The sequence below is a fragment of the Halopenitus sp. H-Gu1 genome, assembly GCF_041821145.1.
In the GTDB taxonomy this organism is placed as follows: domain Archaea; phylum Halobacteriota; class Halobacteria; order Halobacteriales; family Haloferacaceae; genus Halopenitus.
On record NZ_JBGUBC010000004.1, the window covers coordinates 57,005 to 170,025 of the forward strand.

At 64.2% G+C, this 113,021-nt stretch carries 103 protein-coding genes, 2 tRNA genes, 1 other RNA gene and 1 pseudogene (2 of these 107 running past the window's edge); 63 read left to right on the forward strand and 44 right to left on the reverse strand.

Going from position 1 to position 113,021, the window contains the following annotated elements; all coding sequences use genetic code 11:
- The 4 genes from ACERIT_RS04420 to ACERIT_RS04435 all read left to right on the forward strand — a co-directional run.
- Nucleotides 1–200, forward strand: partial view of a dolichol kinase gene (locus ACERIT_RS04420; protein ID WP_373673620.1) — the 3' portion only. The gene continues 442 nt to the left of window position 1, outside the view; the window shows 200 of its 642 coding nt (coding positions 443–642); its start codon lies off the left edge, out of view; it ends in the stop codon at nucleotides 198–200.
- Between the two features lie 275 nt (nucleotides 201–475).
- Complete coding sequence (locus ACERIT_RS04425; protein WP_373673621.1) at nucleotides 476–2,728, forward strand: NADP-dependent malic enzyme; 2,253 nt, start codon at nucleotides 476–478, stop codon at nucleotides 2,726–2,728.
- Between the two features lie 119 nt (nucleotides 2,729–2,847).
- Complete coding sequence (locus tag ACERIT_RS04430) at nucleotides 2,848–3,138, forward strand: transcriptional regulator (protein WP_373673622.1); 291 nt, start codon at nucleotides 2,848–2,850, stop codon at nucleotides 3,136–3,138.
- A gap of 42 nt (nucleotides 3,139–3,180) precedes the next feature.
- The gene (locus ACERIT_RS04435; protein WP_373673623.1) at nucleotides 3,181–4,692 is read left to right on the forward strand and encodes a replication factor C large subunit; all 1,512 of its coding nucleotides are present in this window, start codon (nucleotides 3,181–3,183) and stop codon (nucleotides 4,690–4,692) included.
- Between the two features lie 91 nt (nucleotides 4,693–4,783).
- Here ACERIT_RS04435 and ACERIT_RS04440 read toward each other — a convergent pair whose 3' ends face one another.
- From ACERIT_RS04440 to ACERIT_RS04450, 3 genes are all read right to left on the reverse strand, one after another.
- Nucleotides 4,784–6,019, reverse strand: coding sequence for a mandelate racemase/muconate lactonizing enzyme family protein (locus ACERIT_RS04440; protein WP_373673624.1), 1,236 nt, complete (start codon nucleotides 6,017–6,019; stop codon nucleotides 4,784–4,786).
- A gap of 84 nt (nucleotides 6,020–6,103) precedes the next feature.
- Nucleotides 6,104–6,937 carry a COX15/CtaA family protein gene (locus tag ACERIT_RS04445; RefSeq protein WP_373673749.1) on the reverse strand — a complete coding sequence of 278 codons (834 nt, stop codon included), beginning with the start codon at nucleotides 6,935–6,937 and terminating at the stop codon, nucleotides 6,104–6,106.
- Nucleotides 6,938–7,114: 177 nt separating this feature from the next.
- Nucleotides 7,115–9,340 (reverse strand): CDC48 family AAA ATPase, encoded by a 2,226-nt coding sequence (locus tag ACERIT_RS04450; protein WP_373673625.1) that lies wholly within the window; start codon nucleotides 9,338–9,340, stop codon nucleotides 7,115–7,117.
- Nucleotides 9,341–9,579: 239 nt separating this feature from the next.
- Between ACERIT_RS04450 and larC the strand changes: the two genes are divergently transcribed.
- Nucleotides 9,580–11,121: a nickel pincer cofactor biosynthesis protein LarC gene (gene larC, locus ACERIT_RS04455; protein WP_373673626.1), complete on the forward strand. Its 1,542-nt coding sequence runs from the start codon at nucleotides 9,580–9,582 to the stop codon at nucleotides 11,119–11,121.
- 82 nt (nucleotides 11,122–11,203) lie between these two features.
- Here larC and ACERIT_RS04460 read toward each other — a convergent pair.
- A tRNA-Leu gene (locus tag ACERIT_RS04460) sits at nucleotides 11,204–11,288 on the reverse strand.
- Nucleotides 11,289–11,398: 110 nt separating this feature from the next.
- A complete protein-coding gene (locus ACERIT_RS04465; RefSeq protein WP_373673627.1) occupies nucleotides 11,399–11,740 on the reverse strand; it encodes a ferredoxin in 342 nt (113 codons plus the stop codon).
- Nucleotides 11,741–11,881: 141 nt separating this feature from the next.
- Here ACERIT_RS04465 and ACERIT_RS04470 point away from each other — a divergent pair, with 141 nt between their 5' ends.
- A complete protein-coding gene (locus tag ACERIT_RS04470) occupies nucleotides 11,882–12,652 on the forward strand; it encodes a hypothetical protein (protein ID WP_373673628.1) in 771 nt (256 codons plus the stop codon).
- 381 nt (nucleotides 12,653–13,033) lie between these two features.
- Here ACERIT_RS04470 and ACERIT_RS04475 read toward each other — a convergent pair whose 3' ends face one another.
- Nucleotides 13,034–13,837 (reverse strand): ABC transporter permease, encoded by an 804-nt coding sequence (locus tag ACERIT_RS04475; RefSeq protein ID WP_373673629.1) that lies wholly within the window; start codon nucleotides 13,835–13,837, stop codon nucleotides 13,034–13,036.
- Nucleotides 13,837–14,937 carry an ATP-binding cassette domain-containing protein gene (locus tag ACERIT_RS04480; RefSeq protein WP_373673750.1) on the reverse strand — a complete coding sequence of 367 codons (1,101 nt, stop codon included), beginning with the start codon at nucleotides 14,935–14,937 and terminating at the stop codon, nucleotides 13,837–13,839. The genes ACERIT_RS04475 and ACERIT_RS04480 overlap by 1 nt, the downstream gene beginning before the upstream one ends.
- A 188-nt stretch (nucleotides 14,938–15,125) precedes the next feature.
- On the opposite strand from ACERIT_RS04480, the gene ACERIT_RS04485 reads away from it, so the two are divergent.
- The 10 genes and pseudogenes from ACERIT_RS04485 (at nucleotide 15,126) to ACERIT_RS04530 (ending at nucleotide 22,065) form a co-directional block, all read left to right on the forward strand.
- Nucleotides 15,126–16,472: a tRNA pseudouridine(54/55) synthase Pus10 gene (locus tag ACERIT_RS04485; protein ID WP_373673630.1), complete on the forward strand. Its 1,347-nt coding sequence runs from the start codon at nucleotides 15,126–15,128 to the stop codon at nucleotides 16,470–16,472.
- A 240-nt stretch (nucleotides 16,473–16,712) separates the two neighbouring features.
- Nucleotides 16,713–17,096 (forward strand): hypothetical protein, encoded by a 384-nt coding sequence (locus ACERIT_RS04490; protein ID WP_373673631.1) that lies wholly within the window; start codon nucleotides 16,713–16,715, stop codon nucleotides 17,094–17,096.
- A gap of 112 nt (nucleotides 17,097–17,208) precedes the next feature.
- Nucleotides 17,209–17,484: pseudogene (locus tag ACERIT_RS04495) on the forward strand (ubiquitin-like small modifier protein 1); the annotation flags it as partial.
- Between the two features lie 358 nt (nucleotides 17,485–17,842).
- Entirely contained in the window at nucleotides 17,843–18,217 is a 375-nt protein-coding gene (locus ACERIT_RS04500; protein WP_373673632.1) for a hypothetical protein, read from the forward strand.
- A 110-nt stretch (nucleotides 18,218–18,327) separates the two neighbouring features.
- The gene (locus ACERIT_RS04505; RefSeq protein WP_373673633.1) at nucleotides 18,328–19,005 is read left to right on the forward strand and encodes an AzlC family ABC transporter permease; all 678 of its coding nucleotides are present in this window, start codon (nucleotides 18,328–18,330) and stop codon (nucleotides 19,003–19,005) included.
- Nucleotides 19,002–19,340 carry an AzlD domain-containing protein gene (locus ACERIT_RS04510; protein WP_373673634.1) on the forward strand — a complete coding sequence of 113 codons (339 nt, stop codon included), beginning with the start codon at nucleotides 19,002–19,004 and terminating at the stop codon, nucleotides 19,338–19,340. Before ACERIT_RS04505 ends, ACERIT_RS04510 begins: the two co-directional genes overlap by 4 nt.
- A 48-nt stretch (nucleotides 19,341–19,388) precedes the next feature.
- Nucleotides 19,389–19,838, forward strand: a complete 450-nt coding sequence (locus tag ACERIT_RS04515) for a universal stress protein (RefSeq protein WP_373673635.1) — start codon at nucleotides 19,389–19,391, stop codon at nucleotides 19,836–19,838.
- A 35-nt stretch (nucleotides 19,839–19,873) separates the two neighbouring features.
- Complete coding sequence (gene truA / locus ACERIT_RS04520) at nucleotides 19,874–20,827, forward strand: tRNA pseudouridine(38-40) synthase TruA (RefSeq protein WP_373673636.1); 954 nt, start codon at nucleotides 19,874–19,876, stop codon at nucleotides 20,825–20,827.
- A gap of 179 nt (nucleotides 20,828–21,006) precedes the next feature.
- A complete protein-coding gene (locus tag ACERIT_RS04525) occupies nucleotides 21,007–21,885 on the forward strand; it encodes an NAD+ synthase (protein ID WP_373673637.1) in 879 nt (292 codons plus the stop codon).
- Nucleotides 21,886–21,994: 109 nt separating this feature from the next.
- A tRNA-Gly gene (locus ACERIT_RS04530) sits at nucleotides 21,995–22,065 on the forward strand.
- Nucleotides 22,066–22,359: 294 nt separating this feature from the next.
- Here the strand turns inward: ACERIT_RS04530 and ACERIT_RS04535 are convergent.
- Nucleotides 22,360–23,271: an acyltransferase gene (locus tag ACERIT_RS04535; RefSeq protein WP_373673638.1), complete on the reverse strand. Its 912-nt coding sequence runs from the start codon at nucleotides 23,269–23,271 to the stop codon at nucleotides 22,360–22,362.
- A gap of 156 nt (nucleotides 23,272–23,427) precedes the next feature.
- Between ACERIT_RS04535 and ACERIT_RS04540 the strand changes: the two genes are divergently transcribed.
- From ACERIT_RS04540 to ACERIT_RS04550, 3 genes are all read left to right on the forward strand, one after another.
- Nucleotides 23,428–24,489: an aldo/keto reductase gene (locus ACERIT_RS04540; RefSeq protein ID WP_373673639.1), complete on the forward strand. Its 1,062-nt coding sequence runs from the start codon at nucleotides 23,428–23,430 to the stop codon at nucleotides 24,487–24,489.
- A 516-nt stretch (nucleotides 24,490–25,005) separates the two neighbouring features.
- Complete coding sequence (locus tag ACERIT_RS04545; protein WP_373673640.1) at nucleotides 25,006–25,761, forward strand: coenzyme F420-0:L-glutamate ligase; 756 nt, start codon at nucleotides 25,006–25,008, stop codon at nucleotides 25,759–25,761.
- Between the two features lie 50 nt (nucleotides 25,762–25,811).
- Nucleotides 25,812–26,822 (forward strand): 5,10-methylenetetrahydromethanopterin reductase, encoded by a 1,011-nt coding sequence (locus tag ACERIT_RS04550; RefSeq protein ID WP_373673641.1) that lies wholly within the window; start codon nucleotides 25,812–25,814, stop codon nucleotides 26,820–26,822.
- Here the strand turns inward: ACERIT_RS04550 and ACERIT_RS04555 are convergent.
- On the reverse strand, nucleotides 26,808–27,029 hold the full coding sequence (locus ACERIT_RS04555) for a hypothetical protein (protein ID WP_373673642.1): 222 nt from the start codon (nucleotides 27,027–27,029) through the stop codon (nucleotides 26,808–26,810). The genes ACERIT_RS04550 and ACERIT_RS04555 overlap by 15 nt on opposite strands.
- A 131-nt stretch (nucleotides 27,030–27,160) precedes the next feature.
- Here ACERIT_RS04555 and ACERIT_RS04560 point away from each other — a divergent pair, with 131 nt between their 5' ends.
- The 5 genes from ACERIT_RS04560 (at nucleotide 27,161) to ACERIT_RS04580 (ending at nucleotide 32,939) form a co-directional block, all read left to right on the forward strand.
- Nucleotides 27,161–28,939: a site-2 protease family protein gene (locus tag ACERIT_RS04560; RefSeq protein WP_373673643.1), complete on the forward strand. Its 1,779-nt coding sequence runs from the start codon at nucleotides 27,161–27,163 to the stop codon at nucleotides 28,937–28,939.
- A gap of 101 nt (nucleotides 28,940–29,040) precedes the next feature.
- Nucleotides 29,041–30,531: a tRNA guanosine(15) transglycosylase TgtA gene (tgtA, locus tag ACERIT_RS04565; protein ID WP_373673644.1), complete on the forward strand. Its 1,491-nt coding sequence runs from the start codon at nucleotides 29,041–29,043 to the stop codon at nucleotides 30,529–30,531.
- A 104-nt stretch (nucleotides 30,532–30,635) separates the two neighbouring features.
- Nucleotides 30,636–31,859 (forward strand): proteasome-activating nucleotidase, encoded by a 1,224-nt coding sequence (locus ACERIT_RS04570; RefSeq protein ID WP_373673645.1) that lies wholly within the window; start codon nucleotides 30,636–30,638, stop codon nucleotides 31,857–31,859.
- Nucleotides 31,860–31,919: 60 nt separating this feature from the next.
- Nucleotides 31,920–32,438 carry a pyruvoyl-dependent arginine decarboxylase gene (locus ACERIT_RS04575; protein ID WP_373673646.1) on the forward strand — a complete coding sequence of 173 codons (519 nt, stop codon included), beginning with the start codon at nucleotides 31,920–31,922 and terminating at the stop codon, nucleotides 32,436–32,438.
- 117 nt (nucleotides 32,439–32,555) lie between these two features.
- A complete protein-coding gene (locus ACERIT_RS04580; RefSeq protein ID WP_373673647.1) occupies nucleotides 32,556–32,939 on the forward strand; it encodes a DUF5811 family protein in 384 nt (127 codons plus the stop codon).
- 68 nt (nucleotides 32,940–33,007) lie between these two features.
- Here the strand turns inward: ACERIT_RS04580 and infB are convergent, their stop codons facing one another.
- On the reverse strand, nucleotides 33,008–34,801 hold the full coding sequence (infB, locus tag ACERIT_RS04585; RefSeq protein WP_373673648.1) for a translation initiation factor IF-2: 1,794 nt from the start codon (nucleotides 34,799–34,801) through the stop codon (nucleotides 33,008–33,010).
- Between the two features lie 244 nt (nucleotides 34,802–35,045).
- Between infB and ACERIT_RS04590 the strand changes: the two genes are divergently transcribed.
- Both ACERIT_RS04590 and ACERIT_RS04595 read left to right on the forward strand, forming a co-directional pair.
- Nucleotides 35,046–35,291: a PRC-barrel domain-containing protein gene (locus tag ACERIT_RS04590; RefSeq protein WP_373673649.1), complete on the forward strand. Its 246-nt coding sequence runs from the start codon at nucleotides 35,046–35,048 to the stop codon at nucleotides 35,289–35,291.
- Complete coding sequence (locus ACERIT_RS04595; protein ID WP_373673650.1) at nucleotides 35,291–35,749, forward strand: NOB1 family endonuclease; 459 nt, start codon at nucleotides 35,291–35,293, stop codon at nucleotides 35,747–35,749. Before ACERIT_RS04590 ends, ACERIT_RS04595 begins: the two co-directional genes overlap by 1 nt.
- Before the next feature lie 87 nt (nucleotides 35,750–35,836).
- Here ACERIT_RS04595 and ACERIT_RS04600 read toward each other — a convergent pair whose 3' ends face one another.
- Entirely contained in the window at nucleotides 35,837–38,050 is a 2,214-nt protein-coding gene (locus ACERIT_RS04600) for an ATP-dependent DNA helicase (protein WP_373673652.1), read from the reverse strand.
- 151 nt (nucleotides 38,051–38,201) lie between these two features.
- Between ACERIT_RS04600 and upp the strand changes: the two genes are divergently transcribed.
- Nucleotides 38,202–38,879 carry a uracil phosphoribosyltransferase gene (gene upp, locus ACERIT_RS04605; RefSeq protein ID WP_373673653.1) on the forward strand — a complete coding sequence of 226 codons (678 nt, stop codon included), beginning with the start codon at nucleotides 38,202–38,204 and terminating at the stop codon, nucleotides 38,877–38,879.
- A 65-nt stretch (nucleotides 38,880–38,944) separates the two neighbouring features.
- The gene (locus tag ACERIT_RS04610; RefSeq protein ID WP_373673654.1) at nucleotides 38,945–39,169 is read left to right on the forward strand and encodes a hypothetical protein; all 225 of its coding nucleotides are present in this window, start codon (nucleotides 38,945–38,947) and stop codon (nucleotides 39,167–39,169) included.
- A 256-nt stretch (nucleotides 39,170–39,425) separates the two neighbouring features.
- Here the strand turns inward: ACERIT_RS04610 and ACERIT_RS04615 are convergent, their stop codons facing one another.
- The 4 genes from ACERIT_RS04615 to htpX are packed head-to-tail and all read right to left on the reverse strand — an operon-like array spanning nucleotide 39,426 to nucleotide 42,038.
- The gene (locus ACERIT_RS04615; protein ID WP_373673655.1) at nucleotides 39,426–40,058 is read right to left on the reverse strand and encodes a YigZ family protein; all 633 of its coding nucleotides are present in this window, start codon (nucleotides 40,056–40,058) and stop codon (nucleotides 39,426–39,428) included.
- Nucleotides 40,055–40,513 carry a hypothetical protein gene (locus ACERIT_RS04620; RefSeq protein ID WP_373673656.1) on the reverse strand — a complete coding sequence of 153 codons (459 nt, stop codon included), beginning with the start codon at nucleotides 40,511–40,513 and terminating at the stop codon, nucleotides 40,055–40,057. The genes ACERIT_RS04615 and ACERIT_RS04620 overlap by 4 nt, the downstream gene beginning before the upstream one ends.
- A gap of 5 nt (nucleotides 40,514–40,518) precedes the next feature.
- Nucleotides 40,519–41,124, reverse strand: coding sequence for a hypothetical protein (locus ACERIT_RS04625; RefSeq protein ID WP_373673657.1), 606 nt, complete (start codon nucleotides 41,122–41,124; stop codon nucleotides 40,519–40,521).
- 41 nt (nucleotides 41,125–41,165) lie between these two features.
- Nucleotides 41,166–42,038, reverse strand: coding sequence for a zinc metalloprotease HtpX (htpX, locus tag ACERIT_RS04630; protein WP_373673658.1), 873 nt, complete (start codon nucleotides 42,036–42,038; stop codon nucleotides 41,166–41,168).
- Nucleotides 42,039–42,148: 110 nt separating this feature from the next.
- Here htpX and lipA point away from each other — a divergent pair, with 110 nt between their 5' ends.
- From lipA to lpdA, 4 genes are all read left to right on the forward strand, one after another.
- A complete protein-coding gene (gene lipA / locus ACERIT_RS04635) occupies nucleotides 42,149–43,090 on the forward strand; it encodes a lipoyl synthase (RefSeq protein ID WP_373673659.1) in 942 nt (313 codons plus the stop codon).
- Between the two features lie 262 nt (nucleotides 43,091–43,352).
- Complete coding sequence (locus tag ACERIT_RS04640) at nucleotides 43,353–44,417, forward strand: alpha-ketoacid dehydrogenase subunit beta (RefSeq protein WP_373673660.1); 1,065 nt, start codon at nucleotides 43,353–43,355, stop codon at nucleotides 44,415–44,417.
- A complete protein-coding gene (locus ACERIT_RS04645) occupies nucleotides 44,414–46,075 on the forward strand; it encodes a dihydrolipoamide acetyltransferase family protein (RefSeq protein WP_373673661.1) in 1,662 nt (553 codons plus the stop codon). The genes ACERIT_RS04640 and ACERIT_RS04645 overlap by 4 nt, the downstream gene beginning before the upstream one ends.
- Nucleotides 46,076–46,093: 18 nt before the next feature.
- Entirely contained in the window at nucleotides 46,094–47,575 is a 1,482-nt protein-coding gene (gene lpdA, locus ACERIT_RS04650; RefSeq protein ID WP_373673662.1) for a dihydrolipoyl dehydrogenase, read from the forward strand.
- Between the two features lie 57 nt (nucleotides 47,576–47,632).
- Here lpdA and ACERIT_RS04655 read toward each other — a convergent pair whose 3' ends face one another.
- Nucleotides 47,633–48,232: a hypothetical protein gene (locus ACERIT_RS04655; RefSeq protein ID WP_373673663.1), complete on the reverse strand. Its 600-nt coding sequence runs from the start codon at nucleotides 48,230–48,232 to the stop codon at nucleotides 47,633–47,635.
- Between the two features lie 142 nt (nucleotides 48,233–48,374).
- Here ACERIT_RS04655 and glmM point away from each other — a divergent pair, with 142 nt between their 5' ends.
- Nucleotides 48,375–49,733: a phosphoglucosamine mutase gene (glmM, locus tag ACERIT_RS04660; RefSeq protein WP_373673664.1), complete on the forward strand. Its 1,359-nt coding sequence runs from the start codon at nucleotides 48,375–48,377 to the stop codon at nucleotides 49,731–49,733.
- Between the two features lie 104 nt (nucleotides 49,734–49,837).
- Here the strand turns inward: glmM and ACERIT_RS04665 are convergent, their stop codons facing one another.
- Nucleotides 49,838–51,028 (reverse strand): hypothetical protein, encoded by a 1,191-nt coding sequence (locus ACERIT_RS04665; RefSeq protein ID WP_373673665.1) that lies wholly within the window; start codon nucleotides 51,026–51,028, stop codon nucleotides 49,838–49,840.
- 28 nt (nucleotides 51,029–51,056) lie between these two features.
- Nucleotides 51,057–51,485 (reverse strand): phosphoribosyl-AMP cyclohydrolase, encoded by a 429-nt coding sequence (gene hisI, locus ACERIT_RS04670; protein WP_373673666.1) that lies wholly within the window; start codon nucleotides 51,483–51,485, stop codon nucleotides 51,057–51,059.
- A 161-nt stretch (nucleotides 51,486–51,646) separates the two neighbouring features.
- On the opposite strand from hisI, the gene ACERIT_RS04675 reads away from it, so the two are divergent.
- Nucleotides 51,647–52,558 carry a hypothetical protein gene (locus ACERIT_RS04675; RefSeq protein ID WP_373673667.1) on the forward strand — a complete coding sequence of 304 codons (912 nt, stop codon included), beginning with the start codon at nucleotides 51,647–51,649 and terminating at the stop codon, nucleotides 52,556–52,558.
- Nucleotides 52,559–52,597: 39 nt separating this feature from the next.
- Here ACERIT_RS04675 and ACERIT_RS04680 read toward each other — a convergent pair whose 3' ends face one another.
- Complete coding sequence (locus ACERIT_RS04680) at nucleotides 52,598–53,632, reverse strand: prepilin peptidase (RefSeq protein WP_373673668.1); 1,035 nt, start codon at nucleotides 53,630–53,632, stop codon at nucleotides 52,598–52,600.
- 175 nt (nucleotides 53,633–53,807) lie between these two features.
- Here ACERIT_RS04680 and ACERIT_RS04685 point away from each other — a divergent pair, with 175 nt between their 5' ends.
- From ACERIT_RS04685 to ACERIT_RS04695, 3 genes are all read left to right on the forward strand, one after another.
- Entirely contained in the window at nucleotides 53,808–54,161 is a 354-nt protein-coding gene (locus ACERIT_RS04685) for a 4a-hydroxytetrahydrobiopterin dehydratase (protein ID WP_373673669.1), read from the forward strand.
- Between the two features lie 198 nt (nucleotides 54,162–54,359).
- Nucleotides 54,360–55,550, forward strand: a complete 1,191-nt coding sequence (locus ACERIT_RS04690) for an MFS transporter (RefSeq protein ID WP_373673670.1) — start codon at nucleotides 54,360–54,362, stop codon at nucleotides 55,548–55,550.
- 78 nt (nucleotides 55,551–55,628) lie between these two features.
- Nucleotides 55,629–56,705, forward strand: coding sequence for an archaeosine biosynthesis radical SAM protein RaSEA (locus ACERIT_RS04695; protein ID WP_373673671.1), 1,077 nt, complete (start codon nucleotides 55,629–55,631; stop codon nucleotides 56,703–56,705).
- Between the two features lie 69 nt (nucleotides 56,706–56,774).
- On the opposite strand, the gene ACERIT_RS04700 is transcribed toward ACERIT_RS04695, so the two are convergent.
- Both ACERIT_RS04700 and ACERIT_RS04705 read right to left on the reverse strand, forming a co-directional pair.
- On the reverse strand, nucleotides 56,775–58,052 hold the full coding sequence (locus ACERIT_RS04700; protein ID WP_373673672.1) for an MFS transporter: 1,278 nt from the start codon (nucleotides 58,050–58,052) through the stop codon (nucleotides 56,775–56,777).
- Nucleotides 58,053–58,128: 76 nt separating this feature from the next.
- Nucleotides 58,129–59,184 carry a hypothetical protein gene (locus tag ACERIT_RS04705; protein WP_373673673.1) on the reverse strand — a complete coding sequence of 352 codons (1,056 nt, stop codon included), beginning with the start codon at nucleotides 59,182–59,184 and terminating at the stop codon, nucleotides 58,129–58,131.
- 144 nt (nucleotides 59,185–59,328) lie between these two features.
- On the opposite strand from ACERIT_RS04705, the gene ACERIT_RS04710 reads away from it, so the two are divergent.
- Nucleotides 59,329–59,913, forward strand: a complete 585-nt coding sequence (locus tag ACERIT_RS04710; protein WP_373673674.1) for a DUF2150 family protein — start codon at nucleotides 59,329–59,331, stop codon at nucleotides 59,911–59,913.
- Between the two features lie 54 nt (nucleotides 59,914–59,967).
- On the opposite strand, the gene ACERIT_RS04715 is transcribed toward ACERIT_RS04710, so the two are convergent.
- The 3 genes from ACERIT_RS04715 to ACERIT_RS04725 form a co-directional block, all read right to left on the reverse strand.
- Entirely contained in the window at nucleotides 59,968–61,950 is a 1,983-nt protein-coding gene (locus ACERIT_RS04715; protein ID WP_373673675.1) for an Ig-like domain-containing protein, read from the reverse strand.
- A gap of 147 nt (nucleotides 61,951–62,097) precedes the next feature.
- Complete coding sequence (locus ACERIT_RS04720) at nucleotides 62,098–63,768, reverse strand: thiamine pyrophosphate-binding protein (RefSeq protein WP_373673676.1); 1,671 nt, start codon at nucleotides 63,766–63,768, stop codon at nucleotides 62,098–62,100.
- A 39-nt stretch (nucleotides 63,769–63,807) separates the two neighbouring features.
- Complete coding sequence (locus ACERIT_RS04725) at nucleotides 63,808–63,945, reverse strand: hypothetical protein (RefSeq protein ID WP_373673677.1); 138 nt, start codon at nucleotides 63,943–63,945, stop codon at nucleotides 63,808–63,810.
- A 106-nt stretch (nucleotides 63,946–64,051) separates the two neighbouring features.
- Here ACERIT_RS04725 and ACERIT_RS04730 point away from each other — a divergent pair, with 106 nt between their 5' ends.
- Nucleotides 64,052–65,287, forward strand: a complete 1,236-nt coding sequence (locus ACERIT_RS04730; RefSeq protein ID WP_373673678.1) for a Zn-dependent hydrolase — start codon at nucleotides 64,052–64,054, stop codon at nucleotides 65,285–65,287.
- 38 nt (nucleotides 65,288–65,325) lie between these two features.
- On the opposite strand, the gene thiM is transcribed toward ACERIT_RS04730, so the two are convergent.
- Both thiM and thiE read right to left on the reverse strand, forming a co-directional pair.
- Nucleotides 65,326–66,201: a hydroxyethylthiazole kinase gene (thiM, locus tag ACERIT_RS04735; RefSeq protein WP_373673679.1), complete on the reverse strand. Its 876-nt coding sequence runs from the start codon at nucleotides 66,199–66,201 to the stop codon at nucleotides 65,326–65,328.
- Nucleotides 66,191–66,829: a thiamine phosphate synthase gene (gene thiE, locus ACERIT_RS04740; protein WP_373673680.1), complete on the reverse strand. Its 639-nt coding sequence runs from the start codon at nucleotides 66,827–66,829 to the stop codon at nucleotides 66,191–66,193. The genes thiM and thiE overlap by 11 nt, the downstream gene beginning before the upstream one ends.
- A gap of 107 nt (nucleotides 66,830–66,936) precedes the next feature.
- Between thiE and ACERIT_RS04745 the strand changes: the two genes are divergently transcribed.
- Nucleotides 66,937–67,431: a hypothetical protein gene (locus tag ACERIT_RS04745; RefSeq protein ID WP_373673681.1), complete on the forward strand. Its 495-nt coding sequence runs from the start codon at nucleotides 66,937–66,939 to the stop codon at nucleotides 67,429–67,431.
- Nucleotides 67,432–67,466: 35 nt separating this feature from the next.
- On the opposite strand, the gene ACERIT_RS04750 is transcribed toward ACERIT_RS04745, so the two are convergent.
- Complete coding sequence (locus ACERIT_RS04750) at nucleotides 67,467–68,123, reverse strand: ArsR/SmtB family transcription factor (RefSeq protein WP_373673682.1); 657 nt, start codon at nucleotides 68,121–68,123, stop codon at nucleotides 67,467–67,469.
- Nucleotides 68,124–68,290: 167 nt separating this feature from the next.
- On the opposite strand from ACERIT_RS04750, the gene ACERIT_RS04755 reads away from it, so the two are divergent.
- The gene (locus ACERIT_RS04755; RefSeq protein WP_373673683.1) at nucleotides 68,291–69,433 is read left to right on the forward strand and encodes a CBS domain-containing protein; all 1,143 of its coding nucleotides are present in this window, start codon (nucleotides 68,291–68,293) and stop codon (nucleotides 69,431–69,433) included.
- Nucleotides 69,434–69,490: 57 nt separating this feature from the next.
- On the opposite strand, the gene radB is transcribed toward ACERIT_RS04755, so the two are convergent.
- On the reverse strand, nucleotides 69,491–70,201 hold the full coding sequence (gene radB, locus ACERIT_RS04760; protein WP_373673684.1) for a DNA repair and recombination protein RadB: 711 nt from the start codon (nucleotides 70,199–70,201) through the stop codon (nucleotides 69,491–69,493).
- Nucleotides 70,202–70,302: 101 nt separating this feature from the next.
- Between radB and ACERIT_RS04765 the strand changes: the two genes are divergently transcribed.
- The 4 genes from ACERIT_RS04765 to ACERIT_RS04780 all read left to right on the forward strand — a co-directional run bounded on the left by ACERIT_RS04765 (nucleotide 70,303) and on the right by ACERIT_RS04780 (nucleotide 73,463).
- On the forward strand, nucleotides 70,303–70,704 hold the full coding sequence (locus ACERIT_RS04765; protein ID WP_373673685.1) for a nuclear transport factor 2 family protein: 402 nt from the start codon (nucleotides 70,303–70,305) through the stop codon (nucleotides 70,702–70,704).
- Between the two features lie 130 nt (nucleotides 70,705–70,834).
- Nucleotides 70,835–72,130 (forward strand): TIGR00341 family protein, encoded by a 1,296-nt coding sequence (locus ACERIT_RS04770; protein WP_373673686.1) that lies wholly within the window; start codon nucleotides 70,835–70,837, stop codon nucleotides 72,128–72,130.
- Nucleotides 72,131–72,188: 58 nt separating this feature from the next.
- Nucleotides 72,189–72,941 (forward strand): SIMPL domain-containing protein, encoded by a 753-nt coding sequence (locus ACERIT_RS04775; protein WP_373673687.1) that lies wholly within the window; start codon nucleotides 72,189–72,191, stop codon nucleotides 72,939–72,941.
- 99 nt (nucleotides 72,942–73,040) lie between these two features.
- Nucleotides 73,041–73,463 (forward strand): MoaD/ThiS family protein, encoded by a 423-nt coding sequence (locus tag ACERIT_RS04780; protein WP_373673688.1) that lies wholly within the window; start codon nucleotides 73,041–73,043, stop codon nucleotides 73,461–73,463.
- A gap of 52 nt (nucleotides 73,464–73,515) precedes the next feature.
- Here the strand turns inward: ACERIT_RS04780 and ACERIT_RS04785 are convergent, their stop codons facing one another.
- Both ACERIT_RS04785 and rnpB read right to left on the reverse strand, forming a co-directional pair.
- Entirely contained in the window at nucleotides 73,516–74,484 is a 969-nt protein-coding gene (locus tag ACERIT_RS04785) for an NOG1 family protein (protein WP_373673689.1), read from the reverse strand.
- 172 nt (nucleotides 74,485–74,656) lie between these two features.
- Nucleotides 74,657–75,056, reverse strand: an RNA gene (gene rnpB / locus ACERIT_RS04790) — RNase P RNA component.
- Between the two features lie 167 nt (nucleotides 75,057–75,223).
- Here rnpB and ACERIT_RS04795 point away from each other — a divergent pair.
- The 3 genes from ACERIT_RS04795 to ACERIT_RS04805 all read left to right on the forward strand — a co-directional run bounded on the left by ACERIT_RS04795 (nucleotide 75,224) and on the right by ACERIT_RS04805 (nucleotide 79,485).
- Nucleotides 75,224–76,819 (forward strand): molybdopterin-dependent oxidoreductase, encoded by a 1,596-nt coding sequence (locus ACERIT_RS04795; RefSeq protein ID WP_373673690.1) that lies wholly within the window; start codon nucleotides 75,224–75,226, stop codon nucleotides 76,817–76,819.
- A gap of 123 nt (nucleotides 76,820–76,942) precedes the next feature.
- Complete coding sequence (gene secF, locus ACERIT_RS04800; RefSeq protein WP_373673692.1) at nucleotides 76,943–77,848, forward strand: protein translocase subunit SecF; 906 nt, start codon at nucleotides 76,943–76,945, stop codon at nucleotides 77,846–77,848.
- A complete protein-coding gene (locus ACERIT_RS04805) occupies nucleotides 77,845–79,485 on the forward strand; it encodes a preprotein translocase subunit SecD (protein WP_373673693.1) in 1,641 nt (546 codons plus the stop codon). The genes secF and ACERIT_RS04805 overlap by 4 nt, the downstream gene beginning before the upstream one ends.
- Nucleotides 79,486–79,560: 75 nt before the next feature.
- Here ACERIT_RS04805 and rnhB read toward each other — a convergent pair whose 3' ends face one another.
- Both rnhB and ACERIT_RS04815 read right to left on the reverse strand, forming a co-directional pair.
- Nucleotides 79,561–80,307 (reverse strand): ribonuclease HII, encoded by a 747-nt coding sequence (gene rnhB / locus ACERIT_RS04810; RefSeq protein ID WP_373673694.1) that lies wholly within the window; start codon nucleotides 80,305–80,307, stop codon nucleotides 79,561–79,563.
- 83 nt (nucleotides 80,308–80,390) lie between these two features.
- Nucleotides 80,391–81,212: an NAD(+)/NADH kinase gene (locus tag ACERIT_RS04815; RefSeq protein ID WP_373673695.1), complete on the reverse strand. Its 822-nt coding sequence runs from the start codon at nucleotides 81,210–81,212 to the stop codon at nucleotides 80,391–80,393.
- Between the two features lie 128 nt (nucleotides 81,213–81,340).
- Here ACERIT_RS04815 and ACERIT_RS04820 point away from each other — a divergent pair, with 128 nt between their 5' ends.
- The gene (locus ACERIT_RS04820) at nucleotides 81,341–82,645 is read left to right on the forward strand and encodes a KaiC domain-containing protein (RefSeq protein WP_373673696.1); all 1,305 of its coding nucleotides are present in this window, start codon (nucleotides 81,341–81,343) and stop codon (nucleotides 82,643–82,645) included.
- 9 nt (nucleotides 82,646–82,654) lie between these two features.
- Here the strand turns inward: ACERIT_RS04820 and ACERIT_RS04825 are convergent, their stop codons facing one another.
- The gene (locus tag ACERIT_RS04825; RefSeq protein WP_373673697.1) at nucleotides 82,655–83,068 is read right to left on the reverse strand and encodes a universal stress protein; all 414 of its coding nucleotides are present in this window, start codon (nucleotides 83,066–83,068) and stop codon (nucleotides 82,655–82,657) included.
- A gap of 111 nt (nucleotides 83,069–83,179) precedes the next feature.
- Between ACERIT_RS04825 and ACERIT_RS04830 the strand changes: the two genes are divergently transcribed.
- Entirely contained in the window at nucleotides 83,180–84,514 is a 1,335-nt protein-coding gene (locus ACERIT_RS04830; protein ID WP_373673698.1) for a DUF362 domain-containing protein, read from the forward strand.
- 71 nt (nucleotides 84,515–84,585) lie between these two features.
- Here ACERIT_RS04830 and ACERIT_RS04835 read toward each other — a convergent pair whose 3' ends face one another.
- The gene (locus ACERIT_RS04835) at nucleotides 84,586–86,505 is read right to left on the reverse strand and encodes an ATP-binding protein (RefSeq protein WP_373673699.1); all 1,920 of its coding nucleotides are present in this window, start codon (nucleotides 86,503–86,505) and stop codon (nucleotides 84,586–84,588) included.
- A 102-nt stretch (nucleotides 86,506–86,607) separates the two neighbouring features.
- On the opposite strand from ACERIT_RS04835, the gene ACERIT_RS04840 reads away from it, so the two are divergent.
- The 3 genes from ACERIT_RS04840 to prs all read left to right on the forward strand — a co-directional run bounded on the left by ACERIT_RS04840 (nucleotide 86,608) and on the right by prs (nucleotide 89,006).
- Nucleotides 86,608–86,943 (forward strand): hypothetical protein, encoded by a 336-nt coding sequence (locus ACERIT_RS04840; protein ID WP_373673700.1) that lies wholly within the window; start codon nucleotides 86,608–86,610, stop codon nucleotides 86,941–86,943.
- Nucleotides 86,944–87,044: 101 nt separating this feature from the next.
- Entirely contained in the window at nucleotides 87,045–88,070 is a 1,026-nt protein-coding gene (locus ACERIT_RS04845) for a hypothetical protein (protein WP_373673701.1), read from the forward strand.
- Nucleotides 88,071–88,160: 90 nt separating this feature from the next.
- On the forward strand, nucleotides 88,161–89,006 hold the full coding sequence (gene prs / locus ACERIT_RS04850) for a ribose-phosphate diphosphokinase (RefSeq protein ID WP_373673702.1): 846 nt from the start codon (nucleotides 88,161–88,163) through the stop codon (nucleotides 89,004–89,006).
- Nucleotides 89,007–89,119: 113 nt separating this feature from the next.
- Here the strand turns inward: prs and ACERIT_RS04855 are convergent, their stop codons facing one another.
- Nucleotides 89,120–89,380: a hypothetical protein gene (locus ACERIT_RS04855; protein WP_373673703.1), complete on the reverse strand. Its 261-nt coding sequence runs from the start codon at nucleotides 89,378–89,380 to the stop codon at nucleotides 89,120–89,122.
- 97 nt (nucleotides 89,381–89,477) lie between these two features.
- Between ACERIT_RS04855 and ACERIT_RS04860 the strand changes: the two genes are divergently transcribed.
- Nucleotides 89,478–89,705, forward strand: coding sequence for a hypothetical protein (locus ACERIT_RS04860; protein ID WP_373673704.1), 228 nt, complete (start codon nucleotides 89,478–89,480; stop codon nucleotides 89,703–89,705).
- Between the two features lie 55 nt (nucleotides 89,706–89,760).
- Entirely contained in the window at nucleotides 89,761–90,438 is a 678-nt protein-coding gene (locus ACERIT_RS04865) for a uracil-DNA glycosylase family protein (RefSeq protein WP_373673705.1), read from the forward strand.
- Between the two features lie 95 nt (nucleotides 90,439–90,533).
- Here ACERIT_RS04865 and mutS read toward each other — a convergent pair whose 3' ends face one another.
- Nucleotides 90,534–93,308, reverse strand: coding sequence for a DNA mismatch repair protein MutS (gene mutS, locus ACERIT_RS04870; protein WP_373673706.1), 2,775 nt, complete (start codon nucleotides 93,306–93,308; stop codon nucleotides 90,534–90,536).
- A 254-nt stretch (nucleotides 93,309–93,562) separates the two neighbouring features.
- Here mutS and ACERIT_RS04875 point away from each other — a divergent pair, with 254 nt between their 5' ends.
- The gene (locus ACERIT_RS04875; protein ID WP_373673707.1) at nucleotides 93,563–94,507 is read left to right on the forward strand and encodes a UbiA family prenyltransferase; all 945 of its coding nucleotides are present in this window, start codon (nucleotides 93,563–93,565) and stop codon (nucleotides 94,505–94,507) included.
- A 177-nt stretch (nucleotides 94,508–94,684) separates the two neighbouring features.
- Nucleotides 94,685–96,385 (forward strand): histidine kinase N-terminal 7TM domain-containing protein, encoded by a 1,701-nt coding sequence (locus tag ACERIT_RS04880; RefSeq protein ID WP_373673709.1) that lies wholly within the window; start codon nucleotides 94,685–94,687, stop codon nucleotides 96,383–96,385.
- A gap of 124 nt (nucleotides 96,386–96,509) precedes the next feature.
- Here ACERIT_RS04880 and thiD read toward each other — a convergent pair whose 3' ends face one another.
- Nucleotides 96,510–97,328 carry a bifunctional hydroxymethylpyrimidine kinase/phosphomethylpyrimidine kinase gene (gene thiD, locus ACERIT_RS04885; protein WP_373673710.1) on the reverse strand — a complete coding sequence of 273 codons (819 nt, stop codon included), beginning with the start codon at nucleotides 97,326–97,328 and terminating at the stop codon, nucleotides 96,510–96,512.
- A gap of 47 nt (nucleotides 97,329–97,375) precedes the next feature.
- A complete protein-coding gene (locus ACERIT_RS04890; RefSeq protein WP_373673711.1) occupies nucleotides 97,376–98,041 on the reverse strand; it encodes a DsbA family protein in 666 nt (221 codons plus the stop codon).
- 108 nt (nucleotides 98,042–98,149) lie between these two features.
- Between ACERIT_RS04890 and ACERIT_RS04895 the strand changes: the two genes are divergently transcribed.
- From ACERIT_RS04895 to ACERIT_RS04905, 3 genes are all read left to right on the forward strand, one after another.
- A complete protein-coding gene (locus ACERIT_RS04895; RefSeq protein WP_373673712.1) occupies nucleotides 98,150–99,442 on the forward strand; it encodes a hypothetical protein in 1,293 nt (430 codons plus the stop codon).
- Between the two features lie 93 nt (nucleotides 99,443–99,535).
- Nucleotides 99,536–101,353 carry an ABC transporter substrate-binding protein gene (locus tag ACERIT_RS04900; protein ID WP_373673713.1) on the forward strand — a complete coding sequence of 606 codons (1,818 nt, stop codon included), beginning with the start codon at nucleotides 99,536–99,538 and terminating at the stop codon, nucleotides 101,351–101,353.
- Nucleotides 101,354–101,362: 9 nt separating this feature from the next.
- Complete coding sequence (locus ACERIT_RS04905) at nucleotides 101,363–102,175, forward strand: phosphatase PAP2 family protein (protein WP_373673714.1); 813 nt, start codon at nucleotides 101,363–101,365, stop codon at nucleotides 102,173–102,175.
- Nucleotides 102,176–102,205: 30 nt separating this feature from the next.
- Here ACERIT_RS04905 and ACERIT_RS04910 read toward each other — a convergent pair whose 3' ends face one another.
- On the reverse strand, nucleotides 102,206–103,735 hold the full coding sequence (locus ACERIT_RS04910; RefSeq protein WP_373673715.1) for a heme-binding protein: 1,530 nt from the start codon (nucleotides 103,733–103,735) through the stop codon (nucleotides 102,206–102,208).
- Nucleotides 103,736–103,848: 113 nt separating this feature from the next.
- On the opposite strand from ACERIT_RS04910, the gene engB reads away from it, so the two are divergent.
- A complete protein-coding gene (gene engB, locus ACERIT_RS04915) occupies nucleotides 103,849–104,472 on the forward strand; it encodes a GTP-binding protein EngB (protein ID WP_373673716.1) in 624 nt (207 codons plus the stop codon).
- Between the two features lie 137 nt (nucleotides 104,473–104,609).
- Here the strand turns inward: engB and ACERIT_RS04920 are convergent, their stop codons facing one another.
- Nucleotides 104,610–106,595: a PAS domain S-box protein gene (locus ACERIT_RS04920; protein WP_373673717.1), complete on the reverse strand. Its 1,986-nt coding sequence runs from the start codon at nucleotides 106,593–106,595 to the stop codon at nucleotides 104,610–104,612.
- A 109-nt stretch (nucleotides 106,596–106,704) separates the two neighbouring features.
- Here ACERIT_RS04920 and ACERIT_RS04925 point away from each other — a divergent pair, with 109 nt between their 5' ends.
- Complete coding sequence (locus ACERIT_RS04925) at nucleotides 106,705–107,598, forward strand: PspA/IM30 family protein (protein WP_373673718.1); 894 nt, start codon at nucleotides 106,705–106,707, stop codon at nucleotides 107,596–107,598.
- 37 nt (nucleotides 107,599–107,635) lie between these two features.
- Here ACERIT_RS04925 and ACERIT_RS04930 read toward each other — a convergent pair whose 3' ends face one another.
- The 4 genes from ACERIT_RS04930 to pstB form a co-directional block, all read right to left on the reverse strand.
- Complete coding sequence (locus ACERIT_RS04930) at nucleotides 107,636–108,673, reverse strand: dipeptide epimerase (RefSeq protein ID WP_373673719.1); 1,038 nt, start codon at nucleotides 108,671–108,673, stop codon at nucleotides 107,636–107,638.
- Nucleotides 108,670–109,770 carry a DUF1611 domain-containing protein gene (locus ACERIT_RS04935; RefSeq protein ID WP_373673720.1) on the reverse strand — a complete coding sequence of 367 codons (1,101 nt, stop codon included), beginning with the start codon at nucleotides 109,768–109,770 and terminating at the stop codon, nucleotides 108,670–108,672. Before ACERIT_RS04935 ends, ACERIT_RS04930 begins: the two co-directional genes overlap by 4 nt.
- Nucleotides 109,771–109,845: 75 nt before the next feature.
- Nucleotides 109,846–110,517: a phosphate signaling complex protein PhoU gene (gene phoU, locus ACERIT_RS04940; RefSeq protein WP_373673721.1), complete on the reverse strand. Its 672-nt coding sequence runs from the start codon at nucleotides 110,515–110,517 to the stop codon at nucleotides 109,846–109,848.
- Nucleotides 110,518–110,748: 231 nt separating this feature from the next.
- Nucleotides 110,749–111,537, reverse strand: a complete 789-nt coding sequence (gene pstB / locus ACERIT_RS04945) for a phosphate ABC transporter ATP-binding protein PstB (RefSeq protein WP_373673751.1) — start codon at nucleotides 111,535–111,537, stop codon at nucleotides 110,749–110,751.
- A 483-nt stretch (nucleotides 111,538–112,020) separates the two neighbouring features.
- Between pstB and ACERIT_RS04950 the strand changes: the two genes are divergently transcribed.
- Nucleotides 112,021–113,021: the 5' portion of a PhoU domain-containing protein gene (locus ACERIT_RS04950; protein ID WP_373673723.1), read on the forward strand. It continues 4 nt past the right edge of the window; 1,001 of the gene's 1,005 nt are visible here — the first part of the coding sequence; the start codon lies at nucleotides 112,021–112,023; its stop codon lies beyond the right edge, outside the window.

The window sequence follows — 113,021 nt, forward strand, 5'->3', positions numbered from 1 at the left end:
GTCTGGTCGTTGCGCTTCCGATCACCATCCCTGCGTTCGGCACGACCGTCGGCACGCTCGCGGCCGCCGTCGGTGCGTTCGGGGCAGCGGTCGCTGACGGGCTTCCGCCGGTGATTCGCGGTCGGGCTGTCGACGATAATCTCACCATCCCGCTTTTCGCCGCCATCGGGATCTGGGTCGTGGTGGCCACGATCGGGTGATTCGGGGTCGACGATCGGAGTTGGACCGATCCCGTTCATCCCTCCGTTCTTCCAACGTGGGGAAGACACCGGTTTCCGAAACGGAACTTCCCGGCGTCGAGAAGAAACACGGGATCGACCTCGGCGGCAGGAAGCGAGTGACGGGCACCGTCGATTGACGGACCGTGTGTAAACGATCCGTTCGACGCGTTCCGCCCGGATTGGTTCGACGGTCGTCGAAGTACAATATCGACGGTATGGTTAGCTTTTTACTTCGGTCCCCGGAAGCGGTGTATATGGGACTGGAAGACGACGCGCGGGAGTACCACCGAGAGGAGCCTCCCGGAAAGATCGAAATATCGACGACGAAGCCGACGAACACCCAACGCGATCTGAGCCTCGCGTATTCGCCGGGCGTGGCGGCGCCGTGCCTCGACATCGAGAAGGATCCCGAACGGATCTTCGAATACACGGCGAAGGGGAACCTCGTCGGCGTCGTTTCGAACGGGTCGGCCGTCCTCGGGCTCGGCGACATCGGCGCGGGCGCCTCCAAGCCCGTCATGGAGGGCAAGGGGGTACTGTTCAAACGCTTTGCGGACATCGACGTCTTCGACATCGAACTCGATCTCACCGACGTCGACGCCTTCGTCGAGACGGTGGCGGCCATGGAGCCGACCTTCGGCGGCATCAATTTGGAGGACATTACGGCACCGGCCTGTTTCGCCATCGAGCAACGCCTCAGCGACCGCATGGATATCCCCGTCTTCCACGACGACCAGCACGGCACCGCGATCATCTCCGGCGCGGCGCTTCTCAATGCGGTCGAGATCGCGGACAAGGACCTCTCCGAGATCGACATCGTCTTTTCGGGCGCGGGCGCGTCGGCGATCGCGACCGCCCGGTTCTACGTTTCCCTCGGCGCGCGCAAGGAGAACATCACGATGTGTGACTCCTCCGGGATCCTCACCGAATCGCGCGCGGAGGCCGGCGAACTCAACGAGTTCAAACGCGAATTCGCCCGTGACATCGAGGACGGCGATCTCGCCGACGCGATGGAGGGGGCGGACGTCTTCGCCGGCCTCTCGGTCGGCGGGATCGTCTCACCGGAGATGGTCCGGTCGATGGCCGATGATCCGATCATCTTTGCGATGGCGAACCCCAACCCGGAGATCACCTACGACGAGGCCAAGAACGCTCGCGACGACACGGTCATCATGGCGACCGGGCGGTCTGATTATCCCAACCAGGTCAACAACGTTCTCGGGTTCCCGTTCCTCTTCCGTGGCGCCCTCGACGTCCGCGCGACCGAGATAAACGAGGAGATGAAGCGGGCGGCCGCCCACGCGCTTGCGGAACTCGCCCGACAGGACGTCCCCGACGCGGTCGTGAAGGCCTACGGCGATGAACCACTCCAGTTCGGCCCCGAGTACGTCATCCCGAAACCGGTCGACCCGCGCGTTCTCTTCGAGCTCGCCCCGGCGGTTGCTGAGGCGGCGATGGACTCCGGTGCCGCCCGTACTACCGTCGACACCGATCAGTATCGCGAGCGACTGGAGGCCCGTCTCGGCAAGTCCCGCGAAATGATGCGCGTCGTGTTGAACAAGGCCAAAAGCGACCCGAAACGCGTTGCCCTCGCGGAGGGGACCGACGAGAAGATGATCCGCGCGGCCTACCAGATCGCAGAACAGGGTATCGCCGAACCGGTCTTGCTCGGAGACTCCGACGAGATTCACCGCATCGCCCAGCGGCTCGGGCTCTCCTTCGAGCCGGAGATCGTCGACCCGAACGAGCGAAACCTCGAACCCTATGCCGACCGACTTCACGAACTCCGCAAGCGCAAGGGGGTCACTCGGACCGAGGCCGGCGAACTCGTTCGGCGTGACACGAACTACCTCGGTAGCGTGATGGTCGAACGCGGCGACGCGGACGCGCTGCTTACCGGACTTACCCACCATTATCCCTCGGCGCTTCGTCCGCCGCTTCAGGTCGTCGGCTCGGCCGAAGACGCCGAATACGTTGCCGGCGTCTACCTGCTCACCTTCAAGAATCGGGTGGTCTTCTGTGCGGACACGACGGTCAATCAGGCCCCCGACGAGGAGGTGCTCGCCGAGGTGACCAAACACACTGCGGAACTAGCCCAGCGATTCAACGTCGAACCCCGCGCGGCGATGCTTTCCTACTCGAACTTCGGTAGCGTCGACGACGAGGGGACGCGCAAGCCCCGCAAGGCGGTCGAGATGCTGCATTCGGATCCAGAGGTCGACTTCCCGGTCGACGGCGAGATGCAGGCTGATACCGCCGTCGTCGAGGACATCCTTGAGGACACCTACGACTTCTCGAAGCTCGATGAGCCGGCAAACGTGCTCATCTTCCCGAACTTGGAGTCGGGCAACATCGGCTACAAACTGCTTCAGCGCCTCGGCGGCGCGGAGGCGATCGGCCCGATGCTCGTCGGCATGGACGCACCCGTCCACGTCCTCCAGCGAGGCGACGAGGTCAAAGACATCGTAAACCTCGCGGGCGTCGCAGTCGTCGACGCACAGGAGTGATCGCTCGCGAGAGCGGGTGATCGCTTTCCGACGAACCTCCTCAGACAGCATTCCTGGCGAACCCCTCAGACAGCACTCCCGACGAACTCGCTTATATCGCTTGCACCGTGAGATCCGCCATGGCTGACCTCAACCCGATCGCAAAACGCATCCACAACATCCAGCCGGATCCGGTCCGTCTCGTCCTCGACGGTGGAGAGACCGGCGTGTATCGGTTCGACTCCACTGAATTCTTCCAGCGCGAGTTCCGCGGGGAGGGACGCCGGATCGACGTCGATTCCGACGCCGACTCCCGGCTCGTCACCTCCGAGGATTACGAGCGCGTTCTTCTCGGTCGAAACGGTCCCGACGAGGACGGGTGGAGAATGATCGGAACGGTCGTGGAGGCCGAACGGGTTGGCGATGAGTGACGCTCCGAAACCACTAACCGCATCTCGTCCCTTTCTCCGGTAATGGCCGATTGGACGGAGAAGTACCGCCCGAGTAGCCTCTCGGAGCTACGCGGGAACGACAAAGCGGCCTCGAAACTGGCCGAGTGGGCCGACACGTGGGACGACGATCGTGAGGCCGTGATCGTCCACGGGAGCCCCGGGATCGGCAAGACCAGCGCCGCCCACGCGCTCGCCGCCGATCGGGGCTGGGAGACCGTCGAACTCAACGCCTCCGACAAACGCACCGCGGACGTGATCGAACGCTTCGCGGGCCGGGCGGCGAAAAACGCCACGCTCGAAGGGAGCGCGTCCGGCGGCGGGGCCGTGGGCGGCGACACCGCCAGCCGCCAGTTGGTGATCGTCGACGAGGCCGATAACATCCACGGGAACTACGACCGCGGCGGGGCCTCCGCGATCACCGACCTCGTGAAGGAGTCCGAACAGCCGATCGTCCTCATCGCCAACGACTACTACGAGATGTCCCGCGGGCTCCGGAACGCGTGTCGAGACATCGAATTCCGCGACGTCTCCGCGCGGTCGATCGTACCGGTACTGCGCGACATCTGCCGCCGGGAGGACGTCGAATTCGACTCCGACGCCCTCGAACGGATCGCCGAACGGAACGCCGGCGACCTACGTGGCGCCGTCAACGACCTCCAGGCGATCGCCAACGACCGCGATCGGATCGAACTCGAGGACGTCGTCACCAGCGACCGGGACCGCACGATCGGGATCTTCCCGTTCCTCGATGCCGTCCTCAAGGAGGAAAGCGCACGCGAGGCGCTCCAGTCGGGCTACGCCGTCGACGAGACACCCGACGACCTCACCAAGTGGGTCGAGGACAACATGCTCACGGTCTACGACGCCGAGGAGGCGACGCGGGCATACGAGTTCCTCGCGAACGCCGACGTCTGGCTCGGACGCGTGCGTGCCTCACAGGACTACTCCTACTGGCGGTACGTCACCGACAACGCGGCTGCCGGGGTTGCAGCCTCGCGTGAGGGGACCAAGGGCGGCTGGACGCGGTGGGGGAGACCGCAGTTTTGGCCCGCCTCCGATTCGACGGCCGACGCCGTCGTCCAGCGGATCGCCGCAGCCGAAGGATGCAGCATGGCGACCGCCCGACGGGAGATACTGCCGTTCCTTGCCGCGATGACTCACCACTGCTCGCCCCGAGATCTGACCGTGCGGATGGCGGCTGCCTACGATCTCGACGAAGCCGAGGTCGCCTTCGTCACCGGCTCCGGCGAGTCGACGAACAAGGTCGAATCGATCGTCGAGGACGCACGGGACCGCCGTGAGGATCTGGTTGAAGAGCATGCCGGCGGCGCCTTCGCTGGCGTCCCGGATCGGGACGATTCGAACGAAACTGAAACCGAACGGGCGAACGATTCGGAACCGGCCTCCGATCCGCTGGCAGCTGACGACGCCGAAACGGGAACCGATCCAAACGACGACGGGACGGCATCCACGAGCGACACCGAGGCCGATTCCGACGACGACGATCAGCTCGACTTCGGCGATTTCACCTGATCGGCAGCGGTTCGATCCGACCGGATCCCGTTTGAATCACGCTGGTTGGATCGACTTGCGGCGAGGAGGTGTATCGATCCGTCCGACCGATTTATTCCGGATCGAATAACGTCTCGCCTTCGACCATGTGCTCTTCGACCGCATCGAGGTTCAGCGTCAGCCCGAGTCCTGGTTTCTCCGGAATCGCCATGCGTCCATTCTCGATGAGATCGTCCTCCTCGACGAGATCCTCCCACCAGCCGAGTTGGTAGCTGTGGAATTCGACGGCGAGGGAGTTGGGGATGGCCGCCGCGACTTGTGCGCTTGCCATGGTCGCGATCGGCGACGAGACGTTATGCATCGCGATCGGCGTGTAATATATGTCAGCAAGTGTGGCGATCTTCCGGGTTTCACGCATTCCTCCGACCTTCGGGAGGTCCGGCGCGAGGATGTCGACGGCCTGGTCCTCGATGAGTTGACGTTGGCCGTGGGTCCGGTAGACGTTCTCGCCGACCGTAACCGGCGTCGTCGAGGACTGCGTGACCTCGCGCTGGACGTCGCGATTCTCCGGCGGAACGGGGTCCTCGATCCACCAGACGTCGTACTCCTCAACGGCCTCCAACAGCTGTTTCGCGCTTGCGGGCGTATACGACCAGTGACAGTCGAAGGCAACGTCGGCACGGTCGCCGACGGTTTCACAGACCTGCCGGACGATTTCGGCCTTATGTTCGATTTCGGGGCCGCGCATGTGGCGGTTGGCGCGGTCGATCTCGTGGCCGGAAGGCACGTCGAGATCGAACTTGAGAGCGTCATAGCCGAGTTCCGAAACCACGCGTTCGGCCTCCGCGGCGTTGGATTCCGGCTCGGATTCATCACCTGCGTGACAGTCACAGTAGACACGGACCTCGTCTCGATATTTCCCGCCGAGCAGCTGATACGCCGGGATATCGAGGAGTTTTCCGGCAAGGTCATGGAGGCCGATCTCGATGCCGGAGATCGCGGAGACCACTTTCCCCGATATCGATCCCTCGCCGGACATCTTCTGGATCAGGTGTTCGTATAGTCGGTCGATGTCAAGCGGATTTTCGCCGATGAGAAACGGAGCCATTCGGTCGATGATCTCCGCATCGCCGCCACCCCAGTACGCCTCTCCCGTTCCAACGATGCCCGCATCCGTATAGATCCGAACGAGGATCCACGGATAGTTGCCATCGACCATCGTCGTTTGAACGTCGGTGATCTCGACGTCTCGCGCTCCGCGATCGGCCGACAGTCCCATCGTGTCCGACGACAGGTCCCGCATCGTGTATTTCAAGTTCGGATCGTGGAGTTCTCGATAGTCCGTCATACGACCCATTATTTGTGACGAATTATATGATACTTCGCATCTCTCCGTCATCCCACCCCTGTCCGGATCCCCGGTTTGCGATCCTCACTCCCTCCGCGAGGTGGCCGTCCCGATCGACTCCGATTTCGATCCACCCAGCGTCCAACCGGCGGCCGCCGTGGCGAGCACGGTGGCTGCGAGGAGGACTCGATTGGTGGTCTCCCAGAATCCGGGATAGACGACCAGATCCCGCCCGAGAAGTAGCGTGACGAAAAGCGACGCGATCGCGATCATCGACAGCACGCGAACGCGCCGGACGTCCCGGTCGGCAAGCGCCGACGTGGGCACTCGCACGATCACGGCGAGCAGCCCGAGGAACCCGACAAGCGAGCAGAGATAGAAGGCGGCCTGTGCCCCCGGCGAGTAGGTCACGAGCGGGACCGCCCGCGAGAAGACCGCCCCGAGGAGGACGCCGCCAAGTCCGCCGACGAGCGTACGCTGAAGCGCTCGCGGGGAGGTAGGGTCCGGTTTCCCCTCGTCGCCCTTCCCGAACAGCACCACCCCGAGTAGGGTGACGATCGTCAACGCGACGACGAGGTGGGCCGCGTGCGTGGAGACGGTGTAGCCGCCGGGAACCAGCCCGCCGATCGTCACCGTCACCGCGCCAACAAGGATCTGGATGGGGAGGATGATGACGGTGAGCGTGGCGGCGATCCGCGTCCGGTGCGATCGGTTACCCAGCCACGCCCAGGCGGCGGTGCCGATGATCAGAAAGCCGGTCACCATCGCCCACACGCGATGGAACCACTCGATGAAGTCCGGATTGAGCGTGAGCGTCGGGATGAGTTGGTCCGAACAGAGCGGCCACTGTGCCTGACAGGCCAGCCCGGAGCCGGTTCCGGAAGTGTAGACGCCGAGCGCGACGAGGATCGTTGTCATCGCCGTCGTCACGGCGGCATACCGTCGGAAGGTGAACCAGGGCGGCCACGACGGATACCTCATGAAGCGAAAATCGGACGCGCGCGTACTTAGGCGATTCGACGCTTGCTCGCGTGTGAGAAGGGATCCGAACCGTGGTCTCTTTCGGATCCGGTCGAGCTACCGATCGTCGGCAGCTTACTGGAATCCGATTCGACCGCTTCCGCGTTCGCCGATCGCCTTCTGACCGCCGCCTTTGAACTGCTTTTCGACGTCCTCGTAGTAGGACATGATGTCCTCCGTGATCGTCGGGCGGACCGACTCCATGGCGCGACGGAAATGTTTCATTTCGACCTCCGTCGCTTCGTCGTCGTCACGCAGTGCCTCGATCGCGGCTTCGCGGGCGATCCCCTCGAGATCCGATCCGACGTACCCGTCCGTGATCTCGGCGATCTCCCGGAGGCTGACGTCCGGTGCAAGCGGCGTGTCAGCGGTGTGGATCCGGAGGATCTGCTCGCGGCCTTCCTCGTCGGGCTGTCCGACCATCACGAGCCGGTCGAACCGACCGGAGCGCAACAGCGCGGGGTCGATCATGTCGGGACGGTTGGTGGCGCCGATCACCATGACGTTGCCCATCTCCTCGAGGCCATCCAGTTCGGTGAGCAGCTGATTGACCACGCGCTCGGAGACGTTATTCCCCATATCCTGGCCTCGGGAGGGCGCAAGCGAGTCGAGTTCGTCGAAGAAGACGATCGTCGGCGACACCTGGCGCGCCTTCCGGAAGGTCTGTCTGATCGCCTTCTCGGACTCGCCGACCCACTTCGAGAGCAGTTGGGGGCCGCGAACGGAGATGAAGTTCGCGTTCGTCTCATTGGCAACGGCCTTCGCCATCAGCGTCTTGCCGGTGCCTGGCGGGCCGTACAGGAGGACGCCCTTTGGTGCCTCCACGCCCATCCGGTCGAACTTCTCGGGATCGGTGAGTGGCCACTCGACTGCCTCCTCGATCTGCTGTTTCGCGTCGTCGAGTCCGCCGACGTGGTCCCAGGAGATCTTCGGAAGCTCGACGAGCACCTCGCGCATCGCCGACGGTTCGACCTCGTTCAACGCGCCTCCGAAGTCCTCGCGTTTGACGATCATCCGGTCGATGAGACTCGGCGGAATGTCCTCCTCGTCGAGATCGATCTTCGGGAGGTATCGACGGAGTGCCTTCATCGCGGCCTCCTTCGTGAGACTCTCGATGTCCGCGCCGACGAAGCCGTGGGTACTGTCGGCGAGCCCGTCGAGATCGACGTCGTCCGAAAGCGGCATCCCGCGGGTGTGGATCTGGAGGATCTCCTTGCGGCCGATTTCGTCCGGCACGCCGATCTCGATCTCGCGATCGAAGCGACCCGGTCGGCGAAGTGCCGGATCGACGGAGTCGACGCGGTTGGTCGCGGCGATCACGATCACCTGTCCGCGCGTCTCCAGCCCGTCCATCATCGTGAGCAGTTGGGCGACGACTCGGCGTTCGACTTCGCCGGTGACGTCCTCACGTTTGGGCGCGATCGAATCGAGTTCGTCGATGAAGACGATCGAGGGGGACTCCTCTTTGGCATCCTCGAAGATCTCCCTGAGCTGCTGTTCGCTCTCGCCGTAGTACTTCGAGATGATCTCCGGGCCCGCGATCGAGAAGAACGACGCGGAGGTCTCGTTGGCGACCGCCTTCGCGAGGAGGGTCTTGCCGGTGCCCGGCGGGCCGTGCAACAGGACGCCCTGTGGCGGCTCGATGCCGAGCTTTTTGAAGATCTGCGGGTGCTTCATCGGGAGCTCGACCATCTCCCGAACGCGCTGGATCTCGTTTTGGAGGCCGCCGATATCCTCGTAGGTGATGCCGCCGCCGGTCTTTTCGAACCCGGAGATCGGCTCCTCGCGGAGTTCGACCTCCGTGTCCTCGGTGATCAGGCAGACGCCCTCCGGTTCGGTCTCGACGGCAATGAGGGGGATCGCCTGGCCGGGCGAGCGCATGAACGGATGGTTCGTCGAACTCATCACGGGAACGATGTCGCGCTCGACGACCGGCCGTTTGAGGATCTGCCGTTTCACCATCCCGGCCGCGTCCGAGCCGAACTGCACGGACGCCTCCTCGGGCGGCGCGAGAACGAGTTTCTCAGCCTTCTCGGTTTCCGCCTTCCGGATCGTCACGCGCTCGCCGATGCCGACGTCCGCGTTCTGCCGGGTGAACCCATCGATGCGGACGGTATCGGTGTTCCAGTCCTGCCGGTCAGCACGCCATACTTTTGCCGCCGTCGTCTCGGCGCCATCGATCTCGATGATGTCACCCGGGGAGAGCTTCAAGTGCAACAGCGTGTCGGGATCGAGTCGGGCGATACCGCGTCCCGAGTCGTTCGGGTACGCCTTCGCCACTTCGAGTTGGACTTCGTTCATGGTTGACTCGCGGGGGGTACCACAACCTGCTGGTGGTCCGGAGATAAGCCTGTTGCTCCGCCCGATCGCATGCTCGCTACGGGCGGTTTCGCCGTTTCGCGGGTCCGTTTGTATGTCATGATATCACACGGTAGGATGAGGAGACACAAAACCCCGTCGCCCGCGTTGGTTTTTTGCGTATCGAACTCGATCCGCTTCGAAACTGGAGGCTCTTTACCTACGAGGGTCGATCGTCGCGTATGCACACTCTCGCGTTTGACGGACGGATGGGCGCCGCCGGCGACATGGTCTGTGCGTCCTTGATCGCGGCCGGCGCGGATCCCGCCGTCATCGGTCCGATCGAGGACGCACTTCCCGTCCACTTCGAGGTCGGCGAGACGACGAAAAACGGGATCCGATCGACGACCGTCGACGTTCGGTTAGTTGATGAAACGACGACGGGCGGGCACGACCGGAACGGGACGGACGAGGATCACTCTCACGATCATCCTCACGATCACTCCGAGGGCCACTCTCACGATCATCCCCACGACCACTCCGAAGACCACTCCCACGACCATTCCCACGATCACTCCCACGACCACTCTCACGATCACTCCCACGACCACTCCGCCGATAGTTCCCACCACGCTCCTCACGCTGAGGGATCGGGTGCTCACCGGACGTATCCGGAGGTCGTGGATATCGTCGAGTCGATGGACCTCCCCGAATCGGTCGAATCGGACGCGCTCGCGGCCTTCGAGTTGCTCGGGGAGGCGGAGGCCTCGATACATGGGACCGACCTCGCGGAGACGCACTTTCATGAGGTCGGCGCGGACGACGCGATCGCGGACGTGGTCGGCGCCTGTCTCTTGGTCGCCGACCTCGACGTCGATCGCGTAGTGACGACTCCGCTTTCGGCTGGCGGCGGCGAAATCGAGATGGGCCACGGTGTCTATCCCGTTCCCGCGCCCGCCGTCGTCGAGATCATGAACCGGGCCGGCCTCGCGATTCGGGGCGGTCCCGTCGATGCGGAGCTGTTGACGCCGACCGGTGCCGCGATCCTCGGTGTGCTCGCCGAGGACGTTTCGACGCTCCCGGCGATGACGGTCTCGGCCGCCGGCTACGGTGCCGGACGACGGTCCTTCCCCGACCACCCCAACGTGCTCCGGGCACTCGTCGGTGAGTCGATCGAGACCGACGACGCTTCGGCCGTCGCTGCCGACGCCGCGGACGCCGGTGATGCCGCTTCAGATCGTGCAGGCGACGGAATCGACGGGGAGTTACACGACGATCTGCCCACCAGACGTGGCGGGTTCGTTCACGACGAGGTGGTGGTTCTCGAAACCCACCTCGATGACGCCTCGCCGGAGATCCTCGGCGGGCTTCAGCGGACACTCGGGTTGGTCGGCGCTCTCGACGTGACGATCGTCCCTACCACGATGAAGAAGTCGCGACCGGGCCATCTCGTCACGGTCGTCTGCAAGCCGGCCGACGCCGACGCGGTCGTGGATCGGCTCGCGCGAGAAACGGGGACCCTGGGGATCCGCGAGTCGAGTGCCCGTCACCGGTGGATCGCTCAGCGGTCCCTCGAGACGGTGACGATCGACGTCGCCGGTGAGTCCCACGAGGTCCCTGTGAAAGTCGCATCGACCGACGATGGCGATGTGTACGATCTCAGTGCGGAGTACGACGATGCTGCCGCCCTCGCTCGTGAAACCGATCTCACGGTCCGCGAAGTCATGCGCCGGGCCGAGGCGGCCGCTCGGGAGTTGCTTGAAACCGACTCCGCTGTCGAGTAGTCCGACTGATGAGCTACTCATAGCGCTCCTGATTTAAATCCTCATCACGCTGTGTCTCTCGCGCGACTGCTCGAGACACGAATGCGGGAGAAGGGATTTGAACCCTCGAACCCCTCCGGGAGCGGATCTTAAGTCCGCCGCTTTTGGCCAGGCTCAGCCACCCCCGCGCGTTCACCGCGTTCCGCGGGCTGAAACAAACCACTTTCGGCACGCGTTCCACGTTCGGCGACGTGACCGGCGAGATACCGCTTCGACAAGGTGATGCTCCGCGTTTGCGCTACCAGTCGACTGAGAGCGTCCCGTCGCCGTGTGGATCCGGAGCGATCTCCTCGTCGGTCCGCCGATCGACCACGTGGATGACTCCCTCGTCCTTCTTGGCGGGGCACATCTCGGCCGCCTCGATGTTGTCCTCGAGTTCATCCTCGCCGATGTAGTAGGACTGCGGACGTGCCATCCCGGTCGAGACGTCCATCTCCCAGTTGTCGGCGGCCTCCGCACACCGTCCGGCGCCGAAGCACTTGTTGGCCTCGAAGACGATTTTGTACGGCTTCTCCTCGATAGGCGGTCCCTCCCCGCCGAGCTCGCTCGGACGGACGACGTCGTCGCGCTCCTCGCTCATACGTTCCGTTCCGTGTTCGGGCGCCTTTCGTCTGTCGGTCGCGGTGAACCGGTTTCCCTCCCTTCCGCTCGGGCAGATCTTCGTCCCTTCCGTTCGGATCCTTCGACACGCTTAGGCGGCCACCGCCAGTACGAGTGCACAGTGATCGTCGTCGCCACGGACGACTTCCGCCTGTATCATGCGGTCCTCGATGAGTTGCGCGGCCGAGGGGTCTCGTTCACCACGATCGAACCACACGATCCGATCCCCGAGCGTGCATCCGTGGTGATCGCCACTCCGGACGACCGCGTCGACCTCGGGGATCGAGACGACGTGGAGTTCGTCGCGGCCGATCCCGACCACCCGCGTGCGGCCGTCGACGAGGCGTTGGCCGTACTCAGAAGCGGCGGTGGACGGACCATCGTCGGGGTCGATCCCGGTCCGTCGCCGGGAATCGCCGTCCTCGTCGGTGGGACCGTCGTTGCGGCGTTTCAGGTCCCTCTTTCGGAGGCCGCCGAGACGATCGTCTCGGAGATCGTCGAGAAACCCGATCCGCTCGTGCGTGTCGGTGACGGTGACCGCCTGAAGGGCGCCCGCATCATCAACGATCTACCCGAAGACCTCGCCGTCGAACTCGTCGACGAGACGGGGACGTCGCCATATCTCGGGGGCGGTGCACGCGGGATGGGCGACGTTCTTGCCGCCGTCAACATCGCTCGGATCGAAGGTGAACCGATGGCACAACGGCGAATCGAACCAACCGAGGGTGAACTCCAGCGGATCCAAAACGAATCCAGACGGCGCTCTGCCGGTGGTCGGACCATCGACGAATCCCTCGCGCGTCGGGTTGCCGCCGGCGAATTGACCCTCGAGGAGGCGATCGACGAGCACCGCCGGCGGCCGGACCGCTCCGATGACGACGACGTCGAGTGATGCGCTCCGATCGATCAGCGACGCTCGACGACTGACGCTCGACGATTGACGCTCGATGACCGGCCCTCGATCAGGGATGCTCACTGACGCTTCACCATCGATGATCACGGATCGGCAGGTTCCACTTGTTCACTCGGAAGCCGTCGGCTAGTGGATCATGAAAAACGAAAGGGGAGCCCACGCCGAAACGGCGTGGGCGTGCCGCCCTAAATAGGTCCCCGCTGACGCTTCGGCCCTCCAAGCGAAGCGTCATCTGGAGCAAATGGCTACGTCAACTTAAGCGTGCCGGGGCCGGCAGCAATTCCCTGTCCGATCGGGTAGTAACTGGGTCCCGAAATGGATCGCCGGGCTCACCGTCCTCCTGCGATCCGGATCGTTCCGTCAGTCGGTGAGGCCGTAGCCGCGCCGGAATAAGACGACGTCGATCAAGGCGACGATCGTCGTCAATCCGGTGAGGACGACGAGCGAGAATCGCGGATCGACTTCCGCCGTCCCGAGGAAGCCATATCGGACGCCGTTGACCATGTAAACCATCGGATTCAAAAGTGAAACGTCCCGCAAAAGCGGCGTGAGGTCCTCAAGCGAGTAGAAGACCGCGCCGAAGAACACCAGCGGTCGGAGAATGAACTGGTTCATCACGGTCAGGTCGTCGAAGTCGGTCGCGATCAGCCCTCCGATCACGCCAAAGCTCGCGAAAAGCAGCGTGATGACGAGCATGAACGCGAGGAGATAGACGGGTTCTTCGACCGGAACGGGCTGATACAGTGCGGAGATGATTCCCCAACCGATGACGGCGATCAGGCCGCCGACGAGCAGGCCACGGGTGGCCGCAGAGAGGATGTATGCCCAGACCATTCCGGTGTAGGACAGCGGCGAGGTGAGCACCTCGTGGATATACTCGTTCCACCGTCCATGGAAGATGGAAAAGGATGCGTTCTCGAAGCTATTCGAGACCGCTCCGAGCACGATCAATCCGGGGAGAATGAACAGGATGTAGGGCACGTCCGCGATCGTTCCGACGCGCTGGCCGAGGATCACTCCGAAAACGGAGAAGTACAACACGTTCGTGATGAACGGGGGGGCAAACGTGTTTCGGGGACGCCGAACGAACCGGAGGATCTCGCGTTTCGTCAGCGTGAGAAAGCCGGTGAGATCGACCGCCGAACTGGACTCGTCGGTGGCCATTATCGATCTCCCTCCCGTCGGGAATCGGCGATCGGCTCCGGAACGTTGCGTGCCCCGCCGTCAGTGACCATCGGCTCGGCCTCGGTGTCTGCAGCCTCGTCGTCGGCACCGTCGTTGCTGCCGGGCGATTCGTCGCCGTCGGTCGTCGCTCCGCCATCAGTCGTTTCCCCGCGCCTGGTGAGATCGACGAATACCTCCTCCAGGGACGTCCGTTTGATCTCCAGATCGAGGATCTCGTGGCCACCCCGATCGAGTTCGCGGACCAGATCCGGAGCCACCAGTCCACCCTGACGGGCGGTGACCACGAGACGACCGTCCTCACCGGTCACCTCCTCGACGCGATCGTCGCTGGCGCGAATCGTCTCGGCGATCGTGGACGTGTCCGCGGAGTCGTCACGAAGCGTGACCACGATCCGGTCGCTCCCCCGATCCATCAGATCCTCCGGAGAGGCGACCGTCACGATCTCTCCCGAATCGAGGATCGCGACCTCATCACACAGGCGTTCCGCCTCCTCGATGTAGTGAGTGGTAAGCAGGATCGTCGTCCCTTGCTCGTTGAGGTCCGTGACGAGATCCCACAGGTCCCGGCGCAGTTGGACGTCGACACCCGCGGTCGGTTCATCGAGGATGAGCAGGTCCGGTTCGGTCACGAGCGCTCGTGCCAGCATGAAGCGACGTTTCATTCCACCGGAGAGCCAATCGAACCGCGTGTTGCGTTTGTCCCAGATCCCGACCTGCTTTAACGCCTCATCGGCGCGTCTGCTCGCTTCTTCGGGCTTCACACCGTGGTAGCCGGCCTTGTGTTCGAGAACCTCGCGGATCGGGAAGAACCGGTCGACGTTGAACTCCTGCGGGGCAAGCCCGATCCTGTCACGAGCTTCCCGGTAATCCTCCTCCACGTCGGCACCGAAGACGGACGCCGTTCCGTCGGAGGCGCGGACCAGACCGACCAACACGTTGATGAACGTCGTCTTGCCTGCTCCGTTCGGGCCCAACAGCCCGAAAAACGATCCCTCCGGGACCGAAAGCGACACCCCCTTCAGCGCTTCGACGTCACCGTACTGCTTGCGGAGATCGCTGATCTCCAGCGCGTTCGTCATGTCGGGATCGATGCCGCGCGAGTGGTTAAACGCCGCGAACGGCGACTCCTCTGGGACGACGAAATACCCCGACGGGCAAGTTGATGTTGACATCGTCGCGAGCGATCACCCGCCCCACGTCGACGACGGAGATACCCATCGACGGCACGGATCCGCACGCTTTAGCGGCACCGGATTCTCGATCGCGTATGGACGTACTCGACGTCGCCGCGGACGCGATCGCGACGGGGCCGGTGTGTGATTCCTGCCTCGGCCGCCTCGTTGCCGATCGGAGCTTCGGGCTCACGAACGCCGAACGCGGACGATCGATGCGCACGGCGCTTGCGCTTGCTCGCGACGACCCCTTCGAGACCCCCGATCCGGCCGACTGCTGGGTGTGTGAGGGCCGATGCACCGAATTCGACGAGTGGGCCGAACGCGCTGTGGCGGCCGTCGAGGGGATCGAGTTCGACACCTACAACGTCGGGACGCGACCCCCACCGCTCATCGAGGAGAACGGGCGGCTACTCCGTGAGGAGTGTGGCCTCGACCCCGACGCCGGTGAGAAATTCAAATCCGAGTTCAACCGCGAGGTCGGCAAGCGCGTCGGCCGGCTCACCGAGACGGAGGTCTCCTTCGATCGCCCGCACGTCCAGTTCACCATCGACCTCGACGAGGATCGGATCGACGCCAAAGTGAACTCGGCGTTCGTCTACGGCCGCTACCGGAAACTGGAGCGTGACATCCCTCAAACCGAGTGGCCCTGTCGAGAGTGCCACGGCTCCGGTCGAAGCGGGCGAGAGCCGTGTGACCACTGTGGCGGGACGGGCTACCTCTATGAGGACAGTGTAGAGGAGTTCGTCGCCCCGGTCGTCGAGGACGTGATGGACGGTACCGAGAGCGTTTTCCACGGAGCCGGCCGCGAGGACGTCGACGCGCGGATGCTCGGAACCGGCCGCCCCTTCGTCGTGGAAGTCGAGGAGCCCCGTCGTCGTCGTGTCGACGTCGATCGACTGCAGGAGGACGTCAACGCCTTTGCAGACGGCGCAGTCGAGGTTGAGGGGCTCCGACTCGCCACTCACGAGATGGTCGAACGCGTCAAACGGCTCGACGCCTCCAAGCGCTATCGAGCACTCGTCGAGTTCGACGACGAGGTCGCTCCCGACGCCCTCCGGGCGGCTGCGGACGAACTCGAGGGTGCCACGATCGAACAGTACACTCCCAACCGGGTCGATCACCGGCGCGCGAACCTCACGCGCGAGCGTGAGGTGTATGACGTCGCGATCGTTGACGAAAAAGCGGACGTCGAGACGTTCGACGACGAGGCGATCCCGGCGTTCGATCCCGACGATCCTCATCACGCGATCGTCGAGATCCACGGCGAAGGCGGACTCTACATCAAGGAACTCGTCTCGAGCGACGAGGGTCGGACGGAGCCGAGCCTCGCCGGACTACTCGACGTCGACGCAAGGGTGATCCACCTCGATGTCCTTTCCGTAGAGGGGGAGGACGAGCCGTTCGAGGACGAGTCGTACTTTCTCGATTCGGACGAGTAGCGCCGGCTCGATTGGATGCGTAGCGCCGGCTCGATTGGATGCGTAGCGCCGGTTGGACCGGTGATGCAGTCCGGCTTTCGACGATGCGGACCGAGAGTCTCATCTCGCGAACGGTGTCCCGTTCTCGTCGAACGCCAGCGCATCTCGTGTACGATCGGCTTTCGCTCCTCGTCGGCAAGCGAGATCGAGTGGCCCGCCGATCGTCGAGACGTTTTTTCCGCTGCGGCCACCACTCCAGGTATGACCGAGATCTCACTCGCGATTCCGGGCGGTGTCATCGACGGACTTCCCGAGGATAGCCAGGCGACGAAACGGGACGTCGAACGCGCCGTGGCCGGCATCGAATCGCGGCTCAACCGTGAAATCGACGACGCCGCGGACACGGCGGAGGCGGCCGGGGTCGTCGTCGACGCGATCGAGTTCCTTGAGGCGCGCATGGAGCGATACGACGAGTTCGTCCCGGAACTGCGTGCGTGGGGGCAATCGCCGATTTACGCGATAACCTGGCGAAACCTCTATGCAGAACTCATCGCGCAGTTATACGACCACGAATGGCTCGCCGAGGAACTCGATCGCGAGCGCAACTACCGGATCGTCGAGGACGGGATCCGATTTGGCGGATAACCGATCGCGAACCGGACGCAATCGCCGATCCGCCATCTCCCGACGGTGCTCACGAGACTGTCGGCGAGCGCCCACCGACCGTATTTAAGCATCCGCCGCCCCTTGATATCATATGGAACTCGAGTTGCGGTTTTTCGCGACCTTTCGGGAGGCCGTCGGGTCGAAGACGATATCCCTCGAGGTGGACGACGGCGCGACCGTCGGCGACGTGCTCGCGACACTCGAGACCGAATACGACGGTCTCGGCGACATGCTGATCGATGATGAGGCGATCGCGCCGCACATAAACGTCCTGTTGAACGGCCGCGAAGTGTTGCATATGGAGGGGCTCGACACGCCGCTTTCGCCCGGCGACACGCTCTCAATCTTCCCGCCGGTCGCCGGGGGAACGGATAGCGTCGACGCGGAGAGCGGCGGCGAGGAATCGGCGGTTGCGGAAACCGACGATGTGAACACCGGTGATCGTCGGGAGAAGTCCTATCGAGGTATCTCCCGACGGCTCGCTGCCCACTATCTCCGAAACCTCGGCGGATCGTTCGTCGGCGCCGACGATCCGGCGGATGCGACTCGAATCGAAGGTGACGGATGGACGGCCGACCTCGCAGCTGAGACGGTGGCGGTCGCGGGGTCGTTGGAGTTGACGGAAGTCCGGATCACGTTCACGGGGGATGCGGCAGCCCTCGACGATCTCATCGACAGCTTCTCGCAGAAGGCGATGCGTGCGGGCGGATAACGAACCTCGAACGATGGATCGAGGTGATGAGCTCCCGTTTGACGGCCCCGTCCTCGTGACGGCCGGCGCGCTGGCGAGCGTTCCGCTCTCGCGACTCCCGGACGTTCTATGGACCGTCCAACGATATCTTTCGCCCCGCCTCGGCGAGTACCGCCGCGAGTATGAATGTGCTCTCCGTGAACCCGACAGGGAGATGTTTCTCGTGGAGCCGGACCACTGGGTCGAGATCGGCGGCGATCTCGACCTCGACGATCGAACCCGCAAAGCGGTCCGTCGGACCCACGAGACCCAACTGGAACGCTCCGGATCGACCCACGATCGTCGCGAGGAGTTCGAATCCGCCTTGGAGATCCGATCGGCGGTGGTCATCGGCGTCGACGAGGAATGATCCACGTTCCGGTCGTGGTCATCCGGATAGATGCTCACTCGTCCAGGGGAGGCCCAGTCATTCGGATCGACTCCGATACCACTTTGATGCACCCTTGACGATGCCGTGGTATGAATGCGGACCTCCGTTCCGGCGTTCGCGATTCTTTGCCCCTTCTACTTGGAATCGTGCCCTTCAGCATGGTCACGGGAATCGCCGCGATCGATGCCGGATTGACGCCCGCACAGGCGATCGGCATGTCGGTGGTCATCTACGCGGGTGCCTCCCAGATCGCGGCTGCCGACCTGCTTGGGGAGACGGCGCCACTCGCGGTGGTCGTCTTCACTGCGGTCGTCATCAACCTCCGGCTCGTGATGTACTCGGTTTCGATCGCTCCCCACTTTGCCACGTACCGGCGTCGCACCCGTGGATATATGGCGTATCTTCTTACCGATCCGGCATACGCGCTCTCGGTCACCAAATACGAAACCGGCGACGTTGATGACAAGCGAGCGTACTACCTCGGGATCGGGGTCACCATCTGGGTCGTCTGGCTCATCTCGACCGCTCTCGGTGTCGTCATCGGAACGACCGTTCCCGAGAAATGGGGGCTGTCTTTTGCCGTGCCGCTCGTTTTCCTCGCGATCCTCGTTCCCCTGTTGACGGACCGCTCTCGAACGATCGCTGCCTTCGTCGGCGGTGGCGTCGCCGTCCTCGCGGCCGGCGTCCCGTTCAACCTCTCGCTTCCGATCGGCGCAATCGCCGGAATCGCCGCCGGCCTCGCCTCCGGGGCGGTGAGCGATCGATGACCGAATACGGACCCGTCACGATCTGGGTGACGATCTTCGTGATCGGGATCGCAACCTACGGCCTTCGGCTCTCGTTTATCCACCTGTTCGGCCGGATCGACGACGTTCCGCCGAAACTGGAGCGAACGCTCCGATACGTACCGGCGGCCGTTCTCGCTGCTCTCGTCGTCCCACAGCTCGTCTCGATCGAGTCGACGGTCCAGGCAACCCTTCTGGACGCGCGCCTGATCGCGGGGGTGGTAGCGAGCGCGGTCGCCTGGCGCACCGAAAACGTTCTCGCGACGATCGCCGCCGGGATGGGGATGTTGTGGCTCGCCCGGTTCGTTCTGTTGTAACCGAATTCCCCCATCACGGTTTTAGTGTCCCCCGTCGAATCGGGACGTATGTACGAGACTGTGCTTCTTCCTGTTGCTCCCGAGGGGGGAACGATGCGTGCCATCCCGCACGTCGCAACACTCGCTGATCGATACGACGCGACGGTACACGTCATCTCCGTGGTCGATTCGGTAGAGGAGATGATCAACGATCCCCGAGTCGAGATGCTCGCGGACCGTCTCCAGACGACTGCCCACGATCGCGTTCACGAGGTTTCCGAGGCGCTGTTGGACATCAACGCCGACTTGGAGATCGTCACGCATGTCGAGCGTGGAACGGCACACGGGGCGATCCTGTCGATGATCGATGAGGTCGACGCCGATGTCGTAGTGATGCCGACACACACGCGGCAGGGTCTCGAACGCGTGCTGCTCGGCTCGATCACGGAGCGAGTCATCCGGGAGTCGCCCGTTCCCGTCGTCTCGATCCCAATGGAAGAGGACGCGCCCGGCGACTGATCGGTCGATCCCGAATCGATCGGTCCGACGGGACTATGTGCGTTCCTCGACCAGGGCCACCCGTGCGCGCGTTTCGGATCGCCTACGACGGTCGACCGTTCTCCGGGTTCCAGCGTCAGCCGGACGTTCCGACGGTCGAGGACGTGATCTTCGACGCACTCGATTCCCTCGGCGTGGCGGATCTCCCCCGTGAATCCGGCGGCAGGCGCTCCCGTCCACCGGGATATGCCGCCGCGGGACGTACCGACGCCGGCGTTTCCGCCGCAGCGCAAACGATCGCTCTCGAGGCACCGGAGTGGCTCACTCCGCGGGCGTTCAACGGGCACCTTCCGAAGCACGTCCGGGCGTGGGCCGCCGCCGAGGTACCCGACGACTTTCACGCGAGACACGACGTCAGCGACCGAATCTACCGATATCATTTGTACGCGCCGACCGACGAACACGCCGGCTCCGATACCCGAACCGACATCGATCGTTCGCCGCCGTCGGCCCCATCGGTCGACGACGATCGCGTTCATGCGGCGCTCGATCGTCTCTCCGGCGACCACGACTTTCACAACCTCACTCCCGATGACACGGGAACCGAACGAACGCTCGCCGCGACTGCCCGCCGCGAGGGTGACCTGCTCGTCATCCGGACGCGTGCGGACGGGTATCCCCGGGAGTTCGTCCGCCGACTCGTCACGCTCGTTCGCGCGGTCGGAACCGGCAACGCTCCGCTGTCGAAGATCGATCGAGTTCTCGGCGCGGACGCCCTCTCGGGCCCGGAGGGAGTCGGCCCCGCTCCGGCGACACCGCTTGTGTTGTGGAACGTCGAGTACGAATCCACCGCGACCCGATCCGACCACACGGTTCGATTCGAGATCGATCGAGAGGCTGTCGAGAGCGCGTCGGCCGCATTCGGCGAGGAGTACGTCGAAGCGCGACACGCGGCGGCGGCGATCGGCGCGGTTCGTGACCGTGTTGAGACCGATCCCGTCGGCGAGTGAGGATCCGGGATCCCCTTATACAATTTCCACAAAGAACATTTATACGTTCGTTTTGTATACTTGGATAGATGTGGTCAATATGATATTGGAAATGGTAAAAGAACTATGTATGTTCGCTACATCCCCGATCCAATTTGCGATCCGAAACACGTTCTCTGCCCTGCGGATGGAGGTACCCGATGGGTGATTCTACGGTCGCGGATGCCGATAGCGGTCCGGTTGGCAGCGATCGTAGCGGATCGGCCGATTTCGACGACGTTGATGATATCGATGTCGGAACGATCGACGATCCGGCCGTCGAACGCGATCGGATCGCCGGATTCATCGACGATCGGGTTCGGGAGGCTGGGGCCACCGGCGTCGTCGTGAACCTGAGCGGCGGGCTCGACTCGACGGTGACCGCGGCCCTCGCCGTGGCGGCTCTCGGGCCCGATCGTGTCTATGGGCTCGTTTTGCCCGGTAACAAGACCGGCGCGGTGAACGCCCGGGACGCGGAGGGACTCGCTGAAGCCCTCGGGATCGAATACGACTCGGTACATCTCCAGCCCCTCTTCTCCCAGTTCGGGAGCCTGGTTCCCGATCGATTCGACCTCCACGGCGAGCCGGCACTCACCGGGAATCTCGTCGCTCGACTCCGGATGTCGATGGCGTACCTCGCTGCCAACGCGATGGATCGGCTCGTGATCGGTACGACGAACCGAAGCGAGCGGCTCCTCGGATACGTCACTAAATACGGTGACGGCGCCGCGGATCTCCGTCCGATCGGCCACCTCTACAAGACCGACGTCCGTGCGCTGGCTGGGGCCCTGGATGTCCCCGAGTTCGTCACCGAAAAGCCGCCAACTGTGGGATTGTTTCCGGCCCACGACGATCGCGACGATCTGGGGGCACCCTACGAGGTCGTCGATGCAGTGTTGTCGCTATCGGTCGATGCGGGAATGGATGCCGGAACGATCGTCGATCGACTTTCGATCGACGAGGACGTGGTCGCACGACTTCTCACCCGCCACGAGCGCACCGGTCACAAACGTTCGACGCCGGCGCTCCCCTCGTGGTAGCGGTCCCATTTTCCCCGATTCGCCCTGTCTCCTGGTGGTGTTTCCCCCGTCCCGATCGCTCGGTGAAGCGCTACGTTCAAGTGTGATCAGTCGGTACGATTCGATGCACGCGCCGTTGGTCCAGTGGTAGGACAGTGGCTTCCCAAGCCACTAGCCCGGGTTCAATTCTCGGACGGCGCACTCCCTGTGGTCGTTTGTCGTCCAACTTCCCGTTCGCTCTGCTCACGGGAATCTCGGATGGCGCACTTCTGCCGAACGAAGTGAGGCGAAATCGCCAGCGAGAATTGTAACCCTGCCAGTCGCAGCACTCGAACGGAGTGAGAGTGACCGTCTGGCTCCGGTTCAATTCTCGGACGGCGCACTCCCTGTGGTCGTTTGTCGTCCCACTTCCCGTTCGCTCTGCTCACGACAATCTGGACGGCAGAGTTTTCCGACGTAGCCTGGTGACGTCTCGACTCGTCTCGATCGGCAGTCTCAATCCTCTCGATCTGGGGAGGGGAGATCCCGTTTGAACTCGTCGAACTGATTCAGATCGTCGGGGAGGTCGAACTCGATCTCCCGTTCGTCCTGTCGGTTCGGAAGATCCCCGTCCTCGAGATCGACGGCGACGGATTCCCATCCCGGCTTCACTCGAACGCTCTTTGCCGGCATACCGACCACGATGTGGTGGTCCGGGACGTCACCCTGGACGACTGCCCGTGCGCCGACGACGCTGTTCGCACCGATCCGGCAGCCGGCACGAACCATCGAGTCGTAGGTGAGGCGTGCGCCGTCGCCGATCTCGGTGTGGTAGTTCCGGATCGAGGTCTGGTCGACGATGTCGTGGTCGTGGCTGTAAACGTGCGCGCCGTCGGAGATCGACACTTGATCGCCGATCGTCAACCGGCCGCGGTCGTCGAGGTGCACGTCGTCGTGGATCACGACGTTGTCGCCGATCTCGATGTTGTGTCCGTAGGTGAAGGTGATCCCTTTGAAGAACCGACAGTCGTCGCCGCACTCCGCGAAGAGATGGGTACCAAGCATCTGCCGGAATCGCAACGCGAAGTGGATGTTGTCGGCCATCGGCGTCGCGTCGAACTGTCGCCAGAGCCACTGGAGGTATTTGGATTGTTGGAAGGCCTCTTCGTCCTTTTCGGCGTAGTATTCCGACTCAAGCGTGGCGTTGCAGGGATCGTAACTCTGGAGTCGAACCTGTTCGGCTTTGGAAACGCGCTCGCCGTCCTGCCACGCTTCCCACGCCTCGCGATCCCCGTGGAGGTCTACCAGCACATCTCTGACGACCTCACAGGTGTCCTCCTCCGAGGAGAGGCGCTCGTCCACCTCGTCGATGAAGGTCTGAACCCCGGCCTCGGCCGTGTCGGGGAGGGACACGTGTCGCTTTGTCATCGGCGACCATTCCCCGCCGACCCACAAAGGAATTCGGTTGTGCGCCGATCATGCCGAGCCGGTCAAAAACGTGTGAGTTCGCCACGTTCGGATCTGTGCCTGGCGCATCACGATCGAACCACACGCGCTAAGTGGATTGATCTCCTACGAACGCGCATGCACTACCGCGAGCTCGGAGACTCGGGCGTCGAGGTCAGCGAGGTCGGTTTCGGTGCCTGGGTCGTCGGCACGGACTGGTGGGGCGACCGTAGCGAGCAGCAGGCGATCGACATGGTCCAACACGCCCTCGATCAGGGAATCACCTACTTCGATACCGGCGACGTCTACGGCCACGGCGACTCCGAGGACCTCGTCGGGACGGCACTCGCCGAGTACCGTGATAAGGTGACGCTCGCGACGAAGATCGGATACGATTTCTACGACAACCCGCAGGCAGGACACGGCGAACTTCCGAAGGAACTGACCCCCGAGTACCTCCGGGAGGCCTTTGACCGATCGCTCGATCGGCTTGGAACTGACCACGTCGAGTTCCTCCAGTTGCACAACGCCAACGTTGCGGAAGTGACGCCCGAGGTGCGGGACGTCCTTCGCGAGTTCAAAGCCGACGGGAAAGCCGAGGCGATCGGCTGGGCGCTGGGCCCCTCGATCGGATGGCTCGCCGAGGGTGATGCAGCCATCGAGGACGACGTCTTCGATGCCGTCCAGATGGTCTTTAACCTCCTCGAGCAAGAGCCGGGAATGCACTTCGTCGACACCGTTCGCGAACTCGATTCCGACACTTCGATCCTCGCACGAGTGCCTCACTCGTCGGGACTGCTCAACGAGCAGGTCACTCCCGAGACGGAACTCGGGGATGATGACCATCGATCACATCGGCCGGCGGAGTGGTACGAAACCGGCTGGGAGAAGGTCGAATCGATCCGCTTCCTCGAGCGGGACGGCGATCGGACGATGAGCCAGGCGGCGATCCAGTGGCTGCTTCACCACGAGGAAGTCGCCTCGGTGACGCCGACGTTCCGCACGACGGCGGACATCGACGAGTGGGCCGCCGCCAGTGAGGTACCGCCGCTCACCGAGGCGGAGTACGACCGTGTCCAGGAGCTGTACGCGTCGAACTTCGATATCGACCGGTTCGACGGAATGGACGCGCTTCGAACCTCCGTCGAGGGCGAGGATATCGAGGCGGCCGGGCTCGATAAACGGGCCGCGTCGTACTAATTCTCCAACAGGGGACGGATAACTGGCGAGTGGCGAGCAGCCGGCAGTCAGTGGATCCACGACGGGTCGCCGGACACCCGCCTCGACCGTCGTGGGTGATCGGTCAGATCATTCGGAGAGAGTGTGGCGTCCTCCGATATATACCTCCGGACGACTGTCACCTTCGGAATTGCCGATCGTGAATACCCACTGAGTTCCCGTCGAAACCAACCGACGGAAGCGCTTCCGACCGGTAACTCTTCAGTTACGCTCCGCTCTCGTTTCACGTGATGAAACACCGCGACGATCGCATCCGAAACGGGCGGCTCGGGAAAAAACCCATCGTCACACGGGGCTCGGTGGGGGTAACCCTTCGTCACCGCCGCCCAACGGGAGTAGGACGCCCCGGGCCTTCAGTCGACCGATCCGCCGAAGAATCTCCATTCGATCAGGGAAACGGATAGTGACATCCCGATGTGTCCGCCGGACATCTCCGCTATCGTCGGGGTTTTGACTACGCACCCGAAATCGACGGGTATGGAACTGTTCGCGGTCCCGGATCTCCCCGAGATCCGGGAGGGTGACGACCTCGCCGCCCTGATCGACGATCGGGTCGATCTCCGCCCCGACGATGTCGTCTGTGTGGCAAGCACGGTCGTCTCAAAGGCGGAGGGACGCGTCTACGACTACGAGGCGTTCCCGCCCGGCCCGCGCGCTCGCGAGATCGCCGACCGACTCGAGACGATCTCCGGCGATCGAAAGGACCCGCGATTCGCCCAGGCGGTCCTTGAGGAATCCACCGAGGTTCTCATCGAGGCGCCATTTTTGTTGACGGCCACGCGGTTCGGTCACGTCGGCGTCAACGCTGGGATCGACCGCTCCAACGTCCCCGGCGGGGACCTCCTGTTGCTCCCCGAGCGGCCCTCCGAGAGCGCAGCGCGGATCCGCTCCGGGATCGCGGCGGACCGCGTGATCGTCACGGACACCTGCGGACGTCCGTTTCGCCACGGCCAACGCGGGGTCGCGATCGGCTGGTCCGGACTGCAAGCCAGCCGCGATTGGCGCGGTGAGACCGATCGCGATGGGAGAGAACTCGGCGTCACGGTCGAAAACGTGATCGACGAACTCGCGGCGGCCGCGAATCTCGTCGCTGGCGAGGGCGACGGGGGCACTCCGGTCGTCGTCGTTCGTGACTTCGAGTTCGGCGACCACGTCGGTTCCGACGCGCACTTTCGTGAGATAGACGGCGATCTCGTCCGCCAGGCCATTCGCGAGTGGACCCACGAGACCTGACGAGGAATCGCGATCGACGACGAAGAGAGACTCCATCACCCCCTTCAGACATGTTCGGAATCGAACTCACCCCGGAACACGAACTGGATCGACTGGTCGATCTCGGCGTCGCCGCCGAATCGGCCGGTTACGACGCCGTCTTTGCGACGTGTCACTACAACAATCGCGACCCGTGGTCGTTCCTCTCGCGGCTCGCCACCGAGACGGAGACGGTGCGGTTAGGTCCCGGCGTCGTCAACCCTCTTGAGACGCACCCCGTCACGATCGCCTCGCGGGTCGCGACCCTGGATGAGGTCTCCGATGGCCGGGGCCTTTTCGGGATCGGACCCGGCGATCCCTCGACGCTCCGAAACCTCGGTCTCTCCGACGAACGGGGACTTCGTCCCGTCCTGGAGGCCTTTCGCGCTGCGAGACGGTTGTGGGACGGTGACCGGATCGACCACGAAGGGACTTTCGAGGCCGACGCCGCCGGGCTCAACTACCGACCGCCACAGGGCTCCGATCTCCCGGTTTTCGTCGGCGGGGAGGGGCCCCACATGTGTCGGATGGCGGCTAAACACGCGGACGGACTGCTGTTCAACGGCTCGCATCCGGCCGATCTTCGCTGGGCGCGCGAACGGGTCGCGGAGGGACTTGCTGAACGCTCCGACTCCCGTGGCAGGTTCCGGCTACTCGCGTACGCTAGCATCAGCATCGCGGAGGATGCCGCCGCCGCTCGCGCGGCGGCCCGTCCAGCGGTTGCGTTCATCACCGCCGGCGCGGCGCCTCCCGTCCTCGATCGCCACGGGATCGACGCCGGAACGGCAAACGCGATCGGCGGCCACATCAGCGCCGGCGAGTTCTCGACGGCCTTCGATGCCGTCACACCCGCAATGATCGACGCCTTCTGTATCGCGGGGACGCCGGCGGACGTCACTGAACGCGCCGAAGCCATTCTCGAGTACGCTGACGGGATCGTCGTCGGATCGCCGCTTGGACCGGATCTCGAGGCCGCCGTCGACCTCGCGGCGGAAGCGATCCGTGATGTCGTCCACCGTTCGTCCGGCTCAGCTCCCGAGTGACGGGAACTCGATGCCGACCTCGTTCGCCAGCGCGCCGACCACGAGGTAGGCGAACGCGAGCACGGACACGATGATCAGAACCTGTCCGACGGCGACGGAAACGATCGAGAGCGGATCCCCGGTACCGACCACGTTCTCGAGGAAGATCGTGATGAGTCGAGGGACGTCGCCGACGAGCTCGGTGATGAATTCCACCGGTGTGTACATACGATAATTTACGTCGCGGGGGGTCCTAACTGCTGTGGAATTCCGGGCGACACCGTGGCCGGGGGACGTTGGTTCACTCCTTCCGCAGCCGATCCGATCCCCTTACCCGATCCGACGGCAAACACGGACCAATGAGTACCCTGCTGTGGATCTTGACCGGGGTTCTCGCCTACACCGCGATCGCGATGTGGCTTCGCAACCGCGGGATGCTCCCCGAGTCAGTTCGGGTCTCCGGGCCCCTGACGACGATCCACACGACGCGCGGCCGAGTCCTCCTCGACCGACTCGCACGTCCGAAACGGTTCCTGCGGGCGATCGCGAACCTCGGCGTCGGCGTTGCGCTCGTCGTCATGGCTGGGACGTTCCTGATTTTGATCTTCAACGCCGTGGAGATCCTCACGAACCCCCCCGCTCCGACCGGGATCAACACGCCCCAAAACGTCCTCATCATCCCCGGCGTCAACGAATTCCTCCCCCTTTCGGTCGCCGTCGAGATCGTCTTCGGCCTGTTGGTCGCGCTCGTCGTTCACGAAGGGGCCCACGGGCTGTTGTGCCGCGTCGAGGACATCGATATCGACTCGATGGGCGTTGCACTCTTCACGCTGTTGCCGATCGGAGCGTTCGTCGAGCCCGACGAAGAGTCAACGAAACGAGCCGATCGTGGGAGCCGAACCCGGATGTTCGCCGCCGGCGTCACCGCGAATCTCCTCGTCGTCATCCTCGCGTTCGGCCTGCTTTTCGTCCCGATCGCGGGCGCAGTATCCGTTGCATCCGGTGCCGCCGTCGGTGGCGCTTATCCGGGGTCGCCGGCTGCCGAGGCCGGCGTCTCGCCCGGTGACCGGATCGTCGCCGTCGACGGTCGATCCGTTGAAAGCTCCGAGCAACTCCAGCGTGTTCTCTCGGAGAACCCGAACGAGCGCGTCGACATCTCGCTTCACGACGGAAGCGAACGGACCGTCGACCGTCGACTGCTCGTGACCGGTGTCGCCTCGATATCGCCGCTTTCGGGCGAGGACGGTCTCTCGACCAACGACACGATCGCTGCCGTTGACGGCGATCCGGTTCGCACGGAGGCCGCCCTTCGGACGGCCGTCCAAGACGGGGAGATTCACACGTTCGAGACGGCCGAGGGAACCACGGTTGAAGGGCCAGTCGGCGCACTCGTTGCGGTCGTTCCGGACGCTCCCTTCGACGCGGCTGGGGCTCCGGCCACGGAGCACGCAGTCGTCACCTCGGTGGGCGGCGATCGCGTCGTGGATCAGCAGGAGCTGAGCGAGGCCATCGACGCGCGGGAACCGAACGAGCGGGTTACGATCGTCGCCTACGTTGATGGCGATCGCGAGGAATACGACGTCCAGCTCGGATCGATCGAAGACGACGGCTCCGACGACGAGGGTGCCTATCTCGGCGTCCAGATCGCTGGCGGGACGAGCGGCGTGACCGTCGACAGCCTCGGCATACGGACGTATCCGGCCGACCAGTACCTCTCGATGTTGACCGGGACTGCGAGCGACTCGCTCATCGGAACGCTGCTGCTCGTCACGGTCCTTCCGTTCTACTCGATCGTCGATCCCGCAACGGAGTTCAACTTCGCGGGGTTCGTCGGGACGAACATCCCGTTCTATGAGGTGTCAGGGCCGCTCGCGGCTCTGGGCGATCCGGCCCTCTTCCTCGCCGCGAACCTCCTGTTTTGGACGGGGTGGATCAACCTCCAGCTGGCCTTCTTCAACTGCATCCCCGCCTTCCCGCTCGACGGCGGCCGCATTCTCCGAACCGCCACGGAGGCCGTGGTCTCGCGGCTTCCTGTCGATTCGAAATCACGGCTCACACGGGCGATCACGACCGCGATCGGCGTGACGATGCTTGCGGCGCTTTCGGTGATGATCTTCGGCCCGGTACTGCTTCAGTGACGTCTGGTGGCGTCGGCTGAGGGCGTCCTCACTTCGGTTCGAACGACTACGTTTGCTCCGTCGAACGCAACCCTTACCGCTTGCGGCCGCGGAGACGGGATATGCGCGAGCACTTCGAGATCCGGAGCCACGACGGGGCGGGGCGGATCGGTGCCCTGTCGGTTCCGCGGGCGGGCATCACCGTCGAGACGCCTGCGCTTTTGCCCGTCGTCAATCCGAACGTGCTCACGATCGACCCGGAACGCCTTCGATCGGAGTTCGGCGCCGAGATACTGATCACTAACTCTTATATCATCCACAGCACCGACCGCCTCCGCGAGCGCGCGCTTGAGGAGGGACTCCACGATCTCCTCGGGTTCGATGGCGCGATCATGACCGACTCGGGGTCCTTCCAACTCGCCGAGTACGGCGACATCGACGTGACGACGACCGAGATTCTCGAATTCCAGCACGCGATCGGATCGGACATCGCCACGCCGGTTGACGTCCCGACGCCCCCCGATGTCGATCGCGAGCGCGCGGAGACGGAACTGGAGACGACCGAGACCGCACTCGCCGACGCGGCCGAAGCGAACACCGGGGGGATGCTCGTGAATGCTCCCGTCCAGGGGTCGACGTATTCGGACCTTCGCGAGCGGGCCGGCCGTCACGCCGCTGCCACCGATCTCGACGTCTTCCCGGTCGGTGCTGTCGTTCCGCTCATGAACGGCTATCGATACGATGACGTCGTCGAGATCGTGATGAGTGCCAAACGCGGGCTCGATCCCGACTGTCCGGTCCACCTGTTCGGGGCAGGTCATCCGATGATGCTCGCGCTCGCGGTTGCGTGCGGCTGTGATCTCTTCGACTCCGCAGCATACGCGCTGATGGCCCGAGATGGACGATACCTTACGGTCTCGGGGACCGAACACCTCGACGATCTCGAGTATCTTCCGTGTTCGTGTTCGATCTGTTCGCAGTACACCCCCGAGGACCTTCGCTCCCGGTCGGACGACGAGTGTGAGCGATTGCTTGCCGAACACAACCTTCGAGCCACCTTCGCGGAACTTCGCCGCGTGAAGGACGCGATCCGATCGGGGAACCTGCTGGAACTCGTCGAGCGTCGCGCGCGCGGTCATCCGGCGATGTGGGACGGCTACCGGGCGCTTCTGGATCATCGCGACCGGCTTGAGGCGACGGATCCGGTCTCGAAAGGGACCTTCTTCGCCGTCTCGGCGGACTCGGCCGCTCGTCCGGAGGTCACACGGCACCACGACCGGCTTGGACGGCTTTCCGTTCCTGGCCGCCTGTTGATCACCGAGTCAAAGCCTCCCTCGACCCACGAGTACGACGAGGTCTGGCGGATCCAGCCGCCGTTTGGCCCTTATCCCCCCGCGCTCTCTGAGACGTATCCGTTGACCGCGGAGGTCCCCGAACGCACCGACATCGCCGCGAAGACGGCTGCTGTGAAGGGTGTGTGCCGACTCATTCGCGAGCACCCCCACGCGAGCGTGACGCTCGCCCACGACGACTGGGATCCCGCGGCGCTCGATCGGCTTCCGGAGGAGATCGACCTCGAGAACCTCTCACAGCTCGGCCGCTCCGACGGGTAACCGCCGCCACTTCCGTCGGGCGATGCGATCGGCCCTCCTGACCGCTCACGAGTAGTCCGTGACCCAAAGGCACATTTACGCCCAACTCCAATCGTCGGTAACGAATGTCCCACAGTCCGTCACTTCCGGATCGACCCCGTCTCGACCTCGATCCCGAGATGAGCGAGGCCGAGCGACTCGAGGCGATCCGTAAACATTTCGTCCGGATCGTCCAGGTGAACGACGAACTCGAGGATCGGCTCGACGAGGCCGAGACCCACCGGGAGGAACTGAAGGACGACGTCGACTCGTTGAAGCGGGAAAACGAGGTTCTCAAGACGTCCTCGCTGTACGTCGCCTCCGTCGAGGAACTCACGGAGGAGGGCGTCGTGATCAAACAGCACGGCAACAACCAGGAGGTGCTCACCGAGACCACCTCGCGGGTCGGATCCGACCTCGAACCGGGCGACCGCGTGGCGATAAACGACTCGTTTTCGATCCAGACGGTCCTCGACGACGAGACGGACGCCCGCGCGCAGGCAATGGAGATCCAGGAATCCCCCGACGTCGAGTACGACGATATCGGTGGGATCGACGAGCAGATCCGGGAAGTCCGCGAGGCCGTCGAGGACCCCCTCGAAAACCCCGAGGTCTTCGACATCGTTGGTGTCGATCCACCGAGCGGCGTCCTGTTGCACGGTCCGCCGGGGACCGGGAAGACGATGCTCGCGAAGGCGGTTGCCAACGAGTCCGACGCCACCTTCATCAAGATGGCCGGCTCCGAACTGGTCCGGAAGTTCATCGGTGAGGGATCACGGCTAGTTCGTGACCTCTTCGAACTCGCGGCGGAGCGTGAGCCCGCCGTCATCTTCATCGACGAGATCGACGCCGTGGCCGCAAAGCGGACCGACTCGAAGACCTCCGGGGATGCGGAGGTCCAGCGGACGATGATGCAGCTGCTCTCGGAGATGGACGGGTTCGACGACCGGGGGGAGATCCGCATCATGGCCGCGACTAACCGCTTCGATATGCTCGATGAGGCCATCCTGCGACCCGGTCGTTTCGACCGTCTCATCGAGGTGCCAAAGCCGAATGTGGTCGGACGCGAGCGGATCCTCGAGATACACTCGGACGGGATGAACGTCGCCGACGACGTCGACCTCTCCGATATCGCTGCCGAACTCGAGGACTACAGCGGTGCCGACATCGCCTCGCTTGCCACCGAGGCCGGAATGTTCGCGATCCGTGACGACCGGACGACGGTCCGTCGGAGTGACTTCGAGGACGCCCTTGAGAAGCTCGATGACGCCGACGAGATCGCGGACCGCAACGTCCATTACCAGTATTGAACACCGATTCGTCCCCCTCGTTTCGTAACCCCTTAGCGCCGCGGCGGCCAATCATCGATGATGGCATCGATCCACGTCGCCGGCGGGGTCGGCGTCGCCCCCACCGAGATGGCGGCGTACGACGCGGCACTCGCGGACACGAACCTCCACGACTACAACCTCGTCACCGTCTCCTCGATCGTTCCCGCGGACGCGACCGTCGAGCGCGTCGAGCGCGCTCCCGATCTCGGACCGGCCGGAAATCGTCTAACCGTCGTCCAGGCAAAACGCGTTGCGCCCCCCGTCGAATCGGACGCGACGACCGCCGACGACGATGCGGTCGATAGCCAGCCCGCCACGATCGTCGCAGGGCTCGGATGGGCTACCGGACCTGGTCCCGGGCTGTTCTACGAGGTGACCGGTACAGATCCCGCCTCCGTTCGAGACCGGATCCGCGAGGGGCTCGACGCTGGCGGCGAGCTTCGCGAGTGGGAGCTACCCGACCGCGAGATCCACGTGGAGTCCACCGTCCCGGTCGCTGACGCCTACACTTGCGTCGTGGTGCTTGCCGCCTACGGCGACTCCGAGCCGATCGTCTGAGTTGCCAGCGACGACGACTCCGAACCGATCGTCCGATCGGGCCGATCGTGGCTCGGATGGAACGGCTCAACCGCCGACGCCTTTTTGAACGTGCTGCCCCTATTGCTTACACCTTCAATGAACGGCAACAACCCGTATGCCGGACCGCCGGGCGTAACCCCGGCCGGCGAACCCGAGACGGCGACGATCGATCTCTCGTCCGACCAGGAACGGGAGCTTCGAAGCGCCGTCGCCGGGATCGTCACCCAAACCGAATCGTATCTTCCCGACAGCTACATCGTCGGGTCGGAACTCTCCGTGGGGACGGACGGCCCGCAAGCGACCGTCGCGGTCAACCCGCCCGCGGGCCATCCGGTTTCGGCCGGATTCACTCCGGATCCGGACGATCTGGATGCGGGGCTCGCGAAGACTGAAACCGACGAGGTCGCCAAGGGTCTCGCCGCCAGCGCGGCGCTGCAAGTGATGAACGCGATCGGCGATCTCACGCCGACGGCGAAGTAACGCCGTCACGTCTGCCGGGGCCTTCTCGCCGGAGCACGAACGGTTCTCGACGGTGACTTCGGATCGAGTCACTTCCCCCAGAAGGGATCCCTGCTTCGTCGCTTGTCGAGATATCCATGGAGCGCCTCCAATTCGTCGGCGGGTATCTCGTCAGTGAGCTCCTGTTCGAGGATCTTGGCGTGTTTTTCGGGAAGTTCCGTCCAGAGCACGTCGCCCTCCTCGATCTGCCTGCCAACCGTCGGTCCGTCGATGGCAACGCTAACGCGCTCGCCAGCCCGCGCCTCATCGACGTCCTCGCCCTGCTTTTGGATCCCCGATAGTTGTCCGATCCGCTCCGTCTCGCCGTTCTCGAACTCGGCGACGTAACGGTTGTTCTGGAGGGTCCCTGCGAGCACCTCGACGCCGACCACTGCCGGATCGTTCTGTCTGAAGGTGTGATCCGGAAGCAGTCGGAAGCGCGCCGGACGCACGATCTTGTCGAGGACCGTCTCCTGTTGGGCCCGTTTGCGTTCCTCGACGAACGTCTCGTACTCCTCTATCAGTTGGTAGATGACGTTGTCCGAAAACAGCTTGACGTCCGCGGCCTCGAGTTCGTCGCGCGCGCTCGAGAGAAGCTCCACGTTGAACCCTAAGATCGCCTTGTGTTCCTCCTGGTTCGCCGTCTCGGCGATCGCGACATCCCGTGGAGCGATGTCTCCGACCTCCGCGCGCATGATCGGGATCTCGACCTCCTCGAGCGCGCTCGCCATGGCCTCTAAGGACCCGAGCGTGTCGGCTTTGATCACGACGCCGTCCTCTTTCGTTTCGACATCGATCTCCTGGAGTTCGGCTTTCACTTCCGCGATGACGTCCTCAACGTCGCGATCGCGGACGACGCGAACCGGCGCGCCGGCCATCGCCTCCTCCAGGTCGGGGGCCGCGATCTTCACACCTGCGGCCGCGGCGACCTCTTCTACTCGTTCGAACTGTTTTTCGGTGCGTATCTCGGCGAGTGGCTCCGGCTGCAACAGCGCGCGAATATCCGTGACGATCGGCTCGTCTTGTCCCCCGATGACCACCTTGTCGTTCGTTCGGATCACGCCGTCGTAGATCACGGCGTCGACGGTGGCGCCGAAGCCGCGCTCCTCTTTGACCTCCAGAACCGTCCCGATGCCCGGGCCCGCAACGTCGATCTCCATCTCCTCTTTCATGAACCGCTGGGAGAGCCCCATCAACACGGTGAGCAGATCCGGAACTCCCTCTCCGGTCAGCGCGGAGACGGGAACGACGCCGATGTTCTTCTGGAAATCCTGGACCCGCCAGTAGAGATCGGCCGAGAAGCCGGCGTCGGATAGCTCCCCGATGAGCGAATAGAGGTTCTCATCCAGCATCGAGCGGGCACGCTCGGATTGGGCCTCGTAGGTCTCCTGGACGGGTCGTCCCTCGTTGGGGTTCCATCCCGGGGTGGTATCGATCTTGTTCGCCGCGACGACGAACGGCGTTCCGGTCCGTCGGAGGATGTTGATCGCCTCCTCGGTTTGCGGCTGGAAGCCGTCGTTGACGTCGACGACGAGCACCGCGATGTCCGCGAGCGCCCCGCCGCGCGCGCGAAGCGTTGAAAACGAGTGATGGCCGGGCGTGTCGATGAACAGGAGCCCGGGAAGATCGAAGTCCTCGGGCTGGACCAACTCACCGGCCATGGTGGAGATCGTCGAAAGGGGAATGTCGGTTGCCCCGATGTGTTGGGTGATCGCGCCCGCCTCGCCCTCGCTTACGGCGGACCCGCGTATTTTGTCGAGTAGACTCGTCTTTCCGTGGTCGACGTGGCCGAGCACGGCGACGATCGGCGTTCGAAGGGTGTCGGGATGTGTGTCGTCAGTCATGAGAATCGCCCCGAGAAGGTCGTATCGTATTCGAGTCGCGGATGCCAGTTAAGTGTTTCAAAACGCAAGAGCCTGATCGACGCCCGTTTTCTCCGGTTTGTCGGCCGTTTCTTCTGGCCCGTCGGTCGTTTTCTCTGAGTTGACGATCGTGTTTTCCGGATCGGTGGTCATTCTCTCCGATCGCGTTCGTCGGCCGTCTGACGTCCCCGTGGCGTTTAAGGTGGACCGCCGGGTTCGTTCGAACATGGCAGAGATCCTCGCGGAGAACCTCTCCGGCAAGGCGGTCATGGGGTCCGACGGGACCGAACTTGGCGATCTGTACAACATCACGATGGACCTGAAGACGGGAGGACTCAAACACCTACTCGTCTCCCCGCACGAACAGCTTGATCCGGGCCACAGCGGCTTTTCCACCGACGAACGAGGCCGACTCGAGGTACCGGTCGGAAACGTACAGGCGGTGAAAGACTACATCGTCGTCGCACGCTGATGCGAGTCCTCGACTCCTCCGCGTTCATCCACGAGTATCATACGGAGGAACCGACCGCGTCGATCCCGGAGGTTCACGACGAGCTTTCGGGCGGCCACGCGCTTCGATTCGACGCCATGGAGGGTTCGGGGATGCATGTCCACGTCCCCGCCGAGGACGCGATCCGCCGCGTCGAACGAGCCGCGCGTGAATCCGGCGACGCCGACGAACTCTCCGAGACTGACATCCGGCTCGTCGCTTCGGCCTTCGAGCTCGATGCCACGCTCGTCACTGATGATTACGCGATGCAGAACGTCGCAGAGCGGCTCGACGTCGATGTGGAACCGATCGCCCGTGAGGGGATCACCGAGGAGCGTGAGTGGCTCTTTCAGTGTACCGGCTGCGGACGGACCTTCGAGGAGGAGGCCGACCGCTGTCCGATCTGTGGGAGCGATCTGACCCGGAAGAACCCGAGTTGAATCGGCTCCCGATCCGAGAGCTGTGGGCGGTCGACGACCTCACGGTCGGTCGCGACGGGCGGCTGACGCCCCGGTCGATCGCCGCGATCACGGCTCCGGCGGCGATCCCTCGTAGGCATCGTGATCGCTGTAGAAGTTCAACATCCCGAATTTTACCTTCTCGGGCGCCACGTCGATGAGCTCCTCGCTCTCCTCGGGCGGGAAGCGCCCGCGGACGGAGTATTTGCCCATGTCAGCGCTCGTATAGCGTTTGTCCGCGAGGATCCGCACGCCGAAGTCCTCCGGTCCCCGGACCACGCGTCCAAGCGCCTGTCGCGTCTTCCGGACCGTCGGAACCTCGACGGCGTAGGTCCACCCCGGATCGCGACCCCGGGAGGCGCCCGCGAACGCGCGATCGTAGGCGTTCTGGACTGCCTCCATCCGATCGTCGAGGTGCGGATACGGGACCCCGATCACGATCGCCGTCCGGGCATCCTCGTCGTCGAAGCTGACTCCCTCCGCGAGCGTCCCCCAAAGCGATGTGAACAGGGCGGCGTCGTCGCACTCGACGAGTCGTCGTCTGACGTCCTCCGCGTCCTCGCCAGGGCGATCGAGGAGCAGTGTTCCGAGCGCGTCGTCACCGTCCATTCCGGTCCCGGCCGGGCCGCCGTCGATTCCACCTTGCAATCGCTGGTGGTATCGTTCCGCCTCCGAGTATGACGGGAAGAACGCGAGGGTGTTTCCGGGAGTAAACCGGATCGCGTCCCGCAGGAGGGTGGCGATCGTTCGCTGTATCTCCGGATCCGACCGATCGGAGGCGAAAAGCGGGGGCGTGTCCACGGCGTAGGTGAGCCGGTTCTCCTCGGGATACCCCATCCCGTACGCCAGCGTGGCGACGTCCTCGAGTCCGAGCACCTCCGTGGTCACGTCGAAGGGCCGAAGCGTCGCGCTCATCAACACGGAGGAGGCGACCTCCTCGAACAGCTCGCTCGTCACCGCCCGTGGAATGCAGGTGTATAGCTCCGCACGCCCGTAGACCTCCTCCGTGGCCTCGTTCCGGCGGACGGAGACGACGGGGTACTGACCGAGTTCGGTTCCCTCCTCCATCCAGGTGGCGATAAACCGTGCGGCCTGTAGCGTCTGTGACTCCTTGCGCGTCGTCGTCTCGCCCTCGCGATACCGTCGGTCGTACTCCTCCTCCAGCGCGCGGCCGAGCTGAACGGCGAGTTCGGTCTCGACGTCGATCCCACGTCCCTCGTAGCGTTTCAGGAACGCGAGCGTGAGGTCGTCACGGCGATCATCGTTTTCGATGGAGACGTCCTCCCAACGATCGCCGATCGACCCTTCAGCACCGAACCCGAACGACTCCTCGTAGGTCTCTTCGAGTGCATCCAAAAACGCCGAGAGAACGTTCTTGGCCGCCTCCGCCCGCGAGTCGTCCGCCTCTTCGATCTCGTTGAGCGCGGACTCGAGAGTGTTCTCGGTGAGCGTTCGCGTCGCGTGCTCGCGAGCGGCGTCCTCGACGTTGTGGGCCTCGTCGAACACCGTGATGATCTCGCTTGGATCCCGGTCGATCCACCGGAAGAACTGTTCGCGGATCGTTGGATCCAACAGATGGTGGTAGTTACAGACGACCAGATCGACACCCTCCATTCCCTCCTTCAGGAGTTCGTATCCGCACAGTCCCCGCTCGTCGGCGTACTCGTAGACGTCGTCGGGCGTCCGGACGTCGTCGAAGAGCCACTCGAAGAACGCGTCCGTCTCCCCCGTGAGGTTCTCGTGATAGCGCTCACAGACGTTCGTCGACTCGATATCCTGGAGTTCCGATTCGAGTTCATCGAGCTCCTCCATGACCCCCTCGCGCGCCGCGGCCGCGTCGTCGTTCCCCTCACGGCTCTCCGCGAGCAGCTCCTGCTGGCGCCGTTCGAGTTCGGCTCTGTCGGATTCGGTCTCGACGAGCGATCGGGTCGTATCCCGCAACGTCTGACACTCCCGGTAGTCGACGCCGATGTGACACATGGACGATTTCCCCTTGAATACGACCGCGCGGATCGGTTCGCTTCGGGTGATCGCCCGCGCGTCCTCGACGAACTGGCGCATCTGCTGGTGGACGTTGGTCGTGATGACGACCGTCCGATCGTTCTCACGTGCGTGCTCCAGGGCGGGAACGAGCGCCGAGAGGGTCTTTCCCGTTCCCGGCGCGCCCTCGAAGAGCACGTCCTGTCCGCGCGAGAGCGCGTTCGCGATCCGGTCCATCGCCTCGCGCTGGTTCGGGTAGGGCTCCTCGTACGGGAAGAACCGCAGATACGCCGAGTCTGACACGTCCCCGAGTTAGCCGTCATCGACCAAAAGGGGTCGGGTGCCTCGGCGAACGTGGTTCGCCGCCTGCCGTCGGCACGGCCAGTCGTCCTCGACGGCGAAACGGGAGCGCGAAACCGGGTCGTTAAAGATTCGGCGGCCGATATCGTCGACGATGACGATCGAAGACCGCGATGACGCCTACCTCATCACGCACGCGCTGGCGAAGGCCACCCTCTCGCGGCTCCGGGATGTCGAGACCGAGCAGGTCGCCTTCCGGAAGGGGCTCGTCAAGCTCGGCCGGATCTGCGGCTACGAGATCATCGACGGGGCGATGGAGACGGAGTACGTCCCGGTTGAGACGCCACTTGCGGAGACGACCGGGGAGCGCGTAACGGGGCTTGACGACGTCGTGATCATCAACGTTCTACGCGCCGCGACCCCGTTCGTCGAGGGGCTTCTCAAAGCGTTCCCCCGCGCCAAACAGGGAATCATCTCGGCGGGGCGCGACGAGGAAGCCGGGATGAACGAGGACGGCGAGTTCCCGATCACGATCGACTACGTCAAGCTTCCCGATATCACCGACCACGACACCGTCATCGTCGCCGACCCGATGCTCGCGACCGGATCGACGATGTCAGCCGTCCTCGATCACGTCCTCTCGGAAGCCGACGGCTTCGAGAACTTGTTCGTCCTCTCGGCAGTCTCAGCGCCCGACGGACTCATCCGCGTCGGGAACGCCGTTCCGGAGGCAGATCTCCTTACGGTCGCTATCGACGATCGACTCGACGAGGACGGCTTCATCGTCCCCGGTCTCGGCGACGCCGGCGATCGGGCGTTCCGAACGACGTGATCCGTTCCATCTCTCCCGACGTCATCCCCCTTTCCTTTTAAGTCGACGCCGGCCGACGTGCCGATATGAGCGATACGGAGCCCGACGACCCGTGTAGCGCCTGTGGGGATCCGACGCCGGATGCACTTTCCCGGACGGTCCGATTGAGTGTCGATCGTGCGAACATCGACACACAGCGACTTTGTCCCGACTGCTTCGCTGAGTGGATCGCGCGTTATCAACGCGAGATGCAGACTGATCCCAACCCGATCGACGGCGGCGGAGAGCATTCGGACATCATCGTCGACTGAGTCGGGCCGTGGTCGCCTCGCTCCTCGGTTCGATCGCCTCGGATGTCCACGGTTCCTAAAACGGCCGATGGTTTATATCCGATCACGACCCAGCCCCCGCGTGTCCTGATCGTCTTCCCCGCGGCGAACGAGGCGGGTGTGTGAGACACCGCCGCGGGATCGGTTTCGATCGTCGCCCTGCTTCCGACGGATCGACGTCTTACCTGTTCGCCACCGCTCGTTGTGAGGTCCCTCTCCTACTGTCACGGCCTGGCGTTCACTCGTCGATCGCGATGCGTCCACTGGTCGCGCTCCGGAGTCGTTCTTCGAGGTCTTCGACGTCGTCGATCGGGACCTGCACCTCGAAGGTGACGGTTTCGTCGTAGTTCGCCTCGAAATCGACCCCGACTGACTCCAGGATCCCGCGAACGGTTCCGGAGTCGTCGTAGGTGCATCGCAGGCTCATCTGCTGATGCGGTTTCTCCTCGATTACGCCCGCAGCCTCGATCGCTTCCGACGTTGCCCGCGAATACGCTCGGACGAGCCCGCCGATCCCTAGGTTCGTTCCACCGTAATAGCGCGTGATCACGATGACCACGTTCTGGAGGTCTTGACCCTGAAGGACGTTCAACGCGGGCTTTCCGGCAGATCCGGTCGGTTCCCCGTCGTCGCTCGCGTACTCCCGTAGCATCGCCCCTCCGTCGGACGACCGTTCCTCGGACGAATCGCTCGGAACGCGATACGCCGGTACGTTGTGGGTCGCGTCCGAGTACTCCTCTTCGATCGCCTCGATGAACGCCTCCGCGCTCTCGACGGACTCTGCCCGCGCGACGTGACCGATGAACTCCGATCCCCGGATCTGGAAGGCGGACCGCGAGCGTTCCGCGACCGTCCGGTAGGGATCGGTCATCGTTTCTCCTTCATCTTGTTCTCCTCGCGCCGGCGTTCGACCGCGACTCGTGTCGGCGGCGCGAGACGGTATAACGCCGCGAATGTGAGAACCCCGAGGATCTCGGCGAGCGTTCCCACGATCGCATACGGATCGGCGACGAACGCCTCGATCGGCGCCGATCGGTGCCACAGTACAAAGCCGACGAGGAACGACGCAAGCGTTCCGGCTCCGAGTGCGTACAGCCGACGGTATTCGCCACCGCGGAACGTCGCGACCGCGATCGCGAGCGTGAACGTTGCTGCCAGGATGAAGACGTACGGTCGCGGGTCACCGCTCGTCGACAGCCGTGGCCACGCCCACAGCACGTGCGCTGCCGCCGACAGGAGACTCGCCTGAACGGCGATCAACCGTATCGCCCGCTTTCGTCCTGATCGGGATGTCTCGGTCCGTGGTGCCGATTCCGATCCGTTCACCGCGATCACTCCCACGGATGACGACCGGGCGTATCCGGCCACAGCGGGTACCAGTAGGACTCGTCGTCCTCGATATCTAACTCCCCCTCGAGAACCGACCGAAGTTTGAATTCGATTCGTTCGTCACGGTCGTGGTTCCCCTCGGGGACGAACGGATAGTAGCTCCCCCGTCGGAACGAGTAGATCCAGTAGGCACGCCGGTCGTCGTCCTCGAAGCCGAAGACCGCGGCAAGCAGTCGCGATCCGAATCCGGATTCGACGAACGTGTCCGCGGCAAAGTGGACGCTCGTCACCAGGTCCTCCGGATCGTCGTCCTCAAGGACGAACCATCGGTATCCGTGGTCGTCCGTGTTCTGATGAAAGCCGGTTCCTGTTTCCGCCTCTCCGGCGCCGAGAATCGCCTCAACGTCGTCGACCGCGTCGCCGAAGGCAGTCGAGTCGACATCTGAAAAACAAAGCGCCGCCTCGCCGGCATGGTCGTATCCGAGATCCGCCTGCATGGTCATGTATGCCGTCGACATCCCGAAGAGGTCCTCCGGATCGGCCTTCCGCGTCGCGTCCGATTCCGCATTCGTGCCGAGGACCGATCGGATCGTCTCGAAAAGTCCCATCTACTGGGAGGTAGTACGGTCCCCGGGGATTAGGGCCTTTCTCACGCCGTCTCCATCTGGCGTTCGAGATCCTGTAGTCGCTCGACCCGTCGTTCGGTCGAGGGGTGCGTGCTCGCGAGTTTGCCGATGATCCCCGACCGGATCGGGATGATGAAGAACGCGTTCATCTCCGCTTCCTGTCTGAGATCCTCCGTGGGTACACGGTCCATCCGGCCGTCGATCCGAAGAAGTGCGGACGCGAGCGCGCTCGGATTTCCGGTGATGCTTGCGCCCCCTCGATCGGCGGCGAACTCGCGGTATCGCGAGAGCGTCCGAATGAGGAGGAACGAGACGATCCAAATGACCAACGAGACGGCGATCGCCACCCACACGGGCGGGGAGTTCCGGTCGTTGCCGCCGAAGAGCCATCCCCAGCGCACCACGAAGAAGGCGATCGTCGAGAGGAACGATGCGATGGTCATCACCATCACGTCGCGGTTCTTCACGTGTGCCAGTTCGTGGGCGATCACGCCCTCCAGTTCCTCCTGTGAGAGCGTGTTCAAAAGCCCGGTGGTGACACAGACGGTCGCGTTTCGCTGGTTGCGTCCGGTCGCGAACGCGTTCGGGACGTTCGTCTCGGCGATCGCCACGGTCGGCTTCGGAAGGTCGGCCTGCTGACTCAGCCGTTCGATCGTTCGGTGCAGTTCCGGGGCCTCCTCCGGTTCGACGACCTGAGCGCCCATGCTCCGGAGGGCGAGTTTGTCGCTGTAATAGTACTGGATGAACGAGAACGCGCCTAAGAAGACGATCGCTCCGCCCATACTGATCATCTCCGTCTCAAGTAGGAACGCGATGAAGACGAGATAGAGGGCGAAAAGCAGGAACATGGTCAATGCCATCCTGCCTTTCAGTCCCCAGTCGGTGCTCCACTCCATACTCCTCGATATTCCTTGCAGGGGGTAAAGGTTGCCGAAGCCGATCGTCGTCTCACCCGAGTCCCGCGATCGACCCGCACGCTTTTGGCGTCTCCGTTCGAGGATCGAACATGAGCAGTAGGCGGCGCAAACCGGACTGGCTCAAGATGCGGCCGCCCGCCGGGCGACGGTTCACGGAAATCCGGTCGACGCTTCGCGATCGGAACCTCAATACGGTCTGTGAGGAGGCCAACTGCCCGAACCTCGGCGAGTGTTGGTCGGGCCGCGACGGGCCCGGAACGGCCACGTTCATGCTGATGGGCAACCGGTGTTCTCGCGGCTGTAGCTTCTGTGACGTCGAGACCGGCGGGATGGAGCCGCTCGATCCCGACGAGCCGGCGAACGTCGCCGAGGCCGTCGTTGAGATCGGTCTTGAGTACGTGGTCCTCACCTCAGTCGACCGTGACGACCTTGAGGACGGCGGATCCGCTCACTTCGCCGAGACGATACGGGCGATCAAGGACCGGGATCCCGGAATCCTCGTGGAGGTACTCATCCCGGATTTCGGTGGCGATCCCGACGCCATCGACCGTATCGTCGAGGCCGCCCCGGACGTCATCGCACACAACGTTGAGACCGTCGAACGCCTCCAGTGGCCGGTCCGCGACCGCCGGGCGAACTACGAGCAGTCACTTCGGGTCCTCGACCGTGTCGATCGGACCTCGGATATCTACACCAAGACGAGTCTGATGCTCGGGGTTGGCGAGTACGACCACGAGGTGTATCAGGCGCTTTCTGACCTCCGTGCGATCGATGTCGACATCGTCACGTTCGGTCAGTACCTTCGGCCCTCCCGCTCGCATCTCGCCGTCTTCGAGTACGTCCACCCGGACGTCTTCGAGACGTGGCGACGCGTTGCCGAGGAGGAGTTCGGCTTTCTCTACTGTGCCTCGGGTCCCATGGTTCGGTCCTCCTACAAGGCGGGCGAGCTGTTCGTCGACGCGCTCATCCGGGAGGGACGATCAATCGAGGAGGCACGTCGCCATGCACGAGCGGCCGCGGGCGGAACGTGAACGCCGGGGCGTCGTCTCCGCCGGCCGTCGAGCCTTCCGATCACGATCCGGCCTCGTATCGTCTCCGGTGGCCGTCGAGTCGGCCGATTACGAGCCGGGATTCGATCCCGACGAACCGTGCTTTCGATCCCGACGAAAATCCTAATACCCGTGCGTCGGTGTCTTCGCGTATGGGACGGTGGACGCGAGCCGTGAGCGGAACCGATCCGGTCGGATCGCCCCGAACTGGCGGACAGCCATCGCCTTGGGGATGGAGGCTCCGATGAGCGAACCGTCACCGACGGAGGCGGGTGGGATCGACGAGGAGCAACACGCGGACGCCGTGGATGCCGCGGATGAGGGAAACACCGAACCGGATATCACGATTGTCCAAGCCGTCCGGGAGGGGCTGTACGCGGAGTTGGCCCGCGACGAGGAGGTCATCGTGATGGGCGAGGACGTGGGGATGAACGGCGGCGTCTTCCGGGCGACGGAGGGGCTCTTGGACGAGTTCGGCGACGATCGCGTCGTCGATACGCCGCTTGCGGAATCGGCGATCGTGGGCACGTCGATCGGCATGGCATCGATGGGACTCACCCCGGTTCCGGAGATCCAGTTCTCGGGATTCATCTATCCCGCATTCGACCAGATCGTCTCCCATTTGACTCGATTTCGAACGCGAACTCAGGGATGCATGCCGCTTCAGATCACCCTTCGAGCACCCTACGGCGGCGGGATACGTGCGCCCGAACACCACGCGGAGTCGAAGGAGGCCTTCTACGTCCACGAGCCGGGCCTGAAGGTCGTCGTTCCCTCGACCCCCCGTGACACCAAGGGACTTTTGATCGCGTCGATCCGCGATCCCGACCCGGTGATCTTTCTGGAGCCGAAGCTCATCTACCGGGCGCTTCGCGAAGCGGTTCCTGACGAGGCGTACACGGTGCCGATCGGCGAGGCCGCAACCAGACGGACGGGTGAAGACATCGTCGTCTACACCTGGGGCGCCATGACTCGACCGACGCTTGCGGCCGCCGAGACGCTTGCCGAGGAAGGCATTTCCTGTGAGGTCCTCGATCTTCGAACGCTCTCCCCGCTCGACCGGGAGGCGATCGTCTCGGCCTTCGAGCGGACCGGTCGTGCTGCCGTCGTTCACGAGGCACCCCGGACCGGCGGGCTCGCCGGCGAGATCGCCACTATCCTCCAGGAGGAGGCGCTGTTGTACCAGGAAGCGCCGATCGAGCGAATAACCGGCTTCGATGTCCCGTATCCACAGTACGCGATGGAGGATTATTACCTTCCGAACGAGGCGCGAATCATCGAGGGGATCCGGGAGGTCGTGGCGTTTTGAGCACATCCCTCGAGGAGTTCTCCCTGCCCGACGTCGGCGAGGGAATCGCGGAGGGCGAGCTCGTGACCTGGCTCGTTGACTCCGGTGATCCCGTCCAGGAGGACCAGCCGATCGCGGAGGTCGAAACCGACAAGGCGCTCGTGGAAATCCCCTCGCCGTATGAGGGAACCGTGCGGGAGTTGCACGTCGAGGAGGGGGAGATCGTCCCCGTCGGGACGGTGATCGTTACCGTCGACGTTTCCGGGGGAGACGTAGACGACGCGAACGGGGAGGCTGAGACATCCGGCGAGAACGAATCGGTCGAGGAGAAATCGGCTGCGAATGGCTCCTCGTCGGGATCGGACATCGAGGGTCCCGGCTCCCGGACGTTCGCGCCCCCCTCGGTTCGCCGGATCGCGCGCGAACTCCGCGTCGACATTGGTGCAGTCAGGGGATCCGGCGTCGGTGGGCGAGTGACCGAATCGGACGTACGAGCGAGCGCGGAAGCGAATCGGACGGGAGAGGGAGATACGATCGGCTCGTCGGCGCCGCCTCGTGGCGACTCGGACGATGCCACCGAGCCAGCGGCGCAACCGCGCGCTTCAGGGGAGTCGTCCCTCCCCTCACTCGAATCCACCGGGCGCGATCGCACGCTCGCCGTACCCGCGACGCGGCGGATCGCCCGCGAGGAGGAGGTCGACATCGACGACGTCCCGACCGATCGGACTCGCGAGGGCGAGCCCTTCGTCACTGCGGGGCAAGTTCGTGAGTACGCGGCTGCCGCCCGTCGTGAAGGGACGGAGACGAGCGCGAGTACCGGCGGCCCAACCGACACGAAAGCCGGACGGTCCGACGAGTCCGCCCGATCGGGTCGGGCATCGTCGGAGTCACGTTCCGAAGAGACGATCCCCTATCGTGGCGTTCGTCGAATGACCGGTGAACGGATGCGGCAGTCGAAGTTCACGGCACCACACGTCAGCCACCACGATACGGCCGAGGTGACCGCGCTCGTCGAGGCGCGCGATCGGCTCCGTTCGAAGGCCGAGGAGCGAGGAGTGCGACTCACCTACCTGCCGTTCCTCATCAAGGCAGTCATCGCCGGGTTGAAGCAGTATCCGATACTCAACTCGGAGCTTCGAGCAGTCGAGGAAGGCGCGCCCGATTCGGACGATCCGACCGACGCCGAGATCGTCGAAAAGCACTATTACGACATCGGAATCGCGGTCGATACGGACGCGGGGCTTCTCGTTCCGGTCGTCGAGAACGCCGATGGAATGGGTCTCCTCGAGTTGGCCGCGACGGTGAACGATCTCGTCGAGCGGGCCCGCGCCCGCGAGTGCTCACCCGATGAGCTTCGCGGGAGTACGTTCACGCTCACCAACTTCGGGGCGATCGGCGGCGAGTACGCTACGCCGATCATCAATCCTCCCGAGACGGCGATCCTCGGGCTCGGTGCCATCGAACACCGACCGGTCGCCAAGCCGATCGCCGATCTCGACGGGGCGGAGCCGAACATGGAGAGGAGCGAATCGAGAGGTGGCCACACGGTCGTCGCTCGGGAAACCCTCCCGCTTTCGATCTCGATCGATCACCGCGTGATCGACGGTGCCGTCGCTGCCCGATTCATGAACACGGTCGCGGAGCATCTGGAGAACCCGATGCTTCTGCTTTCGGAGTAACACGGAACCTACACAACAATGGTAGTTGGAGACGTTTCAACAGGAACGGAGGTATTGGTCATCGGTGCCGGACCCGGGGGCTACGTCGCCGCCATCCGCGCCGCACAGCACGGACTCGACGTCACGCTCGTCGAACGGGACGCCTACGGTGGCGCGTGCCTCAATCGCGGGTGCATCCCCTCGAAGGCGCTCATCACGGCGACGGACGTGGCCCACGAAGCGGACACAGCAGAGCACATGGGTATCCATGCGGACCCTGCAATCGACTTCGAACGGATGCAGTCGTGGAAATCGGGAGTCGTCGGCCAGCTAACTGGCGGCGTCGAGAAGCTCTGTAAGGCGAACGGGGTGACCCTCCTCGAAGGAACCGCCACCTTCGTCGGCGAGCAGACGGCTCGCGTCGCTCACGAGGGGGAGGGCCGGGGATCGGAGTCCATCAAGTTCGAACATGCGATCATCGCCACGGGATCGCGACCGATCGAGATCCCCGGATTCTCCTTCGGGGACGATCCGGTGTGGTCCTCGAAGGAGGCGCTCGCCGCTGAGACCGTTCCCGATCGGCTCGTCGTCGTGGGGGGCGGCTACATCGGCATGGAGCTCGCAACGGTCTACGCCAAGCTCGGAAGCGAGGTGACGGTTCTCGAGATGCTCGACGAGATCCTCTTGCCCTACGAGGACGACGTCACGCGTGTGGTCCAAAGCCGCGCCGAGGAACTCGGCATCGACATCCGAACCGGCGAGGGGGCGACCGGCTGGTCGAACGCCGCCGACGGCGGGATACTGGTCGAGACGGAGCCAACGGAGGACGGGGACGAGGAACGTTCCGGGTCTGATACTGACGAGGGCGACATCGGCGAGGAAGGTGGCGCGAGCTACCCCGCAGATCGAGTGCTCGTCGCGGTCGGTCGCAGTCCGGTCTCGGACACCCTCGATCTGGAAACCGCCGGCATCGAGACGGACGATCGCGGGTTCATCGAGACGGACGAGCGGGCACGAACCGATCTCGATCACGTCTTCGCCGTCGGCGACGTCGCCGGCGATCCGATGCTCGCACACGCGGCCTCCGCGGAGGGGATCGTCGCCGCGGAGACGATCGCCGGCGAGCCGGCCGCGCTTGACCATCGGGCAGTTCCGGCGGCGGTCTTCACTGATCCGGAGATCGCCACCGTCGGCCTCACCGAATCGGACGCCGCCGAGGAGGGGTTCGATCCGGTCGTCGGGGAAATGCCGTTCAACGCCTCCGGACGTGCGGTCACGACCGGTCACACCGATGGGTTCGTTCGAATCGTCGCGGACGAGGAGACCGGATTCGTTCTCGGCGGCCAGATCGTCGGTCCTGAGGCCTCCGAGCTGATCGCGGAGGTCACCCTCGCCGTCGAGATGAGCGCGACCGTCGAGGATGTCGCGGCGACGATCCATACGCATCCGACTCTCGCGGAGGCCGTGATGGAAGCCGCAGAGAACGTTCGGGATCAGGCGATCCACACGCTCAATCGTTGATAGTCCACACGCTCACTCGCTGCTAGTACTCACTCCCTCATCCGGTCGGTCGCGTGTTCACCCGATTAGCTCGAACTGGCGGCCGATCGCCACCTCATCGGGGAGTCCCCAGTAGACGAACCGGTAGTCCCCGACGCCGAGATCCGGACAGACCGTGAGGTCGGCCGTCGAGAGGGTGTCGGCGACGTCGGTCTCCCGAAGCGTGATCGACCAGGTGTATCCGCCGCCCGAGCCGACCGTCTTCGTCTCCTCGGGGTAGGTGGCCTCGTTTCCATCGGTCGTTCCCCGGACGTCGCGCCAGCCCGAGGTGGTTCGGCGCTGGATGGCGACGTGTTCTCTGCTTGCGATCTCGACGTCGGCACCCTGATCGAGACGCCGGAGCACGACCCGAAAGTCGCTGCCGTACGTCTTTTCGGTTCCCTGGGCGGCGAGTTCGAATCGAGCCTCGTCGGCGGTGTATGCGCTGACGTAGCTCGTCGTCGCCTCGGTGAAGCGCTGGTCGAGTCTGTGAAATCCTGACTCATCACACCGCAGATCGTCGATCTCCCCGTCGGGTCCTTGTGGTCCCTCGCCGGCCGCGAAGTCGAGACAGCCAGCGACGCCAAGAGCACCGGCCGTTCCCATGGTTGCAAGCAGGTCCCGTCGTGACAGCTCCATGTCGACGGTACCGCCCGCAGTCGTATGAACGTCCCGACGTGCCCCGAGCCTGGTCATCGGATCGGACCACAGTCGACCGTCCCACTCCGAGCCGGTCGCGTCCTTCGGAACCGCTTTCCGGTCGGCACTCCTGGCTCGGCGTATGAAGATCTTCGGCTCCAGCGGGGTACGCGGCGTCGCGATCGACGACCTCTCGCCGGAGTTCGTCCTGCGGATCGCGAAGGCTGCGGGGACGGTCTGGGAGGCGGACCGGGTTGCGATCGCTCGCGATACGCGAACCACCGGCGAGGTGTTCCGTGATGCCGCCGCGGCCGGACTCGCCACGGTCGGTTGCGACGTCGATCACCTCGGCGTGGTTCCGACGCCTGCGGTGGGTCACCACTGTGCCGAATACGGGACTCCCTGCGTCCTCGTTACGGCCTCGCATAACCCGCCGGAGTTCAACGGGATCAAGCTCATCGGGTCCGACGGCGTCGAACTCTCCGTCGACGCACTCTCGACCATCGAGGATCACGTTCTCGACGAATCGTTCGCCGAGACTGACTGGCGCGGCGCCGGATCCAGCCGTCGCATCGACGGGGTCGCCGACGCCTACGTCGAGTCGGTCGTCGACGCCGTCGACCGGCCGGCTATCGCCGACGCCGACCTCACCGTCGCCGTCGATCCGGGTCACGGAGCCGGGTCGATCACGAATCCGGAGGTGTTTCGCCGACTCGGCTGTGCGGTCCGAACGGTCAACGCCCAACCGGACGGCCACTTTCCGGGCCGGCTTCCCGAGCCGATCCCGGAGCATCTGGCGGACCTCAGCCGGCTGGTCCGGACGACCGACGCCGATCTCGGGATCGCCCACGACGGCGACGCTGACCGGGCCGTCTTCGTCGACGAGACGGGGACGTACATCGAGGGTGACGCCTCTCTCGCCGCTCTCGCGGCCGACGCGCTCTCGACGGGCGACGTCGCCGTCTCGGCTGTCAACGTCTCGAAACGCCTCGTCGACGTCTGTGCGGACGTCGGTGCCGACCTCGAATTAACCCCGATCGGCGCGACGAACATCATCACCAGGGTTCGCGAACTGGAGGCCGCCGGTCGGCGCGTCCCGATCGCCGGCGAGGGGAACGGCGGGGTCTTCTTTCCGGACTATCGTCTCTCGCGTGACGGCGCCTACATCGCCGCTCGCTTCCTGGAACTTCTCGTGGACGGCGCGGCCGCAAGCGAGGTCGTCGAGCCCTACGCGGCCTATCACAACGTCCGGTCCGCCATCCCATACGATTCCGAGACCGAACGCGACCGGCTACTCGCCGCCGCCGAGGAGTACGCGGGGGAAGTCGATGCGGAGTTGGATACCACCGACGGCTATCGACTTGACTACGACGACGGCTGGGTGCTCGTGCGTCCCTCGGGGACCGAACCGAAGATCCGCGTCTATGCCGAGGCACGATCCTCGGCCCGCGCGAACGAACTCGCGGACGATGTTCTCGACGCACTCGCGGACGCGCGGTAGCCCGGTCCTCTCCGTTCGTCTCCCGACACTTCTCCCTTCGTCTGTTCCCTCATCCGCCTGATCCCTCTTCCGCCACTTCTTCGTCCGCTCCCTCCTCTATCCGTTCACTCTTCCGTCTCTGCGATCACGGACTCGAGTAGATCGAGGACGTCATTCGCCTCCGCCAGCCGATCGTGGATATCCCCGGAGACGAGAAGCGACAGGTCCTCCTCGTCGAGTTGGGCGCGGACGGTTGCCGCCTCGCGCAGTGGTTCGTAGCGATCCGACCGCGTCCAGTCGTCGATCTCCCGCAACAGGGCGACCGTCTCCTCGTCGGCGAACCTGGAGACGAGCGGCGTGAGTTCCCGGATCCGGTAGCGAAGCTCCTCGGCCGGCTTCGGCGGCCAGGCGACCGTGAACGGCTCGCCGTCGAGTCGGTCGATCCACGTGCGGTGGACGGCGACCGCGGTTCGGAGCGCGCCGGGATCGTCGACGTAATGATCGAGTTTGGAGGCCGAGTAGTCGGCGTACTCCAGAAGCGTCACGAGCGGCTCCTCGCCGGCGGCGTACTCCTCGACGTATTCGCGCAGGTCGGCGGGCGGCTGGTCGATGTCGACGAGCGGGTAGCGCTCCGCGGTTTCGAGGAGATCGAAGACCTCGCGTGCGCTTTTCCCCTTCAGAACCGTCTCGAAGTCCTCCTCGACCGCCTCGTTGTACGCCTCGATCGGCTCCTGGAGATCCGCGACCGGCACGTCGAGATCGACGTCGCTGTGTGCCTCGATCCGCTCTAGCTCCTCGACGTGCTCGGCGAGCTCATCGCGGGCCTCCCGCGCGTCGTGTCTGGCCCGGCGATAGTCGTCGATCGCCTCGTCGCGGCGCTCGAGGAGTTCGACGTACTCGCCCGCGGGGTCGAGCGCATCGCGCGCGGCGTCGAAATCGTCCGTCGAGAGGCGCCGTTTGTCGACTGCCTCGTCGGCCGCCTCGAAGGCGTCGGCCGCCGGCACGTCGGCGTCCACGTTCGTCGCGGCGTCAAACTCGCTCTCGAAGCGAACGTACGACTCGAAATCGCCGGTTCCGGTCGCGTTCTCCTCGTACTGATCGAGCACACGGATCGCAATTCGATAGCTGTCCGCGGCTGCTTCGACCCGATCGCGACCGATGTCCTCGATCCGGTCCTCGATCGCGTGGCGTTCGTCGTACCGTTCGCGCAACTCGGCGGCAGCGCGTGCGGCCGCCGCGACCGTCCCACTCCGATCGTCCAGATCCCCTTCCCTTCCGCCCGCTCCGGTCTCCGCCGCCGATCGCGAGTCGGTCATCTCATTGCCCCTCCGAAGTTCGCATCGGTCAGTACACCTCGTCGGGATCGAAGACGCGCTCGCCGACCTGCTCGCCGTCGATCGTTCGGTAAAAACACGACCGATGCCCCGTATGACAGGCCCCGCCCGTCTGGTCGACGAGATACAGGAGCGTGTCCGCATCACAGTCGACCCGGACCTCCTCGATCGACTGGGTGTGTCCCGAGGTGGCGCCCTTGTGCCACAGTTCCTCGCGCGAGCGCGAGTAATAGTGGGCCTCTCCCGTCTTGAGGGTTCGATCGAGCGCCTCGGGGGAGACGTATGCGAGCATCAACACTTCCCCCGAGTCGGCATCCTGTGCGATCGCGGGGACGAGGCCGTTCTCCCCAAACTCGACGTCGATCGCGGCCTCCCCGTCCGGTCGGAGGCTCTCGTCCTCCGGGGACGTATCCGACTCCTCGCTCTCGCTTTCGCTCATGTCTCCATCGAGGCGGAGTGGTCGAATAGGCCTTTTGGAGGGATCGTTGATCCCGCATCCCGTTCCGACCGGTGTAGTGGATCGGTCACCTCCTTCGGATGACTCAAACGGACCTTTGTGCCAATTATGGAGTTTTCACGGACGGGCGCGTAGTCGCGAGTATGACCGCATCTCGACGACGCGTTCTCGCCGGACTCTGTCTCCCCGTTGCCGCCTCGCTCGGTGGCTGTCTCCGGATCGTCGGCTCGATCGGCGAGGGAAACGGCCCGAACGGGACGAATTCGTCCCTCGATGGGAACGGACTCATCGGTGGCCCCGGGAACGGGATCGGTGAGGAGTCCGGGAACGGTTCCGGTGGCGGAGTCACGGTCCACGACGTGACGGTCCAACCGGAGGTCGTCGCGTTCGATTCTCCGGATTCGTACGGCGTCTACGGCGATCGCGGGGACCAGTACGTTATCGCCGACGTCGAGGTTTCCGACCCGGAGCCGTTTCCCGTCGACGAGTTTGCCATCGAGACGCCGAACGGGACGTATCCGGCGACGATCGAGATCGGAACCAACCCGGAGTCGATGGCGGACGACGGCGATCCCTACGGCTGGCCCGACTCCGATCCGGCGGCACGCGGCTGGCTGGCCGTTTCGGTGCCAAAGCCGCTTTCGGGGGCCGCGGACGCGCGACTCGCCTGGGCCGACGGCGAACACGCGCTCGCCACCGAGGCGGTCGATCGGCTTACTCGCCCCTCAACCGACTTCGAGGTCTCCCTCAAGGGACCCGAGTCCGTGACGATCGGAGAAACCGTGACTGCACGCGTGACGATCTCGAATGTGGGGGACGTCGATGGGACGTTCGTCGCCGCGATCAACCGTCAGGGGCCGCAGATCGCCTCCGCTCCCGAGGAGGCGATTGCGGTCGCGGTGCCGGCTGGAGAGGTTTCAGTCCGGAAGTTCGAGTTCCCTGTCACCGATCCGGAGATCGCAAACCGTGAGGCTCCGAGCATGCGGCTTCACCTCCAGTGGCGCGATGGTGAACGCACGCGCGAGACGACCATCGTGACCGACGACGCGACGTGACCCGTGACCGACGACGTGACGTGACCGATCTCGATCGTCTCACACGGCTCCGATCGCTTGCAGGAACGCGAACAGGACGTCGCCGTAGGTGAGCGCGACGAGGAGCCCGAGAAACATCGGCACGATGAACGGCATTCCCGGCGAGACCCACACGCGTTCGCGGCCGGGCTCGGTGACGGTGTCGAGCCCCTCACGAAGCATCTCCGGGTCGGTCCCGTAGGCCGATCCCTCGATCGCCGCGAGGAACCGTTCTGCCGCCCAGGGATCGTCGTAGTTCCCGCCGCCGCCGGGATCGTCGTCCGCAGCCTCCATCGAGGCGGTTGCTGATGCGTTCGCTGGCTCGCCGCCGTCCGTCGCGGGGCCAACGTGCGTTCCGCCGTCGGTCGGATCGAAGGTCTTCCCGACGTGTTCGGGATCACGATAGCGATCGGGATCATCGCGTACTGCCGCGAGCGTCACCCCGCGCCACCGAAGGTACATCCGGAGCGCATCGACATCGAGCCCATTCCGCGTGTATCCCTCGCGCGTCTCGAAGAGCCGCCCGTGAATATCGGGTAGTCGATCGAGGGGAACCGGTCGGGCGAGGAACATCGCCCACGTGATCCGGCCTCGAAGGCCGTTGTAGACGCCGAGACCGATCGGGTAACAGACACCGATCAGAACGGCGTTCGTGAGGACGGTCAACGAGAAGACGCCGATGTGTGGCTGGACTGCCGGCAGCGCCGGAATTCCTGCGATCGGGAGGATGTAACTCGGAAACGTGGGAAAGACGATCGCGAGTGCGAAAAGCGCCTTGGCGTCGGCTCCACCGAACCCACCGGCGTACCAGAATCCGAATCCGAGCGGTGCGACGACAAGCAGACTGATCGCGACCCGAATGAGGAACAGTCGTCCCTCGAAGCCGCCGATCGGCCACCGGATCGCCGTCTCCCAGACGAGACAGAGCGCGCCGAGAAGGTAGACCGGCGGCCAGATCCGGTTCGGAAGCCGACGCGTCCGGACGTCGCGAAGCGCCGCCCACGCGAAGACCGGCACGATCGCCAACCGAAGCAGGTCGGGCGCCGTGGCGTACATACCTCATCCGTGCCGCGTATCGGCATAGGGATTGGGATCGATACCGATCGGTCACCTTCAGAACCGAACGCATCCGTTCGGTTGCCTCGGTGATCACGTTCGTTCGGTTGCATCCGTTCGGTTCGATCGTCCATCCCGGCTAAGATACATGCGGACGGAGTCCCTACAACTGATCATGGCATCGACGCTCGCGGACCGGGAATGTGAGGCGTGCACGTCAAGTGAGGACCCGCTCTCGGCGGACGAATACGCGGAGTATATCGAGGAGTTGGACGACGACGTCTGGACCGTCGTCGACGATCACCACCTCGAAGGGACCTACGAGTTCGAGGACTTTCGGGAGGCGCTGGAGTTCACCACCGAGGTCGGTGAACTCGCCGAAGAGGAATGGCACCATCCGGACATCCACCTTCGGTGGGGCGAAGTGACGATCGAGATGTGGACGCACAAGATCGACGGGCTTCACGAGACGGATTTCGTCATGGCCGCGCGGATGGATCGGATCTACGAGGGGTTCGACGCCGAGTGACCGAAAGCGTCCGGGGGTGACTACTCGTGGCCATCCTCGGGGTTGCACCATCGTCTTCGGATGATCGGGACCCGGAACGGACGTTGAAGCCGTTTGATCCTCGCATTCAGGACGCTCTTTGAAGGGAGGCGGGCTGCTCCCGGCGATCGATCGCCGGGATCCGCACGTTCTTTACTGCGGGATCGATATCCGAAGACGGTGCTCGGACGATGGCTCTCGACGTGGCGGTACCGCGATACCGTCCTTACGCTGTGTACGCTCGCCTTCCTCGTGACGATGGTCGGCCGGTTGGCCATCAGTCCGGTCGTGCCGGCGATCACCGACGAGTTCGGGGTGTCGAACACCGCCATCGGCGTCGCGTTAAGCGGCATGTGGCTTACCTACGGGCTCGTTCAGTATCCGAGCGGCGTCCTCGCTGACCGGTACGGCGACCGGACCGTCGTTCTCGTCTCGGTCGGCGGGACCGCGACGGCGTGTCTGATCGTGGCTGTGGCGCCGATTTTCGGTGTCTTCTTTCTCGCGACGGTCCTGCTGGGCGCACTGGCCGGCTTACACTTCAGCGTCGCGACGACGCTCCTGTCGCGGCTCTATGATAACGTTGGCAGCGCAATCGGGGTCCACAACGCCGGCGGGACGATCGCGGGGTTGGCGACGCCGGTCGCGGTTGCCTGGGTCGCGAACCGGTACGGCTGGCGGCCCGCCGTCGCGATCACGTTCGTACTCGGAGTCCCTATCTTCGTTCTGTTCGCGTTGCGCGTCCGACCGGTCGAACCGCGCCGGACCGAGGAGCCGCTTCGTGACCGGTTTCGGCTCAAACCGATGGTCGATTTGCTCTCGCGACCGTCGATCGTCTTTACCCTCTGGCTCGCCGTCGTCGGCGAGTTCGCCTGGCAGGGGATCGCCTCGTTCCTGCCAACCCTCCTCGTCGAACGTCACGGGCAGTCGACCGCGCTCGCCGGTGCGCTCTTCTCGCTGTATTTCGTCGCCCAGGGGATCGGTCAGGTCGGCATCGGAATCGTTGCCGATCGCGTGGGGCGCGATGGGGTGACCGCCGGCTGCATGGTCGTCGGCATTGTGGGGATCGCGGCGTTGACTCTGCAAAGCGGACTCGTGGTCCTTGCGACCGGTGCGGTCCTGTTGGGCGTCAGTATGAGCTTTGGCCCCGCCGTCTTACCCCGGTTCTTCGAGGAGATGTCGGACGAGGAACGAAGCGCGGGATTCGGGCTCGTTCGAACCGTCTACATGATCGTCGCCTCGCTGGGATCGGTCGTTCTCGGGATCCTCGCCGACCTGTTCGATTGGGGCGTTTCGTTCGGGTTTCTGGCCGTCCTGTTGGCGTTCGTCGCCGCGACGCTCGCGATCAACTGGGTGCTCGATCTCGATTATTGAGGCGGATCCGGCCGGATCCGTACTGACGTCCCCGTCCAGACGAAGCGGATTTACGCGGTCGTCCCGGAACGACACGTAATGAGCACGCCGAGCCCCGACGCCTACGAGCAGGGGCGCGGAATGGACGCGCACAACGCGGTGATGCGCGACATCCGCGCCGAGCGCGATGAGACCTATGATCCTCACGAGCCGACTCGGGTGTGGATCGACGAGGACAACACCCCCGACGGCGTCCGCCAGTCGCTTACAATCATCCTCAACACCGGCGGGTGCCGGTGGGCCCGCGCTGGCGGCTGTACGATGTGCGGCTACGTCGCTGAATCCGTCGAGGGAGGCAGCGTCCCTCACGAGGCGCTGATGGACCAGATCGACGCCTGTCTGGCTCACGAACGTTCTAACGCGTCGGAGCCCTCCGGACTCGTCAAGATATACACCTCCGGATCGTTCCTCGACGAGCGCGAGGTCCCCGCCGAGACGCGCGCAGCGATCGCCGAGACGTTCGCGGATCGCGACCGGATCGTCGTCGAGTCGCTTCCCGACTTCGTGACGGCCGACGCCGTACGCGATTTTACCGATGTCGGCCTGAAGACGGACGTCGCGATCGGTCTGGAGACGGCCACCGATCGAGTCCGCCAGGACTGCGTGAACAAGTACTTCGAGTTCACGGACTTCGAGGATGCCTGCGCGGAGGCCGCCTCCGTCGGCGCGGGCGTGAAGGCGTATCTCCTCTTGAAGCCCCCATTCCTCGCCGAGCCGGAGGCGGTGGCGGACATGATCTCCTCGATTCGCCGCTGTGGGGACGTTGACGCGTGTCACACTGTCTCGATGAACCCGTGTAACGTCCAGCGGTACACGATGGTTGATGAGCTGTTCTTCGAGGGAGGCTACCGTCCGCCGTGGCTCTGGAGCGTCGCACACGTCCTCGAGGAGACCGCTGACGTCGACGCGATCGTCGTCTCCGACCCGGTCGGTCACGGATCCGATCGCGGCGCGCACAACTGCGGGGAGTGTGACGAGCGCGTTCAAACGGCGATCAAGGACTTCGACCTGCGACAGGACCCGAGCGTCTTCGAGCAGGTGTCGTGTGCGTGTGAGCGAACCTGGGACCACGTGATGGCCGAGGAGACCTCCTACAACATGCCGCTTGCGCGGTGAGCGACTCGGAGCCGCGAGTCCCCGTCGAGTCGCGGTCGACTCGACTCACCGCTCCTGGTGTCGGACGACTCACCGCTCCTGGCGGTGTATCCAGATCGCACAGACGAAGGCGATCACGCCCGCAAGCGTCCCGATCGCGAACGCGACGCGATAGCCGGTTTCGGTGTACACTCTGACCCCATCGAGCAGTTCGCCGGTCCAGTAGACGTCGAGCACCCAGCCCATGAGCGTCGGAAACGAGGCCGCTCCGAAGAAGGCGGCTCCGTTTATCGTCCCCAATGCGATCCCGCTTGCGCGATCGTCGAACCGCGCTCGAACCATCGGATAGGTCAACACGACGGCGCCAAAGAGGGCCCCGACCAGGAAGAACGCCGCGCCGACGACGAGGAACGGCGGATCGCCGATAACGGCGATCGTGCCTACCGCGACCGTATACAGGACGGTCGCCGCGAGAATGAACTCCGAGCGTCTGCCGATCCGATCGGTAATCCAGCCGAACGCCGGGGGACCGATGACCGTACCGATCCCGCCAAGGAGCGTGATCGTCGAGGCGGTCGTCACCGTCACGTCGTAGACCTGGACGACGTATGGGATCCCCCACAGACCGAGTAGCGTCAAGTTGATCCCGCCGACACAGTAGAGCAGTATCGCGACGATCCACGTCCAGGGATCCGCGAGGATACGGCTCAGAAACGTTCGGATCTCCCCGATCGCAGGCTGGGACTGCTTGGGGGTGCCCTCGATCGGTGACAGTCCCGCGCGCTCGGCCGAGTCACGCACGAGGAGGACGGTGAGCACCGAAACGAACAGCCCGAACCCCGCGAGTCCGGCGATCACGGTTCGCCATCCGGCCACGGAGACCGCGACGGCGAGCGGCGTGGTCGCGAGGATGCCGCCGACACCGCTCACCCCGAAGGAGAGGCCGTTCATGGTTCCGAACTCGTCGATGCGATACCAGTTGGCACAAAAGCCGAGAAGGGAGACGAAAAGCACGCTCCCGCCGAGACCGATGAGGAACCGTCCCCCGAGCGCGGCGACGTAGGTGTCAGCGAGCGCGAACCAGATCGCGCCGACGTTCATCACGACGCCTCCGCCGGCGGCGGTCAATCGTGGACCGACTCGATCGACGAGGACGCCCGTCGGGATCTGTAACAGCGCGTAGATGAGAAAGAACATCGCGTGAAGCGTCCCGAGTTGGGTGCCGGTCGTTCCCAGCGCGTCCATCAACTCGCCGGCGAGTACGGCCGTCGAGAGCCGGTAGATGTTGACGAGCAGAAAGGAGACGGCGAGGATGCTCCATAGCACCCAGCGCCGGCGATACGGGTCCGACCATGCGCGACGGATCATCGAATGGCTCACGTCGGATCGGCTTTCGTCCCGTGCGTCTTGAATCTGCACCTCTCGGCATCGAATCGACCGCCACTCACGACTCGTGATCGATCCGGAACCCGACCACGTCGTCGATCGAAAGCGGGCTTTCGGGATACGGCGGCGAGGCAGTCGGATCGTTGAACGCGCGCGGCGCGACATCGTTCGGCCCCTCGGGGTACAGAAGCGACGCGAGAAGCTGGATCTGCTCGCGACCGACGCCGAGCTCGAACTGTCCGCCGCCGTACAGCCGGATGTCGTTCTCCAGACAGTACTCGATCGTCTCCAGAAGCGACCGCAACGAGCCGAACCGCGAGGGTTTGACGTTACACCATCCCGGATCGACGGGCAGCGATCGAAGGCTCTCGAGGTCGGTCACCGGATAATCGAAGGCGATCCGATCGGCCTCGGCGACGAGCAACTCCCGGGTCTCGTCGGTGAAGGCCGGATCCTCGATGATCACGTCAGGAAAGGCGTCACGCACGAGTTCGTACAGCTCGGGATCGGCCGGGACGTCGACGTCAGTCCCCTCGTACCACCCCTTCAGGTCGAGTATGCGAACGGCCGTCGTGTCCGCAAGCGCCGAGACGAGGTCCGTCGTCCACGTCGGCGTCGGATCGAGTTTGAACTCGACGCCCGGATCCGCGGACAGCAACCGTTCGATCCGGTCCGCACTCGGCGGATCGCCGAGCCGTGTCGAGACGACGAACCGAACCGGATCGGTCTCACGTTCGAGGACGCTCGCGAGATCCGTACCCGCCTGCCGGCACGCGAGATCGAGTGCCGCGCTCTCGTAGGCCCACTGGCGATGCGCCCGCGAGGACTCCCGTTCCGGAGGATCGCCGGCGAAGAGGTCGATCTCCGCGAGATGTGTCGAGAAGGAGTCGATCGTCCAGTCGCCGGTGAGATCGGGGCTGGGGGCGTCCGCGAACGCCTGGTGATCGACCTCGTCGTAGGTGACGTCCTCGCCGCGCCCGACGGCGTCCTTCCCGGAGAGGGCGATCTCGGTGGTGACACGCTCGAAGTCGCTCGTGGTCTCGCCGCGGTGTCGGCTCCGGCTCTCCGATTCGATGGACACTGGCAGATCGGCGATCGCGTCGTACAGCGCCATGCCGGTCGAAAGTCACGGATCCACTTGAAGCCGGGGGCGCGATCCAGCCGTGGAATCCCCGGTCCGTGTCCACGGCATGCGAGTCCCTCCCGCGAGGGTGGCGGATAGGAAAGGCATTTGAGTGCCCCACGAGACAGTTTTGACATGACCGAGGACGCCGATGACGCCGTAGAAACCTTCTACACCGAAGAACGATGGCAAAACTGGATCTCCCGAGTCGAGGAGGAGGATCTCGATCCCGAAAACGAGGAGTCCGCACGACTCCTGTTGAACCTCCAGGACGACGCGGCGATCGCGGTCGCAAAGATCCTCTCGGCGTACGACGACGGTCGGATCGACGAGGATCGGGCCCTCGAGGAGATCGAGACCGTCCGCGAGATCGTGCTCGCCGAGGTCGATCTGGAGGACGAGGAGGAGGAGATGCTGATAGACGGCGTCCAGACCTCCCTCGTCCCCGTCTTCTACGCTGCCGAGGAGTACGTGGTCGGCGGTGCAGTCGAAGGCGACCTCGATGAATACGTCCGCGCGGCCGCCGACGCCGAGGCCGAGGAGGACCTCGACGCCGCGCTCGGCTACGTCGTCCAGGCCGGTACGCGCGTGATCGATGGCGATCGCCTCGACATCGCCCTCGTTGAGGACATCGAGTACGGTCTCGTCTCCGAGTGGGTCAACGGGCTCGACTCCCTGCAGTCGGCCATTCAGGACCCGGAAGTCGTCGAGGAGGATTGAGGCCGGACCCCGATCGAGAAGCTACCTCCGGATCGCTTGCGTTCCACGCTTGGGTTAGTTGCTTTGTCTGAAGTGGAACGTGTACTCAGAACCGTCCGAGAGGCGCAGAATGACGGACACGTCCGCGTTTGCTTCGTCAGTCGTGTATTCGAGCGACCCCAAGTCCTGACTGAAGTATCGAATATCGATCTCCACGTCGGAATCGTCCGGACCGAGGGTTGCGTACTGACCGTTGTTTCCACCGTTCTCGAGGTCGTAGAGAGTGCCATCGGCCGAGAACGTCTTCTCCCCTCGAGTATCGATATGGCCGTCCTGAACTGACGTCCCTGTGATTTGGACCTCCCTGTCATTATTATCGTGATCCACGTAGATCTCGGTATCGATCGCCGTCGCATCGACGCCGACTTCCTCGATCGTAACCTCTTGTCCAGCCTCGTTAGCTATTCCGAAGACGAGTCGGTCCCCGCTGTCTCGGAGATCGGTGAACGTGAGGTCGGGTTCCGCGACGTCGATGGTAACGGTGTCATTTCCGACCTGACCGCTGGCGTCCCGTCCGGTGACACGGAGAGTGTGTTCTCCGGACGTCCATCCGGAGATGTCTATCGGCTGGGTCCCATCGATCACGCAGTACGAACAGCCATCGGGGCCATCCGCCGAGATGCTGTCAAACGGTTCCGGATCGGTGTTCACGGGTGACTGACGGCTCCAGTTCGCAGCGAGGATCGGGGTGCCGCTTTGATCGATACTGGTGATGGTCGCGTTGAGATCGAAGTCGTCCTCGATGGACTCACCCTCGGAGGGCGACGTGATGTCGACGATCGGCGGCTCACTCCCGGGTGCACCGGCCGCTTGTGAGACGACGTCGAATCCGATGGCGACGCGCTCGTAGGACTCGCTGCCGTCATTGATCGAGAGATCCACGGAATCAGCACCGGTGTTCTCCGGTGCGGTATATTCGAACCGTACAGTCCCATCGCCGTCCGTTCGTTCCGAGGTGGAATCGAGGGCCCCTCGCGGGCTCCCGTCGACGGTTACGGTCTCGCCGGACACCGGATTGTTGAACCGGTCTCGAACCTCGACGACGATCTCCGTCGTCTCTCCCGTTCGAACCGTTTGTGTGGACGGCTGGATCGTGATGAGGTACCGAGCCACCGGATCCTCACTCGCTCGTTGCGTCTCTCGATCTCGAACCTCGACGGTCGCCAGTTGGAGTCGATACGTCATCGATCCGTTCAAGATCACCTCGACATGTGAGCCGTCCGGCGCTTCAACCACCCGCTCGACGCGCTGTGGATTCGCGGTGCGGAGTTCCTGTCCTGTCGTCTCGTTCCATCCACTCGCGGAAATGCCGCTCGGTGGCTCAAACCGGAGCGTGATGTCCTCGTCGTTTTTCCCCTGCACGACGACCGTTCGCGTCGCCGGGCTCACCGGTTCGGTCGTCACGCCGACGCTCGATCCGCCGGCCTCCAGATCGCCATCGATGCGGATCAGCCGGATCCGATCCTCCTGGAGGACGGTTTGCCCCGTCATCGGGATCGGTCGATCGCCGGCAACTCGGTAGGACTGGTGACCGGTGACGACCATCGGCTGGCCGGTAAACCGGTCGTAGTTGGGCGTGAACACGACGTCACGGGTCGCGTAACTCCGGCCGCTGACGTTACTCTCGAGGAACGTCCGAGTGTTCTCCGCCTCGCTGTCGACCGCCTCGACGTTCTCGAGCGTCACGTTCCGTTCCCCGGTCGTGGCGAGTCGGTTGGGTGGCGGACCGGGATTGACGAATATCGCCCGACTCGGATACTCGACGCCGGTCTTGACCGTCGTCCCGATCGTCGTGTCACGGCCGGCCGCGGTGAGGACGTCGTTTCGCACGTCGGTGAGATCTTCGGCCGCCTGCTGGTAGGCGTTGAACTCCACCTGCTGGTTCTGTTCGGGGACGACCGTGACCTGATACAGCGAGAGGCCGACGATGAGGAATCCGAACAGAAAGATGACGCCGACCTGCACCGACTGTGCTCGATCGGCCTCGCGAACGTCCATTATCACACACACGGACATGCACGGGGATATAGTTGATCCTGCGGCCGTTCAGGCATCTCCAGGGCGTGCTCTCGGGCGTCTTCAGGACGTGCTCGGTCCCACGACGTCGGCAGTCCGTTCGGTACGGTCGTCGGCGCCTCGATGGATTCAGTCCCGTACGGCGACGTCGATCACGTTCGGTCCGTCCTCGTCGATCGCCGACTTCAGTTCGGCCGTCAGCTCCTCGTAGGTTTCCACGGATGCAGCATCGGCGCCGTGACTCTCGGCGTTCTTCACGAAGTCGACGCTTGGATCGAAATCCATCATCGAAAACTCCGGGTTCTCGGCCTCCTCTCCGAGGAGTCGCGCCGCGTTGTCCTTGAGGATGCGATAGTTGTAGTTATTCGAGATCAAGACGGTGAGATCCACGCCGTATCGGGCCGCCGAATAGATCGTATGGGGATAATAGAGATAGGATCCATCGCCGAGCGTTCCGATCACGTGACGGGGATCCTCGCGGTCGTTCTCGGCGATGGCGGCGCCCACTGCGGCCGGAAGGCCGTATCCGAGTCCGCCGGATTTGTTGCCGTGGAGCTGTCTCGGTCCGAGATCGATCTGCGTATACAGGGATCCCCGAGTGGTGACGCTCTCGTCGACGAGGTAGGCCTCGGGGGCGACCTCGGCGATCGCGTCGGCAAGCTCGTCTTTCGAGAGGAATCGATCGATCCGGTCGTCCTCGCCGGCGTCGTCCTCCTCGGCCGTCCGGGATGACTTATACTGCCGTACCGTCTCCAGGCGCCGAGTGCGTTCTGCTTCCGGGATCCGCTCTTCGACCGCGTCCGCAAGGGCTGCGACCGTCTCCGAGACATCACCGAGCAGGCTCACGTCGACCGGTTCGTTCTTCCCGATCTCCCACGGATTCGTTCCGACGGCGACGACGTCGGTCTCCGGCGGCGTGATCGGCTCCGTGTGACCGAGCGTGGGCGTGTGATGGGAACACCCCAAAAGCAGGAGCGTGTCGGTGTCGTGGATCTCCCGGAGCGCGTCGGCGCTCTTGCCGGCCGCGGAGATCCACTGGTCGTGATCCGTCGGGTAGGCGATCGCCGACTGGAGGACTTCGCCGTGCACGCGCGCGCCAGCGGCCTCGGCGAGCCGGACCGTTTCGTCGATGGCGTCCTCGCCGTCCCAGGCGATCTGGGCGCCGGCGATGATCGTGGCCTCCTCCCCTCCGGCGATGATCTCGGCGGCCCGCTCCACGTCGTCCGATCGGCCGGGACCCATCGAGGGCGTCGGCGTGTAGGGTTGGACCGGTTCCGAGACCTCACCCAACTGGACATCGGCCGGGAACGAGAGAAAGACGGGACCCATCGGCGGCGTCGTTGCGAGCTTAAACGCCCGCCGGAGCATGCCGGGGATGGCCGTCGAGTCCTTCACCTCGGCGCTCCATTTCGTGTATTGGCGGGTCATCTCGATGACGTCCCCGTGGAGGATCGGTTCCTGGTGTTGGACGCCGGTTTTGTGGGCACCGGTGGTGACGAGTAGAGGCGCGTTCGCCCGTGCTGCCCCGTAGAGGTTTCCGAGGCCGTGTGCCATCCCCGGCGCGATATGGAGGTTGACTACTCCGACCGGCGTCTCGTCGCCGTGTTCCCGGCGCGTACAGGCGTACCCGGAGGCCATTCCGACCGCGATGTCCTCGTGGACGCCGAGGACGTACTCGAGGTCGCTTTGCTCGATCGCGTCGACGATCGGAACCTCGGTCGTTCCCGGATTCCCGAAGAGGTACTCGACGCCGTATTCCTGTAACGCCTCCACGAAGTAGTCCGCACCTGATCGTGTCATGCGATGATGACCGATACATCATACGCCGTGGTTAATTAGCTATCGACCGCGGACCGCGACCGCCATCCACCACAGCCATTCGACGCCGCCATCCACCACAGCCATTCGACGCCGCCATCCACCACAGCCATTCGACGCCGCCATCCACCACAGCCATTCGACGCCGCCATCCACCACGGCTATTCGACGCTACCAATCCACCACGGCCATCCGCGACCGCCGATCAGGACGGGTGATTCTCTCCATCGTCATCGTTAACCCACGAACGGCCGTGGTCGGACCGATGAGCGATCCCGAACTCGCGATCGACGCGGAACGGTTCCGGCGGAGCTTCGAGACGTACTTCGCGATCGGAGCAACGGAGAACGATGGACTCCACCGTCTGGCGCTTTCGGACGCCGACGCGACCGTCCGAGACCAGTTCGTCGCCGATCTTGAGGCGCTCGATCTCGCCGTCACGATCGACGAGATGGGCAACGTCTTCGGGCGTCGTGAGGGGTCCGATCCGGACGCTGATCCCGTGTTGATCGGATCACATCTCGACTCCCAGCCGTACGGCGGACGGTACGACGGCCAACTCGGCGTCCTTGTGGCGCTTGAAACCCTCCGCGCGATGGACGATTCCGGGATCGAAACGACGCGGCCGGTCGAGATCGTGAACTGGACCAACGAGGAAGGATCGCGCTTCGAGAACCCGATGCTCGGAAGCGGCGTATTCACCGGGAACGTGGACCTGGAGGCCGCATACGATCTGCGCGACGAGGAGGGGAATCGGTTCGTCGACGAACTCGAACGGATCGGCTATCGTGGCGAAACTCCATGTGAGCCGCGTCCGCTACACGCGTTTGTAGAGCTTCACGTCGAACAGGGGCCGATCCTCGAGACCCATGGCAACGCGGTCGGGATCGTCGAGGGCATCTTCGGGATCGCCTGGCTCGAGGCGACGATCGAGGGTCACGCCGACCACGCGGGACCGACGCCGATGCACGCACGGACCGACGCGCTTGCGGCGGCCGCCTCCGCGATCGATGAAATCGAGGCGCTTCCGAGCCACCTCTCGGCGGATGCAGTCGCAACCGTCGGTCGTCTCAACGTCGAGCCGAACTCCGTCAACGTCATTCCGAGCCGCGTCGAGTTCACGATCGACGTGCGGAGCTACGACGACGCGATCGTCGATACGGCCGTCGAACGCGCGATCGCCGAAGTCGAGACCGCCAGCGAACGGATCGGTGCCGACGCGACCGTCGAGGAACTTTGGCGAATTCCCCACACCGACTTCTCGCCGACCGTGTGTGAAACGGCCGCGGCCGCGGCGGAGGCGGTCGGCGTACGTGCGGAGCGGATGGTGTCGGGGGCCGGACACGACGCGAAATACCTGAACGACGTTACCGACGCCGCCATGCTCTTCGTGCCGAGCGCCGACGGGATCACCCACAACGAGGCGGAATTCACACCGTGGGACGACTGCGTGGCCGGCGCGCGGGCCTTCGCCGAGACGACCCTCCGGCTTGCGGCGTGAGTGTCGCTCCTCACGCTGTGCGGATCGCCGTCACTGAATCATCCCTGATCGACGATCCGAATTCGGTCGGCGATCGGAAGCGTCGGGCGATCGCGTGCCAAGGCGGCGACGGCGTCCATGAACGCGGTCCGGTAGCTGGCCGGACCAGCCACTTCCTCGGTGTCGCCTGCGTGTTCGCCCGCAAGCCCGTAGGCGATCGTCGCGAGAAGCGCGGCGTCGATCATGGTCGTCGCCGGAGCGTCAGCGTCCTCGACGGTCGATCCGAAGATCGCGAGCGTGCTCCCGAGCATGCAACCCGTTCCGACGAACGACCCCATCCGCTCGTGTCCGACGGCGAGTTCGTAGGCGCTTTCGGCGGTTGCGACGACATCGGTCTCGCCGGAGGCGACGACGACCGCGCCGGTTTCGTCCGCGAGCGCTCTCGCGGCGGGGACGATCGAGCCGTGTTCGCCGACCGATTCGACCCCGCGGACGGTCGCGGTCTCACCCGCGAGGCCGGCGATCTCGCCGCGGTTGCCCTTGATAATGGCCACGTCGACGGCCTCGAGGATCCGATCGACGGCCGAGACGCGAAACGACGTCGCCCCGTAGCCGACCGGATCAAGCACGACCGGACTCGCGGTCCCGTTGGCGCTCGTTCCGGCGTCGATCATCGCCTCGACATCTTGGTCGGTCATCCGTCCCGTGTTACACAGGACGGCGTCGGCGCCGGCGGCCATCTCACCGGCCTCCGCAGGCGCGTCGGCCATCACCGGCAATCCGTTCCAGTGGAGCGTGATGTTCGCGGTCTCGCTCATCGTCACCTCGTTGGTGAGATGTTGAACGAGCGGTCCCGCCTTCGCGATCGCTGCGAGGGTATCCGAGAGCACGTCACCGGTGATTCCGTCGGGTGCGAGCGGAACGTCACTCGGCATCGACCACGACCTCCCGTAGATTCTGCGCAGCGGCCTCGGGATCGTCAGCGGCCGTGATCGCGGAGATGACCGCGACGCCGGTCGCGCCGGCCTCGATCACGGCCGCGGCGTTGTCGGCGTTGATCCCGCCGATCCCCACGATCGGAATCTCGACCGCTTCGGCGATCTCTCGGATCCGGCCCGGGCCGATGCCGTCTTTGGCTCCGTCGACCTCCTTCGAGGAGGTTCCGTAGACGGCCCCCACGCCGAGGTAGTCGGCACCGGCCGCCTCGGCGATCTCGGCTTCCCGGACCGTCGAGGTCGAACAACCGACGATCGTCTCCTCGCCGAGTTGCTCGCGAGCGACCTCGATCGGGAGGTCCGACTGCCCGAGGTGGACTCCATCGGCCGAAATGGCTGCCGCCAGATCGATCCGATCGTTGACGATCAACGCCGCGTCCGCCGCATCGGTGAGTTCGCGGAGCCGTTGGCCCAATCGATAGCGATCACGTGCGCTTCGGTCCTTCTCGCGAAGTTGGACGGCGTCGACGCCGCCGGCGAGCGCCGCTTCGACGACCGTCTCCGTCTCGCGACCCGCCGAGAGATGCTGTTGGGTGACGAGATACGTCCGCCAGTCTCGTGGATCCATCGCCCGGACATATATGACGGCCCCTAATGGTGATTCCGACCGCGGATCCACCCGTTCGCGTTCATGTCGGCACAAGACCCAAGCCTCGCCGGATCGGTGTTTGGGACATGGATACCTCCATCGACGTGGATGCGCCCTCCGATGCCGGGCAGTCGGGCGGATCGTCCGGGACGTCGGGCTCCGACAGCCGTCCGATCGTCGGGATCGACGGGCGGGCATTTTCCCTGCGGGCGTTCGGGATCGCTCTCGTCGCGATCGCGGTGGGCGGATTCCTCGGTGGATCCCTCCTCGGGATCGTTCCGCTGGTCGGAGGGGCGCTCGGCAATGCGATCGGGGTCGTCGTTGTGACTTTCCTCCTCGGTTCGATCGGTGCCGATCGGCGGTACGTCGAAACCGGACTCGCTGGCGCGGGAGTCGGGACGGTGAGCGCGCTTGCGGGGCTCGTTTCGGTCGGCATCCTCCCCGTCGGCGTTCGATTCCTCCGCGAGTACGGGATGGGCGTGGCGGGCTTTGGCGCCGCTATCGGGATCGTTCTCGCGCTCGTCGGGTACTACTTCGGGCGGGACCTCCGGGCCGGACTGACTCGCGATATCGACCGCTGACGGCGGTCACTGATCGGTCGTGAATCGGCGGCCGATCATCGAATCGAGAATTGGCCGTCCTCGTGACTGAGAAAGCCGGCATCCTGGAGCCGCGAGAGCGCCTGTTCGACGACGTCGGTGGCTGTCTGTACCTCGGAAGCGACGGCCTCGAGTGATCCGTCGGTCTCGACGACGGCCGCGAGGACCTCCGCGTAAAAGCGACTGTCGGCCTCCGGTCCGAACCGTTCGTCGATCCGCGAGAGGACGTTCTCCATCCGGCCGTGGACCCACCGCTGTGCAAGCGACAGCTCACGATCGAGTTCCTGGAGTCGACCGAACTCGGCAGCCATCTCCGCCAGTTCGTCCGGATCGTTGCCCTCCTCGACTTCGATCGAGAGGTGCGGGCAGCAACCGGTCATGTCCAGTCCAGGATTCGCGGGATACGCGCTCTTTGCGCCGAATCCGTATGGTGAGACGTTCACTTCGAGGCGCAGGCTCCGGGAGATGCGAAAGTACTTGCGGCGCGTTCCGTTGGTCGTCGACTCGATGAGCCCGGCCTCCTCCAGCTTTCGGAGATGGTCGATGACCGCCTTCGGGCTGACGCCAAGGTACTCGGAGATCTCCGTCACGTAACAGGACTTATGCGAGAGCAAGCGGAGGATGCGCCGTCGGTTCTCGTTGCCGAGGAGATCGAGCAACACCGCGGAGTCCATTGACGTGAAGTTAGCGATAGAGACATATAACCTTGGCTGACCCCGTGCCTGCGTTCGATGTCCGTCCGACCATGGCTGCCCCCGTGCCTGCGTCCGAAGTCCGTTCGACCACGACGTCCGATGTCCGTACATTCAATACCCATCCGAATGTACTTTCGAGTTGGTCCATGAACATCGATGGCATCGCAGTGCCGGAATACGTCGAGGTCGACGTCGACGAGCGTCTCGCAAAGGTCCGATCACTCTTCGACCAGCGAAATCTGAAGGGAATCATCATCACGGAGGATGGGGACTACGCGGGCGTCGTGGGTGAAAAACAGCTGATCCGATCGCGAGTGGGCGACGATACGAAAGTCTCGGCGGTAATGAAGTCCGCACCGGAGATCGATCGCCGCGAGGACATCCGGGAAGCCGCGCGGCTGCTTATCGAGGGTAACGTGAAGATCGCCCCGGTCTACGACGGCGAGAAGCTCTACGGGATCATCACGGAGGACGCGATCCTCGAGACGGTCGTCGAGAGCCTGGATGCGAACACCGTCGACCAGGTGTATACGACTGACGTGGTCACGATCGGCGAGAAGGAGCACGTGGGACGGGGCATAAATCAGCTCCGGAAACACGGGATCTCGCGGCTGCCGGTGTGCAACGAAAAGGGAACGCTCACCGGGATCGTCACGACCAACGACATCGTCAACTTCGTCGTGCGCGATCAGGATCGACAGGGCAGCGGCGATCGGGCCGGCGACATCGACCGAATGCTCGATCTCCCGGTCTACGACCTGATGTCGAGCCCGCCGATCACCGCCCATCCCGACGAGACGACGAAGGCGGCCCTCGAACGGATGTTCGAGAACGGCGTCGCCGGCCTCGTCGTCACCCCCGCCGACGGCGAGACCGTCGTCGAGGGAATCATCACGAAGACCGACATCCTGCGATCGCTGACGTTCACCGAGGAGGAGTCGATGGACGTCCAGATCACGAACATCGAGCTGCTCGATACGATCTCCAGGGGACACGTGGTCGAATCGATCCAGGAGGTCACGGACAAGTACGGTCGGATGCAGGTCTTTCACGCCCACGTTCGCCTGCAGGCACACAAGGAGAAACTCCGCGGGACGCCGCTCCTCCAGTGTCAGATCCGGCTTCGCACGAACAAAGGACAGGTGATGGGAACCGGCGAGGGCTACGGCGCAGAACACGCCTTCCACGTGGCGCTTGACAAGCTCGAACGGAACGTCCTCGAGGTAAAGGGCGTCAACGCCGACGAGAAACACCGCGGACAGCTCCTTCGTAAGCTCGGCGAACTGTGAGGGCAACTGCGGGCCGATCTCCTCACCAGCCGTGGTTACGGTCGACCGCGGACGACTTCACGGCGCGTCCAGCCCGGAGGCACCGTCGGTCTCCTCGATCCCCGATCCGGTGATTCGAAAGGTCGCCTGATCGCCGGCCGCCCGCGATCGGTGCTTTTCGAGGGTTGCCCGGCGATTGCCGCCGCGGAATCGGTCGAGGCGGACGATCACGCCGGTCCAGTGTTCGAGCGTATTTCCGCCGAGCGGGCGCGTTCTGTCGCTTTCGGGATCGGTGAATACCTGGTTGGTGGCGACGACCGCGAGATCGTGTCGCCGCGCCAGCGAGAGGAGGTGCGTGATCTGATCCGCGACCTTTCTGAGCGTTTCGCCCCCTTCGACATCTGCGGCACGTTCGATCCGGTAGAAACCGGTTGCAGAATCAAGCACGATCAGGTCGGCCTCCTCGGCGAACTCCGCGGCGTCGCGGACCGCCTCCGCTTGATCATCGAAGTCGTACGCCTCCGTGATGATCAGTCGCGAGGCGACGGTCTCCACGTCGCCGTCGGTTCGCGCGGAGGCGATCTGTCGAAAGCGCTCGATGGACAGTCCCTCGGTGTCGATATAGAGGACGGTTCCGCCGTCGCGGGCCACCTCCACCGCCGCCGAGAGCGCGAGGTTCGTCTTTCCGGCCGCGGGCGGGCCGTACACCTGCGTGACGACGCCGCGGTCGAACCCGCCGCCGAGCAGGTCATCGAGGGCGTCACAGCCGATGGGGACGGGATCGCTCACTGTCCGGAGTTCGGCGCCATCGAGTAAAAACGGCAGGGATCGACGAACGGACGTTGTCTCGACATCCGGAAACGTTTCCCTCCGGAGCGTCATCGTTCGATATGGACGGCCAGAATCGATCGGGGACGGCAGACGATCCGGGCGTGCAGGACCTCGAACGGCTCGTTCACAGCTACTACGCGACGATCGACGACGGCGACTACGAGGGGCTCTCGGAACTTCTGGACCCGGAGTTCGTCCACGATCGTCCGGATCGAACGCTCACCGGACGCGACCGGTTCCTCGCGTTCATGCGCGAAAAGCGGCCCCGCACGGACACTGAACACGTCATCGACGCGGTCTATGCGAATGGGGATGACCGCGCGGTCCGCGGGTCCCTCCTCGATGCGGATGGGAACGTACTGTTTGCCTTCGTCGACGTCTTCTCGCTGGGATCGGACCGGATCGACTCGCTTCGAACGTACACTCGGCAACCGGATGCGCGGCGAACGGACGATCGGTGAGGTTCGTGGCGCCGTTCCGGCATTCGACCGATCTCACGTGACTCATCCTCGAGTTTCCACGTGAATACCCTCCGGATTTTCACGTGAATCGTCCCCGAGTTTTTATCCCTTCCCGCCCCCACCCGAAACCGTGCGACTCGTACAGGTCATTATCCCGCCGGGTAAGCGAGGGGCTGTCGTCGATGCTCTCGACGAGAAGGATATCGACTACGTCGTGACCGACGAGACGAGTGGGCGCAAGTACACGGGAGTCGTCTTCTTCCCGCTACCGACGGCGGCCGTAGAGCCCGTCCTCGATCGGCTCCGTGAGGCGGGGATCGATGAGGAGAGCTACACGGTGATCGTCGAGGCGGAGACGGTCATCTCGCGTCGCTTCGAGCGGTTGGAGGAGGAGTACGCCGAGGAATCCGACCACAACGAGGATCGGATCGCCAAGGAGGAACTGCAGACCAAAGCAAAGGATCTGGTCTCGGGGGTCCAGACGTACGTCCTCATGACGGTGATATCCGCCGTCATCGCGACTGCCGGCTTGCTCCTCGATTCGCCGGCGACGGTCGTCGGATCGATGGTGATCGCGCCGCTCATCGGTCCGGCGATGTCCGCCGCCGTCGGAACCGTTGTCGACGACGAGGAGCTGTTCGCTCAAGGAGTCCGAATGCAGGTGCTCGGGATCACTCTCGCGATCGGTTCGTCGGCCGTCTTCGCCGCGGCGTTGCGGACGCTCAACCTCGTTCCTCCCGGAATGGATCCGCTTGCGCTTGCGGAGGTCTCCGAGCGACTTGCGCCGAACGTCCTCGCGCTCGCAGTCGCGCTCGGAGCAGGCGTCGCCGGAATCGTCTCGTTGATGACCGGGATCTCCTCCGCGCTCGTCGGCGTCATGATCGCGGTGGCGTTGATTCCGCCGGCAGCCGCCGTTGGGATCGGGATCGCCTTCGGGATCCCTCGACTGGCGCTCGGCTCCGGCGTGCTCGTGGCCCTCAACGTGCTGTCGATCAACCTGGCCGCGCTCGTCGTATTGTGGTATTCGGGATATCGACCGGATTCGTGGTTTCGCGAGGCCGAGGCACGGTCGGCCCTTTTCACACGAGTGACGCTCCTGCTTGCCGCGATAGCGCTCCTCTCGGTGTTCCTCGGCGGAGTCACCTACGACACCTACGTTGCGACAACGACCGAACAGGACGTTCGAAACGCGGTCGAGTCGGAACTCGAACTCGCGGAGGCCCAACTCGAACTGCTCGATCTCGAGATCCATCGGACAGGTCGACTCCCTCCATTAGAAACCGAACGCGTGGTGATCACCGTCGGTTCGGAGCCAGGATCGACCGTCTCCGGTCTCGCGGACCGGCTTGATTCACGGATCGAGCCGATCGTCGACGGACCGGTCGACGTGGAGGTTCGCATCCTCGAAATCGAGCGCTCCGGGTGAGACAAACGGCTGTTTGTGCCATCGCTGGCTTAAGACGCCTCCCCGCCAAAGGACCGTTATGGACAGACGACTCATCGGCGCGCTGGCGATCGTCGTGGTGGTGCTGCTTGCCGGCTGTGCGGGGATCGTCGGCAGCGCGGACGCACCGGACGAGGCCGAACCGGAACGAACCGTCGAAGTGACCGCGAGCGGCGAGGCGACCGCAGAGCCGGATCGTGCCACCATCACCGTCGCAGTCGAGGCACGCGGTGACTCGCCGCAAGCCGTTCGCGAGGAGATCGCGAACGATGACGAGGCGCTTCGAGCCGCCCTCGCGGAGTGGGGCCTCGAGGACGACCAGATCCGGACGACGAGGTATGACGTCCGCCAGGAACGCCCCCGACCGGAGGATGATTCGGACGGCTCGACCCAATACGTGGGCATCCACCAGTACGAACTCGAGATTCACGACGTGGACGCCGTCGGCGAGGTCATCGACGTCTCGATCGACGCCGGTGCCGACCGCGTTCAACGCATCCAGTTCGGATTGAGCGACGAGCGAGAATCCGAGCTTCGAACGACCGCCTTCGAAAACGCCGTCGAGAATGCCGACGCGAACGCGCGAACTCTCGCGAACAGCACCGGCTTGGAGATCGTCGACGTGTACACGATCTCGACGACGGACCACCGCGTCTCGCCGTATACGGCCCGGGCTGACGCCGCGGTCGCCGAGGAGCCCGGAGACGGCGGCGCCCCAACCAGGATCGAAAGCGGCGAGGTAACCGTCAACGTTGACGTCCACATCGTCTTCGAAGCCGAATCCGGCGCCTGATCCGGATCGTTTCGGTGGTCACCCGGTCCGCCGTGACGTCCGCTGGCCACGAACATGTTCGCCACTGGGAGTAACCGGATGGCGATCCGATAATTGCGTATGCACGCAACGAGCGACGAGCGGACACGCCCGGACGATCGAACCGAGGAGCAGGCCGTTGAGACGACGGTGACGGTTCGATGTACCGGCCACGTTCGGACCGAGCTCGGTCGATCGGAGTTCACCTATCGCTTCGAAGGCAACACACTACGCGAGTTCCTCGATGCGCTGTTCTCGGAGTATCCCGAGCTCCAGGAGTTGCTCATCGCGGAATCCGAGGCGGAGTCGACCGCCCACGGGTGGGCGCCCGCTCCCGATGAGCTTCCGGGAACGTGGCGAAAGAACCCGGTCGGCGAGCAGACGGTCGCGTACGCCCGCGTGCTGGTCAACGGGCGGTTCAACGAGAATCAGCGCGGCTTCGATACGGAACTGGAAGACGGCGATCGGGTCGCCCTCGTTTATCCGTTCATCTTCTGTTGTTGATCCACGTCCGTCCTCGATCCGTTAGGCGCCGTCGACGCTCGATGCCGACCGCTCACTCCCGAGAGGGCAACTTCGGTTCGTAGCCGACCGCCTCGACGGTCATGTCGAGAACCGTCTCGACGTTCTCATCCTCGGTGATGCTCATGTACGCGTCGGCCTCGACGTCTCTCGAACGATCCGCTTTGTTGCAGACGGTGATGAGTGGCACCTCATCGTCGAATAGCGACCGGAGCTCCTCGCGAAGCTCGAGTTGGACGTCGACCGGGTACCCGCAGTCGCCGGAGGCGTCAACGATGAACAGCACGCAGTCGGCGAGATGTTTGAGCGCGGAGACGGCCTGCAATTCGATGTCGTTGCGCTCTGCAAGCGGGCGGTCGAGTAGCCCGGGTGTATCGACGATCTGATAGCGGATGTGATCGCGCTCGAAGTGGCCGATCTGCACGCCGCGCGTGGTGAACGGGTATTCGGCGATCTCGTTTGAAGCGCGAGTGACGCGGTTGACGAACGAGGACTTGCCGACGTTCGGATAGCCGGCGACGACGATCGCGGGTTCGTCGAGCCGGATGTCGGGGAGGGTCTTCAGGTCGTCGCGCGCGTCGCCGATCATCCGGAGATCGTCCGACACTTCCTCCACGACGTCGGCCATCCGTGCGAACGCCTGCTTTCGGTGTTTCCGTGCTCCGTCGACGTCGCTTTTCCGCAGCTTCGTGGTGTATTCGTCGCGAAGCGATTCGATCTGGCGGCTTGCCCACATCACTTCCGAAAGCGACTGCCGAAGCGCGTCGACGTCAACGATCGCGTCGGCGAGTTCGTAGTAGAACGGATCGACGTCGTACTCGAAATCCGGCCAGGAGGTGACCACGTTCGAGAGGTTATCGGAGAGTATGTTCCCTGCCGTTCGGAGCATCGACTCCTGGGCCTCATGTCCCGACTTCGCACGTCCGGAACGGGCGGCCCGCGAGAACGCCTTGTCGATGAGTTCCTCCGCGCGCGGAGTCGTCGGGAGGTCCTCGAATATCATACGTCACATTGCGCATGGGCGCGTATAAGCGCGTCCGTTCGGGGGAGACGTGACTGAAGAGCTGGAGCCCACCGATCGCGGTGGAATAGTCCAAGCCACCGATCGCAGTTCGAGACGAGAATCTCGGAGGACCGAAGCGTCGATCCGGAGCCGCCGCTGGTCGTTGTAAACGGACTGAGGGGAGTAAGCCCCCTTCTGTTCGACTCGACATTCGGCTGAGCGTCCGCACCGTGGCCGGACTACCTAACGGTACGGACTTGCACCGGCGAGGATTCGCCGTTCCATCCCTTCCTGCCCGTCTGCAGCACGTCGCACCACACGTCCCTCACGGCGAGGCCGTTCGGGTCGGCTGCGGCACGGGTACCGTATTTCCCTCGGCGGGTTAGCTCCCTTCCCTTACGGGTCGGTTCGCACGCCTCATCGGTCGGGGCAGGGGGTCGCGTTTCTGTTCCAGAGCCAGCCGTCTCCGGCTCCGGGCTTACACCCGGTCGCCCGTCCGGCCGGTGGGGGGACTTTCCTCATACCGTGGACGGTGAAACCGCCCGTGGCACGGGGGTCGAGCTCCCTCTGTCCGACTGTTGGTAGGTGATCGTGCGGCATAAGGATTCCGTCGCGATCCGCCGTCGTCTCCGATCGAATACCGATCGAATCCGATGGCGGCGACAGGATCCCTATCGGTCGACCAGTTGATCTGGTACCGTGGAACACCGTTATCCTGCTGGAGTTCGATCGGATCGATATGACCGGTCCGAGTGCAGAAGCTGACCGGTCCGAATCGAAGAGCGCCCCGATCGTGAACGGAAGCGGCTCCAAACGTTCGGAACCGTCCGGCCGTCAACGTGCCTCCAGGGGTCTTGCGGTCGGTGCAGCGTGGATTGCGGGACTCTTCGCTGTCGAGCCGCTGGTCGGCCAGTTCGTTCCAGTCGCCGTCGCGGAGGGGATCATCATCCGATCGCCAGGGTGGCTTTCGACCCTCGCAGTGAGTCTCCTCGGATTTGGTGCCAAGCCGGTATTGGTTGGCGGAGTGCTCGTTGCGCTCCTGCTCGCGAGTGCGATCGCACGCCTCGTCTGGCCGCATCTACCGTTCGGCACGTCCGCCGCGGTCACCATCGGCGCGGGCGTGACAGCCGTCTTCTTTCTTGCGGTCGGCACGGGCGTCTCGGTGGGCTTCTTCCCCGCGGTTGCGGTGACGATCGCGTTGCCGTCTCTGGTTGCTCTCGCGTTCCGGAGAGTGCCCAACTCGTCCGATCGCCGCCGATTCCTCCGCCGGCTCGGGTCCGTGGGAGTCCTCGGAACGGCCTCGGTCGCCGGTCTTCGATGGCTCTTTGCTCGGCTCGCCGGTGGGTCAGACCGATTCACCGGCGGGTCGGAAAGCGAACGAGTTCGAGAACCCCTGGCGCGGCCGACCTCGCTGCCGGCGGGTGACCCGGCGTTCGACTTCGACGGGATGCCGGCGGCCGTCACCTCGCCAGCGGACCACTACGTCATCGACATCAACGTCGATCCGCCCACGATCGATCCGGAGACGTGGGCGCTCGATATCGTGGGCGCCGTCGAGCGGTCGTACTCGTTGAGTTACGACGAGTTGCTCGAACACGACGCCGCCGTCGATCGAACCGTAACGCTCGTGTGTATCTCGAATCCGGTCGGTGGCGATCTGATCGGAACGGGACACTGGACTGGAGTCCCGCTTTCGGAACTCGTAGCAGCAGCCGAACCGACCGCGGAGGCCGTCGACGTCGTGACCCACGCTGCGGACGGATACAGCGAGGCGATCCCGATCGAGCGCATCGAGCGTGAGGACGTGATGATCGCCTACGGGATGGGTGATCGAACCCTCGCGACTGAACACGGCTTCCCGGCCCGGTTGATCGTCCCGGGACGATACGGGATGAAGATGACCAAGTGGATCGATCGCATCGAGATCGCCCCCGCGGACCACGAGGCCTACTGGGAGGCTCGAAACTGGGACGAGGAGGCGATCGTCAACACCACCTCCTACGTTCGCGGCGCGACACGTGAGGGGGATACCGTGATCGTCGGCGGCGTCGCATTCGGTGGCCTCGAGACCGGTGTCGAGGAGATCGCTACCGTCGAGGTCAGCGTCGATGGGGGCGAGACGTGGAGCGAGGCCGAGTTGGAACCGCAACTCGACGCCCACGCGTGGCGTCGGTGGCGTCACGAGTTCGAGGCCCCGAATCGAGGCGAATTTCAGGTCGTCACACGAGCGATCCGGAAGGACGGAACCGTCCAGACCGACGAGGAGTCGAGTCCTCGGCCGAGCGGCGCGACGGGATGGCATCACGAGACGATCGCGGTCCCCGAGCGTCGCTGATCTAACCGGTTCCGGCCCGCGTGAATCGGACCGGTTTCGACGCGATCGGATCGTCGACATATTGGTCCCGCGAGGACGTCGATAAGAAGGCTTATTCGGCATGCAGCCGGACCCCGCAGACATATGGTAGCGATCGAGGTACCGGAGGTCGACTACACCGATTACACCAACCGCCAGCTGATCGCGGTTCCACTTGCGATCCTGGCGCTGGCACTTTTGATACTCGGCGGGTGGTACCTCACGACGGGCGCCCCCGCGGATCTCGGGGTCGAATTCACCGGCGGTGCGGAGTTACGGCTGTCGGCGGACGATGTCGGCAGCGACGCGGCTGACGCCCGACTCGAGGATGCCTTCTCGATTGAGCCCTCCTCGATCCAGTACGTCCCCGGCGATGAGACCTACGTCGTGACGTTCCGACCGGACGCCCTTCCCGAGGACCCTGAGGAGGGTAGCGACTTCGGATCGATCGCCGAGGAGGCGCGCGCGGCCGGCTTCACGGTCGAGGGCCAGGACATCGTCTCGGCGAGCTTCGGGAGCGGCGTCCAAACCCAGGCACTCGGGGCAGTCCTCGTCGCGTTCCTCGGCATGAGCGTCCTCGTCTTCGCGATGTTCCGCACGTTCATCCCCTCCATCGCCGTCGTCGTCTCGGCCTTCTCGGACATCGTGATCCCCGTGGCCGTCATGAACCTTCTCGGGATCGAGATGACGCTTGGAACCGTGGCGGCGCTTTTGATGATCATCGGGTACTCCGTCGACTCCGACATCCTGTTGAACAACTCCGTGTTGCGCAGAACGGGTGGGTTCTACGAATCCGTCCAGCGGGCGATGCGCACCGGTGTCACGATGACGATCACCTCCATCGCCGCGATGATCGTGATGAGCATCGTCGCGGCGATCTTCGGGATCGACCTGCTTCGTGACATCGGGATCATCCTCGCGGTCGGGCTGTGTGCCGACCTGATGAACACGTATCTGCTCAACGTCTCGCTGCTTCGATGGTACAAATTCGAGGGGGTGACGGATCGATGATCGACGCCGTGAAGAAACACTGGCGAGTGGGACTGCTCGTCGTCGTCCTCCTCGCGTCGACGGTCGTCCTGTTCGCCCCGCAGTTCGCCCCCGACGCCGGCGCGGAGGGGGTCGCCGACGGCGAGGAGGCCGCCGGGGGGTTGACGAACCTCCAGTTCGGTCTCGATCTCGACGGTGGAACCCGGATCCGTGCGCCACTCGTCGGCTACACCGCGATGGAGGTTCCCTTCGACGGAGCGGCGCCGGCGACGGTCGCCAGCGAGGTCGCGGACGAACTTCCCGAAACGACGAGCAGTGACGTCAACGCCGAACTCCGGACCCAGGAGGAGGGCGGAAGCGGTCAGGTGGAAGTCACCGACCCCGACGTGAGCGAGGCGCAGTTTGAGTCGGCACTTTCGGCCGCCGGGTACACCCACGACGGGATCCGGCCGGGCGTCACCGACGAGACTCGCGAGGCCACGATCAACGTCATCGAGGGGAAGATCAACGAGGCAGGGCTCTCGGGCGGCAGTGTCCGGGAGATCGTCGACGCCTCCGGTCGATCGTACGTGCTGGTCGAGGTCCCCGGTGAGGACATCGAGGACGTCAAGAGTCTGCTGGCGGAGCGGGGCACCGTCCGGATCGACATCTTCGTGCCGAACGATTCGGGCGGAACGGTCGAGCGGGGCGTGTTGACCCAGGAGGACTTCGAGAACATCGGCACCGCAACCCGCAGCGACCGGGGCGGGTCCTACGTTCCGGTCTCCGTGGTCGACGACGCACCGGAGGGCGAGGAGTCGCCCGCCGAACGCCTCCAGCGGAGCGTTCGAGAGGCCAATCAGGCCGCCGGAAATCCGAACACCGACGGGTGGACATGTGCGGAATCACCGGCCGAACGCGACAAGTGCGCGGACGATTACACCCAAAGCGAGGAGCCGCGTCTCCTGCTCGTCGTCGACGACGAGGTCGTCAACTCCTTTGGAATGGATGGCAGTCTACTCAACCCGATGGTTTCGGGCACCTGGGTGAATGACCCCGGATTCCGCCTGACGACCGGCGCCGGAGAGGGCTCCTTCGAGCGCGCCCAGCAGATATCGATCAACCTGCGTGCCGGTGCGCTCCCGGCCGAGCTTGGCGATGGCTCCTCCTCGTACATCTCGCCGACTCAGGGTGAGCAGTTCAAGTTCTACTCGCTCATTACGGGCGTTCTCTCCGTGTTCGCCGTCGCCGGGATGGTCTTTTTGCGTTATCGCGAACCGAAAGTCGCGCTGCCGATGACGGTGACGGCACTCTCGGAGGTCTATGCGCTCCTCGGGTTCGCCGCGCTCGTCGCATATCCACTCGATCTGGCCGTGATCGCCGGGTTCATCGCCGTGGTCGGGACGGGCGTCGACGACCTCGTCATCATCGCCGACGAGGTGATGAGCGAGGGCGAGGTCCACTCGAAGAAGGTCTTCAACTCGCGGTTCCGACGGGCCTTCTGGGTGATCGGCGCCGCCGCGGCGACGACGATCATCGCGATGTCGCCGCTTATGGTGTTGAGTCTCGGCGATCTGTCCGGATTCGCCATCTTCACCATCCTCGGCGTGCTCATCGGCGTGTTGATCACCCGGCCGGCCTACGGCGACATCCTCCGGTCGCTTCTGACCGAGCGGTGACGGCGACGGTCCTGGATCGGGTGTGGTGACGAGTTAACGATTCGTCCGTCCGTTCGCGTCTGGTGGTCGTTCGTCTTAGCCCGAAAACTCGCTCAGTCCCGATTGTTCACGCTCCGCAAGGACTCGTTTACAGGTCGCCCACGTACGGCGTGCACATGCGGGAACGTCTCCCGTCTCGGCGACGTACGTTTCGAGGAACGCGCGCGTATCGGGATCGCTCGGGTAGCCGCTGCCGACCGTCCCGCGATCGGGATGTGCCGCGTCGATCGCCGCCACCCGTCGATCGCGTTCGACCTTTGCGAGGATCGAGGCGCTTCCAACGACCGGGTCGTCCTCGTCGGCACCGTGACGGGCGCGGATCTCGATCGCCGGAATCGGATCGCTCGATCCGGAACCCTCGTGGAGATGCTCTCCGCCCGGTTCCTCGTGGAGACGTTCCTCGACCGCCCCCTCGAGTCGCCGGGCGAACCGTTCCTCGGAGACGTCACCCGCATCGACGACTAGCCGGATCGGCTCGTTCTCCCGCTCGGAACGGTCGACCGATGCGAGAACGTCCGCGATAGCCCGCGCCTGCACGGCGACGGTGAGCGTGTTCATGTCGGTCGTCGGATCGTCTATCTCGGCCGGCTCGACCGCGCCGAGGCCGACGGCTATCGCGGAATCCGAACGAAGACGTGCGGCGAGTTCCTCGCGGCGGTCGGCCGTGAGCCGCTTTGAGTCGTCGATTCCATCGGGTAATCGGTCCGGATCGGCACGGACGGCGGCGGCGATCATCGGCCCGAGAACGGGCCCCTTTCCAGCCTCGTCGGCGCCGATGTACATTACGCCGCTCGATCGATCGCGAGGGACAAAGACGTTGCCGGTCGTGTCCGATATCTCGCCGGGAGCCGGGACTTCCCGGATCGTTAGCTCAGCTTTCCGAGGGCCTCGAAGAAGTCGGACTGGGGCCCGGCGATCCGCATCGGGGTGGCAGACCGCGAGATCGTGATCTCGGCCGGTCCCTCGATCTCGTGCGGTTCGCGTCCGTCGCTCGTGATGATCGCGGGGCCGGCTCCGGTCACTGAGACGGTCACCTCGGTATCGAGATCGACGGCGAACGGCGGCATTCCATCGCGTGCACACATCTCGTTTACGATCGCGATCTCGAGATCGGGATGAACGATCGGCCCGCCCTCGGAGAGGTTGTAGGCCGTCGAGCCGGTCGGAGTCGCGACGAGCACGCCGTCGGCGTGGCTCCCGGTGTATATGGAACCGTCGACGCGAACCTCGTAGTCGACCCCACCGCCGTGTCCACGCCGTTCGCCCTGGATCACGATCTCGTTTGCCGCCGGATTCGACTCCCAGCCGTCGACCTGCGCCACGAGTCGCGGCGCTTCTCGGACCGAGAGGTCGTTTGCTCGGATTCCCTCGACTGCCGAGAGAACCGCCGATTCGGCGTTCTCGGGGGACACGGCGTTGAGAAAGCCGACCTCGCCGAGGTTCACACCGATGATCGGCGTCCCGTCGGCGTTGCGGGCGGCAAACAGGAGCGTTCCGTCGCCGCCGATCGCCACGACGAGATCACAGTCGTCGAACGTCTCGATCGGAGCACCCTCCAGATCGAGTGCCGCGGCGGTCGACTCGTCGATCCGGACCGCGACGTCCCGGTCGCCAAGCGCGTGTCGGAGTTCGTCCGCGAGCGAGGCGGCCCGGGGATTTCCCCGTTGTGCGACGATGCCGGTCTGCATACCGGGTGGTGTGTCGCCGCCGAGAAAAACCACACGTAAAGTTTCAAGCCCTCGCCGACACAGTATTTGAATGTGACACGCCGATCGACCCGAGGAGGGATGCGGGCGAGCGAGTCACGGGGACTGCCATGAGTGACGACGAGGAGGACTGGTTCGAGCAGGCCCGCCGCGAGTTCGATCGCTCCGAGGAGTCGGACGACCACGACGCGGAGGAGGACGCCGAGGAGGACACCGGAGAAGGGGAGGACGCCGAGGAGGACACCGGAGAAGTGGAGGATGCCGAGGAGGACTTCGGCGAGGTGGAGGACATCGGGCATACCGACGAGGACTCCCGCGATGTCGACGGATCGGATGCGGAGTCGACCCCATCGGACGAGGAGACGGAACGGGACGTCACCGACCACGAACCCGACGAGGAGACGGACGACTCCGACGCGTTCGGGTTCACCTCCTTCGAGGACGAGGAGGACACCGATGGTCGCGACGAGGAGGATGAGACGGGCGATGGATTCGACGACGCCTTCGAGCGCGGCGGCGCGGAGGAGGGTGCAGCGTTCGAGCCTGGCGATGAGAGGGACTCCATGGCCCCCGATTTCGCCGAATCGAACGAATTTGATGCCGGAGGTGGTGGCGAATCGGAATTCGGGTTCGGTTCGTTCGGCGGCGACGAGGCGGAAGGCGGACCCGGCGCTCCCAGCGACGGACCCGACTTCGACGAGGAGGAGTTCGACTCGGATCTCGACCGTATCGACGTCGGGATCGAGGGGCTCGACGAGATGATCCTTGGCGGCGTTCCGCGACGGTCGCTGATGACCACGATCGGATCGGCAGGGACCGGAAAGACGACGTTTGCACTACAGTTTCTCACTAAGGCTCTCTCTCAGGACGAACGAGCGGTGTATATCACCTTAGAGGAGAGCCACGAGGCGATCCTCTCGACGGCCGAGGAGAAGGGCTGGCCGTTTCGCCAGTACGAATCCGACGGACTGCTTGCCGTGGTCTCGATCGACCCGATCGAGATGGCCAACTCGCTCGATTCGATCGGTAACGAACTCGCCCGGCTCATCGGGGAGTTCGGTGCCGAGCGGTTGGTACTCGATTCGGTCTCACTGCTCGAGATGATGTATGACCATCCGTCGAAACGTCGATCGGAGATCTTCGAGTTCACGCGATCGCTAAAGGAGGCCGGCGTGACGACGATGTTGACCTCCGAGGCCAGCGAGTCGAACCCCTACGCCTCCCGTCACGGAATCGTTGAGTATCTCACTGACGCCGTGTTCATCCTCCAATACGTGCGTCCTTCGGACTTTCGGGAAACGCGACTGGCGATCGAGATCCAGAAGATCCGAAACGCCAACCACTCGCGTGAGACGAAACCCTTCGAGATCACGAACGAGGGGATCTCGGTGTATCGACGCGCGAATATCTTCTGAGCGGACCGACTACCGGACTACGGTGACCGGAATCTCCGCCCTGCGGACGACGCCTTCCGCGACGCTGCCGAGGAGAACACGCGAGATGCCGGTCCGACCCTGGCTACCGATCACGATCTGATCGAAGTCGTTGGCAGTCTCCAGGATCGTATAGGCCGGTCTGCCGACTTCGATCCGCGTATCGACGTCTCGATCGACACGATCGGCCGTCTCCGAAAGCAGCGTCTCGGCGTTCCGTTCGGCGTTCTCGTACCAGTTCTCTGCGAGTCCCGAGACGGCCATCTCGGCGCCCGAGACCGACCGTGCCGGGTTGATCACGTGCAACAGCGTGATCTCAGCGTCGGGCCACTCGTCTGCGGCAAACTGAACCGCCCGTTCGGACTTCTCCGACCCGTCGACGGGAACTAGGATCCGTTTCGCCATGATCGATCGTTCGATCGACTGGTGTATAAAACCGGTGGCAGATCGGAGTCGCCCGCCGCTCGATCGGCGAGGCCTCATCGCGTTTATTACCCGCACGGCCGTCCAGTCGGTATGGAGACGCTATCCGATCTGACGGTCGCGGAGGACACGGTCCTCGACGCCTGTGGAGCCACCGAGCTGCCGGAGTTCGGACTCATAGAGCAGATCTGGGAGACCGATCCGATCCCGGAAGCCCGGATCGCCAACCGTGCGGGCGAGGCGGTACAGGACCTGCGGTTCGCGGACGTCCCGGTGGGTGGCGAGGTCGCGGTCGGGGTCGGTAGCCGAGGGATCGCAAACCTCGCCGCGATCGTCGGCGGCGTGATCGAGGAGCTTCGAGCGATGGACTACGAGCCGTTCGTGTTTCCGGCCATGGGCAGCCATGGCGGCGCGACCGCCGAGGGCCAACGCGAGATGCTCGCGGAACTCGGCGTCACCGAGGAGACGGTCGGCTGTGAGATCCGGTCGTCGATGGCGGTCGAGGAGGTCGGCCGAACGGCCGATCGCGACGTTCCGGTTTACGCCGATGCCAACGCCGTGGCCGCCGACGCGATCCTTCCCGTGAACCGTGTGAAGCCGCACACCGACTTCGACGGCGACGTCGAAAGCGGCCTCTCGAAGATGCTCGTCATCGGCATGGGCAAACAGACGGGGGCCAAGACCGCTCACGAGTGGGCGGTCGACTGGAGCTTCCGCAATATGATCCCGGAGATCACCGAGCGACTTCTCGAGGAACTCCCCGTCGTCGGCGGCGTCGCGATCCTTGAGGACCAACGCGACGATACGGACCACATCGAGGGGATCCCGCCCGAGGGATTCCTCGATCGTGAAGCGGAGCTTCTGGAGACCGCCTACGGGATCATGCCGACGATCCCGTTCGAGGAACTCGACGTCCTCGTCGTCGACCGCCAAGGGAAAGACGTGAGCGGACAGGGATTGGACACGAACGTCATCGGCCGGCGACCGTTCGCGATCAACGAGCCGGCTCCGGAGGTCCCCGACATAAAGCGGATCTATACGCGAGGATTGACGGAGACGACCCATGGCAACGCGATGGGGATGGGCTCGGCCGACTTCGTTCACCGCGACGTCGCCGCCGAACTGACGAGCGGAACGACGCTCATCAACGCCATCACGGCCAGCACGGTTCGCGGGGTTCGGTTGCCCCCCGTCGTCGAAACCGACCGGGCCGGACTGGTCGCCTCGCTGTCGACTCTCGGCGTCGTCGGTCCCGAGGACGCCCGCGTGCTCCGGGCGACGGACACGATGCGACTCGATCGGCTATACGCTTCGAACGCGCTCGTCGAGGTGGCACGGGATCGTGAGGACCTGCGCGTGATCGCGGAGCCGGAGCCGATCGCCTTCGACGACGGCGATCTCGCGGCGAAAACACCACACGAGACCTAAGGGGGCTCCAAGCCGCGGTCGCTGGGGTCCGGTTCACCTCACCTCACCTCACCTCACCTCACCGATCCGGTTTAGGATCCGTGTCGCGTGAGGCACCGCGGAAGTCCCGTCAACTCGACCGGCTCGGAGTTATCCGGCGAGTAGACGACCATCTGTCCTTTCTCCATGTAGGGAACCTTGCCGGCCAGGTTCGTGGGGATGTTGACGCTTGAGATCGCGTCCTCGTCGCCGAGGTTCAAGACGATCTTCGTGTTGATCTGTTTGAATACGGACTCCGCGACGTCCTGTGGGTCCTGCGTGATGAGGAAGAGCCCGAGTCGCTCCTTGCGCCCCTGCTTTGCCGCCTCGGTGAACTTCTGTATCACCTTGCGGGCCTGGACGTTGTCCGCGTCCGCAAGGAAGTTGTGCGCTTCGTCCATCCCGATCAAAAGCGGCGTCTCCTTTATCCGGTCGCTTTCCGGATCGTTCGAGAGTTTATCGTCGATAAGCAGCGCGGAGACGGCAAGCACGAACATCTCCTTTTGACGCGAGGTCGGCAGGTGATAGGTCGGGATCACCGTCAGCCCTCCGGGACGCACGAGCGTGTGATCGAGGTCGGTGATCGGCCGGGCGTCGCCGTCGAAGACGCCCCCCGGAACGCCGTACACCCGGCGTTTGACCGCATCGAAGGTCGCCTCGTGGATGCGCCCCGATTCGTGAAGCTCCTCTTTGAGTGCGGGATCCTCCAGATACGAGACGAACTGCTCGTAGGTCCCCGAATCACCGTAATCACGGAAGAACCGGCGTATCAGCGTCGACAGCCCCGAATACTGGTTCTCATTGAGGCTGGCGCCGGCGACGAGCCAGGGACGATCTCGAACGAGCGAGAAGGGGATCGTGAATTCGACGCGCTCTGCGCGGTGGCCCTCCCCGGGGTAGGTCGCGGTTGGCGTCGTCGGAACGAGTGCGATCGTGTCCTCGTGACCTCCGTGTGCGATTTCTTCCCGATCGAGGCGTCGTTCGAACGCCTCGTTCATCTCCGGGTTGTCGTCGTGCATTTGGGCGTACTCGTCCTGTGGATCGAACTGAACCACGGCCATTCGGGACTCGCGGCCGTCATCCATCTCGTAGCGCCGCTCGTCCTCGAGGTACTGGCGCAGGACGTTCTTCGAGGCGTGGGTCTTGCCGGAGCCGGTGCCGCCGGCGACGAGCGCGTGCCGGAAGACGAGCGGGTCGCCGTCGGCGTAGTCGTCGTTCAATCGATAATCGACCGTCGGCGGGCGGGCAGCGGTCTCGACCGTTTCGCCGCCCACCGCGAGGTGGCCGAGAAAGACACCCTCTTCGGGGATCTTCAGTCCGGTCTTGATCTCCGAGGCGTCCGATGCCTCCTCGATCACCGCGCCGGGTTTCGGGACGCGATCGGTCATCCGACGCTTTTCGTTGCCGTCGTTGCCGTAGACGATCGACATCGGCTCCAGTTCGGCGACGAACTTGTAATCGCGTTCGGAGAACTCGTCGCGGCGCATCTGTCGGCGGGCGTGGATCTCCGTCGCGTCGTCCGACCGGAACTCTTGGGCATACTCCAGGCCCGTAATCCGACAGAAAAGCCGTTCGCCGTCGGGGTAGGGCACGATCAGATATTTGCCGATCCGAACGGACTCGCGGTTACCCGTGGTCACGAAGGCGCGAAGAGTCGTCTCATCGGCCTCCTCGGCGACGCGAAGCCCCTGGGAGACGGAAATCACGCCGAGCCCGGCGTCCTCGCCGGTCGCCTCCGCGGCGTAGCGCTCGAAAGCACCCGCTCCATCAGTCGACTCCGATGCGTCGATCGCCCCCGCTCCGTCGCCCGCTTCGGATCCGTCGTCCATTTCGGGCCCGTCGCTCGCTCCCGATGCGTTTGGATCGGGAGACTCGTCGACGTCCCCGTCTGATTTCTTCGGGTCCGTCGATTGCCTCGACGCCGCCGATTCGTCCTCGTCGGCGGAGAACTCGGTGAAGTCCTCAAGGGTCATACCTCTCACACGCCGGGGCAGGGGCAAATCCCTTTCCCCCGACCGTCCGAGCGGAACCCCGGCGTCAACAACCGATATACGTCCCTGGCCCAATGTTCGGGCATGCTCCTCGTAACTGGACGCGGCGGCGGGACGGAACTGACGGGAACCGTCTTCGAACGAGGTGAGGAGCCGCCGACATACGAGGGCGCGCCCGAGGAAGCCGCGGCCTACGTCTGGATCTGTGACTCGTTCTACCAGGTGGAAAGCGGCGGATCGGCGTTGACCGTCGACGGCGAGGAGATCCGGATCGCCTTCGAGGAACCGATGCCGCGGGGATTCGACACCCGAACGCAGGCGGTCGTGGCTGCAAAAGAGCACGTTCGAACGCAGTTCGCCCGGATCGGAGTCGACTCCGCGGACGTGGTCGTCGAGGTCGCCAAACGGAATCCGGCTTAGCGGCCCATATACCGGTTGGATCGGACCCCCCGCTCCGCCCATGACGATCCGACAACCCGACCCGCGACCCTTTTTGTCGACGCGGGCCCCAGTCCCGATCGATGCCTGACGGGGACGACATCTCGATCGAGGAAAAACGGGTGTATGCCGGCTCGGCCGGCCGAACCGACGTCTACGTCGCGAGTGCGGATGGGCTGGTCCGGGTGGCCGTCTCGGGAGACAAGGTCGGTCACTTTTCGATGGTCGCCGACGTTTCGGCTCGCGACGTCTCGGTCCTCCCGCGGTCGAACGCGCCCGATCTCCTCGGGGTCGCGACCGGCGAGGACCTGCTCGTCGCCACAATCGAAGGAGACGATCCGACCTTCGAATCGGCCGGAATCGGGGCTTCGACCGCGGTTGGACTCACGAGACGCGCCCGCGATGGTGCGGCACCCCGGGAGGAGTCGGGAACTCGGATGGGCCGAGACGGAGGGGCCTTCCTCGCGGCGGCCGACGACGGAGAGATCGTCCTCGTCGGGGCCGACTCGGGAGACGGAGAGGCGGGTGCGCCGTCGCTGGACGTCACGCTCGCCAGCGTCGGAACGGTGACGGACCCGCGGGCAGTCGACGCGGGCATGATCGCAGCTGGGGACGGGGTCTATCGCACGGCGGGACTGGGATCGGAAGCGATCGAATCCGGAGCGAAAAACGGCGGCACGGGGCGTCGGCTCGAACACGTCGGCCTTTCGGACGTCCGCGACGTCGCCGGCGCGGGCGTTCCCCTGGCGGGGACCGCCGAGGGACTCTACTGGCTCGCCAACGGCTGGCGGGACGCCATCGACGGCCCGATCGACGTCGTCGCGGCGGACGGTGAGGGCCACGCGCTCGCGGCGGGACCCCAGAACCTTCGGGTTCATCGCGGCCACGAGTGGGGCGAGGAATCGTGGGACCAAAGCGATCTGCCCGTCGACGGTGCGGTGACCGCGCTCGGGTACGGTCCGGGACTCGCGATCGCCGTGACGGACGGTGGTGCGTTGTGTGTCGATGCGGGCGACGGCTGGCGTCACCAGATCGTCGGGGTTCGCGACGTCTCCGGGATCGCAGTTCGGCCGGTCGATTCGACGTCCGGTGACCGATCGCGACCGTGAGCGGTCGGGGACGGTCGCGATCCCGGCTCACAGCGTGCGAAAGCCAGTCCGAACGAAAACGGGTTTAACCTGCTTCGAGAAACGACGCGTATGATCGTACCGAGTTCCGGCTCGCAGACGCTCGCCGCCACGTTTGCAGACGAGACGGGAAGGACGCTCGCGACGCCGACCTTCGAGCGCTTTTCGGACGGTGAACTTCTCGCGTCCGTCCCCGGCTTCGAGGGGGAGGTCGCAACGATCGTCGCCTCGACGGCCAACAACGAGGACTGGATCGAACTCCTCCAGCTACAGGATGCGGTCCGGGAAGTCGGTGCGGACGAGGTGACGACGGTGATCCCGTACCTCGGCTACGCCCGACAGGACAAGGCGTTCAAGCCGGGACAGCCGGTTTCCGCTCGTGCGATGGCCCGTGCGGTCTCGACGGGGACCGACCGGGTCGTCCTCGTCAACCCTCACGAGGAAGCGGTCCGCGAGTTCTTCGATCTCCCCGTCACCGTGGTCGACGCGGCCGGCACGCTGGCCGACCCGCTTCCCGAACTGTCGGACCCGCTTTTCCTCTCGCCGGACGAAAGCGCGATCGACATCGCGGAGACGGTCCGGGACGCTTACGGAAGTGGATCGACCGACTACTTCGAGAAACATCGTGACCCCGAGAGCGGAAGCGTCGAAATCACCCCCTCGGACGCGCCCGTGGCCGACCGCGACGTGGTCGTCGTCGATGACATCATCGCGACCGGATCGACGATGAGCAAGTCGATCACGGTTCTCGAAGAGCGTGGCGTCGACCGTGTCTTCGCGGCCTGCATCCACCCAGTCCTCGCGAGCAATGCCGTGAGCAAGCTCCGATCGGCCGGCGTCGAGCGGATCATCGGAACCGACACCATCGAGCGCGCCTGCAGCGAGGTCTCTGCGGCATCAGCGATCGCGAATCGATGATCGGGTTCTCCGCTGTCGCCGCCTCATGAATCCCGGACGGATTCGTTCTCACGCTACGTCGTGAATCCTCGCTGGATTCGACGCTGCGTCGTGACTGCCTGACTGCTCCCGTCTCACGCCACGTCGCCGTCCGGATCGGCCCTTCCGAACACTCGGAGAACGAGCGTCTCGTAGCCGAGGAGGTAGATTCCCGCGTACAACGCGATCAGACCCATTCCCAGAAACCAGGCGCCGATCTTCACGTTTCCGCCCGAGATCGCCGTGACCCCGAGGTTCTCGAGGTAGACTCCGACTGACGAGAGCAGTCCGGTTCCAAGCGTCAACGCGAGGACCTCGATGATCTCGATGATTTCGCCGAACGGGATCTTGGACATATCTCGGTATCAGAATCGGAACTATCTGAACCTTTTGAGAAGCCGCTCTCGGCGGCGGAACCAAAACGTATACACGCGACCGTTCGTCATGGTCGATATGGCCGGTCGATACGGTGAGATGGACTACGGATCGTTGACGAAAGGCGGCGTGGCGGTTGGTGCGGCGCTTTTCGCGCTCGGGGCCATCGCCGAAGTGACGGTGGGCGCAAGCGGGAGCCTCTCGCCGACGCTCGATACCGCGCTTCTCACCATGGAGTTCCTCGGACCGATCGTCGCGTTGCTATCCGTGGTCGTCTTCGGGATCGTGATGCCGCTGACCGAGTGATCGATCCGTTCCAGGATGGACGGATGGCGTCGACCGTGAGTTCTTTCCGAGCCACATGAGCGAGGGTCCGCGATTCCCGGACCGACGGCACGTCGTCGAGCCGGACTGTTCGCGCTGTGGAGCGCTTTCGGAGGACCGGACGCACATTAGCTGGGGGACCGGCCCGCTCGACGCCGACGTGATGGTGGTCGGTGAGGCGCCCGCGGCCGGCGATCCCGAGGCGGACCGTTGGCGCGGCGGCAACTGGACCGGCAAGGCCTACACCTCACGACACTCCGGCCGCCGGATCCGACGGCTGTTCGCGGATCTGGGCTACGGTGACCGGTGCTACTACACGAACGCGGTGAAATGTTTCCCCCGCGATCGTGACGCCGAGACGATCACGAATCGCGAACCGACCCGGGAGGAGCGTGCGACCTGCCGCGCCCATCTCCAAACGGAAATCGACCGGATCGACCCGACCGTGATCTGTCCCACCGGCAGACACGCCACCGCCTCCGTCTTCGCGCTCGGTGATCGCGATCTCGACGGGTTTCTGGAGTCGGTCCTTGAGGCGACGGAGATGGGGATCGAGGTGGCGGAAGTCGGGTTCGAGTCGATTGGCGGGCGGATCGACACGACGATAATTCCACTGTTACATCCCGCCTATCAGGACGTCTGGCGTGCCCGACTCGGCTACGACGACGACGAGTACCGGGCGGCGATCGCGGAGGCGCTGTCGGCAGTGCTTTGAGGTCGCGTCTCGATGGGAGTCGGTCGGTCCCCCCCTCTCCTCGCTTCCTGACTTTCCCGATCTCGCCGGCTTCCTGGCTTCCCCGGTCTCCTCGCTCAGTCCCCGTCCATGAGCCGCCGTTGCCACTCCTTGATCCGTCCCGACAGCTCGATCGGCGGGGTCCCCTCGACGTCGACGTCGGTCAACTCCTCGAGAACGGCCTCGGTTTCGGGGTCGACCGGCGTTTCCGTTTCAGGTTCCCGATCCGGATCGCCGTCGGCGATGGCCTCGCTGCCGGATCCATCCCCGCCGCTTGCGGTCGACGGCGGGCCGGTCGATCCATTCGCCATCGGCGCTCCGTTCGAGGCGGATTCGGACGCCGTCCCGGCGTTCCGCTTGAACGATCCGGACGAGAGGTCGAAGATGGCTTGGGTGGTTCCGTTCCCGCGCTGACCGGTAGATTCGCCCCCGCGAGCCTCGATCGCTTTCTCATCACGGAGCCGGTCGAGAACGGTTCCCGCGCGCTCGACGACCGGTTCGGGAACGCCGGCGAGATCGGCGACGTGGACTCCGTAGGAACGGTCGGTAGGACCATCCCGAACGGTTCGCAGGAAGGTCACTCCGCGATCGTCGTCACCCTCGCCGTCGTCGACCGCGACGTGGACGTTCTCGACGCGCGGAAGGTGCTCGGCGAGCGTCGTGAGTTCGTGGTAGTGAGTGGCGAAAAGCGTTCGCGCGCGAACCTCATTGTGGAGGTATTCGGTGGCCGCCCACGCGATCGAGATCCCGTCGTAGGTGGCGGTTCCCCGTCCGACCTCGTCGAGGATCACGAGCGACTCCTCGCTTGCCGAATGGAGGATCTTCGAAAGCTCCTGCATCTCGACCATGAACGTCGAACGGCCCTGGGCGAGCTCGTCGAGCGCGCCGACACGCGTGTAGATCCCATCGACGAGACCGATCCGAGCCGATCGGGCCGGCACGAAGCTGCCGATCTGCGCGAGAAGCGTGATGAGTGCGGCCTGACGCATGTACGTCGACTTTCCGCTCATGTTCGGTCCGGTGACGAGTAGAAATCCGCGGTCCGCATCGAGTCGGAGATCGTTGGGAACGAACTCGGTGGTCCGCTCGACGACCGGGTGGCGTCCAGCTTCGATCGTGAGTTCGCCGGGGTCGGCGAGTCGGGGGCGCGTCCAGTCGTTTCCGGCGGCGTGTTCGGCCAGCGAGCCCAGGGCGTCGAGTTCGGCAATCGCGCGGCCGACGTCCTGGAGTACCGCCGCCTCCTCAGCGACGCGGTCCCGGAGTTCGCCGAACAGCTCCCGTTCGAGATCCGCGCGCGCCTCCTCGAGGCGGAGGATCTCGCGTTCGCGCTCGACGAGCTCGTCGGTGACGAACCGTTTTGAGTTCTTCAGCGTCTTGATCTCCCGGTAGTGTTCGGGTACCTCGTCGGCGACCGACTTGCCGATCTGGATGTAGTAGCCGTCCGTCTTGTTGCGGTCGACGCTTACGTGTGAGAGTCCGTATTCGCGTTTTTCCCGCTCTGCGAGCGTGTCGATCCACCGTTTTGCCGCCTCGTGACGGTCGATCAGCTCGTCGAGTTCGGCGTCGTGACCTCGCGCGATGATCCCGCCGCTTGAGACCGAATTCGGCGGATCCTCGGCGAGCGCCTCGTCGAGTTCCGCTCGAAGCGTCGCGGCGGCTTCGCGATCGGGACGAGCGACGACGGCACCGACCGGAGACTCCGAAAGCGGCGTTCCCTCGACCGCTTCGGTCAGCCGCGAGAGCAGTCCGAGGGTATCACGCACCGAAAGGAGCTGGCGAGCGCCGGCGCTCCCGCTCGTGGCGCGAGCGGCCAGCCGCTCTAAGTCGTACGCGCTCCCGAGGATATCCCGGAGGTGATCCCGCTCGATCGGGGCGGACGCGAGCGATTCGACGGCGTCGTGACGTCGCTCGAGTTCCTCCCGATCGCGGCGTGGACGCGTGAGCCATTCGCGGAGCAGCCGCGAGCCGGCGTTGGTGACGGTGTGATCGATCGTCGACAGTAGTGACCCCTTTTCTCCACCCCGGATCGTCTCGGTCAACTCGAGGTTGCGCTGAGTGGTCGCGTCCAGATCGACACGGTCCGCGGAGCCGTAGATTGTGAGCCGCGTAATCGAGGCGAGCACGCCTGCGCCCGTCTCCTCGACGTACGCGAGAGCGGCGCCGCCGGCTCGGATCGCCGTATCGGCCTCAAGCCCCACGCTGTCGAGCGTCTCCGTGCCGAACTGCTCGCTGACCGCGCGTCTCGCCCGCCCGGGCTCGAAGGCGATGGTCTCCGGGAGGGAGACGGCGGCATCGAGGTTCTCACGAAGCCCGTCCAGGAGGGAGTCGTCGGTCCGGACCGTCGGACCGGGAAGCACCTCGACGGGGTCGAATCGGTAGAGTTCCGCGCGTGCCGCCGCCGCGTCCTCGGCGGTCGTAAGGAGGAACCGTCCGGTCGTCACGTCCACGAACGCGAGCCCGTACGAGGCCTCGGTCGCGCCCTCGTTGCGGACGATCGCGGCCAGATACTGCGCCTCGGCGTCCGTCGTCTCGAGAAGGGTTCCCGGGGTGACGACACGGGTTATTTCGCGGGCGTGACCGTCGTCGGTCTCGTATTGGTCGGCGACGGCGACACGGCGACCGCGCTCGACGAGCGCCTTCAGGTACGGCGTCAGATCGTCGATCGGGACGCCTGCCATCGGATACGACGAGCCGTGTGAGGACTTCTGTGAGACCGTAAGATCGAGTTCCTCGCCGACGATCTCGGCATCCTCGGCAAAGAACTCATAGAAGTCGCCGCACTGCATCGCAAGGAGGTCGGCGTCGGTCTCCGATTTCAACTCGAGGAATTCCTCGACGATACCGGTGGCCATACCCGTACTCGGAGGGTGACTGAGTAAAACGCTGTGGGTCGTGTGGATCGTCACGGGATCTGAGGGTCCTCTCGGGATCGGAGCATTGTGATGCTCTCCGAGGGCCCTCTCGGGATCGGAGGGTCCTCTTGGGATCCGAGGGTCGTGGACGGAGGAGCGATCGGGGCTGGTGGGGGGTGTTTGACGGTGATCGGGGTCGTGTTTCCCGACGACGGTCGAGACGTCGGATCGTTCGACGTCCGTCCGTCGACACCATGTCGAGTGAAACGAAACCCCTGTCCGCACGTGCGGACGACGACATTTCGTGGTACAGCGGATTCGCCGGGTCGATCTGGACCCACGGCGAACGAATCAAGGACGCGTTGGTGTACAGTTCAGCGTATCTCGTGGTCATCGCGATGATCGAGGTCGTGACGGTGATGGTGGCGCTGTCGCTACCGCCCAATCCCGCGCCGATCGTGGTCGGACTCGTCGCCTTTGCGGTTTACGGCGGCGACCGGATCACGGACGCGGAAAGCGACGCGATCTCAAGTCCGGGACAGAGCGCGTTCGTCAGGCGTTACGAGAGCGCACTCTCGATCCTCTCGGCGACGGCGTACGGGCTGGCGATCGCCATCTCGGTTCTCGGCGGTCCCGCCGCGCTGGCGATCACCCTCCTGCCCGGCGTCTTCTGGATCCTCTATGCGACCGACTGGCTGCCCTCGATCGGCTCCTACTTCAAGCGGCTCAAGGACGTCCTCGTGGTCAACTCCACGATCGTCGCACTCGCGTGGGCGATCGCGGTGGTCCTGCTTCCGATGGCGTTCGCCGGCGCGGGGGTCACGCCGACCGCCCTCGTCGTGTTCGCCTACTTCCTCCTCGATACGTTCGTTAACACGGAGATCCCGAACGTCGCCGACAGGAAAGGCGATGCGGCCATCGGCGTCTCGACGCTGCCCGTGGTCTTTGGCGTCGATCGAACGCGCCGAATCCTCTACGCTCTCGACGGTCTCCTGATCGTCTTCCTTCTCGCGGCGTACCTCGAGGGGCTGCTCACGCTCACGCTCACGATCGCGGTGCTCGTCGGGCTCGGATACGCCCTCGTCGTCGCAGCGTTCGTGGGTCGAACGCGGCGACATCGCCGCCTCTCGATCGCGGGCGAGGCAAAACACCTCGTCGTGTTTGCCATCATCCTCGGACTCTCGGCCGCCGGGATCTGAGGCTCTCGTCCGAAATTTTTCTGGGTATATTCGTTCGGAAATCCCTCAAACAGGGATCATCACGGCATTCGGATCGTCGATCGAGGTTCGCTCGTTGCATCTGGGTGCTGACATATCTCCGATCCATAGAACGGTGCGGACGTTTGATATGGCGCCGGTGATACGTATACGGTATCGGTGTCCACGCTGAACCCCATCGTCTCCGTACTACTCGATCCGGTCGGCATCGTTCCGGCGCTGTTCGCCTCGATCGTGATCGGTTCGGCGGCTGCGATACTTGCCTGGCGACAGCGCCCCGAACCGGGAGCGACCCCGCTCGTCGCGATGCTCGTCGGACAGAGCTGGTGGTCCATCTGTATCCTCTTTAAACTGCAGGCGGCCACGGTAGATGAGAAGACGCTCTGGATGCAGCTCGGGTGGATAGGCGTCGTCACCATCCCCGTCGCGTGGGTGCTTTTCGCCTTTGAATACACCGGCCGGGACCGATATCTTCGGTCCCGGTACGTCATCAGTTTGTGTCTGATCCCGGCGGGGACCGTCCTTCTGGCGATGACGATCAACTATCACGACCTCATGTACATTCGAGCGCTCGGCGTCGGGCCGAACGGCGTGATGCGGTTCGAACAGGGGGGCACGTGGTACTGGGTGATCGCTGGCTACACCTACCTTCTCGGGATGGTCGGGGGGGTGCCGCTCATCAGGTTGCTCGCAAGCGACGCGGGTGCCTTCCGGGGACAAAGTGCCGCGCTCCTCGTCGCCCTCGTCGTTCCGTGGCTGACGAACGGGCTCTTTCTGGCCGGAATGCTTCCCACGTCCGGACTGGACCCGACTCCGGTGGCCTTCTCGGTTTCGGGATTCTTGTATCTGAACGCGATCACGCGGTTCCGGTTGCTCGGAACGAGCCCGGCGCCGAACAGGCGGGCACGCGAGATCCTCTTCGACAGGATGCAGGAGGGAGCGGTCGTGGTCGACCGCAACGACTACGTCGTCGATCTGAACGAGGGCTGTATCCGCATGCTCGGGGTGGACCCGGCGGAGGTTCTCGGAGAGCCCGCTTCGGAAGTGATCCCCGGATACGACCGGCTCCCGGAGGACGGGATGTTGGATGAGCATCTGACCGTCGGCGATGACGGGGGCGGACACCCCTACGATGTCGCAGTAACTGGCGTCCGTGACGTACGCGACCGGACTATCGGCCGCGTCATTACCTTCCACGATGTCGCCAAACACCTGCGTCAACAACAGCGACTCGAGGTGTTAAACCGGCTGTTGCGTCACAACATCCGGACGGAGACGAACCTCATCTACGGCTACGCCGACCAGTTTGAGGACGGTGAGGGGGCGGAGATGGTCAAACAGCGCGCGCTCCGCATCGAGGAGATCGCCCGGAAGGGACGGGAGGCCATCGAACTCTTCGAGACGAAAAGCGGTGAGCGTGACTCCCTCTCGCTAACTACTCTGCTTGAACGAACGATCGCCGACGTTCGCGAGGCTCATCCGGAGGTGGCGATCACGTTCGACCGGCCGGACGAGGACACCACCGTTGCCGGGATGCTCGCGCCCGTGTTCACGAACGCGATAGAGAACGCGGCCGAACATCACGAGGGGGAGGATCCCAACGTGTGGGTCGACGCCAGACGGGTCGATCGACATGCGATCGTCGAGATCACCGACGACGGCCCCGGAATCGACGAATACGAACTGGACGTCCTCGATCGAGGGACTGAGACCTCCTTACGCCACGGCAGCGGCATGGGACTGTGGATCATCAAGTGGGGCATGGAGATGATCGGCGGCAGCGTCAGATTCGCCTCACGGGACCCGATCGGAACCGTCGTGACCCTCGAGGTTCCGATCCGCTCCGAACGCCGCGAGTGAGCCACGCTACGGCTCAGATCGCTTTCGAACGCCGGGGGATCCGTCAGCCATTCTCGAACCGATCAGGAGTGGGTCCTCGAACCGATCAGGAGTGGGTCGACCACCGGTTCGATCGCCGACACGCTCACCGGTCCAGCTGCGTCGGATTTACTGCACCGGGGCCCTCACCGATATCGTACCCCCGCCGCACGGCGTCAGTCATCTCTCGAGTCGCGGTTTCGACTGCCGACCGGAGCGGTTCCCCTCGTGCGAGGCGTGCAGCGACGGCGCTCGAGAGTGTGCATCCGGAGCCGTGGGTCGCGGCCGTCTCGATCCGCGGCGATTCGATCCGGATCGGCTCGGGTTCGGTCGCGACTGCCAGCGTATCCACGATCCGGTCGCCGCCGAGATGGCCGCCCTTCACGAGTGCGGCGTCCGCTCCGGTTCCGAGGAGCTCCCGTGCGGCGGCCGCGGCCGACTCGACGTCCTCGACGTCGCGGCCGGTCAACACCGCCGCCTCGTCGGCGTTCGGGGTGACGAGCGTCGCCTCGGCGATCAACTCCTCGTACGCGTCCTCGGCTGCCGGCGAGAGCAGGCGGTCGCCCGTCGCCGCGACCATCACGGGATCGACGACGATCGGTCCTTCGTATCCGCGTAGACGGTCGGTGACGATCTCCACGATCTCCGCCGTCGCGAGCATCCCCGTCTTGATCGCGCCGACGTCGAAGTCGTCGAGGACGGCGTCGTACTGGCGTTTGACGTGGTCGGCCGCGAGCGGATTGACGTCACTCACTCCCTGGGTGTTCTGAGCGGTCGTCGCCGCAAGCACTGACGTCCCGTAGACGTCGTGGACGGTCATCGTCTTGAGATCGGCCTGGATCCCCGCCCCACCGCCGCTGTCGCTGCCGGCGATCGTGAGCGCGATCGGCGGCTCGATGGGATCGTAGGTGTCGGAGTCGGTCATGAACTGATGTATTCAGCCGTGGTATTAGGAATTGATGGTCAGCGAGCCTAGCGATCGGTCGCGGCAGAATCGGCGTCGGGGTCCGGTTCGACGTCCGGACCCTCGATCAGCCGTTCGAGGTGCTCGGGAGGAACCGCACCGCGGGCGGTGTGGTCGTCGTAGATCCACGTCGGAACGCCCGAGATACCGAACTCGCGGGCGTCGGAGAAGGCCTCGCGAAGGCGATCGGCCCATTCCTCGTCGTTCGTGGCGGACCGAACGGCACCGGAATCGAGTCCGACGTCGGCGGCCACGCCGGCGATGACGTCGCGATCGCCGATGTCCCGATCCGCTTTCCACAGGGCGTTGAGGAGCGCTTCATCGAACGCGCGCCATTTCGAGGGCTCGGTCTCGCGGACGTACAGCGAGGCCTGTTGGGTCGGCCAGGAGTCCACGTCGCGCCGTAGCGTCCGAGCCATCTCGGCGCCGTAGCGCTCCTGTAGCTTGCGGACGTTCGCTTCCGCCTGTTCGTAGTACTCGTCATCCTTGCCGTCCTCCACGTCCGATCGGATCTCCCCGTCCGGGCCGCGTTTGTGCCCCCGGAGGTCGAAGGGGCGCCACTCCAACTCGACGGACGATCCACGAGCCTCCTCGTAGCGATCCAGGGCCACGCGGCCGAGATAACAGAACGGACAGACGTAATCCGAGTACACGACGAGCGGCTGATCGGTCATGGCTGATGTAGGGCGTCAGGGGCCAAAAGCCCGGCGAGGCGTGGCTGTCGAGGTGTTTGACTGTTCGGGTGGCCGACAACTTTTGACTCGCCGTCCCCACGAGGTGGTATGAAGCGGTCGGTCATTGCGCTCATCATCCTCGTCGGTGTGGTCGCACTCGGGCTTGCGGCCTCGGGCGCGTTCACGGAGACGGCCGACGGTCCGGGGGCCGGGCCGATAGAGGAGCCGCCGACCGATGATCGATCGGTTCCGGAGGTGCAACTCCTGTCGATAGACGGCGCATACGCGTTGTGGCCCTACACGAGCAGCAGCGAATCGATCGAGGGACGGACGCTTGCGATCAACGTCGTCTTCGAGGACGATCCGGAGACCGTGTTTGCCGCCCTTCAGGCCGACTCGGAGGCGGACTGGACGGAGTCATCGGAGTCGGGGACGACCGGGTCGGACTCGAATGCGACGACTGATGGAATACACGCGAGCGAGGTCAACACGAGTGACGTCGATGCCGACTTCGTCGAGGAGGTCGTCACTACCGACTGGCAACGCGCACATGGGTCGACGCGATACGTCTACTTCGAGCGCGAGGACGGCGAGGGTGTCTGGGTGGACGAGACCTACCAGCTGCACGCCGGTACGTATCTCGGCACGCGGTATCACATCCGTGCCTACGGGTCGCCGGACGGGAGCTACACCGCGGTCCAGGCACACGGCGAGTATTACGACTGGTTCCGACTTCGCCACACCGTCACGGACGTCTCCGAGTCGGCACGAACGATCGAGGACGATTTCATCGGATCCGGTGCGGACGTCCGCCGCGAGTACCGGGGGATCGAGGGTGGGCGAAGCGATGGGTGGATCTCGGTGATCGAACTCGTGGCGTTCCTCCCGCTTGCCGCGGCGATCCTGCGACGGGAAACGCGGCGATCCATCTACGGGACGCTCTCCCGACTGCGGGCGGACGCGGTTCGGCATCGGGATGCCGTCCTTCTCGGCGTCGGACTTGCGGCGGTCTATCTCGGTGTTCGGGCGGCCGGGATCGCGTTTGAAACGGGACCGCTGGCGATTCCACCGAAACTCATCGCGGGACCGCTGTATCTCCTGATCGCGATCGGATTGCCGCTTTTGACCTGGCGTGTCGCCGCACGGTGTGATCGCGTCACCGCCTTCCTCGGCGCCGCCGTCGGCCTCGGCGGCGGATTCCTCATCGATTTCGCCACCCTTGGCGTGTCCGTTCCGCCCGATCTCATCGCCCACCGGATCGCCGTACTCGCCGCGATCGGGATCGTCGCCGCCGGTCGGGCAACTAACGACCGCTCGCCGCTCGCCGAAAACGGAACCGCGATCGTCGGGCTCGTCGCGTGGGCGTTAGTTCTCGCGTTGCCTCTCGCCGGTGTCGTGTGATTTTGTCCCCAACGAGAAGGGGTCACAATGGCGGCACGGAACGGAGGTAACCGCAGGACTGTTATACGTTCCACACCCAAGTTTCTTGGAAGAATGCATCGGGCAGTGACACGCCGACGTCTGCTCGTAGCGACGGCAGCTAGCATCGGCGTTTCCGGCTGCCTCGGGCGAACGAAGAACGTCGCGGGCCGCGAACAGCCGAGCCAGGTCATCATCCGGATCACGACGCGGCCGGCTGACAGCGACCCCCATGCGATCCGTATCGCGCGTCATCTGGCTGAACACCTCAAGGCAGCCGGCATCGAACCGCGCATGCGAACGGTCGACGAGACGGGACTCTACCGGGAGGTACTCATCAATCACGACTTCGACGTCTACGTTGGCCGATTCCCGAGGACACGTCCGTTCGACCCGGACGTCCTCTACCCGCTTTTACACTCCAGATTTACCGCCGAGCCAGGGTGGCAGAATCCGTTCGGCTTCACCGATCCCCACGTCGACGAGTTGCTGAACGAACAGCGGCGCACGTCCGGTGCCGACCGCGAGTCGATCGTCGAGGAGTTACAGGCCGAGATCGCCCTTCATCAGCCGTTTACGGTGATCGCGTTCCCCGACACCCTGACTGCCGTTCACGACGAGACGTTTATTGGATGGAACCGGAGATGGGCGATGGATCCACTCGGGCTGTTGATGCTTTCGACCGGCGATGTCGATCTCCAAAGCGACGGCGACGGCGAGGGGGGCGAGACAGGGGACGAAGAGGAGTCCGCACGGACGCTACGGCTCGTGACGACGGACGCTCGGCCGACGACGAACCTGAACCCGATCGCGCCGGAGTATCGTCGGCACGGAACGTTCACCGGATTGGTCTACGATCCGCTGATTCGGGAAACCGACGACGGACCGATCCCCTGGCTGGCACGCGAGTGGGATCGGATCGACGATCGAACGGTTCGGATCGGTCTCCGCACCGCGTCGTGGCACGACGGGGAGTCGATCTCGGCTTCCGACGTGGCATTCACCTACGCCTTCCTCGCGGATACTTCGCTTGGAAACGCAGAGATGTCGATCCCTGCCCCCCGATTTCGGGGACGATCGACCCTCGTTGAGAGCGCCGAGGCGATCGATGAGGAGACGGTCGAGATCGTGTTTACGGACGCGAATCCGGACGTCCAACTGCGTGGATTGACCGTTCCGATCCTGCCCGAGCACGTCTGGGAGTCACGGACCGATCTCGTCTCGCTTCCGGGGGGGATCGAACTCAACGAGGAGACGACGGATGCACAGGTGTGGGAGAATCCCGAGCCGATCGGGTCGGGGGCGCTGCGGTTTCGCGAACGGGACCCCGACGAGCGGGTCGTCTTCGAGCGCTACGAGGACCATCCGATCGTCACGCAGTCGGAGACCTTTCCGGAGTGGCTCCGCGAAAAACCGGCGTTCGACGAACTCGAGTTGTCCGTCGTTCCCTCGGACATCGTCGGAGTCCAGCGGGTCGGGGAGGATCTCGCGGACGCGACCACCTCCAGTCTTGGGCCGAACGCGGTTCCCCGGATCGGACGTGAAGCGCGCGCACGGCTCGTGAGCACCCAATCAGCGGCGTTCTACCATATCGGATTCAATACGCGAAACGAGCCGCTCTCGAACCCGAACGTCCGGGAAACGATCGCCCGACTCATCGATAAGGAGTGGCTCGTTCGGTCGGCCTTTCAGGGCTATGCGCGTCCGGCGTCGTCGCCGCTCGCGCTCTCGGAACGCTGGCTTTCCGAGGACCTGCGGTGGGTCGACCGCGACCCCGCGACGCCGTTTTTCGGGTCCGACGGCGAACTGGATACGGAGACGGCACGGGAAGCGATCCAGGAGATCGGATACCGATACGACGACGAGAACAACCTCCTCGTCCGTGAGGGGTGATCACGGTCCGTGATCGTTCTCCTCTCGGTTCTTGCGTACCTGTTCGTCGTGGTTGCGTCGATGTGTCTCGTTGCCGCCGTTGCGATCCTCGGTCAGGGGGGGCTGTATCGACTTCGGGCGAACCTCCGATCGTATCTGTGGGCGACCCGAAAACAGATCGCGATCCTCCTCGCAGTGCTGCTCATCAGCGCGCTCGGGCGGGGTGGACTGCAGGTCATCTCGGAGGTGTATGGGTGGCATGCGACCGGGACGATATTCGCGATCGAGGGGACCTTCGTCGCGTGGGTACAGGGCACGCTCCTGTCGCCGATCGCGACCGTCTACTTCTCGTGGATATACATCTATGCGTACGTCTTTTTGCTCGTCTTCCCGTTTTTGGTCTACGGCGCACTGTCGACCCCGAGGACGCTCAAGCGATTGATCGTCGCCTACGCGCTCAACTACGCGGTCGGCCTCGTCATCTACACGATGGTCTTCGCACACGGTCCGCGAAACGTCGACGTCGTGACGTCGCTGCTTTTCACGTATAACCCGGGTTTCCAGGAGCTCGCAGCACAGGTCAACGAAAACGCCAACGTCTTTCCGTCGTTGCACACTTCCCTGTCGATGACCGTGGCGACCTTCGCGTATCTGACTCGCGATGAGTACCCCGTCTGGACCGTTCTGTCGGCGTGGATCGCCGCCTCCGTGATGCTCGCGACGATGTATCTCGGCATCCACTGGCTGATCGACGTTCTCGGCGGGATCGTCCTCGCGCTCGGGTGTGTGTCGGCATCCCGTCGGATCGTCGCTCCCGATCCGGGTGCGAGGGCGAAACGGTGAGACGGGAGACTCCGACACCTCGGCGATCGGTCAGGCCAAGAAGACGTGTCGGGGACGATCCGCAAGGACCTCCCGGCCGAACTGGACGGTCTCGCGGAACGCATCCGATCGGAAGAACTCCATCGCATCCGCCTGCGAGCGCCACTGGCTGGCGATGAACGTGTCGTTTTCGTCCTCGTGGTTAACCATCAGATCGGTGTCGCCGTGGCCGTCCATCTCCGCGAGCAGGTCGGCCACCTCGTCGAACTTCTCGATGAACTCCTCGCGATGATCGGGTTCGACGGTGTAGAACATCCCCATCGTCCCGAACCCTGACTCCTCGCCGGCACGTTCGACGATCTCGGGAAGCTCCGAGAGGAAGCCGGCCGCCGTCTCGGCGGCCGAGGCCGTCTCCCAGATGGAGACGACTGCTGACCGGTCGCGTCCCCGCGCCTCGTAGACGGCCGTCTTCACGTGCGTGCCGTAGTGGTCGAAATTGCTTCGGAGACTCTCCACCTCCTCGAAGAGTTCCTCAAGGTCCGCCTCGCTGTACAGCACCGTGGCGTAGACGTCCTCCCCGTGCGGTTTGCCCGCATAGATGTCGAGGTCCTCGAGTTCGCCGCGGATCGCGTCCTCGTCGACGTCCTCGTCCGTGGTCTCGCCACCGGATTCGATCGATCCATGGCCGTCCTCGTGTGCGTGGTGTGGCTCGGACTCGGCGTGTTGACCTGCGTCCTCGCCGGCGTGGTGGTGTGACTCGTCGGCGTGGGGATGTGATCCATCGTCCGCTCCGTGATCGCTCGTCGGCACCTTCGCGCCCGCGAGGTACGCGTCCAGGTCCGTGGGCGGGAACCGGCGACCGACGTAGAACTCGCCAAACTCGCCGTACCGCGATGAGGCGGGATCGAATCGCATCTCGTAGACGATGTCCTTGAGATCCGTCGGGTCGGCTCCAAAGAGCGTGACGCCCCACTCGTGGTCGTCGAATCCGACCGAGGAGGCGATCACCTGTTTGATCCGACCGGCGTACTCGCGACCGACGTCGCCGTGGTCGGACATCAACTCGGCACGCTCCTCGAAGGAGAGGTCATACCAGTTGTACTCCTCGCCGCGACGCTTGCTCATCGGGTAAAACGAGACGTACTCGTCGTCGGGGATATCCGGTTTCAACTTCCCCTCGATGTAGCGGCGTAACCCCTCATCGACCGCCTCCTCGTTCCCCTCGAAGTAGTCATCGGAGACGTACCCGGAGACTTCGGTGACGGAGACGTAGGAGGTTTCCTGCTCGGTGAACGCGGCGAAGGCGGTGTCCTCGAACCGGCGTTCGATCGCCGAGAGATCGTCGAGTTCCGGCCGGAAGTGGACGAAAAGCAGGTCGGATTTGTGCCCGAGGATCGAAAAGACCGCGGAGTCGCCGGCGTCCGCGTCGGTGACGGACTCGCGGTGGGACAGAAACTGCGTTCCCTCCTCGATCGCCTGCTCGCGTTTGCGTTCGGGTGCCGCCCGCCAGGCGTCCCAGTCGACTGACCGGAAGTCGTGGAGGGCGAACCATCCTTCGTCGGTTTGTGGCGCCTCGACCATACCCGTCTTTCACGTCCCGGGACTTAGGGGTTTGCGAGTCGCGTCGACGCCCGACCGGTCGGTTCCGACGTTCCCAACGCGCAGTTTAAAAGTCACCGACGTCTACAACTGGTATGTTTGAGAATCGGCCGAACCGCGACGCGGAGGTCGTTCTCGTCGGCCGATCCAACGTCGGGAAGTCCACCCTGATGCGCGAGCTAACGGGCCACGACGTCACCACCGGCTCGAAACCGGGCGTGACACGCCAGCCGAACCACTTCGATTGGGCGGCCCAGGACTTCATGTTCACCGATCTCCCTGGATTCGGGTTCATGTCGGGCGTCGAGGACGAGCGTCGCGACCGGATACAGACGGACATCGTCGGCTACCTCGAGGAGCATTCGGACCGGATACTCGCGGGCGTGCTCGTGGTGGACGGCAAGAGCGCGGTGGAGATCATCGACCGACACGCCGACCGCGGCGAGATTCCTCACGACGTCGAGATGTTCGGGTTCCTGCGCGAGGTCGGGATCGAACCCATCGTCGCCGTCAACAAGATGGACAAGGTCGACGACAAAGACGAGCGGCTGAATGCGCTCTGCGACCGGCTCGGACTCTACCCGCCGTGGCAACAGTGGCGCGAGGAGACGGTCGCACCGATCTGCGCGAAACGCGGATCGATCGAGCCGCTTTTGGCGGCTCTGCGAACCCGATTCCACGAGGAGAAACGTGACGACCTGCTCGGGTTCGTGACCTGATCGGTCACGGTCGTTCGAACGGTACTGCGACGTGAGTAGTGCGGGGCTCTCGCATCGAATTCACCTCCCCGCCCTGCCTGCCGCCGTTCCGTCGTCGAGATCCGTGATCGATCGACCGCTCCCGCGGACGGGTTGGCTCACTGATCGACGAGTTCCACGTCAGTGATCTCGAAGCGAGCACCGCCGGCGTCGCTTTCGGTCACGGTCACCGTCCACCCATGTGCCTCGGCGATCTTCTGAACGATCGAGAGTCCAAGGCCGGTCCCGTCCTCCCGTGACGTATATCCGGAGGCGAACACCTCATCACGTTTCTCCTCGGGGATCCCCGGTCCATCGTCAGCGACGTAGAACCCCTCCGGAAGGTCGCCGACCGTGATCGTGACGGACTCGCGATCGTGTTCATTCCCGACGTCCTCGTGAGGGCTGGTCGACCCGTGTTCGACCGCGTTTCGGATCAGGTTCCCCAACAGCCGTCGAAGCCGGCTTTCGTCGCCGCAAATCACGTGGGTCGTCTCGAGATCGAGGTTCGCGTTCCGCGTCTCGGTGTTCTCCCAGGTCCGACGGACGCATTCGTCAAGGTCGAGCGACGTCGTCTCGTCGACCCCGTTTCCCTGTCGCGCCAGCATCAGGACGTCGTCGATCAATTCCTCCATGCGGCTGTGAGCGGCCGCGATGGCGTCGATATGATCGGCTTCACGATCGGACGTCTCGTCTTCACGTTCGGCAGTCAGCAGTTCGAGGTGTCCCTCGGCCACGTTCAAGGGGTTTCGGAGGTCGTGGCTCAGGACGTCCGCGAACTCCTGGAGCCGTTCGTTCTGCCGTTTCAACAGATCCTCCGTCCGTTTTCTGACCACCTGTCCGGCCACGCTTTCGACGACGTCGGAGACGTTCTCGATCAGTTTCTCGTCGTGGTCACGGCGGTCACGCAGGAAGAAGGTCAAGACGGCGACGACGCCCTCCTCGGTCGCGAGTGGCACGCCGAATCCGGCACGGAGACCCACGGCCGCCGCCAACTCCTTGCGGTGAAACACCCCCGTCGGCTCCCGTGAGACGTCGGGGATCCACTCGTTCGATTTCGACGCGTGGACCCTTCCCGGGAGTCCCTCCCCGGGAGGAAACGTCATCGACTGGCTCTCGGCCACGAACCGTCGGCATTCGTCAACGTCACTGTAGCCGACGGCGTATTCGAGCACCTCCGTCTCGTCCGCCGGGACCCACGCTTCACCACAGGTCCATTCGGTGAACTCACAGATCGTCTCAAGCATTCGCTCGAGGCTGGCCGGAAACGTCTCCGCGTCCCGGATCGCGCGGCTGACCTCGATCAGTAGCCGTCGCCGCTCCTCGGCTCGCTTGCGGTCGGTGATGTCGGTATAGGTCCCAAGCGCCTCGTTCCCATTGGTCCCGAACGGCGTCGCCTCCAGCAGAAACGTCCGTTCCTCGCCGTGAGCCGTCTCACGGGTCACCTCGTGACGAACCGGATCGCCGCGTCGAAGCATCTCGTTGATCTTTCGGGATTGATTCGATTCGTCATCCGTGACGATGTACTCGTCGAGCGAGTTCCCGATCAGCCCTCGTCTCGAGCCGCCGAACGTCTCGACGAATGCCTCGTTGACGCGCTTTATCACTGCATCGGTCCCATCGAAGTTCACGAGCACCAGCGGCGCCGGAACCGCATTCAGGAGCGCGGCGAAGCGATCCCGTTCGGATTCCAGTTTCTCCTGGTACTCGCGAAGCTCCGTGATGTCCTCGTTGACGGCGACGAACTGGACGATCTCGCCGGACTCGTCCGTGATCGGAGAGATCGTCTGTTTCACGGCGTATCGTTCGCCGTTCTTGCGTTCGTTGATGATCTCTCCTTCCCACACGTTGCCATCGAGAATGGTTTCCCACAGTTCGGCATAAAACGCCTCGTCGTGGACCCCCGACTGCAGGATGCTGGCGTTGCGCCCGACGGCCTCCTCCTCGTCGTAGCCCGTCTGCTCCTCGAAGGCCGGGTTCACGTACACGATCGTCCCATCCGGGGCCGTACAGTAGATCGAATGTCCTGCGTTCTCGACGAGCGCCCAGAACGACCGGGGATCGACGTTCATCGGCGGCTTCTCGGGAAACTCTTCACCAACCATCGATGGTGATTCCTTTCCCGTCATGTATTTAAATTGTCTGGTGACTCGTTCGTCGACGTCGATCCATCGAGGACGCGACTTTTTACTGGAGGGCGCGAGAATACCATGTATGGGAATCCTCTCACGCGCCTCCTACGTCATCCGTTCGAAGGTTAACTCGATCCTCAACCGGGCGGAGGATCCGACGGAAACGCTCGATTACTCCTATGAACAGATGCGCGATGAACTACAGGACGTCAAACAGGGAATCGCCGACCTGACGACACAGAAGAAACGGCTGGAGATCCAGAAACGACGCCTCGAGGAGAACGTCGAAAAACACAACCGGCAGGCACGCGAGGCCGTCCAGCAGGACCGCGACGATCTTGCGCGAAAGGCCCTCGAGAAGAAGAACTCGAAGATGCAGCAGATCGAGGATCTTGAGGGACAGATCGCCGAACTCGAGAGCACCCAGGAAAATCTCGTCGAGAAGAAAAACGAACTCCAGGGCCGGATCGAGGAGTTCCGAACGAAAAAGGAGACCATGAAGGCGCGGTACGAGGCAGCCGAGGCCTCCACCCGCGTCTCGGAGGCGGTGACGGGCGTCGGCGACGAGATGGAGGACGTGGGACGTGCGATCGAGCGCGCGGAGGACCGGACCGACGAGATGGAGGCTCGATCACAGGCGATGGACGAACTACAGGACACGGGCGCCTTCGAGGACGCGCTCTCCGACACGGACAGCATCGATCGCGAACTCGACGAACTCTCGGCGGACCGCGAGGTCGAGGCCGAACTCGAGACGCTCAAATCCGACGCTGGAGGGGAATCCGAGTCGGCCGTGGAAGACGAGGACGTCGAAAACGAACTCTCCGACATCGAGGCGGAACTCGACGGCACGGAGTCGGGAACGGACACGACGATCGATGTCGAGGGCAAGGAGGCGGCCCGCGAGGCGGACGCGGAAGTTGAATCCGAGTCGGACGTCGACGTGGAGTCGGACGCCGACGAGCGATCGAAGTAAGCCTTCCCCAGGTCGGTCTACCCCTTTCCCAGATCGGTCACTCGCGAACGCCGGTTCCGGGACGGTCCTGTGTTTCGAGGTGGACGCGTCCCTCCGTCAGGTCGATCCCCTCGAAGGGGTCCCCCGAGACGAGTAGAGATCCGTCGAGATCCGCGTAAGTACACCGTGGCGCGAGTTGGGCCGCGGCCGCGATCGACGCGTTCGACTCGATCATACAGCCGATCATCACCTCGAGACCGTGGGCGTGAGCGGTCGCGATCATCCGGCGGGCCTCCCGGAGACCGCCTGCCTTCATCAGTTTTAGATTCGCGATGTCGCATCGGTCCGCGATCCGTGGGACGTCCGCAACCGTGACACACGATTCGTCGGCAGCGATCGGAAGCGCCGACCGTTCGTAGACGAAGCGCAGTCCCTCGGGATTTTCGGCCGGCACCGGTTGTTCGAGAAACTCGACGCCGAGATCCGCCAGCCACTGGCTTTTTCGAACCGCCTCCTTCGGGGTCCAAGCCTCGTTCGCGTCGACGCGGATCGTCGCCTCCGGCGCGGCCGACCGAACCGCTTCAAGCCGCTCGCGGTCCCGGTCGGTTCCGAGTTTGACCTTCAGGATCGGATATCCGGACTCGACGGCATTACGAGCTCTATCGGCCATTTCATCCGGGTCATCGAGCCCGACCGTGTAGGACGTCCGCGGCGTCGCCGCAGGGTCGAGCCCCCACAGCCGGTGGAGCGGAACGCCGAGTCGCTTCGCGACCAGATCGTGGAGGGCGATCGATACTGCCGCTCGCGCTGCGGGATTGTCACGAACGGCATCTCTCATTCGCCGTTCGATCGCTGACAGGGCGTGTGGATCCCCAACGTCCTCGACGATCGAGAGCAGTTCCGGAAGAACCGCCTCCACCGTCGCCGCCGTTTCGCCGTAGCGTTCGGCAGGCGACGCCGCGCCGATCCCGGCCATGCCTCCTTCATCGACGACGCGGACGATCACGTTCTCCGCCGTCGTTTCGGTCCCCCGGGCGATCGTGAACGGACGATCGAGATCGAGCGTGATCCGCTCGACGGCGGTCTCGAGGCTCATTCCGGAGGGACCTCCGAGACGATCGCTTCGACGATCGGGTCCGCGCCGAAGCGAACCGGATCGGTCGTCGGAGCGTGGAGATCGTCGCCGAGAGCGGAGACGGCCTTGCGAGCACGGTCGTCGTCCTCGATGGTTCTCGTGTTGAGCGCGCCGGCGACGATCGAGCAGTCGTGGACGGCCGACCCGAGGGATTCGTAGAGATCGACGTACTCGTCGATCGGCGGGAGTTCGAAGCGCTCGTAGCCGTGGATGACGTCGCGGCCCGCCTCGTCACACAACACGAGCGCGTCGGGCATGGCTCCGTGGAGGATTCCACAGGTCACCGGCGAGTAGGCGGGGTGGACGATGCTTCCTTGCCCTTCCACGACGAGAAGGTCGTGCTCGTCGCCGCGCTCCATGACCATCTCCTCAACGGCGCCGGCCGCGAAGTCGGCCACTACCCGGTCGATCGGATTCCCCCATCCCTCGATCAGAATCCCCGTCTGTCCGGTCGGGACGACCGCGGCATCGATCCCGCGCTCCCGGGCCACTTCGACGATCTCCATCGTCGTCGTCATCTTGCCGACCGAACAGTCGGTGCCGACGGTACAGACCACGGTCGCATCGACGTCGCCGGCCGCTCCGTCGGCGACGCCGATCCCTTCGTGCGGGTCGCGGACGTCGTACAGATCCACCCCGCTTTCGGCGGCGAGCCGGGCGAACTCCTCGTCGTCGTTCAGGAAGTAATGGAGTCCGGCCACGACGTCACAGCCGGCTTCGATGGCCGCACGGACGTCCGGCCGCCAGGACTCCTCGAAGCCGCCGCCGATGGGGGCGATCCCGACGAGCAGCGCGTCGATCCCGCTGCCTCCGTCGCCTTTCCTCCCGTCTTCCCCGCTGGCCATCTCCAGTGCCTCCGGAAACGACTCCACGATCGGCGCGTCGTCGATTCTTGCCGCGTCGGTTTCGGTGAGGTGATCGTGGACCCGACTGCCGGCGGTCTCCCGATCGAGAACGGCGGCGACTTCCGTATCGCCGTACCGCATCACTCCGATCGCGGTCTTGGCACGCTCCGGAAACCGTCCGTGGGCGAGAATGGCGATCCGTTCGTGTTTCATATCGGAACACCGCAACCAATCCATAAAAAACGGAGGGGGCCGACCGGATCGCCCCGGCCGATCCTTCGACGACGGTTAATACAGGAGGTCGTCGTCGTTGGTGATCATGTACACTGCTCGCGCCGCGATGTTGACGGCATGATCGCCGACACGTTCGAGATCCCGGATCGTGAGAAGCAGTCGCGAAACGTCGCGCATGGTCGCCTGTACGTTCCCCTCGTCCAGTTCCTCCGTCTGGATCAGATCGCGAACGACGGCCTCGCTTGCGCTCTCACACAACTCGTCGACCTTGTCGTCCCTTTCTGCGACCTCGTAGCCGAGATCGGCGTTTTCGGTATGATACGCGTCCATCGATATTTCGAGCATATCCAAAGTCTCATCGCCGATCAGCTGAATGTCGACGTCGGGAAAGACCTCCTGATGGGCCTCGCCGGCGTACTCCCCGAGGTTCGTCGCCAGATCGGCGATCCGTTCGAGATCGGTGATGATCTTGAAGGAGGCGGCGATGAATCGGAGGTCGCCGGCGACGGGCTGTTGGAGTGCAATGAGATCGATACAGTCCTGCTCCAACTCGAGGTACATCTCGTTGATCTCCGCGTCGCCGGTTATCACCTCCTCGCCCAGTTCCGCGTCCTGTTGTTCCAAGGCATCGAGCGCCATTCGCAGGCGCTCCGCAACGACCTCACTCATGTAGAGGACGTCGTCGCGCAGTTCGTCGAGTTGGGTCTGGTATTGCTTTCGTACCATGGTTGGATCGGCCGTCCGGCCGCGAATGCGTCGTGTCGTGTTCGATGGGCGTCACGTCGTGTTCGATCGTCGCTCGTCTCTATCGCTTCCAGTCAAATCGGCGGGGATACTTAAACGTGGGTTCGCGTCACCGCTTCGAGGACGATCCGTTCTCCATCCGAGTCGAAACGATCCATGATCGTCGAGTCAGTCGGTCGTTCGGCGGGCCGCTAGTCGGTCGTTCATCGTGGCTCACCCGAACTTGCCGGTGATGTAGTCCTCGACTCGCTGGTTCTCGGGATTCTCGAAGATCCGGTTCGTATCGCCGAACTCGACGAGCTGGCCGCCGGTGAGAAACACGGCGGTCTTATCGGAGATCCGTGCCGCCTGCTGCATGTTGTGGGTCACGATGATCACCGTATACTCCTCGGAGAGGTCGGCGATCAGGTCCTCGACCTTCGCGGTCGCAACCGGATCGAGCGCCGAGGCCGGCTCGTCCATCAGGACGACTTCCGGATCGGGGGCGATCGCCCGGGCGATACAGAGCCGCTGTTGTTGCCCTCCCGACAGATCGAGTCCGGAGCTATCGAGTTGGTGTTTCACCTCGTCCCACAGTGCGGCGTTCTTGAGTGCTTCCTCGACACGAGCATCCACGTCGCCGTCGTATCCCTGTATGTTTAGCCCGTAGGCGACGTTGTCGTGGATCGACTTCGGGAAGGGGTTCGGCTTCTGGAACACCATGCCGATCCGTCGGCGGAGCGCGACCGCGTCAACGTCCTCCTCGTATACGTCCTTGCCGCGGTATAGGAGACTCCCCTCGACACGCGCGGCGTCGATCATGTCGTTCATCCGGTTGATACACCTGAGGAACGTCGACTTTCCACAACCCGATGGACCGATGATCGCCGTGACCTCCCGTTCGGGGATCCCCATCGTCACCGGCTGGAGTGCCTCCTCGTTGCCGTAGTGAACGGAGAGCCCTTCCGCGCGGATGACCGCGCGCGATTCGGGGATATCCTGGATCGATGGCGTGAGATCCATCGTGTCCCCGGGAGCCACGGACCCGTCATCCGTTCCGGAGCGATCCCCAACCGTAGATCCAGTCGTCGTCCCCGTGGTCGAAATGGGATCGGCTTTCGAGCCGTTGATCCTGTCGCCCTTGTCGGATTCGCTCTCGTCGGACTCGGTGTCGTGAATGTGATGACTGTCGCTCATGGATGTTGGTTCACGCGGTGGCCCGCTCTCCGATCGTCGCGGCCGGCTGCGACCCGCGGGGTGACTGCCGATCGCGTCTCGACGCAGGACTCGTCTTCCTCCATCGATTGATACACGGTCCCCGTGCCCATAAATATTCTACTATAACGACTATATATCTCTATGTTTGTGAACGTCTACTCCCGTAGATATGACGGGGAATGGCCAACAGATACTGGATATTCGTCGTTCTCCCCGCCGATATCTGCGGATCTGCTCGCTAAATATATACTCAGACAACTTTATAAATAGTCTCGATAACGATCGGGTATGGAGACTCGAAAGGTCCAGGTCACGGGCGGATCAACGTATACGGTCTCGATTCCCAAGACGTGGGCGAACGAAAACGACGTCGAGGCAGGCAGTGAAGTCGAGTTCTATCCCGACGGCGACTCGTTGCTACTCACGCCGAGCTCCGTGACCGAGCGGACCGAGGGCACGCTCGACATCACCGATCTGGAGGCACGCGAACTCACACGCGCGGTGATGACGATGTACGTGAGCGGGTTCGACGTCATCGCTCTGGAGGGGTCACAGATCACGACCGAACAGCGCTCGACCATCCGGGAGGCCACACAGAGTCTCGTCGGTCTCGAGGTCTTAGAGGAGACGCGCGACCGGGTCGTGGTTCGTGACCTCCTCGACTCCTCGGAGCTTTCGATCCACAACGCAGTCACGCGGATGCGGCTCATCTCGACGTCGATGCTCGAGGATGCGCTCTCGGCGCTCCACGATCTCGACGACGATCTCGCACGCGACGTCATTCAGCGTGATGACGACCTCGATCGTCTCTGGATGGTTGTCTCCCGGATCTTCCGGGCGACGCTTCGAACCCCGAAGGCGGCCGAGGAACTCGGACTCCCCCGGGAGGTCTGTTTCGATTACCACTCCAGCGCGCGCCAACTCGAGCGGATCGGCGATCACGCGACGAAAATCGCCCATCTCACGCTCAACATCGAGGATCCGCTCCCGGAGGAGGTCTTGGACGCGATCGACGACCTCCACGAGGACGCCGAGGACGTCATCGACACCGCGATGGATGCCCTCTTTGAATCCGACAGCGATGTCGCGACCCGGATGGCCAACGACGCACGGGAGAACGTCCGTGACATCGACGATCGGGTTCGCGAGATCGACGAACTGCTCCGTGGTCTGGATCCGACGCGGGCACAACTGCTCGGGCTCGTCGTCGACTCCGTGCTCCGGAGCGCCGATTACGGGGGCAACGTCGCAGAGACCGCTCTCCAGAAGGCCGCGCCCACACCGACGCC

What these genes read in the sequence shown, in the direction of transcription:
- ACERIT_RS04425 (WP_373673621.1), top strand. Translation starts at nt 476, where the DNA reads ATGGGACTGGAAGACGACGCGCGGGAGTACCACCGAGAGGAGCCTCCC.
- ACERIT_RS04430 (WP_373673622.1), top strand. Translation starts at nt 2,848, where the DNA reads ATGGCTGACCTCAACCCGATCGCAAAACGCATCCACAACATCCAGCCG.
- ACERIT_RS04435 (WP_373673623.1), top strand. Translation starts at nt 3,181, where the DNA reads ATGGCCGATTGGACGGAGAAGTACCGCCCGAGTAGCCTCTCGGAGCTA.
- ACERIT_RS04440 (WP_373673624.1), bottom strand. Translation starts at nt 6,019, where the DNA reads ATGACGGACTATCGAGAACTCCACGATCCGAACTTGAAATACACGATG.
- ACERIT_RS04445 (WP_373673749.1), bottom strand. Translation starts at nt 6,937, where the DNA reads ATGACAACGATCCTCGTCGCGCTCGGCGTCTACACTTCCGGAACCGGC.
- ACERIT_RS04450 (WP_373673625.1), bottom strand. Translation starts at nt 9,340, where the DNA reads ATGAACGAAGTCCAACTCGAAGTGGCGAAGGCGTACCCGAACGACTCG.
- larC (WP_373673626.1), top strand. Translation starts at nt 9,580, where the DNA reads ATGCACACTCTCGCGTTTGACGGACGGATGGGCGCCGCCGGCGACATG.
- ACERIT_RS04465 (WP_373673627.1), bottom strand. Translation starts at nt 11,740, where the DNA reads ATGAGCGAGGAGCGCGACGACGTCGTCCGTCCGAGCGAGCTCGGCGGG.
- ACERIT_RS04475 (WP_373673629.1), bottom strand. Translation starts at nt 13,837, where the DNA reads ATGGCCACCGACGAGTCCAGTTCGGCGGTCGATCTCACCGGCTTTCTC.
- ACERIT_RS04480 (WP_373673750.1), bottom strand. Translation starts at nt 14,937, where the DNA reads ATGACGAACGCGCTGGAGATCAGCGATCTCCGCAAGCAGTACGGTGAC.
- ACERIT_RS04485 (WP_373673630.1), top strand. Translation starts at nt 15,126, where the DNA reads ATGGACGTACTCGACGTCGCCGCGGACGCGATCGCGACGGGGCCGGTG.
- ACERIT_RS04490 (WP_373673631.1), top strand. Translation starts at nt 16,713, where the DNA reads ATGACCGAGATCTCACTCGCGATTCCGGGCGGTGTCATCGACGGACTT.
- ACERIT_RS04500 (WP_373673632.1), top strand. Translation starts at nt 17,843, where the DNA reads ATGGATCGAGGTGATGAGCTCCCGTTTGACGGCCCCGTCCTCGTGACG.
- ACERIT_RS04505 (WP_373673633.1), top strand. Translation starts at nt 18,328, where the DNA reads ATGAATGCGGACCTCCGTTCCGGCGTTCGCGATTCTTTGCCCCTTCTA.
- ACERIT_RS04510 (WP_373673634.1), top strand. Translation starts at nt 19,002, where the DNA reads ATGACCGAATACGGACCCGTCACGATCTGGGTGACGATCTTCGTGATC.
- ACERIT_RS04515 (WP_373673635.1), top strand. Translation starts at nt 19,389, where the DNA reads ATGTACGAGACTGTGCTTCTTCCTGTTGCTCCCGAGGGGGGAACGATG.
- truA (WP_373673636.1), top strand. Translation starts at nt 19,874, where the DNA reads ATGTGCGTTCCTCGACCAGGGCCACCCGTGCGCGCGTTTCGGATCGCC.
- ACERIT_RS04525 (WP_373673637.1), top strand. Translation starts at nt 21,007, where the DNA reads ATGGGTGATTCTACGGTCGCGGATGCCGATAGCGGTCCGGTTGGCAGC.
- ACERIT_RS04535 (WP_373673638.1), bottom strand. Translation starts at nt 23,271, where the DNA reads ATGACAAAGCGACACGTGTCCCTCCCCGACACGGCCGAGGCCGGGGTT.
- ACERIT_RS04540 (WP_373673639.1), top strand. Translation starts at nt 23,428, where the DNA reads ATGCACTACCGCGAGCTCGGAGACTCGGGCGTCGAGGTCAGCGAGGTC.
- ACERIT_RS04545 (WP_373673640.1), top strand. Translation starts at nt 25,006, where the DNA reads ATGGAACTGTTCGCGGTCCCGGATCTCCCCGAGATCCGGGAGGGTGAC.
- ACERIT_RS04550 (WP_373673641.1), top strand. Translation starts at nt 25,812, where the DNA reads ATGTTCGGAATCGAACTCACCCCGGAACACGAACTGGATCGACTGGTC.
- ACERIT_RS04555 (WP_373673642.1), bottom strand. Translation starts at nt 27,029, where the DNA reads ATGTACACACCGGTGGAATTCATCACCGAGCTCGTCGGCGACGTCCCT.
- ACERIT_RS04560 (WP_373673643.1), top strand. Translation starts at nt 27,161, where the DNA reads ATGAGTACCCTGCTGTGGATCTTGACCGGGGTTCTCGCCTACACCGCG.
- tgtA (WP_373673644.1), top strand. Translation starts at nt 29,041, where the DNA reads ATGCGCGAGCACTTCGAGATCCGGAGCCACGACGGGGCGGGGCGGATC.
- ACERIT_RS04570 (WP_373673645.1), top strand. Translation starts at nt 30,636, where the DNA reads ATGTCCCACAGTCCGTCACTTCCGGATCGACCCCGTCTCGACCTCGAT.
- ACERIT_RS04575 (WP_373673646.1), top strand. Translation starts at nt 31,920, where the DNA reads ATGGCATCGATCCACGTCGCCGGCGGGGTCGGCGTCGCCCCCACCGAG.
- ACERIT_RS04580 (WP_373673647.1), top strand. Translation starts at nt 32,556, where the DNA reads ATGAACGGCAACAACCCGTATGCCGGACCGCCGGGCGTAACCCCGGCC.
- infB (WP_373673648.1), bottom strand. Translation starts at nt 34,801, where the DNA reads ATGACTGACGACACACATCCCGACACCCTTCGAACGCCGATCGTCGCC.
- ACERIT_RS04590 (WP_373673649.1), top strand. Translation starts at nt 35,046, where the DNA reads ATGGCAGAGATCCTCGCGGAGAACCTCTCCGGCAAGGCGGTCATGGGG.
- ACERIT_RS04595 (WP_373673650.1), top strand. Translation starts at nt 35,291, where the DNA reads ATGCGAGTCCTCGACTCCTCCGCGTTCATCCACGAGTATCATACGGAG.
- upp (WP_373673653.1), top strand. Translation starts at nt 38,202, where the DNA reads ATGACGATCGAAGACCGCGATGACGCCTACCTCATCACGCACGCGCTG.
- ACERIT_RS04610 (WP_373673654.1), top strand. Translation starts at nt 38,945, where the DNA reads ATGAGCGATACGGAGCCCGACGACCCGTGTAGCGCCTGTGGGGATCCG.
- ACERIT_RS04615 (WP_373673655.1), bottom strand. Translation starts at nt 40,058, where the DNA reads ATGACCGATCCCTACCGGACGGTCGCGGAACGCTCGCGGTCCGCCTTC.
- ACERIT_RS04625 (WP_373673657.1), bottom strand. Translation starts at nt 41,124, where the DNA reads ATGGGACTTTTCGAGACGATCCGATCGGTCCTCGGCACGAATGCGGAA.
- htpX (WP_373673658.1), bottom strand. Translation starts at nt 42,038, where the DNA reads ATGGAGTGGAGCACCGACTGGGGACTGAAAGGCAGGATGGCATTGACC.
- lipA (WP_373673659.1), top strand. Translation starts at nt 42,149, where the DNA reads ATGAGCAGTAGGCGGCGCAAACCGGACTGGCTCAAGATGCGGCCGCCC.
- ACERIT_RS04640 (WP_373673660.1), top strand. Translation starts at nt 43,353, where the DNA reads ATGAGCGAACCGTCACCGACGGAGGCGGGTGGGATCGACGAGGAGCAA.
- lpdA (WP_373673662.1), top strand. Translation starts at nt 46,094, where the DNA reads ATGGTAGTTGGAGACGTTTCAACAGGAACGGAGGTATTGGTCATCGGT.
- ACERIT_RS04655 (WP_373673663.1), bottom strand. Translation starts at nt 48,232, where the DNA reads ATGGAGCTGTCACGACGGGACCTGCTTGCAACCATGGGAACGGCCGGT.
- glmM (WP_373673664.1), top strand. Translation starts at nt 48,375, where the DNA reads ATGAAGATCTTCGGCTCCAGCGGGGTACGCGGCGTCGCGATCGACGAC.
- ACERIT_RS04665 (WP_373673665.1), bottom strand. Translation starts at nt 51,028, where the DNA reads ATGACCGACTCGCGATCGGCGGCGGAGACCGGAGCGGGCGGAAGGGAA.
- hisI (WP_373673666.1), bottom strand. Translation starts at nt 51,485, where the DNA reads ATGAGCGAAAGCGAGAGCGAGGAGTCGGATACGTCCCCGGAGGACGAG.
- ACERIT_RS04675 (WP_373673667.1), top strand. Translation starts at nt 51,647, where the DNA reads ATGACCGCATCTCGACGACGCGTTCTCGCCGGACTCTGTCTCCCCGTT.
- ACERIT_RS04680 (WP_373673668.1), bottom strand. Translation starts at nt 53,632, where the DNA reads ATGTACGCCACGGCGCCCGACCTGCTTCGGTTGGCGATCGTGCCGGTC.
- ACERIT_RS04685 (WP_373673669.1), top strand. Translation starts at nt 53,808, where the DNA reads ATGGCATCGACGCTCGCGGACCGGGAATGTGAGGCGTGCACGTCAAGT.
- ACERIT_RS04695 (WP_373673671.1), top strand. Translation starts at nt 55,629, where the DNA reads ATGAGCACGCCGAGCCCCGACGCCTACGAGCAGGGGCGCGGAATGGAC.
- ACERIT_RS04700 (WP_373673672.1), bottom strand. Translation starts at nt 58,052, where the DNA reads ATGATCCGTCGCGCATGGTCGGACCCGTATCGCCGGCGCTGGGTGCTA.
- ACERIT_RS04705 (WP_373673673.1), bottom strand. Translation starts at nt 59,184, where the DNA reads ATGGCGCTGTACGACGCGATCGCCGATCTGCCAGTGTCCATCGAATCG.
- ACERIT_RS04710 (WP_373673674.1), top strand. Translation starts at nt 59,329, where the DNA reads ATGACCGAGGACGCCGATGACGCCGTAGAAACCTTCTACACCGAAGAA.
- ACERIT_RS04715 (WP_373673675.1), bottom strand. Translation starts at nt 61,950, where the DNA reads ATGGACGTTCGCGAGGCCGATCGAGCACAGTCGGTGCAGGTCGGCGTC.
- ACERIT_RS04720 (WP_373673676.1), bottom strand. Translation starts at nt 63,768, where the DNA reads ATGACACGATCAGGTGCGGACTACTTCGTGGAGGCGTTACAGGAATAC.
- ACERIT_RS04730 (WP_373673678.1), top strand. Translation starts at nt 64,052, where the DNA reads ATGAGCGATCCCGAACTCGCGATCGACGCGGAACGGTTCCGGCGGAGC.
- thiM (WP_373673679.1), bottom strand. Translation starts at nt 66,201, where the DNA reads ATGCCGAGTGACGTTCCGCTCGCACCCGACGGAATCACCGGTGACGTG.
- thiE (WP_373673680.1), bottom strand. Translation starts at nt 66,829, where the DNA reads ATGGATCCACGAGACTGGCGGACGTATCTCGTCACCCAACAGCATCTC.
- ACERIT_RS04745 (WP_373673681.1), top strand. Translation starts at nt 66,937, where the DNA reads ATGGATACCTCCATCGACGTGGATGCGCCCTCCGATGCCGGGCAGTCG.
- ACERIT_RS04750 (WP_373673682.1), bottom strand. Translation starts at nt 68,123, where the DNA reads ATGGACTCCGCGGTGTTGCTCGATCTCCTCGGCAACGAGAACCGACGG.
- ACERIT_RS04755 (WP_373673683.1), top strand. Translation starts at nt 68,291, where the DNA reads ATGAACATCGATGGCATCGCAGTGCCGGAATACGTCGAGGTCGACGTC.
- ACERIT_RS04765 (WP_373673685.1), top strand. Translation starts at nt 70,303, where the DNA reads ATGGACGGCCAGAATCGATCGGGGACGGCAGACGATCCGGGCGTGCAG.
- ACERIT_RS04775 (WP_373673687.1), top strand. Translation starts at nt 72,189, where the DNA reads ATGGACAGACGACTCATCGGCGCGCTGGCGATCGTCGTGGTGGTGCTG.
- ACERIT_RS04780 (WP_373673688.1), top strand. Translation starts at nt 73,041, where the DNA reads ATGCACGCAACGAGCGACGAGCGGACACGCCCGGACGATCGAACCGAG.
- ACERIT_RS04785 (WP_373673689.1), bottom strand. Translation starts at nt 74,484, where the DNA reads ATGATATTCGAGGACCTCCCGACGACTCCGCGCGCGGAGGAACTCATC.
- ACERIT_RS04795 (WP_373673690.1), top strand. Translation starts at nt 75,224, where the DNA reads ATGACCGGTCCGAGTGCAGAAGCTGACCGGTCCGAATCGAAGAGCGCC.
- secF (WP_373673692.1), top strand. Translation starts at nt 76,943, where the DNA reads ATGGTAGCGATCGAGGTACCGGAGGTCGACTACACCGATTACACCAAC.
- ACERIT_RS04805 (WP_373673693.1), top strand. Translation starts at nt 77,845, where the DNA reads ATGATCGACGCCGTGAAGAAACACTGGCGAGTGGGACTGCTCGTCGTC.
- rnhB (WP_373673694.1), bottom strand. Translation starts at nt 80,307, where the DNA reads ATGTACATCGGCGCCGACGAGGCTGGAAAGGGGCCCGTTCTCGGGCCG.
- ACERIT_RS04815 (WP_373673695.1), bottom strand. Translation starts at nt 81,212, where the DNA reads ATGCAGACCGGCATCGTCGCACAACGGGGAAATCCCCGGGCCGCCTCG.
- ACERIT_RS04820 (WP_373673696.1), top strand. Translation starts at nt 81,341, where the DNA reads ATGAGTGACGACGAGGAGGACTGGTTCGAGCAGGCCCGCCGCGAGTTC.
- ACERIT_RS04825 (WP_373673697.1), bottom strand. Translation starts at nt 83,068, where the DNA reads ATGGCGAAACGGATCCTAGTTCCCGTCGACGGGTCGGAGAAGTCCGAA.
- ACERIT_RS04830 (WP_373673698.1), top strand. Translation starts at nt 83,180, where the DNA reads ATGGAGACGCTATCCGATCTGACGGTCGCGGAGGACACGGTCCTCGAC.
- ACERIT_RS04835 (WP_373673699.1), bottom strand. Translation starts at nt 86,505, where the DNA reads ATGACCCTTGAGGACTTCACCGAGTTCTCCGCCGACGAGGACGAATCG.
- ACERIT_RS04840 (WP_373673700.1), top strand. Translation starts at nt 86,608, where the DNA reads ATGCTCCTCGTAACTGGACGCGGCGGCGGGACGGAACTGACGGGAACC.
- ACERIT_RS04845 (WP_373673701.1), top strand. Translation starts at nt 87,045, where the DNA reads ATGCCTGACGGGGACGACATCTCGATCGAGGAAAAACGGGTGTATGCC.
- prs (WP_373673702.1), top strand. Translation starts at nt 88,161, where the DNA reads ATGATCGTACCGAGTTCCGGCTCGCAGACGCTCGCCGCCACGTTTGCA.
- ACERIT_RS04855 (WP_373673703.1), bottom strand. Translation starts at nt 89,380, where the DNA reads ATGTCCAAGATCCCGTTCGGCGAAATCATCGAGATCATCGAGGTCCTC.
- ACERIT_RS04860 (WP_373673704.1), top strand. Translation starts at nt 89,478, where the DNA reads ATGGCCGGTCGATACGGTGAGATGGACTACGGATCGTTGACGAAAGGC.
- ACERIT_RS04865 (WP_373673705.1), top strand. Translation starts at nt 89,761, where the DNA reads ATGAGCGAGGGTCCGCGATTCCCGGACCGACGGCACGTCGTCGAGCCG.
- mutS (WP_373673706.1), bottom strand. Translation starts at nt 93,308, where the DNA reads ATGGCCACCGGTATCGTCGAGGAATTCCTCGAGTTGAAATCGGAGACC.
- ACERIT_RS04875 (WP_373673707.1), top strand. Translation starts at nt 93,563, where the DNA reads ATGTCGAGTGAAACGAAACCCCTGTCCGCACGTGCGGACGACGACATT.
- thiD (WP_373673710.1), bottom strand. Translation starts at nt 97,328, where the DNA reads ATGACCGACTCCGACACCTACGATCCCATCGAGCCGCCGATCGCGCTC.
- ACERIT_RS04890 (WP_373673711.1), bottom strand. Translation starts at nt 98,041, where the DNA reads ATGACCGATCAGCCGCTCGTCGTGTACTCGGATTACGTCTGTCCGTTC.
- ACERIT_RS04895 (WP_373673712.1), top strand. Translation starts at nt 98,150, where the DNA reads ATGAAGCGGTCGGTCATTGCGCTCATCATCCTCGTCGGTGTGGTCGCA.
- ACERIT_RS04900 (WP_373673713.1), top strand. Translation starts at nt 99,536, where the DNA reads ATGCATCGGGCAGTGACACGCCGACGTCTGCTCGTAGCGACGGCAGCT.
- ACERIT_RS04910 (WP_373673715.1), bottom strand. Translation starts at nt 103,735, where the DNA reads ATGGTCGAGGCGCCACAAACCGACGAAGGATGGTTCGCCCTCCACGAC.
- engB (WP_373673716.1), top strand. Translation starts at nt 103,849, where the DNA reads ATGTTTGAGAATCGGCCGAACCGCGACGCGGAGGTCGTTCTCGTCGGC.
- ACERIT_RS04920 (WP_373673717.1), bottom strand. Translation starts at nt 106,595, where the DNA reads ATGGTTGGTGAAGAGTTTCCCGAGAAGCCGCCGATGAACGTCGATCCC.
- ACERIT_RS04925 (WP_373673718.1), top strand. Translation starts at nt 106,705, where the DNA reads ATGGGAATCCTCTCACGCGCCTCCTACGTCATCCGTTCGAAGGTTAAC.
- ACERIT_RS04930 (WP_373673719.1), bottom strand. Translation starts at nt 108,673, where the DNA reads ATGAGCCTCGAGACCGCCGTCGAGCGGATCACGCTCGATCTCGATCGT.
- ACERIT_RS04935 (WP_373673720.1), bottom strand. Translation starts at nt 109,770, where the DNA reads ATGAAACACGAACGGATCGCCATTCTCGCCCACGGACGGTTTCCGGAG.
- phoU (WP_373673721.1), bottom strand. Translation starts at nt 110,517, where the DNA reads ATGGTACGAAAGCAATACCAGACCCAACTCGACGAACTGCGCGACGAC.
- pstB (WP_373673751.1), bottom strand. Translation starts at nt 111,537, where the DNA reads ATGGATCTCACGCCATCGATCCAGGATATCCCCGAATCGCGCGCGGTC.